Annotated in this window: 103 protein-coding genes, 2 tRNA genes and 1 other RNA gene (1 of these 106 running past the window's edge); 78 read left to right on the top strand and 28 right to left on the bottom strand. The window is 62.5% G+C overall.

Annotation, left to right across the window (positions count from 1 at the left end):
- From NCR98_RS07855 to trxA, 7 genes are all read right to left on the bottom strand, one after another.
- A protein-coding gene (locus NCR98_RS07855; protein WP_250525908.1) for an alpha-2-macroglobulin family protein crosses the window boundary here: on the bottom strand, positions 1-5,034 show its 5' portion. Its footprint begins 999 nt before the window's first position; 5,034 of the gene's 6,033 nt are visible here — the first part of the coding sequence; its start codon is at positions 5,032-5,034; its stop codon lies beyond the left edge, outside the window.
- A gap of 95 nt (positions 5,035-5,129) precedes the next feature.
- The gene (locus NCR98_RS07850; protein ID WP_250525937.1) at positions 5,130-6,488 is read right to left on the bottom strand and encodes an MATE family efflux transporter; all 1,359 of its coding nucleotides are present in this window, start codon (positions 6,486-6,488) and stop codon (positions 5,130-5,132) included.
- Between the two features lie 39 nt (positions 6,489-6,527).
- Positions 6,528-8,291 (bottom strand): ArnT family glycosyltransferase, encoded by a 1,764-nt coding sequence (locus tag NCR98_RS07845; protein WP_250525907.1) that lies wholly within the window; start codon positions 8,289-8,291, stop codon positions 6,528-6,530.
- A gap of 256 nt (positions 8,292-8,547) precedes the next feature.
- Positions 8,548-8,802 (bottom strand): type B 50S ribosomal protein L31, encoded by a 255-nt coding sequence (locus NCR98_RS07840; RefSeq protein WP_016345518.1) that lies wholly within the window; start codon positions 8,800-8,802, stop codon positions 8,548-8,550.
- A 134-nt stretch (positions 8,803-8,936) separates the two neighbouring features.
- Positions 8,937-9,761 carry a M90 family metallopeptidase gene (locus tag NCR98_RS07835; protein WP_250464981.1) on the bottom strand — a complete coding sequence of 275 codons (825 nt, stop codon included), beginning with the start codon at positions 9,759-9,761 and terminating at the stop codon, positions 8,937-8,939.
- 210 nt (positions 9,762-9,971) lie between these two features.
- Positions 9,972-11,237, bottom strand: a complete 1,266-nt coding sequence (rho, locus tag NCR98_RS07830; protein ID WP_244825353.1) for a transcription termination factor Rho — start codon at positions 11,235-11,237, stop codon at positions 9,972-9,974.
- A gap of 240 nt (positions 11,238-11,477) precedes the next feature.
- The gene (gene trxA / locus NCR98_RS07825) at positions 11,478-11,804 is read right to left on the bottom strand and encodes a thioredoxin TrxA (RefSeq protein WP_008349330.1); all 327 of its coding nucleotides are present in this window, start codon (positions 11,802-11,804) and stop codon (positions 11,478-11,480) included.
- A 347-nt stretch (positions 11,805-12,151) separates the two neighbouring features.
- Here trxA and ffs point away from each other — a divergent pair.
- From ffs to NCR98_RS07795, 6 genes are all read left to right on the top strand, one after another.
- An RNA gene (gene ffs, locus NCR98_RS07820) (signal recognition particle sRNA small type) lies at positions 12,152-12,250 on the top strand.
- Positions 12,251-12,435: 185 nt separating this feature from the next.
- Positions 12,436-15,582, top strand: coding sequence for a DNA polymerase III subunit gamma/tau (gene dnaX / locus NCR98_RS07815; RefSeq protein ID WP_250525906.1), 3,147 nt, complete (start codon positions 12,436-12,438; stop codon positions 15,580-15,582).
- A gap of 118 nt (positions 15,583-15,700) precedes the next feature.
- Entirely contained in the window at positions 15,701-16,027 is a 327-nt protein-coding gene (locus NCR98_RS07810; RefSeq protein ID WP_244825351.1) for a YbaB/EbfC family nucleoid-associated protein, read from the top strand.
- A 59-nt stretch (positions 16,028-16,086) separates the two neighbouring features.
- Entirely contained in the window at positions 16,087-16,683 is a 597-nt protein-coding gene (gene recR / locus NCR98_RS07805; protein WP_244825350.1) for a recombination mediator RecR, read from the top strand.
- A 22-nt stretch (positions 16,684-16,705) separates the two neighbouring features.
- A complete protein-coding gene (locus NCR98_RS07800) occupies positions 16,706-16,930 on the top strand; it encodes a DUF1653 domain-containing protein (RefSeq protein ID WP_014191626.1) in 225 nt (74 codons plus the stop codon).
- Between the two features lie 21 nt (positions 16,931-16,951).
- Positions 16,952-18,157 (top strand): CaiB/BaiF CoA transferase family protein, encoded by a 1,206-nt coding sequence (locus tag NCR98_RS07795; RefSeq protein ID WP_244825349.1) that lies wholly within the window; start codon positions 16,952-16,954, stop codon positions 18,155-18,157.
- Between the two features lie 131 nt (positions 18,158-18,288).
- Here NCR98_RS07795 and NCR98_RS07790 read toward each other — a convergent pair whose 3' ends face one another.
- A complete protein-coding gene (locus NCR98_RS07790; protein WP_244825348.1) occupies positions 18,289-19,263 on the bottom strand; it encodes an NADPH:quinone oxidoreductase family protein in 975 nt (324 codons plus the stop codon).
- A gap of 103 nt (positions 19,264-19,366) precedes the next feature.
- Between NCR98_RS07790 and surE the strand changes: the two genes are divergently transcribed.
- The 6 genes from surE to rlmD all read left to right on the top strand — a co-directional run bounded on the left by surE (position 19,367) and on the right by rlmD (position 25,581).
- Entirely contained in the window at positions 19,367-20,125 is a 759-nt protein-coding gene (gene surE, locus NCR98_RS07785; RefSeq protein ID WP_244825347.1) for a 5'/3'-nucleotidase SurE, read from the top strand.
- Positions 20,122-21,219: a protein-L-isoaspartate(D-aspartate) O-methyltransferase gene (locus tag NCR98_RS07780; RefSeq protein WP_250525905.1), complete on the top strand. Its 1,098-nt coding sequence runs from the start codon at positions 20,122-20,124 to the stop codon at positions 21,217-21,219. The genes surE and NCR98_RS07780 overlap by 4 nt, the downstream gene beginning before the upstream one ends.
- A gap of 5 nt (positions 21,220-21,224) precedes the next feature.
- Positions 21,225-22,166, top strand: a complete 942-nt coding sequence (locus NCR98_RS07775; protein WP_244825345.1) for a peptidoglycan DD-metalloendopeptidase family protein — start codon at positions 21,225-21,227, stop codon at positions 22,164-22,166.
- A gap of 11 nt (positions 22,167-22,177) precedes the next feature.
- Positions 22,178-23,275, top strand: a complete 1,098-nt coding sequence (gene rpoS, locus NCR98_RS07770; RefSeq protein WP_250464972.1) for an RNA polymerase sigma factor RpoS — start codon at positions 22,178-22,180, stop codon at positions 23,273-23,275.
- Between the two features lie 45 nt (positions 23,276-23,320).
- Positions 23,321-24,097: a 3'-5' exonuclease gene (locus NCR98_RS07765; RefSeq protein WP_250464970.1), complete on the top strand. Its 777-nt coding sequence runs from the start codon at positions 23,321-23,323 to the stop codon at positions 24,095-24,097.
- A 65-nt stretch (positions 24,098-24,162) separates the two neighbouring features.
- Complete coding sequence (gene rlmD, locus NCR98_RS07760) at positions 24,163-25,581, top strand: 23S rRNA (uracil(1939)-C(5))-methyltransferase RlmD (protein WP_250525904.1); 1,419 nt, start codon at positions 24,163-24,165, stop codon at positions 25,579-25,581.
- 71 nt (positions 25,582-25,652) lie between these two features.
- Here the strand turns inward: rlmD and NCR98_RS07755 are convergent, their stop codons facing one another.
- Positions 25,653-26,351: a Bax inhibitor-1/YccA family protein gene (locus tag NCR98_RS07755; protein WP_244825341.1), complete on the bottom strand. Its 699-nt coding sequence runs from the start codon at positions 26,349-26,351 to the stop codon at positions 25,653-25,655.
- Between the two features lie 356 nt (positions 26,352-26,707).
- Here NCR98_RS07755 and ndk point away from each other — a divergent pair, with 356 nt between their 5' ends.
- From ndk to NCR98_RS07670, 17 genes are all read left to right on the top strand, one after another.
- Positions 26,708-27,133, top strand: a complete 426-nt coding sequence (gene ndk, locus NCR98_RS07750; RefSeq protein WP_244825340.1) for a nucleoside-diphosphate kinase — start codon at positions 26,708-26,710, stop codon at positions 27,131-27,133.
- Positions 27,134-27,295: 162 nt separating this feature from the next.
- Complete coding sequence (gene rlmN / locus NCR98_RS07745; RefSeq protein ID WP_250525903.1) at positions 27,296-28,438, top strand: dual-specificity RNA methyltransferase RlmN; 1,143 nt, start codon at positions 27,296-27,298, stop codon at positions 28,436-28,438.
- 187 nt (positions 28,439-28,625) lie between these two features.
- Positions 28,626-29,714 carry a helix-turn-helix domain-containing protein gene (locus tag NCR98_RS07740; RefSeq protein ID WP_244825338.1) on the top strand — a complete coding sequence of 363 codons (1,089 nt, stop codon included), beginning with the start codon at positions 28,626-28,628 and terminating at the stop codon, positions 29,712-29,714.
- 150 nt (positions 29,715-29,864) lie between these two features.
- A complete protein-coding gene (ispG, locus tag NCR98_RS07735; RefSeq protein ID WP_244825337.1) occupies positions 29,865-31,193 on the top strand; it encodes a flavodoxin-dependent (E)-4-hydroxy-3-methylbut-2-enyl-diphosphate synthase in 1,329 nt (442 codons plus the stop codon).
- A gap of 6 nt (positions 31,194-31,199) precedes the next feature.
- Positions 31,200-32,540 (top strand): histidine--tRNA ligase, encoded by a 1,341-nt coding sequence (hisS, locus tag NCR98_RS07730; protein ID WP_250525902.1) that lies wholly within the window; start codon positions 31,200-31,202, stop codon positions 32,538-32,540.
- A 111-nt stretch (positions 32,541-32,651) separates the two neighbouring features.
- Entirely contained in the window at positions 32,652-33,281 is a 630-nt protein-coding gene (locus NCR98_RS07725) for a tetratricopeptide repeat protein (protein ID WP_250525901.1), read from the top strand.
- Positions 33,282-33,409: 128 nt separating this feature from the next.
- Entirely contained in the window at positions 33,410-34,555 is a 1,146-nt protein-coding gene (gene bamB / locus NCR98_RS07720) for an outer membrane protein assembly factor BamB (protein WP_250464959.1), read from the top strand.
- 400 nt (positions 34,556-34,955) lie between these two features.
- On the top strand, positions 34,956-36,296 hold the full coding sequence (der, locus tag NCR98_RS07715) for a ribosome biogenesis GTPase Der (RefSeq protein WP_244825333.1): 1,341 nt from the start codon (positions 34,956-34,958) through the stop codon (positions 36,294-36,296).
- A gap of 149 nt (positions 36,297-36,445) precedes the next feature.
- A complete protein-coding gene (gene hfq / locus NCR98_RS07710) occupies positions 36,446-36,682 on the top strand; it encodes an RNA chaperone Hfq (protein ID WP_006999489.1) in 237 nt (78 codons plus the stop codon).
- 82 nt (positions 36,683-36,764) lie between these two features.
- Positions 36,765-38,030, top strand: coding sequence for a GTPase HflX (hflX, locus tag NCR98_RS07705; protein WP_244825332.1), 1,266 nt, complete (start codon positions 36,765-36,767; stop codon positions 38,028-38,030).
- Positions 38,031-38,113: 83 nt separating this feature from the next.
- Complete coding sequence (gene hflK / locus NCR98_RS07700) at positions 38,114-39,538, top strand: FtsH protease activity modulator HflK (protein WP_250525900.1); 1,425 nt, start codon at positions 38,114-38,116, stop codon at positions 39,536-39,538.
- A gap of 13 nt (positions 39,539-39,551) precedes the next feature.
- A complete protein-coding gene (gene hflC / locus NCR98_RS07695; RefSeq protein ID WP_244825330.1) occupies positions 39,552-40,457 on the top strand; it encodes a protease modulator HflC in 906 nt (301 codons plus the stop codon).
- A 54-nt stretch (positions 40,458-40,511) separates the two neighbouring features.
- Positions 40,512-40,697: a DUF2065 domain-containing protein gene (locus NCR98_RS07690; protein ID WP_244825329.1), complete on the top strand. Its 186-nt coding sequence runs from the start codon at positions 40,512-40,514 to the stop codon at positions 40,695-40,697.
- Between the two features lie 94 nt (positions 40,698-40,791).
- Positions 40,792-41,943: an ATP phosphoribosyltransferase regulatory subunit gene (locus NCR98_RS07685; RefSeq protein WP_250464955.1), complete on the top strand. Its 1,152-nt coding sequence runs from the start codon at positions 40,792-40,794 to the stop codon at positions 41,941-41,943.
- Positions 41,944-42,086: 143 nt separating this feature from the next.
- Complete coding sequence (locus NCR98_RS07680; protein WP_250492305.1) at positions 42,087-43,433, top strand: adenylosuccinate synthase; 1,347 nt, start codon at positions 42,087-42,089, stop codon at positions 43,431-43,433.
- A gap of 104 nt (positions 43,434-43,537) precedes the next feature.
- Complete coding sequence (locus NCR98_RS07675) at positions 43,538-44,098, top strand: phosphoribosyltransferase (RefSeq protein WP_244825326.1); 561 nt, start codon at positions 43,538-43,540, stop codon at positions 44,096-44,098.
- A 278-nt stretch (positions 44,099-44,376) separates the two neighbouring features.
- On the top strand, positions 44,377-46,269 hold the full coding sequence (locus tag NCR98_RS07670) for a potassium transporter Kup (protein WP_244825325.1): 1,893 nt from the start codon (positions 44,377-44,379) through the stop codon (positions 46,267-46,269).
- A gap of 72 nt (positions 46,270-46,341) precedes the next feature.
- On the opposite strand, the gene NCR98_RS07665 is transcribed toward NCR98_RS07670, so the two are convergent.
- Positions 46,342-48,690 carry a Tex family protein gene (locus tag NCR98_RS07665; RefSeq protein ID WP_250525899.1) on the bottom strand — a complete coding sequence of 783 codons (2,349 nt, stop codon included), beginning with the start codon at positions 48,688-48,690 and terminating at the stop codon, positions 46,342-46,344.
- Between the two features lie 265 nt (positions 48,691-48,955).
- Here NCR98_RS07665 and NCR98_RS07660 point away from each other — a divergent pair, with 265 nt between their 5' ends.
- The 3 genes from NCR98_RS07660 (at position 48,956) to yoaA (ending at position 52,385) form a co-directional block, all read left to right on the top strand.
- Positions 48,956-49,807 carry a colicin transporter gene (locus NCR98_RS07660; RefSeq protein WP_250525898.1) on the top strand — a complete coding sequence of 284 codons (852 nt, stop codon included), beginning with the start codon at positions 48,956-48,958 and terminating at the stop codon, positions 49,805-49,807.
- A 44-nt stretch (positions 49,808-49,851) separates the two neighbouring features.
- On the top strand, positions 49,852-50,073 hold the full coding sequence (locus tag NCR98_RS07655; RefSeq protein WP_244825322.1) for a DUF465 domain-containing protein: 222 nt from the start codon (positions 49,852-49,854) through the stop codon (positions 50,071-50,073).
- A gap of 83 nt (positions 50,074-50,156) precedes the next feature.
- Positions 50,157-52,385 (top strand): DNA repair helicase YoaA, encoded by a 2,229-nt coding sequence (gene yoaA / locus NCR98_RS07650; protein WP_244825321.1) that lies wholly within the window; start codon positions 50,157-50,159, stop codon positions 52,383-52,385.
- Between the two features lie 96 nt (positions 52,386-52,481).
- Here yoaA and NCR98_RS07645 read toward each other — a convergent pair whose 3' ends face one another.
- On the bottom strand, positions 52,482-53,285 hold the full coding sequence (locus tag NCR98_RS07645) for an outer membrane protein assembly factor BamD (RefSeq protein WP_244828049.1): 804 nt from the start codon (positions 53,283-53,285) through the stop codon (positions 52,482-52,484).
- A gap of 292 nt (positions 53,286-53,577) precedes the next feature.
- Between NCR98_RS07645 and NCR98_RS07640 the strand changes: the two genes are divergently transcribed.
- The 28 genes from NCR98_RS07640 to ltaE all read left to right on the top strand — a co-directional run bounded on the left by NCR98_RS07640 (position 53,578) and on the right by ltaE (position 83,177).
- The gene (locus NCR98_RS07640; protein WP_250464949.1) at positions 53,578-54,810 is read left to right on the top strand and encodes an RluA family pseudouridine synthase; all 1,233 of its coding nucleotides are present in this window, start codon (positions 53,578-53,580) and stop codon (positions 54,808-54,810) included.
- Positions 54,807-55,640, top strand: coding sequence for a peptidoglycan editing factor PgeF (gene pgeF / locus NCR98_RS07635; protein ID WP_250525897.1), 834 nt, complete (start codon positions 54,807-54,809; stop codon positions 55,638-55,640). Before NCR98_RS07640 ends, pgeF begins: the two co-directional genes overlap by 4 nt.
- Positions 55,641-55,959: 319 nt before the next feature.
- Entirely contained in the window at positions 55,960-58,050 is a 2,091-nt protein-coding gene (gene phaC, locus NCR98_RS07630) for a class I poly(R)-hydroxyalkanoic acid synthase (RefSeq protein WP_250525896.1), read from the top strand.
- 55 nt (positions 58,051-58,105) lie between these two features.
- Positions 58,106-59,287 (top strand): acetyl-CoA C-acetyltransferase, encoded by a 1,182-nt coding sequence (locus NCR98_RS07625; RefSeq protein ID WP_250525895.1) that lies wholly within the window; start codon positions 58,106-58,108, stop codon positions 59,285-59,287.
- A gap of 82 nt (positions 59,288-59,369) precedes the next feature.
- The gene (locus NCR98_RS07620; protein ID WP_244825316.1) at positions 59,370-60,110 is read left to right on the top strand and encodes a 3-ketoacyl-ACP reductase; all 741 of its coding nucleotides are present in this window, start codon (positions 59,370-59,372) and stop codon (positions 60,108-60,110) included.
- A 170-nt stretch (positions 60,111-60,280) separates the two neighbouring features.
- Entirely contained in the window at positions 60,281-60,856 is a 576-nt protein-coding gene (gene phaR / locus NCR98_RS07615) for a polyhydroxyalkanoate synthesis repressor PhaR (protein WP_244825315.1), read from the top strand.
- A 355-nt stretch (positions 60,857-61,211) separates the two neighbouring features.
- Entirely contained in the window at positions 61,212-62,600 is a 1,389-nt protein-coding gene (gene rimO / locus NCR98_RS07610) for a 30S ribosomal protein S12 methylthiotransferase RimO (protein WP_502799732.1), read from the top strand.
- A 3-nt stretch (positions 62,601-62,603) separates the two neighbouring features.
- Complete coding sequence (locus tag NCR98_RS07605) at positions 62,604-63,530, top strand: sugar kinase (protein WP_250525894.1); 927 nt, start codon at positions 62,604-62,606, stop codon at positions 63,528-63,530.
- A 30-nt stretch (positions 63,531-63,560) separates the two neighbouring features.
- A complete protein-coding gene (gene bktB / locus NCR98_RS07600) occupies positions 63,561-64,745 on the top strand; it encodes a beta-ketothiolase BktB (protein ID WP_250525893.1) in 1,185 nt (394 codons plus the stop codon).
- Between the two features lie 29 nt (positions 64,746-64,774).
- A complete protein-coding gene (locus NCR98_RS07595; RefSeq protein WP_502799731.1) occupies positions 64,775-65,410 on the top strand; it encodes a hypothetical protein in 636 nt (211 codons plus the stop codon).
- 121 nt (positions 65,411-65,531) lie between these two features.
- Positions 65,532-66,725: a cystathionine beta-lyase gene (locus NCR98_RS07590; protein WP_250525892.1), complete on the top strand. Its 1,194-nt coding sequence runs from the start codon at positions 65,532-65,534 to the stop codon at positions 66,723-66,725.
- Positions 66,726-66,868: 143 nt separating this feature from the next.
- Positions 66,869-67,432, top strand: a complete 564-nt coding sequence (gene ddpX, locus NCR98_RS07585; RefSeq protein WP_244825311.1) for a D-alanyl-D-alanine dipeptidase — start codon at positions 66,869-66,871, stop codon at positions 67,430-67,432.
- A gap of 29 nt (positions 67,433-67,461) precedes the next feature.
- Positions 67,462-69,063, top strand: a complete 1,602-nt coding sequence (locus NCR98_RS07580) for an ABC transporter substrate-binding protein (RefSeq protein WP_250525891.1) — start codon at positions 67,462-67,464, stop codon at positions 69,061-69,063.
- Positions 69,064-69,082: 19 nt separating this feature from the next.
- A complete protein-coding gene (locus tag NCR98_RS07575; protein ID WP_250509082.1) occupies positions 69,083-70,153 on the top strand; it encodes an ABC transporter permease in 1,071 nt (356 codons plus the stop codon).
- 45 nt (positions 70,154-70,198) lie between these two features.
- Positions 70,199-71,110: a nickel transporter permease gene (gene nikC / locus NCR98_RS07570; RefSeq protein WP_250509140.1), complete on the top strand. Its 912-nt coding sequence runs from the start codon at positions 70,199-70,201 to the stop codon at positions 71,108-71,110.
- A 1-nt stretch (position 71,111) separates the two neighbouring features.
- Complete coding sequence (locus NCR98_RS07565; protein ID WP_404989211.1) at positions 71,112-71,978, top strand: ABC transporter ATP-binding protein; 867 nt, start codon at positions 71,112-71,114, stop codon at positions 71,976-71,978.
- The gene (locus NCR98_RS07560) at positions 71,975-72,733 is read left to right on the top strand and encodes an ABC transporter ATP-binding protein (protein ID WP_250525890.1); all 759 of its coding nucleotides are present in this window, start codon (positions 71,975-71,977) and stop codon (positions 72,731-72,733) included. The genes NCR98_RS07565 and NCR98_RS07560 overlap by 4 nt, the downstream gene beginning before the upstream one ends.
- 207 nt (positions 72,734-72,940) lie before the next feature.
- Positions 72,941-73,327: a DnaJ family domain-containing protein gene (locus tag NCR98_RS07555; RefSeq protein WP_244825306.1), complete on the top strand. Its 387-nt coding sequence runs from the start codon at positions 72,941-72,943 to the stop codon at positions 73,325-73,327.
- A gap of 2 nt (positions 73,328-73,329) precedes the next feature.
- Entirely contained in the window at positions 73,330-73,929 is a 600-nt protein-coding gene (tadA, locus tag NCR98_RS07550; RefSeq protein WP_250525889.1) for a tRNA adenosine(34) deaminase TadA, read from the top strand.
- Positions 73,930-73,934: 5 nt separating this feature from the next.
- Positions 73,935-74,858 (top strand): muramoyltetrapeptide carboxypeptidase, encoded by a 924-nt coding sequence (gene ldcA, locus NCR98_RS07545; protein WP_250525888.1) that lies wholly within the window; start codon positions 73,935-73,937, stop codon positions 74,856-74,858.
- A 295-nt stretch (positions 74,859-75,153) separates the two neighbouring features.
- Positions 75,154-75,915 (top strand): GntR family transcriptional regulator, encoded by a 762-nt coding sequence (locus NCR98_RS07540; protein ID WP_250525887.1) that lies wholly within the window; start codon positions 75,154-75,156, stop codon positions 75,913-75,915.
- A 291-nt stretch (positions 75,916-76,206) separates the two neighbouring features.
- Entirely contained in the window at positions 76,207-77,703 is a 1,497-nt protein-coding gene (locus tag NCR98_RS07535; RefSeq protein WP_244825303.1) for an NCS1 family nucleobase:cation symporter-1, read from the top strand.
- Positions 77,704-78,151: 448 nt separating this feature from the next.
- A complete protein-coding gene (locus NCR98_RS07530; RefSeq protein ID WP_250525886.1) occupies positions 78,152-78,886 on the top strand; it encodes an aspartate/glutamate racemase family protein in 735 nt (244 codons plus the stop codon).
- Positions 78,887-79,032: 146 nt separating this feature from the next.
- The gene (puuE, locus tag NCR98_RS07525) at positions 79,033-79,980 is read left to right on the top strand and encodes an allantoinase PuuE (protein ID WP_244825301.1); all 948 of its coding nucleotides are present in this window, start codon (positions 79,033-79,035) and stop codon (positions 79,978-79,980) included.
- Positions 79,977-80,498, top strand: a complete 522-nt coding sequence (gene uraD / locus NCR98_RS07520) for a 2-oxo-4-hydroxy-4-carboxy-5-ureidoimidazoline decarboxylase (protein ID WP_244825300.1) — start codon at positions 79,977-79,979, stop codon at positions 80,496-80,498. Before puuE ends, uraD begins: the two co-directional genes overlap by 4 nt.
- A 34-nt stretch (positions 80,499-80,532) precedes the next feature.
- A complete protein-coding gene (alc, locus tag NCR98_RS07515; RefSeq protein WP_244825299.1) occupies positions 80,533-81,543 on the top strand; it encodes an allantoicase in 1,011 nt (336 codons plus the stop codon).
- Complete coding sequence (locus tag NCR98_RS07510) at positions 81,543-82,043, top strand: ureidoglycolate lyase (protein ID WP_244828042.1); 501 nt, start codon at positions 81,543-81,545, stop codon at positions 82,041-82,043. Before alc ends, NCR98_RS07510 begins: the two co-directional genes overlap by 1 nt.
- Before the next feature lie 126 nt (positions 82,044-82,169).
- The gene (ltaE, locus tag NCR98_RS07505; RefSeq protein ID WP_250525885.1) at positions 82,170-83,177 is read left to right on the top strand and encodes a low-specificity L-threonine aldolase; all 1,008 of its coding nucleotides are present in this window, start codon (positions 82,170-82,172) and stop codon (positions 83,175-83,177) included.
- A 90-nt stretch (positions 83,178-83,267) separates the two neighbouring features.
- Here ltaE and NCR98_RS07500 read toward each other — a convergent pair whose 3' ends face one another.
- The 3 genes from NCR98_RS07500 to uraH all read right to left on the bottom strand — a co-directional run bounded on the left by NCR98_RS07500 (position 83,268) and on the right by uraH (position 85,978).
- Positions 83,268-84,029, bottom strand: a complete 762-nt coding sequence (locus NCR98_RS07500) for an SDR family oxidoreductase (protein WP_250525884.1) — start codon at positions 84,027-84,029, stop codon at positions 83,268-83,270.
- Positions 84,030-84,311: 282 nt separating this feature from the next.
- A complete protein-coding gene (locus tag NCR98_RS07495; RefSeq protein ID WP_244825296.1) occupies positions 84,312-85,505 on the bottom strand; it encodes a urate hydroxylase PuuD in 1,194 nt (397 codons plus the stop codon).
- A gap of 119 nt (positions 85,506-85,624) precedes the next feature.
- Positions 85,625-85,978, bottom strand: coding sequence for a hydroxyisourate hydrolase (gene uraH / locus NCR98_RS07490; RefSeq protein WP_244825295.1), 354 nt, complete (start codon positions 85,976-85,978; stop codon positions 85,625-85,627).
- A gap of 486 nt (positions 85,979-86,464) precedes the next feature.
- On the opposite strand from uraH, the gene NCR98_RS07485 reads away from it, so the two are divergent.
- Positions 86,465-87,832, top strand: a complete 1,368-nt coding sequence (locus NCR98_RS07485; RefSeq protein ID WP_244825294.1) for an 8-oxoguanine deaminase — start codon at positions 86,465-86,467, stop codon at positions 87,830-87,832.
- An 80-nt stretch (positions 87,833-87,912) separates the two neighbouring features.
- Here the strand turns inward: NCR98_RS07485 and NCR98_RS07480 are convergent, their stop codons facing one another.
- Positions 87,913-88,845, bottom strand: a complete 933-nt coding sequence (locus tag NCR98_RS07480; RefSeq protein ID WP_244825293.1) for a LysR substrate-binding domain-containing protein — start codon at positions 88,843-88,845, stop codon at positions 87,913-87,915.
- A gap of 280 nt (positions 88,846-89,125) precedes the next feature.
- On the opposite strand from NCR98_RS07480, the gene NCR98_RS07475 reads away from it, so the two are divergent.
- The 4 genes from NCR98_RS07475 (at position 89,126) to NCR98_RS07460 (ending at position 93,991) form a co-directional block, all read left to right on the top strand.
- On the top strand, positions 89,126-90,697 hold the full coding sequence (locus NCR98_RS07475; RefSeq protein ID WP_250464715.1) for an ABC transporter ATP-binding protein: 1,572 nt from the start codon (positions 89,126-89,128) through the stop codon (positions 90,695-90,697).
- A gap of 2 nt (positions 90,698-90,699) precedes the next feature.
- Complete coding sequence (locus NCR98_RS07470) at positions 90,700-91,806, top strand: ABC transporter permease (RefSeq protein ID WP_244825291.1); 1,107 nt, start codon at positions 90,700-90,702, stop codon at positions 91,804-91,806.
- 13 nt (positions 91,807-91,819) lie between these two features.
- Entirely contained in the window at positions 91,820-92,749 is a 930-nt protein-coding gene (locus NCR98_RS07465; RefSeq protein ID WP_244825290.1) for an ABC transporter permease, read from the top strand.
- A gap of 156 nt (positions 92,750-92,905) precedes the next feature.
- Positions 92,906-93,991 (top strand): BMP family ABC transporter substrate-binding protein, encoded by a 1,086-nt coding sequence (locus NCR98_RS07460; RefSeq protein ID WP_244825289.1) that lies wholly within the window; start codon positions 92,906-92,908, stop codon positions 93,989-93,991.
- A gap of 73 nt (positions 93,992-94,064) precedes the next feature.
- Here the strand turns inward: NCR98_RS07460 and NCR98_RS07455 are convergent, their stop codons facing one another.
- The 4 genes from NCR98_RS07455 to NCR98_RS07440 all read right to left on the bottom strand — a co-directional run bounded on the left by NCR98_RS07455 (position 94,065) and on the right by NCR98_RS07440 (position 97,263).
- Positions 94,065-94,274 carry a dodecin gene (locus NCR98_RS07455; RefSeq protein WP_244825288.1) on the bottom strand — a complete coding sequence of 70 codons (210 nt, stop codon included), beginning with the start codon at positions 94,272-94,274 and terminating at the stop codon, positions 94,065-94,067.
- A gap of 174 nt (positions 94,275-94,448) precedes the next feature.
- Complete coding sequence (locus tag NCR98_RS07450) at positions 94,449-94,940, bottom strand: hypothetical protein (RefSeq protein ID WP_244825287.1); 492 nt, start codon at positions 94,938-94,940, stop codon at positions 94,449-94,451.
- 318 nt (positions 94,941-95,258) lie between these two features.
- On the bottom strand, positions 95,259-95,702 hold the full coding sequence (gene mscL, locus NCR98_RS07445) for a large conductance mechanosensitive channel protein MscL (RefSeq protein WP_244825286.1): 444 nt from the start codon (positions 95,700-95,702) through the stop codon (positions 95,259-95,261).
- A gap of 172 nt (positions 95,703-95,874) precedes the next feature.
- Positions 95,875-97,263: a DUF2252 domain-containing protein gene (locus tag NCR98_RS07440; RefSeq protein ID WP_250525883.1), complete on the bottom strand. Its 1,389-nt coding sequence runs from the start codon at positions 97,261-97,263 to the stop codon at positions 95,875-95,877.
- 221 nt (positions 97,264-97,484) lie between these two features.
- Here NCR98_RS07440 and glgX point away from each other — a divergent pair, with 221 nt between their 5' ends.
- Entirely contained in the window at positions 97,485-99,695 is a 2,211-nt protein-coding gene (glgX, locus tag NCR98_RS07435) for a glycogen debranching protein GlgX (protein ID WP_250492328.1), read from the top strand.
- 507 nt (positions 99,696-100,202) lie between these two features.
- Here the strand turns inward: glgX and NCR98_RS07430 are convergent.
- The 3 genes from NCR98_RS07430 to NCR98_RS33660 form a co-directional block, all read right to left on the bottom strand.
- Complete coding sequence (locus tag NCR98_RS07430; RefSeq protein ID WP_250525882.1) at positions 100,203-101,435, bottom strand: tetratricopeptide repeat protein; 1,233 nt, start codon at positions 101,433-101,435, stop codon at positions 100,203-100,205.
- 144 nt (positions 101,436-101,579) lie between these two features.
- Positions 101,580-102,260 carry a PspA/IM30 family protein gene (locus tag NCR98_RS07425; protein ID WP_244825282.1) on the bottom strand — a complete coding sequence of 227 codons (681 nt, stop codon included), beginning with the start codon at positions 102,258-102,260 and terminating at the stop codon, positions 101,580-101,582.
- A gap of 207 nt (positions 102,261-102,467) precedes the next feature.
- Complete coding sequence (locus NCR98_RS33660) at positions 102,468-102,857, bottom strand: plasmid mobilization protein (RefSeq protein ID WP_250509063.1); 390 nt, start codon at positions 102,855-102,857, stop codon at positions 102,468-102,470.
- 553 nt (positions 102,858-103,410) lie between these two features.
- Here NCR98_RS33660 and NCR98_RS07415 point away from each other — a divergent pair.
- Positions 103,411-105,990 (top strand): penicillin-binding protein 1A, encoded by a 2,580-nt coding sequence (locus tag NCR98_RS07415; RefSeq protein ID WP_250525881.1) that lies wholly within the window; start codon positions 103,411-103,413, stop codon positions 105,988-105,990.
- A 73-nt stretch (positions 105,991-106,063) separates the two neighbouring features.
- Here the strand turns inward: NCR98_RS07415 and NCR98_RS07410 are convergent, their stop codons facing one another.
- From NCR98_RS07410 to NCR98_RS07400, 3 genes are all read right to left on the bottom strand, one after another.
- Positions 106,064-106,504, bottom strand: coding sequence for a copper chaperone PCu(A)C (locus NCR98_RS07410; protein WP_250525880.1), 441 nt, complete (start codon positions 106,502-106,504; stop codon positions 106,064-106,066).
- Between the two features lie 7 nt (positions 106,505-106,511).
- Positions 106,512-106,874, bottom strand: coding sequence for a copper homeostasis periplasmic binding protein CopC (gene copC, locus NCR98_RS07405; protein ID WP_250509060.1), 363 nt, complete (start codon positions 106,872-106,874; stop codon positions 106,512-106,514).
- Positions 106,875-106,955: 81 nt separating this feature from the next.
- Positions 106,956-107,327, bottom strand: a complete 372-nt coding sequence (locus tag NCR98_RS07400; protein WP_250464728.1) for a DUF2946 domain-containing protein — start codon at positions 107,325-107,327, stop codon at positions 106,956-106,958.
- A 201-nt stretch (positions 107,328-107,528) separates the two neighbouring features.
- Between NCR98_RS07400 and NCR98_RS07395 the strand changes: the two genes are divergently transcribed.
- The 3 genes from NCR98_RS07395 to NCR98_RS07385 all read left to right on the top strand — a co-directional run bounded on the left by NCR98_RS07395 (position 107,529) and on the right by NCR98_RS07385 (position 108,702).
- Positions 107,529-107,605 (top strand) — tRNA-Met (locus NCR98_RS07395).
- Between the two features lie 215 nt (positions 107,606-107,820).
- A complete protein-coding gene (locus NCR98_RS07390) occupies positions 107,821-108,318 on the top strand; it encodes a heme-degrading domain-containing protein (protein WP_250525879.1) in 498 nt (165 codons plus the stop codon).
- A 45-nt stretch (positions 108,319-108,363) separates the two neighbouring features.
- A complete protein-coding gene (locus NCR98_RS07385; RefSeq protein ID WP_244825276.1) occupies positions 108,364-108,702 on the top strand; it encodes a DMT family transporter in 339 nt (112 codons plus the stop codon).
- Between the two features lie 15 nt (positions 108,703-108,717).
- On the opposite strand, the gene NCR98_RS07380 is transcribed toward NCR98_RS07385, so the two are convergent.
- Positions 108,718-109,068 carry a hypothetical protein gene (locus NCR98_RS07380; RefSeq protein ID WP_250525878.1) on the bottom strand — a complete coding sequence of 117 codons (351 nt, stop codon included), beginning with the start codon at positions 109,066-109,068 and terminating at the stop codon, positions 108,718-108,720.
- Positions 109,069-109,341: 273 nt separating this feature from the next.
- Here NCR98_RS07380 and NCR98_RS07375 point away from each other — a divergent pair, with 273 nt between their 5' ends.
- The 6 genes from NCR98_RS07375 (at position 109,342) to NCR98_RS07350 (ending at position 112,730) form a co-directional block, all read left to right on the top strand.
- Positions 109,342-109,632, top strand: coding sequence for a hypothetical protein (locus tag NCR98_RS07375; protein WP_250525877.1), 291 nt, complete (start codon positions 109,342-109,344; stop codon positions 109,630-109,632).
- Complete coding sequence (locus tag NCR98_RS07370; protein ID WP_244825273.1) at positions 109,632-109,985, top strand: hypothetical protein; 354 nt, start codon at positions 109,632-109,634, stop codon at positions 109,983-109,985. The genes NCR98_RS07375 and NCR98_RS07370 overlap by 1 nt, the downstream gene beginning before the upstream one ends.
- 175 nt (positions 109,986-110,160) lie before the next feature.
- Positions 110,161-110,445 (top strand): DUF1488 family protein, encoded by a 285-nt coding sequence (locus tag NCR98_RS07365; protein ID WP_244825272.1) that lies wholly within the window; start codon positions 110,161-110,163, stop codon positions 110,443-110,445.
- Between the two features lie 174 nt (positions 110,446-110,619).
- Positions 110,620-110,802: a hypothetical protein gene (locus NCR98_RS07360; RefSeq protein ID WP_244825271.1), complete on the top strand. Its 183-nt coding sequence runs from the start codon at positions 110,620-110,622 to the stop codon at positions 110,800-110,802.
- A gap of 79 nt (positions 110,803-110,881) precedes the next feature.
- Entirely contained in the window at positions 110,882-111,526 is a 645-nt protein-coding gene (locus tag NCR98_RS07355) for a TetR/AcrR family transcriptional regulator (protein ID WP_250525876.1), read from the top strand.
- A gap of 91 nt (positions 111,527-111,617) precedes the next feature.
- Positions 111,618-112,730 carry an enoyl-CoA hydratase/isomerase family protein gene (locus NCR98_RS07350; RefSeq protein WP_250525875.1) on the top strand — a complete coding sequence of 371 codons (1,113 nt, stop codon included), beginning with the start codon at positions 111,618-111,620 and terminating at the stop codon, positions 112,728-112,730.
- A gap of 23 nt (positions 112,731-112,753) precedes the next feature.
- Here the strand turns inward: NCR98_RS07350 and NCR98_RS07345 are convergent, their stop codons facing one another.
- Entirely contained in the window at positions 112,754-113,179 is a 426-nt protein-coding gene (locus NCR98_RS07345) for a hypothetical protein (RefSeq protein ID WP_250525874.1), read from the bottom strand.
- A gap of 114 nt (positions 113,180-113,293) precedes the next feature.
- A complete protein-coding gene (locus tag NCR98_RS07340) occupies positions 113,294-113,533 on the bottom strand; it encodes a hypothetical protein (protein ID WP_250525873.1) in 240 nt (79 codons plus the stop codon).
- 421 nt (positions 113,534-113,954) lie between these two features.
- On the opposite strand from NCR98_RS07340, the gene dusA reads away from it, so the two are divergent.
- Positions 113,955-114,959, top strand: coding sequence for a tRNA dihydrouridine(20/20a) synthase DusA (dusA, locus tag NCR98_RS07335; protein ID WP_250525872.1), 1,005 nt, complete (start codon positions 113,955-113,957; stop codon positions 114,957-114,959).
- Positions 114,960-115,076: 117 nt separating this feature from the next.
- Positions 115,077-115,152 (top strand) — tRNA-His (locus NCR98_RS07330).
- Positions 115,153-115,343 lie beyond the last annotated feature (191 nt).

The raw sequence follows: 115,343 nt of genomic DNA, 5'->3' as shown, positions 1-115,343 counted from the left end.
CACGCGCGAAAGTATCGCGTAGTAGTCGAGCACGGCCGAGGTCGGCCATTGATCCGGCGCGACGGTGATCGAACCGAGCATGCGCGGCTGGGCGAGACCGTAGCGCGAAAGCGCTTCGATGGCGGCGAGCTTTTCGAAGTCGAGGTCGTTGCGCGGCGCCCAGAACTTGCGTTCGAGCTTGCCGTCGACGAAATTCGCAAGACCGGCGGCGAGCTGATCGCGCAATTCCGCGGGCATCGCAAAACGGCGGTCGAGCTTCGACGCTTCGTCCGATACCGCGAGCAAGTACGCGCTGAGCGTCGGGCTGCCGGTCGGACGTTCGTCGTCGTAGGGCGGGAAGTAGTTCGCGAGACCGTCGCGATCCAGATACGACGGCATGCGCGTGAGCACGGCTTGCCATTGCGCTGCGTCCATGAGGCCGAGCGCGCGCGAAGTCTGCTGTTCGAGGCAGTTATACGGATAGCGTTCGAACCAGCGTCGCACGCCGGGCAAGCCGTCCGCGAGCTTCGGCTGCAAGGACACCGCGATACCGCCGCGCACGGCGCCGTTGCTCGACGTGCTGGCATCGGCGGGCGGCGCGACGGGCACGCTGAACGTGCCGTCCACCTGCGCGATGGTCGCTTGCTGCGTCGTGACCGGAATGGCCGCGACGACGCGCTGCTGCAGCTTGACGGCATCGCTCGCGGGCTTCGTGGCCGAAGCGCTGCCTTGCTCCACCGCGCTCACGTCCCAGGCGAGACTCGCCGATGCGTTCATGCCGAGCACGTCGGGCGTGGTCACGTCCCAAGCAACTTCCCGCGACGATTCCGGCGCGAGTTCCACCGTGCGTGCATCGAGCGCGAGCGAACCGGCGTGCGGCGTGACGACGACGCGCATGGTGCGCCGCGTCGTGTTGCGCAGCGTGAACTGCGCATGGAATGCGTCGCCCACACGAACGAGCGGCGGCAACCCGGAGGTGAGTTGCAAGTCCTGCGTGCTTTGAATCGATGCGCTGCCTGTGCCGAAGCGTCCCGCGCCCACCGCCGCGATGGCGACGATACGAAAGCGCGTGAGCGCGTCGTTCAAGGGCACATCGACGGATGCTTCTCCGTTTGCATCGAGCGTGACGCGCGGATTCCACAGCAGGAGAGTATCGAAGAGTTCGCGCGTGGCGCTATGTCCGCCGCCGCCGCCCGCTGGCACCGCCTTGCGTCCGAAGTGCCGCCGCCCGATGATCTCCATCTGCGCGGTCGATGTTTCCACGCCGTAGGCGCGCTGCTGCAGCATCGCGTCGAGCACGTTCCAGCTTTGGTTGGGCATGAGTTCGAGCAGGGCTTCATCGACGGCCGCGACCGCGATCTGCGTGCCTGCGGGCGCGGGCTTGCCGTCAGGCAACGCGACCTTGACCTTCACATGCGCCTTGGCGCGCACCGTGTACGACTTCGCGTCCGGCGTGACGCTCACCGCCAGTTTGTGCGATGCCGTGCCCACCTTGATCGATGCCAGCCCGTAACGAAACGCGGGCTTCGAGAGATCGACGAGCGGCGTCGGCGCCTGATACTGACGGCCTTCATACCAGAACGCGTGCGCCCATTCGACCGGCGCTTTCCAGCCCCACGTGAAAAACGAATACCACGGCACTTCATGGATACGTCCGCGCAACGCGAGCACCGACACGTAGACGTTCGGCCCCCACGCTTGCTCGACCTTCAGTTCGACGGTCGGGTCCTTGCCGTTCAGGTCGACCACATGGGTTTCGATGATGCCTTCACGCTCCACCGCGACGAGCGCAGTGGCCGAGCGGAAGGGCATGCGCACCTGGAAGCGCGCGGTCTCGCCGGGCTCGTAGCTGTTCTTTTCCGGAAGCACGTCGATACGGTCCGTGTTCTCGCCGCCGAACCAGAGTTCGTCTTCGCGCGTGACCCAGACCGACGTGCTCGCGTTGGCCGTGCGGCCATCGCCGTCTTTCGCGACGGCGATCAGATCGATATTGCCGGCGGTCTTGAGCTTGGCATCGCACGAGACGATGCCGTGATCGTCGCTCTTGCCGCTGCAAAGCGTGCCCAGGTCGTTCGTTTCGGAATGGTTGTCGTAGGCGTAGAAGCCGCCGACCATGCGCTTGCGCGAACTCGACATCACGCGCGCCATGCCCTTGATCTCGACCGATACGCCCGCGCGCGGCTTGCCCTGCAAATCGAGCGCAAGCGCTTGCACCGGCACCGAACCGCCGACCGACGCCCAATGCGCGGCCTTCACGCCCACGGCGACCGCGGCGGGCCAGAGCGTGGCGCTGCCGCTGATGGTCTGGATCTCGCCGTTCGGGTCGGCGAAGCTCGCTTCGAGCGCGAGACGCTTGGGCGAATCGACGGCGGGCAACGGCTTCACGATCAGCTTGCCGTCGCCATTGCGATCGAGCGTGACGCGCAGCTTGTCGGCGACGAGTTTCGTCGTGGTCTCCGTTTGCTGCTCGCTGTCCTCGTCCTCGGCGGGCGCGCTCGCGCCATCGTCCACGGGTTTGCGATACGGCGAGAAGCTGAATGCATCGTAGTCTGAAGCGAAGGGCGGCGACGTGTCGCGCACGAGCGCCGACACTTGCACCCGCTGGTTCGATGCCGGGCCGCCTTGCACATATTCGAGGTGGACATCGACCGGCGCTTCTTGCGCGGCGATAAGACCGGCCGATTTGCTGTCGCCCGCCGAGACCGTGCCCTTGAACACCGGCAGACGGAATTCCTCGACGCGGAAGCTGCCTGTCTCGTACGACTGCGTGACATTGCTGCCTTCGCCGCCGTCGTCGCTCGCGTCGTTGGTGTCGCTGGCCGCGCCGTTATCGAGCGTCACGCTGTATTCGCCGAGTTTGGCCGCGGCGGGAATGGCGAAGCTCGAGTCGGCGCTGTGATCGGCGCTCCACGCGAGCGGCATGTGCCACGTCTGTCCGCTGCCGATATGACGAATCGTCACGCGCGTCGGATACTTCGGCGGGAAGCCGAAACCCTTGAGCGTTTCGACGCGCATCAGGTGCTTCATCGACACGGTTTCGCCTGCGCGCAGCAAGGTGCGATCGAAAATGGTGTGCGCGCGTAGCGTGCGGCTCGTGCTCATGTCGGTCGGCACGTTGAAGCGCCACGATTCGATGCCGCGATTCCAGTCCGAGGTCACGAAGGCCATGTCGGGTCCGGTGACCGGATCGGTAACGCGCGCCGAGACGAAGAAGCCGCCGTACGACAAGCTGTTCTCGTTGCATTCGCGGATGGCCGCGAGCGGTTTGTTGATGGTCGCGAGGCCTTGCGCATCGGTCTTGCCGGTGGCGACTCGATCGCCGTTGCAGTCGGTCACGCGTACATCCGCATTGGCGACGGGCTTGCCCTTGTCGAGCGTCGTCACCCAGACGAGACTGTTCTCGCGCCCTTGCTTGAAGTGCACGCCGAGGTTCGTGACGAGCACCGACGTGCGCACGAACATCGACTTGTTCCGACCCATCAACGACGCGCCGAGCGCCGGCGACGCCAGTTCGACGACATAGAAGCCCGGCTTCGCGAGCGGAATGCCGACGACTTCGAAGGGACGCAGCGCCTTGGGATCGGCGGCGGGCAGCGTGAGCGTTTCGACGCCCGCGCGCTTTCTCAAGAGCGAAAGCGAGCGAATGTCGATGGTCGGATCGCGGCTCACGGTGCCGTCCGATTCCGGCACGATGACGGGCGCGATACCGTTCTTCAAAAGCGAGGGCATGCGCGCTTCGATCGACGAGCGCGACATGCCGATGCCGTCGAACAAATCGACGTTGCGCATCCATTGGCGGATGTCGGTATCGGCGTCGAGTCTGAGCTTGGTGATCTGCGAGGTGCCCGAGTCGAGCCCTTGCACGTGCAGGTCGGCTTCCACATGGCGCAGCGTGACCGGCAACATGGCGGGCATGTCCGGCTCTGCAAAGCGCTCGATGATGCCGAACGTGCCCGAGGAGAACTTCGCGAGCGGCGGCATGGGCGCGGTCGCGGTTTTGAGCGGGAAGAAGTCGGCGTTGGCGAGCGTGCGGCCGCTCACGTCCTTGAGATTGGCGGGCGCCTCGATGGTGAGATCGGTGCGCTCCGGCAGCGGCGCGGCGAATTCTACTGCTTCGACTTCCGCGTCCTTGCTGTCTTCATCGAAGTGCGGCGCGACCGTGCCTTTGGGACCACGCAACGCGAACTTCTGGGCGTCGGCGCGGCTGATCGGCGCGGTGAACATGAGCCTGAGCGGGCGCAGCGGCGTGCAGGGCGCGTTCGCGTTCTCCCGTTCGCATGTGAAGCTCGCGGAAAATGGATCGCGCACCTTGTAGTCGAAGCGCTTCTCGACATCGTTGGGCATGCCGCTCGGCCCGGTGACGCCCGCGCCATAGACAAGTTGCATTTTCGAGCCGGACGGCAACGTTTGCCCGCATGCGAGCGTGAGCACGCGGTCGCTTTCCTTAGCGAGTCCGAAGTGTTTGAGAAGCGCGCCGCGCGTGGCGTCGTCGGCCGTCCGTACGGGAATGCGGTTGCCGAGTGCGCTCGATTCGCACCAGACGTGATCGAGCACCGACGCTTGCGTGGCCGGGCCGTTCAACCGCAGCACGAAGGTCTGGTCTTCCTCGATATCGCCGTAACTCGGCTCGACGCGTGTAACGAATGGCCCGCCTGTCTGAAACGCGAAGTGGCTGGGACCGGACAGCGCGTTGCCCGCGCTCGATTGCAGGCCGCTGTTGAGGTCGATGCCGCAGCGCACTCCTGGCGGCAAGTCCGCGTTGAAATCGTAGGCCCAGGTTTTTTCGTCGATCCAGCGCGCGCCGCCAGCCGTGGCCGCGGCGGGCGCGCCGCTACAGGCGAGCTTGCCGGGCGCGGCGGCGCTCGGACTGCCGAACGCGATCATGGCTTCGTCGAACTTCACGACGACCTGACGCACTTGCGCGACCTTGCCTTGTGGCGACACGGTCACGACGCGCGCGGCATCGGCCCGATACATCGCGACGCTCATGCCGAAAGCGGCGATGAGGGTGGTTGCGGCCAGAATCCATTTTTGTTTTTTCATGACGCGGCTCATCCGCTCGTTCCGAGTAATTCTTGTCCGCGCGATTTTACTGGAGCCCTACGCCATTCTTGCGACGAATCGGTTGCGTTGACGCATTTCGGCGATTCTCAGCGCGTCGCCACGTTGCGATGCCGCGTACTCACGCGCCGCCAGTACAGAAAGAGGCCGATGCCCGCCACGCCGAGACTCACCGTATTGGCTATCCAGAAGCCGCGCGCGCCTTGCAGCCACTCGGGCACCATGCCGCCGACATCGAAGCCGAGCAGATAGCCGCCGCCGAGGCCGATACCCCACAGCGCGATTGCGTAGATGACGGTCGGCACGAGCGTGACCTTGTACGCCCGCAGGATGAACGCCGTGGTGATCTGCAGCGCGTCGCAGAGGTGATAGAAGAAGATGATGAAGACGAGCGGCATCGCGGCGGCGATCACGTGGGCGTCAGGCGTGTAGGCGGCGATGATCTGCGGCCGCGCGGCAAGCAGGATCACGCCGTACACCAGCGCCAGCACGCACGCCATGCCGATGCCGTGCCGCGAGATCGAGGCCGCGTCGTCCAGACGCTTTGCGCCGAGCGCCTGCGACACCAGCGTCGACGACGCGATCCCGATGGCAAGCGGCGTCATGTAGAGCACCGCGCCGAGGTTGCCCGCGATCTGATGTCCCGCGAGCGTGGTCGTGCCGAAGCGCGAGATGAAGAGCGCCATGAACGTGTACGACGTCACTTCGATGAGATACGAAAGCCCCATCGGAATGCCGAGACGCAGCAGCGCCATCTGCCGCTTCCACACGGGCCAGCAAAAGCGCGCGAAGATGCCGAACGGCCGGAAGAATTCCACGCGCAGCAGCACCGTGATTCCGACGATGGCGAGCGCCCAGTTGATGAGCGTGCTCGCAAGCGCGCAGCCGGGACCGCCGAGCGCGGGCACGCCGAAACCGCCGAAGATGAACCATGTATTGAGCGGAAACTTGAGCACGAGCCCGCCGACTTGCAGAAACATCACGAGCCGCGGTTTGCCGACCGCGTTCGCCAGCGAGCTATACACGCGAAACACGAGACTCGCGGGCAGCCCGAACGAGAGAATGCGCAAGTAGTCCACCGTGCGGTCATGTAGCGCGGGCGGCGCTTTCGCGAGACTCAGCAGCGGTTCGGGAAAGTAGAGCAGCACGAAGCCGATCACCATGAGTACCGAAGCGAGCCACAGCGCCTGCCGCGTTTCCTCGCCGATTTCCGCCTCGCGGCCCGCGCCGAAGAGTTGTCCGGCAATCGGCTGGAGCGCGACGAGAATGCCCGTCAAGCCGATATACACCGAGATATAGACGGACGAACCGAGCCCGAGCGCCGCGAGATCGGTGGCGGAGAAGCGGCCGACCATCGCGGTATCGATCACGCCGAACGCGATCACCGCAAGCTGGCCGATCAGCACGGGCCAGGCAAGCGCGCCGATCTTGCGGACATCGCTCAGCATGCCCGTGGCGGCTTTGGAAGACACGGCGGCGCCCATGCGTTATTGCACCCGGCGCAGGCTTTTCGGACGCAGCGGCTTCTTGACCGGCGGCGTGGGGCGCGCAATGCGCACGTAGAGGCGGAAGCGCTCGTCGCGGTCGGCCACGCGCCGGCCTTCCCAGACGAGCTTCCATTCGAACGCCGAGATGGACGGCGGATCGCCGTAATCCGCGCGATCCTGACGCAGCACCACGTCGCAATCTTCGTCGAACGCGAAGTGCATGCCGCCGAAGTACGCGAAGGTGGCGATCTGCGCGTCGCCGAGACGTGCGGGCGAGATGCAGTTGTAGTCGGGCGGAAGATGATCGGCGATCTGCTCCGCGACATCGCGATACGTCCGGCTGTAGTTGACGACCGGCAGCCATAAAGTCATGAGCAAGACCCACATCAGCGTGGTGCCCGCGCTCGATAGCACGACGCTGCGCCACAGCACCTTCGGATGGCGTGCAAGCCGCCAGCGCGCGAGCAGGAACCAGCACGCCGTCACCGCGACCGCGCAGATGAACGAAATGAGTTTGAATTCGGGATGAAAACCGGGCGCGAGGCGTGCGAGATTGCGGGCCATGGGCGCGGGAAAGCCGAACATGCCGGCCGTCCACACGAGCCAGACGAGCGTGCCGATGATCGTGAAACTGAGCATGGCGAACCAGTCGATCGCGTTGATCGCGCCGCGTTTCAAGGTCGGCAGCGCGAAAGTCGCGAGCACGGACAGCGGCGGCAGCAGCAGCAAGAAGAGGCGATTGGTTTCGCGCGCCTGCAGCACGACGAGCACGAGCAGCGGTCCGATCACGGACAAGGGCACGGCGACGTGCGGCGAGCGGCGCATGCCGCCCCAGCTCACGAAGGCCCAGATTGCAAGCGGCCAGGCGGGCCAGGTGAAGAGCGGCAGGTTCTTCATCGCGTAGCCGAACACGAGCGATGGCGGCCCGGAGAAAGTATCGAAGCTGTTGCGCCACCATTGACGCAGCCACCATTCGCCGTCGTCGGGGAAGAAATGCAGCGTCGGCAGCACCCACACGGCGATCAGCACGACGGCGACGGGCAGGCCGTAGATCAGCAGCGGCGCGGCGCGCACCTGACGCACGATGATGGTCATTGCAAGCGTGCATAGCAAAAGCGCGAACACCAGCACGGGCGAGCTCGACAAGCCGACCACGCCGATTGCCGCGCCCCACACGAGCGCACCGTGAATCGGCTTGTCGATGCTGCGAACGAGGCCGTAGATGAGCATCGCGGTGCCGGCAAACTGCGCGAGCTGCGGCGTGGTTTCGTGACCGCGCTCGGCGAGCCCGAAGCAGGCGAGGAGAATCAGCAGGGCGCCGTCGGCGAGCGTGCGGCCGTAGTCGCGCGGCTCGGGTTCGCCGCCGAACGCGTATTTGAATGGCTGGGCTTCGTCGCGCCGGCCAAGCAGATAGGCCGTGTACCAGACGAACGCGCACGCGATGGTGAAGAGCAGGCCCGTGACCACGCGCGAGGCGTTGCTGGCATCGACCCACGGACTCAGGATCCGGATCGACGATGCCCCGAGCCAGTACATCAGCGGGCCGTCGCCCGTGAGCGCCTTGCCGACGAGATTGGGCAGCAGCCAGTCGCGCGCGTCGCCGTTGGCCATCGTCCACATCACGCCGAAGCCCGCCGCGTCCTCGTTCTTCCACGGGTCGCGGCCGAACAGCCCGAACGACGCGTAGACGATACAGATGGCGAGCAGCAGCCAGCGCGGCAGGGCGCTGGTGGCGGAGGCGGTCAGACGAACGACAGATCGCATGCGTGAGGGCTTATCGAGAGAAACGGGCAGTGCGCCGTGCGTTGGTGCGTGCGGGTAGGTTGCCAGGTGCGTGCAAGCGCGGCGGGGGCCAGAGCATCCGGCATTGTAGACGCGCGCCTCGGAGTGCGTCAGTGTCGACGGGCTCGCGGTAACGCCGTGCAACAACCCTTACCGTTTTGCCGTGCAGCATCATGGAAACGGCAGAGACAAAAAAGGGCAGCCAGAGCTGCCCTTTTTGCTGAAGCGGTGGTCCGTCTTACTTCTTGGTGGAGAAGCGAGCGAACTTGTTGTTGAACTTCTCGACGCGGCCTGCCGTGTCCATGATCTTTTGCTGACCGGTGTAAAACGGATGCGATTCCGACGACACTTCGATCTTCGCGAGCGGGTACGACTTGCCGTTGAATTCGGCGGTTTCGCGCGTCTGGATGGTCGAGCGGGTCACGAAACGGAAGTCGTTCGACATGTCGACGAACAGAACTTCGCGATAATTCGGGTGAATGCCTTCTTTCATGGTATTTCCTGGTATCTGGCGGTAGCCAACCCGTTGCGTCTTGAGTTCAAGGCGCTTGTGCGAGTCACTTGCCTAGGGTCGAAAAACGGCGATTATGCCAGAAAATCAGACCCTTGACATCTTTTTGGGAAGCTTTAGAAGAGGGCGCCGACGCCCGCCGGGTCCTGCCGGTAATAGCGCGCAAGCAGGCGATACAACTCGGGATACTCCGCTTCGAAGGGTTTCGGCGTAACGAACAACGCCTCGCTGCAGACCGCGAAAAACTCGGACGGATGATCCGTCGCGTAGGGATCGATCAGCGATTCGCGCTCGAAGCGGCCGAAACGGCGCTGCGGCACCGCGTCGACGCGGGCGCAGAATTGGTCATAGGCGTTATCGAAGACATCGGCCCACGCGGTCGAGTCGAGCGGCGCGTGCCAGCGTCGATAGAGCGGCGGATGACCATCGGCCTCGCCGTTCACCATGTCGATCTTGTGGGCGAATTCGTGGATCACCACGTTGTAGGCGTCGGCGCCATCGGCCATCTGGGCATCTTCCCACGAGAGCACGACCGGGCCGCCTTCCCATGCTTCGCCGCTGGCATCGTGTTCCACTTCGTGCACGACGCCGTCCTGATCTTCCACCGTCTTTTTGATGACGAACTCGCCCGGATAGACAATCACGCCGACCCAGCCGCGATAAAGGTCGAGACTGAGGTTGAGGACGGGCAGACAGGCTTGCGCGGCGATGGAGACGATCATGGCGTCGGTCAGTTCGAGATCGTGCGCGGTCGAGAATTCTTTTTGCGCGATGAAGAGACTCGCGGTCTCGCGCAGACGTTCGAGGTCGGCCGGATTCAGGTGGCCGAAGCACGGATAGGCATCGAGGGTGCGCCGCCACAGGCTTTCGTCGATCGCGTATTTGCGCAGCGTGCGCTCGCGGCGTTGCGCGCCGAACCAGCGGGTGAAGGGATTGGTCATCGATCGAGGCGGTGGAAGCGCGATAGACCGGATTGTACGGATGGGGGAGGATCGTGGGCAGAATGCGCTGCTTGCGGGATCGGCTGGAGCTGTCGCACGCGGATAGAGTGGCCGGCAAACGCGAATCGACATCAGCCGACAGTACGACATAAAAAAACCGCCTGACCAAAGGCAGGCGGTTTTTTTTTCGACGCATAAGCGAATGGCAAATCAGCTGCCACCACGCCGCATCAAGTCGAAGAACTCGGAATTGCTCTTCGTCTGACGGATCTTGTCGAGCAGGAATTCCATGGCTTCGACTTCGTCCATGTCGTGAATGAACTTGCGCAGCACCCAAACCTTTTGCAGCAGGTCCGGCTTGATCAGCAGTTCCTCGCGGCGCGTGCCCGACTTGTTCAGATTGATCGACGGATACACGCGCTTTTCCGCGAGACGCCGTTCCAGGTGCACTTCCATGTTGCCGGTGCCCTTGAACTCTTCGTAGATCACGTCGTCCATGCGGCTGCCGGTTTCGATCAGCGCGGTGCCGATGATCGTGAGCGACCCGCCTTCCTCGATATTGCGCGCGGCGCCGAAGAAGCGCTTCGGACGCTGCAGCGCGTTGGCGTCGACACCGCCCGTCAGCACCTTGCCAGAGGCCGGCACGACCGTGTTGTAGGCGCGCGCGAGACGCGTGATGGAGTCGAGCAGAATCACGACATCGTGCTTCATTTCGACCAGGCGCTTGGCCTTTTCGATCACCATTTCCGCGACTTGGACGTGGCGCGCGGCAGGTTCGTCGAAGGTGGAAGCGATTACTTCGCCCTTGACCGAACGCTGCATTTCCGTGACTTCTTCCGGACGCTCGTCGATGAGCAGCACGAACAGCACGATATCCGGGTGGTTCGACTTGATGGCATGCGCGATGTGCTGAAGCATCACCGTCTTGCCCGACTTCGGCGACGCCACGAGCAGACCGCGCTGGCCCTTGCCGATAGGCGAGATCATGTCGATGATCCGGCCGGTGACGTTTTCCTCGCCGCGCATTTCGCGCTCGAGCGGCAACGGCTTATTCGGATGCAGCGGCGTGAGGTTCTCGAACATGATCTTATGTTTCGAGGCCTCGGGCGGCTGCCCGTTGACTTTGTCGACCTTCACCAGCGCGAAATAGCGCTCGCCGTCTTTCGGCGTGCGCACTTCGCCTTCGATGGTGTCGCCGGTGTGCAGATTGAAGCGGCGAATCTGCGACGGGCTGATATAGATGTCGTCCGTACTCGCGAGATACGAAGTCTCGGGTGAACGCAAGAAGCCGAAGCCGTCGGGCAACACTTCGAGCGTGCCGTCGCCGAAAATCGTGTCGCCACCCTTGGCGCGCTTTTTAAGTATGGCGAACATGAGTTCCTGCTTGCGCAGGCGGTTCGCATTTTCGATCTCGAGGCCATTGGCCATCTCGATCAGTGCAGACACGTGCTGAGACTTGAGCTCGGATAAATGCATACGGATTTCCCGCCAGGGAGAAGAGGTACGACAGAAAGATTTGGGAGAAGAGGTGAGCGGAACCGCTCTAGGACTTAGTACTTCTTGAACTCTTGTAATTCTAGCATAGCACACGCGACGCGAGCCTTAGGTTGGCCGGGGGCGGGGCTTTGGCGCCGATGTTGTCGGTGGACAACATCGGCGCTGTGGTTCAAGCGCGGTTCAAAGGCCGACGATGCTGGCTCCGAACCGGTCGAGCTATTACAGGTTGCTGTCCAGGAACGCGGTCAACTGCGACTTCGACAGCGCGCCGACCTTCTGCGCGGCCACTGCGCCGTTCTTGAACAGGATCAGCGTGGGGATACCGCGCACGCCGAACTTCACCGGCGTCGATTGATGCTCGTCGACGTTGATCTTCGCGATTTGCAGGCGATCGCCGTAATCCTTTGCGACTTCATCGAGGATCGGGGCAATCATCTTGCACGGACCGCACCACTCGGCCCAGAAATCGAGCAGAACAGGTTTGTCCGACTTGACGACGTCTTGTTCGAAAGATGCGTCGCTGATGTGCTTGATTGATTCGCTCATTGTCTGAATACCTCTATTGATTCGAGGCCCGCGTTTGAATGCTCGCCACGATACACCAAAACAGTAAAAGATTTTCGTCGCCGCTTGGGCGAGACGAAGCCGGCTTACCACGTCTGACGAGCCTTGCGGACTAGCCGCATGGACGATGAAGCATGCGCCGCACGTGATTCAACGCTCATCTTAGCTTAATTTGCTATCTGTCGCCGATGCCGATAGGCGCCGTCGCGCAGCCCTTCATTGCTCAGCTGGAGGCGCATTCGGGCAATGCAAGAGCGGAGCTGCATGGCGTCGGCGGCGTGCTCGCGAGGTCTATCGGGCGCGGCTATCGGCGTGATATGATTCGACGTGACGGGCCTCCTCGCATGGTGGCGCGGTCAACCTGGTCAGGTCGGGAACGAAGCAGCCACAGCCGCTTTCCACCAGTGCCGAGGGTCGGGCTCGTCACCTTCCGCTTTATTTGCGTTTTTCCGGCTTCAATCTCCGCGGTTTCCTGCTTCACTCTCCTCTAGTTTTTAGTCGATTCGCTCGCATCTACGCGACTTGAATCCGCTTCTTCACGCGTGCTCCGGATGCGCCGGACAGCCGCTTTCGGCGGCGTTTGCCGCTAGTCGTTGCTGATACAATTTCGCGCATGACCTATCAAGTTCTCGCACGCAAATGGCGGCCGAAATCGTTCGAGTCGCTCGTCGGCCAGGAGCACGTCGTTCGTGCGCTCACGCACGCGCTCGACGGTGGACGCCTGCATCACGCGTATCTTTTCACCGGTACGCGCGGCGTCGGCAAGACCACGCTTTCGCGCATCTTTGCAAAAGCGCTCAACTGTGAAACCGGCGTGACCTCGAAGCCGTGCGGCGTGTGCCGCGCTTGCCGGGAAATCGACGAAGGCCGTTTCGTCGATTACGTCGAAATGGATGCGGCGAGCAATCGCGGTGTCGACGAAATGGCGGCGCTGCTCGAGCGCGCGGTTTATGCACCGGTCGACGCGCGCTTCAAGGTCTACATGATCGACGAAGTGCACATGCTCACGAACCACGCGTTCAACGCCATGTTGAAGACGTTGGAAGAGCCGCCTCCCCATGTGAAGTTCATTCTCGCCACGACCGATCCGCAGAAGATTCCGGTCACCGTGCTGTCGCGCTGCCTCCAGTTCAATCTGAAGCAGATGCCTGCGGGGCATATCGTGTCGCATCTGGAGAACATCCTCCAGCAAGAGAGCATTGCTTTCGAAGTGCAGGCGCTGCGGTTGTTGTCGCGCGCGGCGGACGGCAGCATGCGCGACGCGCTTTCGCTGACCGATCAGGCTATCGCCTATTCGGCCAATCAGGTGACCGAGGAAGCCGTGCGCGGCATGCTCGGCGCGCTGGATCAAAGCTATCTGATCCGTCTGCTCGATGCCCTCGCCGCAAGCGATGGCGCGGGCGTGCTCGCCATCGCCGATGAAATGGCTTTGCGCAGTCTCTCGTTCTCGACCGCGTTGCAGGATCTGGCGAGCTTGCTGCATCGGATTGCGTGGGCGCAGTTCGCGCCGGCATCGGTGCTGGACGAGTGGCCGGAGGCGGGAGATATTCGTCGATTCGCCGAGGGCTTGTCGGCCGAACAGGTTCAGTTGTTCTATCAGATCGCGACCGTCGGACGCAGCGAACTGGGCCTCGCGCCAGATGAATACGCGGGCTTCACCATGACGCTTCTGCGCATGCTCGCGTTCGAACCCGCTGGCGGGCCGGGCGGAGGTGGCGGTGGCGGGCTCGTGGTGAGCGCGCCGCAAAGCGTGAAGGGCGCGCGCAATGCGGCGCTCGCGGGAGCTATGGCGGAGCGGGCCGTGGCGCCGGCACCGGTGGCTCGCGATGGAGTTTTGGCGGATCGAGCGGGCGCGCGGCACCAGATTAGCGACCGTTCTTTTGAGAAGTTGGCTGAGTCAGGTGAAGCGGCTGCTTCCGATTTGGACATGCATGGCGCACGGTCTGCGACCTCGGCGAAAGTCGGGCCACGTGACGCATCCGACGAGCTTGCGGGCGCTGAAGCGAAGCGCAGTGTCGAATCGGCTGAATCAGTCGCGAAGCCAGTCGGCGCGTCCGATGCACGAGAATCGGCGATGGCGGATGCGGCATCGCGTGCGGCTTACGCCGGTTCCGCGGACTTGCGGGACGCCGGAGGAAGTGCCGCTCCTTCGGGCGCGAAGAACGCGACCTCTGGCGATTCGACTGCGCTTGCAAACACGGCTGGCTTGTCAAGCGCATCGAGAGCGGACGTCGGTCATTCAGCTTTGGTGTCGGACAGCGCCGCATCTTCAGGCGCGCAGACGGCCACTGCTAATCCCGCTCCTGTTGCAGATAGCGCCACGCCTCCAGGCGCACGGGATATTGCCGCGGCCGCTGCCGATTCGGCCGCGCCTCTGAACACCATCGCATCTTCAAGCGATGCACCAGTGGCGCGGAAAGACTTCGATTCGGCCACGCCGAGCGCCGCATCTTCAGATGTGCGGAAGGCCGACTCTGCCGAGTCGCCTTCTGTAGCCGAGGCCGCCGAATCGCCGCTCGCGCAAGGCACAGGAGAGATCGTTCAGGCCAATACGCCGTCTGCTGTCGGGAATGCACGAGACGTTGTGTCCGACGAAGTGCCAGTCGCATCGGCGCCGCTTTCTGCCGCGGCTCGGCAAGCTGTAGACGAGGCTTCTAATAACGGCGCGTCCGAAACCGCGTCGCCGTCTGCCGGATCAGTCGCGCCGCGCAGCGCCGCAGGTGGCGCGAGGGACGCGCTCGAAGTATTGCGTAGTGCGGGCATGCGACTTTCATCGGATCGCGGTGGAAGAGGCGCGGCGGCCGCGCCAGCGGGCGCTCCTGCTGCAACGAAATTTGCCGTGCCGAAGCCCTCGGTTCCCGTGCCGACGCCGCGCCGCGTCGCGCCGCGCGCCAGCGCGGGCTCTGACGTACAGGCGACGCCCGCGGCAGACAACGCGGGTGCTGATGCCATTGGCGGGAGCAACGTCGGCCTCGACAATGGCGTTCGCGGGCGCAGCGCCGGCGTGGGCGGCAACGTTCGCGTCGACAGCAAGGGCAACGGTAGCGCCAACACCAACACCAACACGAACGCTAGCGTCGACAATGCCGCTCGCGCCGGCAATGACGCCAACGCGAAAGCAAGCCCCAAGGTCATCCCTCCTTGGGAAGACATGCCGCCCGACGACTACCCGCCGCCCGGATCGGAGGATGAATACTTCTCCGCCGCTCCCGACGACGGCTACATGCCCGCGTTCGATAGCGCACCGGACGACATGCGCTTCGGCAACGAACCCGCGCCCGCAGCGAAGCCCGCGCCGAAGATCGACGCCACGCCGCTGCCGCCCGCCGTGCCGCTCGACCCTATCGGCATCGCGGGAGAATGGGCGACGCTCGCGGTCGATCTGCCGCTCAAGGGCATCGCATACCAGCTCGCGTTCAACAGCGAACTGACCGCCTGCGACGCCAGTTCGCTCACGCTCGTCGTTCCCGTGCCGCAATACGCGGACGCCGCGCAAGTCGCCAAGCTCAAGACCGCTCTCACGGAGAAACTCGGCCGCGCGCTCGAGGTCAATGTGTCGGTTGCGCCCGCACGCCGCACCGCCGCCGCGCTCGACGCCGCCGAACGCGCGAAACGCCAGCAGCAAGCCGAGCAGGAAATCAGGCAAGACCCGTTCGTGCAATCGCTCATTCGCGATTTCGGCGCGAGCATCGTGCAGGGATCGATCAAGCCGGTTGCCGCAACGGGCGCGAATCCTTCGGGCGCGTCTTCTGTAAGATAAGCCATCCCGCGAGGCGCGCCGTCAGAAGCCGCGCCGCGAACGAATCAACCGGGCGCACGGGCATTTTCGCCTGAGCGTCTGCCCGTCATACGCACTATCCGTTTCAAGGAGCCGAATCATGATGAAGAACCAACTCGCCGGGCTGATGAAGCAAGCTCAGCAAATGCAGGAAAACATGAAGAAGATGCAGGATCAGCTCGCGCTGATCGAGGTCGAAGGCCAGTCCGGCGCCGGTCTCGTCAAGGTGACGATGACCTGCAAGAACGACGTGCGCCGCGTGCAGATCGACCCGAGCCTGCTCGCCGACGACAAGGACATGCTCGAAGACCTGGTTGCCGCCGCGTTCAACGACGCCGTGCGCAAGGCCGAAGCCACCACGCAGGAAAAGATGGGCGGCATGACGGCCGGCATGCCCATGCCGCCCGGCTTCAAGCTGCCGTTTTAAGCGCGTGGCCGAAGGCGCACGCGGCGTTTGCCGCGCTTTCGGCCCGCCCATGAGGACACATGAAACAACCATCCGCCTTGTCGGCGCTCGTCGAAGCGCTGCGTGCGCTGCCCGGCGTCGGCCCGAAGTCGGCGCAGCGCATGGCGTATCACCTGATGCAGCACGACCGCGCGGGCGCCGACAAACTCGGCAACGCGCTGTTGTTCGCGACCGGGCATCTGAAGCACTGCGAGAAGTGCAATACCTTCACCGAAGCCGACATCTGCGAAGTATGCAGCGACGAAGAACGCGATTCCGCGCTCCTATGCGTCGTCGAGACGCCGGCCGATCAGATCATGCTGGAGCAGACGCTCACGTATCGCGGGCTCTACTTCGTGTTGATGGGCCGGCTGAGTCCGCTCGACGGCATCGGGCCGAAAGAAATTCACTTCGAGCGGCTCATCAACCGCGCGCTCGACGGCACCGTGAATGAAGTGGTGCTTGCCACCAACTTCACGAATGAAGGCGAGGCGACCGCGCACTATCTGGCACAGACGCTCAAGTCGAAAGGGCTGAAGGTCACGCGGCTCGCGCGCGGCGTACCGGTGGGCGGCGAACTCGAATACGTCGATGCCGGCACCATCGCCCGCGCGATGCTCGACCGCCGCTCGGTGTGAGAAAAGATCAAGGACTGCATCGATGACAGAAACCGAAGCACTCGCGCTCGCGACGCATCGACATTACAAGGGCGGGCTGTATCGCGTGATCGGCGTCGCGCGGCACTCGGAAACCGAGGAAGCCATGATCGTCTACGAGCATCTCTGGCCGCATGATCGCGGTTTATGGGTCCGGCCCGCCGCGATGTTCAACGAGACGCTCGCCGACGGCGCGCCGCGCTTCAAGCCACTCGACATCCCACTTTAAAAATTGGCGGAGACGAACGACATGACCGCATCGACGGGCCCGCTTGCCGGCGTCAAGGTGCTGGAACTCGGCACGCTCATCGCGGGACCGTTCGCGGCGCGCTTCATGGGCGAATTCGGCGCGGATGTCATCAAGATCGAAGATCCGAAGGGCGGCGATCCGCTGCGCAAGTGGCGCAAGCTTTACCCTGAAGTGGGCGGAACGTCCCTCTGGTGGGCGGTACAGGCGCGCAACAAGAAGTCCGTGACGATCAATCTGAAGGCCGAAGAGGGCAAGGAGATCGTGCGGCGGCTGGCGAAAGAAGCGGATATCGTCGTCGAAAATTTTCGGCCGGGCTTGCTCGAAAAACTTGGGCTCGGCTATGAGGTGCTTTCTGCCGAAAACCCCGGTCTCGTGATGGTGCGGCTCTCGGGATACGGCCAGACCGGGCCGTATCGCGACAGACCGGGCTTTGGCGCGATCGCCGAATCGATGGGCGGCTTGCGTCATATCACGGGCTATCCCGAGTTACCGCCGCCGCGCATCGGCATTTCCATTGGCGACTCCATTGCCGCGCTGCACGGCGTGATCGGCGCGTTGATGGCGCTGCATCATCGGCAGGTGAATGGCGGCAAAGGGCAGGTGGTCGATGTCGCGCTCTACGAAGCCGTCTTCAACATGATGGAAAGCGTGGTGCCCGAGTACGGCGTCTATGGCATGGTGCGCGAGCGCACCGGCGCGTCGCTGCCGGGCATCGTGCCGTCGAATACCTATCCGTGCCGCGACGGCAGCATTGTCATTGGCGGCAATAGCGATCCCATTTTCAAGCGGTTGATGACGGCAATCGACCGCGCCGATCTCGCCGACGATCCCGCGCTCGCTTCGAACGATGGCCGCGTGCCACGCACGCAGGAAATCGACGATGCCATCGCCGCGTGGCTGTCGACGCGCAGTATCGACGAGGCGCTCGCCGTGCTCAACGCCGCCGATGTACCCGCTGGCCGTATCTACAGCGTAGCCGACATGTTCACCGATCCGCAGTACATCGCGCGTCAAATGCTGCAGCGTTTTCCGTGGCAGGACGGCCGTGAGATCACGCTGCCGAACGTGACGCCGAAGCTGTCCGAGACGCCTGGCGAGACGCGCTGGCTCGGGCCGCAACTCGGCGAACATACGGATGAAGTGCTTCGGTCGCTTGGGTATGCCGAGGACGACATCGCGCGGTTGCGTGCGGCGAACGTGATCTGAAGAAGTCGTTACGCGTAAAAAAGCGCGAACTCTCGCGGCGGCCCGCAGATGGCCGCGACACCGGCGCCGGCTTGCGCATGGGGCAGGGCGTCGCGCATGCACTGTAGCCCACGACCAACCTTCGAACCGCCTCAAGGCTCGATCACGATCTTCCCCGTCACGCGCCGGTTCATCATGTCATCGAGGGCTTGCGCGGTTGCATCGAGCGGATAGCGTTTGGTCACCACCGGCAGCAACTTGCCGGCCTTGATCCAGTCGACCATGGTGGCAAATTCGGTATCGGCGATCGCGTGTTCGCGGCGCATGTGATCGCCCCAGAACACGCCGACGATGCTCGCGCCCTTCAACAACGCGAGGTTGAGCGGCAGCTTCGGGATCTCGCCGTTGGCGAAGCCGACCACGAGATAACGCCCGCGCCAGCCGATGCTGCGAAACGCCGGTTCGGCATAGGCGCCGCCCACCGGATCGAATATGACATCGGGACCTTGGCCATGGGTGAGCGCCTTGACGCGCTCGCGCAAGTCTTCGTTTCGATAGTCGATGATTTCATCCGCGCCTTGCTCGCGACAGAACGCGAGCTTTTCCGCGCTCGATGCCGCCGCGATCACGCGCGCGCCGAGAATCTTGCCGATCTGAATGGCCGCGACGCCGACGCCGCCCGCCGCGCCGAGCACGAGGAGCGTCTCGCCCGACTTGAGCGCGCCGCGATCCACGAGCGCGTGATAGGACGTGCCGTAGGCAAGCGTGAAGGCCGCGGCGAGCGCGAGGTCGACGTCGTCGGGCAGCACGACGCAATCCGTTTCCCGAGCACGCGCCTGTTGCGCGAATGCCCCTTGCGCGGTGTAAGCCGCGACGCGCATGCCAGGTTTCACGCGCGTGACGCCCGCACCCACCTCACGCACGATTCCCGCGAGTTCCGCACCCGGCGTAAATGGCAGCGGCGGTTTGAACTGGTACTTGTTCTGGATGATCAGTACATCGGGAAAATTCACGCTCGCGGCCTTCACATCGATGACGATTTCCCCGGCTTCGGGGTGCAAATCCGGCAGCGTTTCGACGGTGAGCGTATCGGGTAATCCGTGTTGGTTGCATCGAACGGCGCGCATGTGTCCTCCTTGATGGGCTGGCGCCAAGTGTAGGGCAGACGGCTGTCTGTGCGCGACCCCGCAAAGCGTGGGCGCGTCATGTTTCCTCGGTTACAATCGCCGGATGCGAATCCTACTCAGCAACGACGACGGCTACCTGGCGCGCGGCATCAACGTGCTGCACGACGCCTTGCAGCCGCTCGGCGAAGTAACGGTGATGGCGCCGGAGCAGAACTGCAGCGGCTCGTCCAACTCGCTCACGTTGTCGCGGCCATTGAGCGTGCATCAGTCGGCTAACGGTTTCAACTTCGTGAACGGCACGCCAACCGACTCGGTGCATATCGCGCTCACCGGCATGCTCGAAGCGCGGCCCGATCTCGTCGTGTCAGGGATCAACAACGGCCAGAATGTCGGCGAGGACACGCTCTATTCCGGCACGGTCGCGGCCGCCACCGAAGGCTTCATGTTCGGCATTCCGGCGATCGCGTTTTCGCTCGTCGGGCGTGACTGGCTGCATCTAGAAGATGCGGCGCGCGTGGCCGCGGAAATCGTCGCGCACTTTCTGGATCACCCCATGCCGGGTCATCCGCTTCTGAACGTCAATATTCCGAGCCTGCCGTACGACCAACTGCGCGAGTGGAAGGTCACGCGTCTGGGCAAGCGGCATCCGTCGCAGCCGGTGATTCGCCAGACCGACCCGCGCGGCAACCCGATCTACTGGATCGGCCCGTCGGGCGACGCGCTCGACGCCAGCGAAGGCACCGACTTTCACGCAGTCGCGAACGGCTTCGTTTCGATCACGCCGCTGCAGCTCGACCTGACTCACACGAAACTCATGGCCGAGACCCGCGAATGGGCGCAAGCCGGGAGCCGTCGCTCATGAGCGACGAGCGCGCCAAGCGCTTCCCGCTGGCGCTCGCGGACCTCGTGCGCGAGCCGCGCAAGCCGGCCGGCCGCACGCAGGACGCGCGCGCCAAGTCAGCGGCGGTATCGACCACGAAAGCCGCTGCCGCGAAGCCGGGCAGTGCGCGCGGCGCGGCTTCAGCGCTCAAGAATCCGGCGAGCGCGGCGGCATCCGCCAAGTCCGCGACCACGGTTTTTCCGGTGCGCTCGGCAGCCCAGCCTGTCATCAATTCCGTCGCCAAGGCCGCTACCAAACCGGCAAGTGGAACCGCGAAACCGGTTCCGGGCGCGAATCGCAGTCCGGCCCAGGCGCCGCATCCCCGAACGAGTGCATTGCGCACCGCGCAGCGTCCCGCCGGACGCGATCTGAACGCGGCATCGACGGCCACGAAAAAGGGCGCGCCCAACGTGGCATTCGCCAGCACGCAGACGCTCACCTCGGAACGGGTGCGCGAGCGCATGGTCGAACGCCTGCGCACGAACGGCGTGACCGACCCGCGCGTGCTGAACGCCATGTCGGTCGTGCCGCGCCATATGTTCGTCGACCCCGGCCTCGCCGCGCAGGCTTACGAAGATGCCGCGCTGCCGATCGGTCACCATCAGACCATCTCCAAGCCGTCGGTGGTCGCGCGCATGATCGAACTGGTCGCGGCCGGGCGCACGTTGGACAAGGTGCTGGAAATCGGCACCGGTTGCGGCTATCAGGCAGCGGTGCTGTCGCAGGTCGCGACCGAGGTTTATTCGATCGAGCGCGTGCGGCCGTTGTCCGAACGCGCCAAGCTCAATCTTCGGCCGCTGCGTGTGCCGAACATCCGGCTGCATTACGGCGACGGGCGGCTCGGACTGGCTGCCGCGGCGCCGTTCGATGCCATCGTGATCGCGTGCGCGGGACTCGACGTGCCGCAGGCCTTGCTCGAACAACTGGCGATAGGCGGCAGGCTCGTCGCGCCGGTGGGCTCGCAGGCCGCGCAGTCGCAGGTGCTCACGCTCGTCACGCGCGTGTCGGCCACGCAATGGCGGGAGTCGCAGCTCGATCGCGTTTTTTTTGTACCTTTAAAATCCGGAGTGATTTGAAACCGATGAGTATCTTGCGTGCTTTGCGAGAAACGCGTGCGGACGTTCGCCTAACGGCGGCGCAGCGCGGTGTGTGCGTCCTTGCGCTGTCCATGCTGGCGGCCTGTGCGTCGCGGATGGATTCAGCGCCGGTGGTCGACAGAACGGGCGCGCCTATCGCCACGGATGCCGCCGCGCTTGCCAACCAGCCGCCGCCGCCTGGCTATATTCGCGTGAAACCGGGCGACACCCTATATCGGATCGCATTGGAAAACGGTCAGAATTATCACGACATCGCAACGTGGAATAACCTGACGAACCCGAACCAGATCGAAGTCGGTCAACTGGTGCGCGTGGCGCCTCCGGGTGCGAATCTGGCAGCGGCGACGCCGGGCGTGTCGACCGCACCGATCGCGGGTGGCGCGGTGGCTACGCAACCGCTTAACGGCGGCGCGGGCGTCTATGGCACGCCGCAGTCGGGTGCAACGACGCAGCCGCCGTACTACGGTCCGTCGTCGGGCATGGGTGCGGCGCCGGGCGCTGCATCCGGTGCGCTCGCGGGCACCACGCCGGCGCCGGGCGTGGACAGCGCGGCAACGGCTCAACCGGCTTTCATCTGGCCGGCGCGTGGTCCGATTCTCGGCACATTCGACGACGCGAAGAACAAAGGTTTGAACATTGGCGGTGCACCGGGAGATGCGGTCAATGCATCGGCGGATGGCAGGGTCGTCTACTCCGGAAATGGCTTGCGCGGCTACGGGAATCTCATCATCATCAAGCACGACGCGACTTTTCTCACTGCGTACGCACACAACCGCGCTTTGATGGTAAAAGAAGGAGACGCGGTGACCAAAGGTCAAAAAATCGCCGAAATGGGTAACAGCGATTCAGACCGTGTGATGTTGCATTTCGAAGTTCGCCGGCAGGGAAAACCTGTTGACCCACTGAAGTATTTGCCGCCGCAATAAAGCGAGCCATCATGCAAAAAACGAAGCGCCGCCAGCCGCAAGCCGAGACTGAGACCATCAGCCGACCGTTGCAAGTGTCGGTGGAAGACGGTGCTTCGACCCGAGACGACGATGCCGAAAACATCGACGTCGATATCGATTCCGACGAAGAAGGCGAAAACCGTAAAAAGGGTGGCGACGAGTCGGGAGAAGGCGCAAACGATTCCGCGCCCGAACCCGACGACTTTCGCTCTCTTTTGCAGGCCGAACTGACGGCCGACACCATTCAGCATTACCTCAATCGCATCAGCGTGAAACCGCTGCTCACCGTCGAGGAAGAGCAGCGTTATTCGCGTCTTGCCAAGGCCGGCGAGTTCGAGGCGCGCCAGGTCATGATCGAGCGCAATTTGCGGCTGGTGGTGAGTATCGCTAAGGGTTATCTCAATCGCGGCGTGCCTTTGCTCGATCTGATCGAGGAAGGCAACCTCGGTCTCATGCACGCAATCGAGAAATTCGATCCCACGCGCGGTTTTCGTTTTTCGACTTACGCCACGTGGTGGATTCGCCAGAGCATCGAGCGCGCAATCATGAATCAGGCGCGCACGGTGCGCCTTCCGGTGCATGTGATTCGCGAACTGAATCAAGTGTTGCGCGCGAAGCGTCATCTGGAAAAGAACTCGGCGAATTCCACCGATCCCGTCGCGCCCGAGCGCCGCGACGCGAGCATCGAAGATATTGCGTATCTCACCGGCAAGACGCCGGAGGAAGTCACCGATATCCTCGCGCTCAACGAACACACGGCTTCGCTCGATGCCCCGCTCGACCTCGACCCCGGCAGCAGCCTGCTCGATCTCCTTTCGGACGATCAAAGCCAGTCGCCGGATGCCGAAGTTCAGCACCGCGAACTGGAAACGCTCACGCGGCTCTGGCTTTCGCGTCTGTCGGACAAACATCGGCATGTGATCGAACGGCGTTTCGGGCTGAACCATATCGAACCCGCCACGCTCGAAGAACTGGCCGATGAAATGGGCCTCACGCGCGAACGCGTACGGCAAATCCAGCAAGAGGCGCTCGTGCGGCTCAAACGCTTCTTCGCCTCGAACGGCGTGCGCAAGGACGCCGTGCTTTAACGCTCCAAAGCGGCGTTCGAAAAAGCGCCGCGTTTCCAGAATTCAATGACACCGATTCTCGTATTCGACATCGAGACCATTCCCGATGTCGACGGCATTCGCCGTCTCGAAGACTTACCCGACGATCTGTCCGCGCGCGAAGTCGCCGAACACGCGTTCGCCGCGCGCCGCGAGCGCGTAGGCAACGACTTCTTGCCGCATCATTTGCAACGCATTGCCGCGATCTCCTGCGTCTTTCGCGACGACAGCGGTTTTCGCGTGCGCTCGCTCGGCACGAAGACGGATGGCGAGGCATCGCTTATCCAGTCGTTTTATCGCGTGATCGAGAAATACACGCCGCAACTCGTTTCGTGGAACGGCGGCGGTTTCGATCTGCCCGTGCTCCATTATCGTGCGCTCGTGCATGGCATCGCGGCGCCGCGTTACTGGGACTTGGGCCAGGACGATCGCGAGTTCAGGTTCAACAACTACATCAGCCGCTATCACATGCGGCATCTCGACCTGATGGACGTGCTCGCGATGTATCAGGCGCGCGCCAACGCGCCGCTCGATGCACTCGCCAAACTGTGCGGCTTCCCAGGCAAGCTGGGCATGGACGGCGGCAAGGTGTGGGACGCCTATTGCGATGGTCAGATCGACGAGATCCGCAACTATTGCGAAACGGATGTCGTCAACACTTACCTTATGTATTGCCGCTTTCAGATGATGCGTGGCGGACTCACGCCGGACGAGTACGCGGACGAGATCAACTTCGTGAAGAATGCGCTCGCGCTGGAAGCGTCGCCGCATTGGGCCGAATATCTCGCCGCATTCGGCCGGTGAGTGCGAGGCCGTGACGTTCGTCTACAATCTCGCCTTTGCCAACACGTCAGTCAGGAAGTACGCAGGTGTCTGAAGCCGCTCGAAAAAATTCGCATCGCCGCCGCGCCGCGCCGGCCAAAACCGTTACGCCCGATCCGTCATTCGTCGCGCCCGAAATCGAAATCGAGTCACTCGACATGGACGCGCGCGGCGTCGGCCGCACGGTCAACGAGAACGGCGAGCCGGGCAAGGTGATCTTCGTCGAAGGCGCGCTGCCCGGCGAACGAGTGAGCTATTCGAGCTATCGCAAGAAGCCGAGTTTCGAGCAGGCGCAAGTGGTGAACGTGTTGCGCGAGGCGGTCATCCGCACGAAGCCGAAGTGTCAATTCTTCGGCACGTGCGGCGGTTGTTCCATGCAGCATCTCGACGTGCGCGCGCAGATTGCCGTGAAGCAGCGCGTGCTCGAGGACAATCTTCAGCATTTGTCGAAACTGCGCGCGGAAACCATGTTCCGGCCGATTCACGGGCCGTCGTGGGGTTATCGCTATCGCGCGCGCCTGACGGTGCGGCACGTCGAGAAAAAGGGCGGCGTGCTCGTCGGCTTTCATGAACGCAAGAGCAGCGATGTCGCCGACATGACGAGTTGCGAGGTGCTGCCGCCGCACGTTTCCGCCATGCTCGTGCCACTGCGGCATCTGGTAGCCGGTTTGTCCATTCGTGACCGCATGCCGCAGATCGAGCTTGCGGTTGGCGCGGACGTGACGGCGCTGGTGTTGCGCATTCTCGAACCGCTCAACGACGCCGACGAAGCGCTTTTGCGCGCCTTTGCCGACGAACACGCCGGCGTGCAATTCTGGCTGCAGCCGAAAGGTCCCGACACGGTTTATCCGTTTTATCCGCTCGAGAGCGAACTGGCTTATACGCTGCCGGAGTTTCACATCCGCATGCCATTTAAGCCGACTGATTTCACGCAGGTGAACCATCAGATCAACCGCGTGCTCGTGGCGCGCGCGTTGAGCCTGCTCGCGCCGGAACAGAACGATCGTGTGCTCGATCTGTTTTGCGGCATCGGCAACTTCACGCTGCCGCTTGCGCGCGTGTCGCGCGAAGTGGTGGGTATCGAAGGAAGCGAAGCGCTGACCGCGCGCGCGCTGGAAAACGCGCAGGCCAATGGCGTGGACGGCCATACGTCGTTTGCCTGCCGCAATTTGTTCGAAGTGACTGCCGACGATCTGCGCGCGCTCGGGCACTTCGACAAATATCTGATCGATCCGCCGCGCGAGGGCGCGCTCGCGGTGGCGAAGGCGCTTGCGGACATCGCTCAAAGCGGCGAGGGTTCGCTGCCGAAGCGCATCGTTTATGTGTCGTGCAACCCGGCGACGCTCGCGCGCGACGCCGGCCTGCTCGTCCACGAGGCGGGGTATCGGATGAAGGGCGCGGGCGTCGTCAACATGTTCCCGCATACGTCGCACGTCGAATCCATTGCATTGTTCGAACGCGACTGAAGCGCTTTTATTTAAGAAGGCAAAAAAAAACCGGCCCGAAGGCCGGTTTTTCGTTTGAAGCACCGGTTCGATCAGTTCCGGTTGCCGCCGAAGATGCCGAGCAGTGCCAGCAAATTCGTGAAGACGTTATACAGATCGAGGTAGATGGCGAGCGTCGCGCTAATGTAGTTCGTCTCGCCGCCATTCACAACGCGCTGCACGTCGAACAGCATGTAAGCCGAGAAGATCACGATGGCGAGCACGGAGATCGTCAGCATGAGCGCCGGCAGTTGCAGGAAAATGTTCGCGACTGCAGCCAGCAGAATGACCATCACGCCCATGAACAGCCACTTGCCGAGGCCCGAAAAGTCACGCTTGCTGACCGTGGCGATGGTCGCCATGGCCGCGAAAATCACGCCCGTGCCGCCAAAGGCCATCATGATGAGCTGCGGCCCGTTCGAGAAACCGAGGATGAAGCTCAAAAGACGCGAGAGCATCAGGCCCATGAAGAACGTGAAGCCGAGCAGGACGATCACGCCCATGCTGCTGTTCTTCGTTTTCTCGATGGCGAACATGAAGCCGAACGCAATCGCCATGAACGCGATGAAGCTCATTGCCGGGCTGGTGGCCGCGAAGAGAGAAAAGCCCGTCGCTACGCCGACCCACGCGCCGAGCACCGTCGGCACCATGGAAAGCGCGAGCAGCCAGTAAGTGTTGCGTAGCACGCGGTTGCGCACCTCGACCGAAGTGACGCTGCCGTTGCGTCCAAAACTGTAGGGTGATTCGTTCATGGTTTCTCCTTGCTTCAAATTGTCTGTCGTCGACCCGCGCTACATCCGTCATACACGAATGATACGGTAGGAATACTTAAGCGATTATGAGGCCGTTGCCCGCGCCATTCCGATTTCGTGCAGTGCCTGATGTCGCGAGGCGGTTGCAAAGCGCGGCTCGACTCCAATATGACTGCCGCACGGTCCGAAATCAATGGCGCCGACGTTTCTCGGCGAGATACACGCTTGAGGCACGCTGACGTATGACGGTTCGACCCTTACGGCGCCGTAAGGTTTCAATCGCAATCATACCCTGCTTCATGCTACAATTGTCGATTCCTTTTAATCCGTAAACCGTTAATTTTTTGGAGTTTTTCATGGCAATCGAGCGCACCCTGTCGATTATCAAGCCGGACGCAGTGGCAAAGAATGTTATCGGCCAAATCTACAGCCGTTTCGAGAGTGCTGGACTCAAGATCATTGCTTCGCGCATGGTGCATCTGTCGCGCGCGGACGCGGAAAAGTTCTACGCAGTGCACGCTGCACGCCCGTTCTTCAAGGACCTCGTGGAATTCATGATCTCCGGTCCGGTGCAGATTCAAGTGCTGGAAGGCGAAGGCGCGATCATCAAGAACCGCGACCTGATGGGCGCGACCGATCCGAAGAAGGCAGACAAGGGCACGATCCGCGCTGATTTCGCGGACAGCATCGATGCAAACGCCGTGCATGGTTCCGACGCTCCGGAAACGGCAGCGCAAGAAATCGCGTTCTTCTTCCCGCAAGTGAACGTCTACTCGCGTTAAGTCGCGCGTTGGTTGCCGCATCGGTCCGCGCCTCGAGGCAATGCGCCGGATCATGTGGCTGTCGCGCCGGCATCGCTTGAAAAGCTGGAACATGCAGGAATTGGCGCGAACGGTCTTGGGCAAAATCTCCGAGCTTCGCAATCTGAAATGGCAGGACTCGACATGACGAACAGCAGCACCGTCAATCTTCTCGATCTCGACGCCGCCGGGCTCGTCGCTTATTGCGACAGCCTTGGCGAAAAGCCGTTTCGCGCCAAGCAATTGCAGCGCTGGATCCACCAATATGGCGTCGACGACTTCGACGGCATGACGGACCTCGCGAAATCGCTGCGCGAAAAACTCAAGGGTCGCGCCAGTTTGGCGATGCCCGAAATCTCTCGCGATCACGTTTCCACCGACGGCACGCGCAAGTGGCTGATCGACGTAGGCAACGGCAACGCGGTCGAAACCGTGTTCATTCCCGAGGAAACGCGCGGCACGTTGTGCGTGTCCTCGCAGGCAGGCTGCGCGGTGAACTGCCGGTTTTGTTCCACGGGCAAGCAGGGATTCTCCCGCAATCTGACCACTGGCGAGATCATCGGGCAGTTGCGCATGGCCGAATTCGCGCTGCGCAAGTCGCTCGGGCGCGAAGTCGGCGGCCTGGGAAAGGGCGAGCGCGTCATCACCAATGTCGTGATGATGGGCATGGGCGAGCCCATGCTGAATTACGACGCCGTCGTGCCCGCCATGCGTCTAATGCTCGACGACAACGCCTATGGCCTGTCGCGCCGTCGCGTGACGCTATCCACTTCCGGCGTCGTGCCCATGATGGACCGCCTCGCCGCGGATCTGCCAGTGGCGCTTGCCGTGTCGCTACACGCGCCGAACGACCCGCTGCGTGACATGCTGGTGCCGCTCAACAAGAAGTATCCGCTGCGTGAATTGATGGCTGCGTGCCAGCGCTATCTGAAGGTTGCGCCGCGCGATTTCATCACGTTCGAATACTGCATGCTCGACGGCGTCAACGACACCGAAGCCCATGCGCGCGAACTGCTGGCCGTCACGCGCGACGTGCCGTGCAAATTCAACCTCATTCCGTTCAATCCGTTCCCGGAATCAGGTCTGACTCGCGCGAAGAACGAGCAGATCAAGCGCTTCGCGCAGGTTCTGATGGACGCGGGCATCGTCACCACCGTGCGCAAGACGCGCGGCGACGACATCGACGCAGCTTGCGGGCAGCTTGCGGGCGAGGTGAAGGATCGCACGCGCCTCGTGGAACGCATGGGTCGCGCGCCAGGCAAGGTGATCGAGGTGCGCGCGGTCTGACGCATTGCCGCCGTACAGCGAAGAAAAACAAGTCCGAAAAGACGGAAGTCGCGCCAGGCCGGCGCGCAAAGCCGAACATTTTGTTATAAAGCGGTCTGCAACATTGCCGGGGCTGTATCGTTCACGTTTTGATGCAATCCGCCGGCTTAGCCGCGCTATATAAAAGAATCGATGCGAGGAAATTGGGATGAGTGAGCCGCAGCACCCGACGCCTTTTGGCAGTCATACCGGGGGTCTTCCTGTCAATGAGCATGACAGTCAGGCGGGCACTGGCGGGGCGGCATCGAACGCGAGCCAGACGGGGCCTCTGGATTCGATTGCCGCTGTCGGCGCGCGGCTCGCGCAGCTTCGTCACGCGAAGTCATGGTCGATCGACGACATTTCAGCGCGTCTCAAGGTCTCGCCGAACAAGCTGCTCGCGCTCGAAGCGGGCGACATCAGTCAATTGCCCGATCGCACGTTCGCAGCGGGTATCGTGCGTAGCTACGCCAAGGTTCTTGGTACCGATCCCGCGCCTTTCACGCAGGCGTTTCGTCGCGAGGGCGCGGCGGTCGGGCAAAATCTGAAGGTGCCGGCTTCGGCGGGTGCGGGTCTGCCGCGACAGCGCGTGTCGGTGCCACTCGGTGGTTCGTCGGGCAAGAAACGCTCGTGGCTCTGGGGCATCGCGGCGGTCGTCGTGGTGCTGGCCGCGCTCGTGATGTGGCATACCGGCGGCGATTCGTCGGCGTGGCTCGCGCGCCTCAAGTCGAGCACGGGCGCTGGCACGGCCGCGCCGGGCGACACGGTGTCCGCTTCCGTCGTCTCCACGCCTGATGAAGCCGCCGCGGCGAACACCGGCGAAGCCGCCTCGCTGCCCGAAGTGGCCGCCGCGCCGGGCGAACAGCCGATGCCACGTCCGCTCGGCACGAACGCGTTGCCGGCCTCGTCGTCGACCATTGCGGCGTTGCAGGGCGCAAGCGCGTCGGCCGCAGCCAAGCAGGCGCCGGCCGCCGGCGCTGCCGCATCCGCGCCGGTCGTCGCCGGCACGGGCGCGAGCGCAGTCGAATTGAAAGTGAAGGAAGATAGCTGGTTCAGCGTGCGCGGCAAGGACGGCAAGGAGGTTTTCTCCGGTCTCGTCCACGCGGGAAGCACGCAACGCGTGCAGGGCGAAGCGCCGTTCAAGGTGACCGTCGGCAACGCGAAGAGCGTCGATTCCATCTCGTTTGACGATCAGCCGGTCGACGCCAAGAAATACGTTTCCGCACGCGGCAACGTCGCGCGCTTCACGCTGCCCTGAACGGGCGGCGCGTAGCGGTGTCGGAGTCGGAGGTTCAGCGCGCGTGCAAGTCATGGGCATTCCGGCTTTTGCCGTGATGCCCGTTCAAGGTTCCATATTCGCACCGTCGCGCCGCTTGCACGCGGCGCCTGGTGGCCAAAGGGTTTTTCGATGCAATCCGAAGCTCAATCCCTGATTAGCAGCAAGATCTGTTCGACCGAACCGGTGTTCGGCGGCTCGTCGAAGCGTCGTGCATCGCATGCGGTGGACGTGCGCTGGGGCGGTCAGCTCGTCACCATCGGCGGCGACTCACCGGTGCGCGTGCAGTCGATGACCAACACCGACACCGCCGACGCCATCGGAACCGCCATCCAGATCAAGGAACTGGCGCAGGCGGGTTCCGAACTCGTGCGCATCACGGTGAATACGCCGGAAGCGGCGGCGGAAGTGCCGCACATCCGCGATCAACTCGACCGCATGGGCGTGTCCGTGCCGCTCGTCGGCGACTTCCATTACAACGGGCATCTGCTGCTGCGCGATCATCCGGCGTGCGCCGAAGCGCTGTCGAAGTACCGCATCAATCCCGGCAACGTCGGACAGGGCGCAAAGCGCGACACGCAATTCGCGCAGATGATCGAAGCCGCGATCAAGTACGACAAACCGGTGCGCATCGGCGTGAACTGGGGCAGTCTCGACCAGGACCTGCTCGCGCGCATGATGGACGAAAACGCCGCGCGCTCGGCGCCGTGGGAACTGCAAAGCGTGATGTATGAAGCGCTGATCCAGTCGGCGGTCGGCTCGGCGGAACGCGCGGTCGAACTCGGCCTCGGTCGCGACAAGATCATCCTGTCGTGCAAGGTGAGCGGCGTGCAGGATCTGGTCGCCGTTTATCGCGAACTCGCTAAACGTTGCAGCTTCGCGCTGCATCTCGGCCTGACCGAGGCGGGCATGGGCTCGAAGGGTATCGTCGCTTCGACGGCGGCGTTGTCGTTGCTGCTGCAGGAAGGCATCGGCGACACCATCCGTATTTCGCTGACGCCCGAGCCAGGCGGCGCGCGCACGGGCGAAGTGGTCGTCGGTCAGGAAATCCTCCAGACCATGGGCCTGCGTTCCTTTACGCCAATGGTCATTGCATGTCCCGGCTGCGGGCGCACGACCAGCACGCTGTTCCAGGAACTCGCGTCGCAGATCCAAAGCTATTTGCGCAACTCCATGCCCGTGTGGCGCGACCAGTTTCCCGGCGTCGAGAAGATGCACGTCGCGGTGATGGGCTGCATCGTCAACGGGCCGGGCGAATCGAAACACGCGAACATCGGCATCAGTTTGCCGGGTTCGGGCGAAAATCCCGCCGCGCCCGTGTTTATCGACGGCGTGAAGGTGAAGACCTTGCGTGGCGAGCGTATCGCCGAGGAATTCCAGCAAATCGTCAGCGACTACGTCGAGCGCACCTACGGGCAAGAAACCGGCAAGCGCGAAGAAACGTCCGCGGCAACACTTTAAAGACAGATGACTGAACAGAAGAAACGGCTCGGCAAGCTGACCGGCGTCAAGGGCATGAACGACATCCTCCCGCAGGATGCCGCGTTGTGGGACTTCTTCGAATCCACGGTGAAGTCGATGCTGCGCGCATACGGCTATCAGAACATCCGCACGCCGATCATCGAGCATACGCAGTTGTTCACGCGCGGGATCGGCGAAGTGACGGATATCGTCGAAAAAGAGATGTACAGCTTCACCGATTCGCTCAACGGCGAACATCTCACCATGCGGCCCGAAAACACGGCGGCGGTGGTGCGCGCGAGCATCGAACACAACCTGCTTTACGACGGTCCGAAGCGCCTGTGGTACATCGGCCCGATGTTCCGTCACGAGCGTCCGCAGCGCGGGCGGTATCGCCAGTTCCATCAGGTCGGCGTGGAAGCACTCGGTTTCGCGGGACCGGACGCGGACGCCGAAATCATCATGATGTGTCAGCGCCTGTGGGACGACCTTGGGTTGACCGGCATTCGCCTGGAACTGAATTCACTTGGCCAGCCTGACGAGCGCGCGGCGCACCGCAAGGAACTGATCGCGTATCTGGAGCAGCACGTCGACGCGCTCGACGAAGAAGCCAAACGACGTCTCTACACCAACCCGCTGCGCGTGCTCGACACGAAGAATCCCGCGCTGCAGGAAATCGCGCAGAACGCGCCAAAGCTCACCGACTTCCTGGGCGAAGAATCGCGCAAGCATTTCGAGGGCGTGCAAAGGCTGCTGAAGGCCAACAACATTCCGTTCAAGATCAATCCGCGTCTCGTGCGCGGTCTCGACTATTACAACCTCACCGTGTTCGAGTGGGTGACCGACAAGCTCGGCGCGCAAGGCACGGTGGCGGGCGGCGGCCGGTACGACCCGCTCATCGAGCAACTTGGCGGCAAGCCCACGGCCGCGTGCGGCTGGGCGATGGGCGTCGAGCGTATCCTCGAGTTGCTGAAGGAAGAGAATCTCGTGCCGGAAGCGGAAGGTACGGACGTCTACGTAGTGCATCAGGGAGAAGCTGCCGCCGAGCAGGCGTTCATCGTGGCGGAGCGTCTGCGCGACACGGGCCTCGACGTGATCCTGCATTGCAGCCCGGACGGCGCGCCTGCCAGCTTCAAGTCACAGATGAAGAAAGCCGATGCGAGCGGCGCGGCTTTTGCCGTCGTGCTGGGCGAAGACGAACTCGCGCAGGGCACGATCGGCGTAAAGCCGCTGCGCCGCGCGGGCGCCGAAACGTCGGACGCGCAAAAGAACGAGCAGGTCAACGTTCCGGCGGAAGACTTGACCGAATACCTAATCAATGCGATGGTGGCATCCGCCGAAGACTAGGCGGCCCGACACGCGGGCAATGGCCGTGGGCATCGCGCTGGATGAGTGAACTGTCCGGCATCGCGCACGGCACTCGAAGTGCAATGAAACGCAGGAAGGAATAGCTGGACGATGAGCTATCACGACGAAGAAGAATCACTGGAAAGTTTGAAAGCCTGGTGGGCCAAGTGGGGTAATTCCACGACGTGGATCATCCTCGTGGCGCTTGTAATCGCAGCCGGATACAACGGCTGGAATTACTGGCAGCGTCATCAGGCGGCCGAGGCTTCCGTGCTGTACGACCAGCTTCAGCAGGCCGTTACCGGCAATGATCAGAAAATGGTGAGCCGTATTGCGACGGACATGGAAGACAAGTTCGGCAGCACGGCCTACGCTCAGATGAGCGCGCTTACGGCGGCCAAGTCGCTTTACATGGCGGGCGATACCGCCGGCACGAAAGCGCAACTGCAATGGGCCATCGATCACGCGAAGGACGACGAGTACAAGCAAGTCGCGAAGCTGCGCCTCGCGCTGGTGCTCCTCGACGAGAAAAATTACGACGCGGGTCTGAAGCTGCTCGCGGATGCGCCGCTCGACGCCTACAAGGGTGTGATCGCGGACCGTCGCGGCGATCTGCTTGCGGCGCAAGGCAAGCGCGACGACGCCCGTGCATCCTACAAGCTGGCGCTCGGCGCGCTGCCCGCGAACGATACCTCCGCGCGGCAACTGGTCCAGTTCAAGCTCGACGCGCTCGGCGGCTGAAGAGCGCGCGCCGCCGCAATCGACCGAGCCATATAACAATCAGGCCGCCCGGCCGCGCAACGCCTTGAAGGCGAAGGCGCGGCCGGGCGCCGATCAACCGAATCCGATAATTCATGTTGCGTCCACCGATGACTTTTTTGAAACGCTACGCCGTGCCGTTTGCCTGCGCGATGACCGCCTTGCTCGCGGCTTGCTCATCCACCAAGGATGAACGCCGCGTGCCGACACCGCTCGTCGAGTTCAAGCCGGTGCTCAACGTCTCCCAGGCGTGGAAGGCGAGCGTCGGCAAGGCAGGCCGCTATCTGTTCGCGCCGGTTGCCGTGGGCGACGCAATTTTTGCCGCAGGCGAGAACGGCTCGGTCGTGAAGATCGACGCGAAAACGGGTCAGGATGTCTGGCGCATCAAGCTCAAGGACGATCTGTCGGCGGGCGTCGGCAGCGACGGCAATCTGACTGCGGTCGGCGGTCTGAAGGGTTCGGTCTACGTGCTCGGACCGGACGGCAAGCAGTTGTGGACGGCAGTCGCGCCGGGCGAACTGATCTCGCCGCCGCTCGTCGGCAACGACCTCGTGATCGTGCGTACCATCGACGGCAAGGTCGTGGCCTTCAGCGCGCAGACCGGCGAACAAAAGTGGGTCTTCCAATTGCGCGCGGTGCCGCTGAATCTGCGCGTCGCGGCGGGCATGACCTTCGCCGGCAATCAGGCCGTACTTGCTGGATTCCCGGGCGGCACGTTCGCGGCAATCAACCTGCAAACGGGCGATGCCTTCTGGCAAACGCCGGTTTCATATCCGAAGGGCGTGACCGAAGTCGAGCGCATCAACGACGTAACCGGCGCACCGGGACTCGTCGGCGCGCAGAGTTGCGCGGTGACGTTCCAGGGCCGCATCGGCTGCTTCAATGCAAATTCCGGCCGTCCGGACTGGGAAAAGAGCTTCTCGTCCGACAGCGGTCTTGCGCAGGATTCGGACTTGGTCGCAGCCGGCGACGACTGGTCGGTCGTAAATGCGTTCCGCACCTCGGACGGCTCGCAGCTCTGGAAGACGGACAAGCTGAAGAACCGCCAGGTCAGCGTGCCGTATATTCTCGGTCGCGCGGTCGTTGTTGGCGACTTCGAAGGTTACGTCCACTTCCTGAGCGCGGATAACGGCGAACTCGTCGGCCGCGCCAAGACAGACGGCAGCGCGATCACCGCGCCGCCCGTGCTCGCCGGCAACACGCTCGTGGTCCTGACGCACGACGGCGGCATCTACGGCTTTCGTCCCAGCAACTAACACGCGCGTGATCGTTTGATCGAGCGGTATTGAGCGGTATTGCGCGCTCGAAGCCCATCGCGCGGCAGGTCCGGCCAGAACCGGGCCGCAAGAGAAAGCAGGAGGCGCGGCAATCGCGCGCACTCCCGAGAGCCTGCCAGCGGAACGCAAAAAGCGCGGTGGGCTGCAAGAATCAAAGCGCGTCGCGCGAAGGCGGCGCGCCAAAACTGCCTCTGACGAGGCGCAGCGGCGTCCCAGCGCCGCAGGCTTGACACACTGACGCCGTGACGCGTCGCGCGTGCCGCAAGCCGAATCCATGCTAATTTTCGACAAGCGCAGCCGTGGCGCGGCATGAGCGGAACGAGAGGTCTCGTTCGCACGCCTCGTGTGCCGTCTTGCGTTCAACCTTGAACAACATCTGATGAAACCCGTGATTGCCCTCGTCGGGCGCCCCAATGTGGGGAAATCCACCTTATTCAACCGGCTGACGCGTTCGCGCGATGCACTCGTCGCCGATCTGCCCGGCCTCACCCGCGACCGCCACTACGGCGAAGGCCGCGTGGGCGGCGAGCGGCCGTATCTCGTCGTGGATACGGGCGGCTTCGAGCCGGTCGCGAAAGACGGCATCCTGCACGCAATGGCCCGGCAGACACGTCAGGCGGTGGAAGAGGCAGACATCGTCGTGTTCATCGTCGATGGACGCAACGGGCTCGCGCCGCAAGACAAGGCGATTGCCGACTATCTGCGCAAGACCGGCCGACCGCTTTTTCTCGTCGTGAACAAGGCCGAGGGCATGAAGTATTCGGCCGTCGCGTCCGACTTCTACGAACTCGGTCTCGGCGATCCGCGCGCGATCTCGGCTGCGCACGGCGACGGCGTTACCGAGATGATCAACGACGCGCTCGACATCGCTTATGCCGGTCAGCCCGAGGAGAGCGAAGAAGAGAAGGCGCAGCACGGCGTGAAGATTGCCATCGTCGGACGTCCGAACGTTGGCAAGTCGACGCTCGTGAACGCATTGCTCGGCGAGGAGCGCGTGATCGCGTTCGACATGCCCGGCACCACGCGCGATTCGATTTATATTGATTTCGAGCGACAAGGCCGCAAATACACGCTTATCGACACGGCGGGCTTGCGTCGTCGCGGCAAGGTGTTCGAGGCCATCGAGAAGTTTTCGGTGGTGAAGACCTTGCAGTCCATTTCCGATGCCAACGTCGTGATCCTTTTGCTCGACGCCCAGCAGGACATCTCGGATCAGGACGCGCACATCGCAGGCTTCGTGGTCGAACAGGGCCGCGCGCTCGTGGTCGGCGTGAACAAGTGGGACGGTCTGGATTCGCATGTGCGCGAGCGCACGAAGGCGGATCTCACCCGCAAGCTCAAGTTTTTGGACTTTGCTAAATTTCACTACGTCTCGGCGCTGGAGAAGAGCGGCATCAGCCCATTGATGAAGTCTGTCGATGAAGCCTACGCCGCCGCCATGGCCAAGTTGCCGACACCGAAGCTCACGCGCGCGCTCATCGACGCGGTGGAGTTTCAGCAGCCGCGCCGTCGCGGTCCGGTTCGTCCGAAGCTGCGTTATGCCCACCAGGGTGGACAAAATCCGCCGATCATCGTGGTGCACGGCAATGCGCTCGACGCCATTACCGAGACTTATAAACGCTATCTGGAAGGGCGCTTCCGAGAAACTTTCGGATTGGTCGGGACGCCACTGCGCATAGAGTTCCGGTCGAGCCATAACCCATACGCGGACAAAGGCTGAAAGCCGCGTGAGTCAAGCGTTTCAGGCCGGTCGGCCATTTGGCCAGGCTGGTGCGGAAACGAAAATCAGCTATAGTGTAGCGATTGTCGGCGGATCTCTTTTTCTTCGCCGACAATACATCCAACCTGCAAAAAAACACGGAGTTTGCTATGAGCAACAAAGGGCAATTGTTACAAGACCCGTTTTTGAACGCGCTGCGTAAAGAGCACGTGCCGGTGTCGATCTATTTGGTCAACGGCATCAAGCTTCAAGGAAACATCGAATCGTTCGACCAGTATGTCGTGTTGCTCCGAAATACGGTCACACAGATGGTCTACAAGCACGCCATTTCCACCGTCGTGCCGGCCCGTCCGGTGAATTTCCACCCGGACGCTGAATCGTCCTAAACCTCGTCGCGACCGGCGCTGTTTTAAAAAAAGCGAACATCAAACCATTCGCCGGTCGCTTCAAAAACCGAAAAATATCAATTTGATCAATGCAGCGCTCGTCGGCATCGACTTCGGCAAGATCGATTTCGAAGCCAGTCTGGAAGAACTCAGCCTGCTCGCACAAAGTGCAGGCGCCCATCCCGCCGTCACGCTAACCGGCCGCCGTTCGGCTCCGGACGCCAAGATGTTCATTGGCAGCGGCAAGGTTGAAGAACTGCGCCTTTCTTGCGAAGCGAACGACGTCGAACTCGTCATCTTCAATCACGCACTCGCGCCCGCGCAGCAGCGCAATCTCGAACTCGCGCTCGACCGCCGCGTGGTGGACCGCACGAGCCTCATCCTCGACATCTTTGCGCAGCGCGCCCGCAGCCACGAAGGCAAATTGCAGGTCGAACTCGCACAGCTGCAGTATCTGTCGACACGGCTCATTCGCGCGTGGACTCACCTGGAACGGCAAAAGGGCGGTATTGGCCTGCGCGGTCCGGGCGAAACGCAGCTCGAAACGGACCGCCGGCTGATCGGCGAGCGTATCAAGGCGCTCAAGACCCGGCTCGAGAAGTTGCGCCGTCAGCATGGTACGCAGCGTCGTCAGCGCACGCGTAATCGCACGATGTCGGTCTCCCTCGTCGGCTATACGAACGCAGGCAAGTCCACGCTGTTCAATGCGCTCACGAAGGCGCAGGCGTACGCCGCCGACCAGCTTTTCGCCACGCTCGACACAACCTCGCGTCGCGTCTATCTCGGCGAGGAAGCGGGGCACGTGGTGGTATCGGACACGGTCGGGTTCATCCGCGAATTGCCTCACCAGCTCGTCGCGGCGTTTCGCGCCACGCTCGAGGAAACCATCCACGCAGACTTGCTGCTGCATGTGGTTGATGCATCGAGCGCCGTGCGCCTCGATCAGATCGATCAGGTGAACGAGGTATTGCGCGGCATCGGCGCGGATTCCATCCGGCAGGTTCTCGTCTTCAACAAGATCGACGCGGTGCCTGAGCTGGCGGCCCGTGGCGAAGCGGTTGAAAGGGACGAGTATGGTAATATTTCGCGCGTCTTTTTGAGTGCACGCTCGGGCCAGGGGCTCGATGCGCTGCGCGCTGCCATCGCCGAAATCGCTGCTGCGGAAACGGACGAAAGCGAAGAGGCCTTACCGAGCGTGCTCGCTGAAATCGAAGCGCCGCAACTCGAGTCCGATGCAACGCAATCCCCGCTGTCCGGGTCAAACGAAACACACGACACGAACGCGCAGCCGGAAGACCACCGGCTGACCGAACAACGTGACCACAAGGTTTCCGAGCACGGTCACTGATCGGCTCGCGGAACTCCGGATTGCATCGCCCGGGCTTATCTGTCTGGATGTCTACCCCCGGCTGTCTAATGGTGAATCACCGAGTGAACGACTACAACGAGCGGACTAACAGGCAGCGCATGCATGCCGCCTTTTCGATCAACGATCCGCGCTGGGGGCGGGGCGAAGGCAACGGCGTGAAGAACGACTCGAAGCGTCCGCAAGACGGCAAGCGCCCGAACGGCAAGGACGAAGGCCCGCCCGATCTCGACGAGATGTGGCGCGACTTCAACCGTCGCATCGCCGGTCTGTTCGGGCGCAAGCCCAACGGCGGCGCGCCGCGCGAGAACGGCCGCGGCACGCGCATCGGGCTTGGCATCGTCATTGGCGTGCTGATCGCCATCTATCTCGGCAGCGGCGTGTTCGTCGTACAGGACGGTCACGTCGGCGTGGTCTCGCAGTTCGGCAAATATCGGCAAACGGTGGCGCAAGGCATTCACTGGCGCCTGCCGTATCCGTTTCAGTCGCACGATATCGTCGACATCTCGCAGGTCCGCTCGGTCGAAGTGGGTCGCGGCACCGCGCTCGCGCAAGGCAACGTGCGCGATGCCTCGGTTCTGACGAACGACGCCGATATCGTCGACGTGCGCTTCGCCGTGCAATATCAGATCAAGTCGCCGACCGACTTCCTGTTCCGCAATCTCGATCCCGACCAGAGCGTCACGCAGGCGTCGCAGGCGGCAGTTCGCGAGATCGCCGGGTCCATCAGCACGGACGACATGCTCTACAAGGATCGCGAGGCGTTGCGCGCGCGTCTAACTGAATCTATCCAGCGCTCGCTCGATCTCTACCGCACCGGTTTGCAGGTGACGGGCGTGACCGTGCAAAGCGTGCAGGTGCCGACGCAAGTGCAGGCGGCATTCGAGGAAGCTTCGCGCGTGCGTCAGGACAACGAGCGCGCTCGCGACACCGCGCAAGCCTATGCCGATCAGCTGCTGCCGCGTGCGAAAGCCGACGCGGCGCGTCTCGTCGACGAAGCCACGGCCTACGGCAATCGCCAGGTAACCGAAGCACAGGGCGACGCCGAGCGCTTCAAGCAGGTCTACGAGCAATACTCGAAAGCGCCCGCGGTCATTCGTCAACGCATGTACCTGGACACGATGCAGCAAATCTATTCGCGTACCACGAAGGTCTTCGTGGACAGCAAGGCAGGCAATAACGTGGTGTACCTGCCGCTGGACAAGCTCGTCGAGGCGAATCGTCAGCAGGTGAAAGAAGCCGATGCCGCCAGTGCCGCCGCAGCCGCAAGCGCGCCCGCTGGCGATGGCGCACAGGCGCGTGCGCCGGGCGTGGCGTCGTCGCCGGCCGTGGTGAGCGCGCCGGCCAACGGAGCGATCAACAACGGCGCGGCCAGCGCGACGACTGCAGCCAGTGCGGCCAGCGCGGCCAGTGCCGCAAGCGGTGCAAGCGACCCGTTGCGCTCCCGCGATGCTTTCCGCTCGCGCAATCGTCAAGACGACCTGCAATAAGGAGCGCGAGAACATGAATCGAATCATTGCGCTTGTGGTCGCTGTCGTGATCGTGCTGTTCATCGGTTCATCGATGATCTTCACGGTCGACGAACGGCATGCTGCTGTCGTGGCTTCCCACGGTGACGGCGAACCGAAACTCGACGGCCCGGGCCTGCATTTCAAGCTGCCCGCGCCGTTCCAGACGCTCACGCTCGTCGATACCCGCACGCTCACCATCGACGAAGCGGGCGCGGACCGCTTCGCCACGTCGGACAAGAACGACGTGCTGGTGAATACCGTCATCAAGTATCGCGTGGCCGATCCGCTCAAACTGTTCGAGAGCAACGAGAAGAACACGCAGACCGCGCAGGAGCGCATCGTCGGGCTCGCGCGCACGTCGCTCGCCAGTGCGTTCGCGAAGCGTTCGCTCACGGACGCGCTCGGCAGCCAGCAAACGCTCGCAAGCGAAGCGCAGAAGTCGGTGGAAGACGCGGCGGCGGCCTTCGGCGTGCAGCTCGTGGATTTACAGATGACGCGTATCGACTTTCCGTCCGTGGTAGCCGACTCCGTCTACAAACGCATGATCGCGGCGCGTCAGCAGGCCGCCGCCATCGAGCGCGCGAAGGGCACGGCGGACGCCGACAAGATCAAGGCGGACGCCCAGCGCGAACAACAGGCGATTCTCGCCGATGCATACAGTCAGGCACAGTCCATCAAGGGCGAAGGAGACAGCAAGGCGGCAGCCATAGCGGCGGACGCCTACGGACGCGATCCGCAGTTCTACCAGTTCTATCAGAGCCTCGAAGCGTATAAGAAGACCTTTAAACCGGGCGACGTGATGGTGGTCGACCCGAGCAGCGATTTCTTCCGCTTCATGCGCGGCCCGAACGGCGGCAGCGCGGATGTTTCTTCCGCGGCTGCCACGGCCAAGCGCTGATCGTGCCCCGCGAAAGCGCGATCCGTTCGCGCTTTCGCCTTTCTCCCTTGGAACATGGCCGAGACGTTACTGCTCGCACTTGCGTTGATGCTGATCATCGAAGGAATGTTTCCCTTCGTTTTTCCGACCGCGTGGCGCGATACCTTTCGCCGCATCGCGGAGCGCCCGACGCATCACATCCGCATCGGCGGACTGATCGCGATGGTGCTCGGGCTCATCCTGCTGCTCATCGCAACGTGAGCACACCGTGATGCGCCAATTGGCCTATCTTGTTTAAATCCGTTCGTCAAAGCGCGCCGCGTCACGCGCCGCGCGCCCCGTAGGAAACGTATCGATGTCCACCTGGTTACTTCCCGAGAATATCGCCGACGTCTTGCCGTCGGAAGCCCGCAAGATCGAAGAGTTGCGACGCCGTCTGCTCGATCGTTTCCGTTCGTACGGTTACGAGCTCGTGATGCCGCCGATGCTCGAATATCTCGAATCGCTTCTGACGAGCGGCGGCAGCGATCTGAACCTGCGCACCTTCAAACTCGTCGATCAGATGTCCGGGCGCACGCTCGGCTTGCGCGCGGACATCACGCCGCAGGTCTCGCGCATCGACGCGCATCTCTTGAACCGGCATGGCGTGACGCGTCTGTGCTATGCGGGCAATGTGCTGCACACGCGTCCGCGCGGCCTGCACGCGACGCGCGAGCAGATTCAAATCGGCGCGGAAATCTACGGTCACGCGGGGCTAGAAGCGGACCTCGAAATCCAGCAACTGATGCTCGATTCGCTGCATCTCGCGGGTCTCACGAAAGTGCGTCTGGATCTGTGCCACGCGGGCGTGCTCGCCGCGTTGCTGGAACTGGAACCGGCGGCTGCATCGCTTGGCGAAGCGCTCTATGAGGCGCTCGCGAGCAAGGATGTGCCGCGTATCAACGAACTCACGGCGCATCTCGGCCAGGTGCCGCGCGAAGCGTTGCGCGCGCTGCCTACGCTCTACGGCGACGCCTCGGTGCTCGAAACCGCGCGCGGCCGTCTGCCGAATCTGCCGGTCATCGCGCGTGCGCTCGACGATCTCGCGTTTCTCGCAAGCCAGGTCGACGGCGCCGAACTCATGATCGATCTCGCCGATTTGCGCGGCTACGCATATCACAGCGGCGTGATGTTCTCCGCCTATGTCGACGGCGTGCCCAACGCGGTCGCGCATGGCGGCCGCTACGACGATGTCGGGCTCGCCTACGGACGTGCGCGTCCGGCAACGGGCTTTTCGCTTGACCTGCGTGAAGTCGCGCGTATTTCTCCCGTCGATGCCCGCGGCAGCGCGATCCTTGCACCGTGGAAGCACGAAGACACGCTACGCGCCGCCGTCGCCGCATTGCGCGATGCCGGCGAAGTGGTCATTCAGGCGCTGCCGGGCCACGAGCACGATCTCGACGAATTCGCCTTCGACCGCGTACTCATCGAGCGCGACGGCCAATGGATCGTCGAAGCGCGCGCCTGAACGCGGCGCATGAGCGCGGCGCATGAAGTGAGACGCGCGTCATACGAATGGATGCCGATTTCCTAACCCCGACGTATCCCGAAAAATTCGGAACCTGTGGCGAACATAGGTAAAATACGTTTTTAACCAGCTAACGAATCAACATGTCTGCCAGTGCAGTGAATGTGAACCCGGGGCGCAACGTCGTCGTGGTGGGCACCCAATGGGGTGATGAGGGCAAGGGCAAGATCGTCGACTGGCTGACGGACCACGCCCAGGGCGTCGTGCGCTTCCAGGGCGGTCATAACGCCGGCCACACGCTCATCATCGGCGGCAAGAAAACCATTCTGCGCCTCATCCCTTCGGGCATCATGCGCGCGGGCACGGCCTGCTATATCGGCAATGGCGTCGTGTTGTCTCCGGAAGCTTTGTTCAAGGAAATCGACGAGCTCGAAGCCGCGGGCATCGACGTTCAGAAACGCCTGTTCATTTCCGAAGCCGCCACGCTCATTCTTCCATATCACGTCGCGATCGATCAGGCGCGCGAAGCGCGTCGCGGCGCGGGCAAGATCGGCACCACGGGGCGCGGTATCGGTCCGGCATACGAAGACAAGGTCGGCCGTCGCGGGCTGCGCGTGCAGGACCTCTTCGACGTGCCGGTGTTTTCCGAACGTCTGCGCGAAGTGCTGGACTTCCACAACTTCGTGCTGAGCAAGTATCTGGGCGCGGCCGAAGTGGACTACCAGCAAACGCTCGACACCATGCTCGGTTACGCGCCGCGTCTCGAACCCATGGTCACGGACGTCTCGCGCCGTCTGTACGACGAAAACCACGCTGGCCGCAATCTGTTGTTCGAAGGTGCGCAAGGCACGCTGCTCGATGTCGATCACGGCACTTACCCGTTCGTCACGTCGAGCAACTGCGTCGCGGGTGCGGCGACTTCGGGCGCGGGTATCGGTCCGCAACGGCTCAACTACATTCTCGGCATCACCAAGGCGTATTGCACGCGCGTCGGTTCGGGCCCGTTTCCGAGCGAACTGTACGATGCCGACAACGCGCAACGTCAGGACCAGGTGGGCTTGAACCTGGCGACCGTCGGCAAGGAATTCGGTTCGGTCACGGGTCGTCCGCGTCGCACGGGCTGGCTCGACGCCGCCGCGCTGCGCCGCTCCATTCAGATCAACGGTATTTCGGGGCTGTGCATCACCAAGCTCGACGTGCTCGACGGTCTCGAAGAAGTGAAGCTGTGCGTAGGCTATAAACTCGACGGCAAAGAGGTCGATATCCTGCCGCGCGGCGCCTCGGAAGTGGCGCGTTGCGAACCGGTCTACGAGACCTTCGGCGGCTGGAAGGAAAGCACCATCGGCATCACGCAATGGGACAGTCTGCCCGAGAACGCGCGTGCTTATCTCGTGCGCGTGCAGGAAGTTGCCGGCGTGCCCATCGACATGGTGTCGACCGGACCGGACCGCGATGAAACCATCCTGTTGCGTCATCCGTTCAAGGTCTGAGCGCGAGCGTTTCAACCTGAGCCGGACGCTGTAAAGAATGTGGCCGCTACCTTGCGGCCACATTTCATATATAACCCGTAGTACGTATTTGAAAGAGTCTTACCATGATCGCGATGACGGACCCGCGCAACGACGACAAAAATCTTTGGGTCAACTGGGATGAATATCACCGGTTGATCGAAGTCCTCGCGCTCAAAGTACACGACTCAGGCTGGAAGTTCGACAAGATCCTGTGTCTGGCGCGCGGCGGGCTGCGCGTCGGCGACCAACTTTCGCGCATTTACGACTTGCCGCTCGCCATTCTCGCAACGAGTTCGTATCGCGAAGCCGCGGGCACGGAGCAGGGCGATCTCGACATCGCGCAGTACATCACCATGACGCGCGGCGAGTTGTCCGGCAACGTCTTGCTGGTGGACGATCTGGTCGACTCAGGCGTTACGCTCGCGCGCGTGCAGGAGCATCTGAAGGAGCGCTATCCGGCCATTACGGCGGTGCGCTCGGCCGTGCTCTGGTACAAGGCGTGCTCGAAGGTTACGCCCGACTATCACGTGCAGTTTCTCGAAACCAATCCGTGGATTCATCAACCGTTCGAGGAGTGGGACACGGTACGGCCGCACAATCTCGGCGCCTGGATCAAGCGGGGCCTGCAGAACAGCCGCGAGTGAGCGCCACTTCGTCGCCTCGTTCTTGCTGCCCGATAACGGGCAAGACGCCGTTCGTCCCGCTTCATGCCGGGCGCAACGGCGTTTTTGCTTTGGGTCACCTAATTTCACAGATGCAGCCAAGCGCCCTGAATCGTTCAGCCGACGCGCACGAACGCGATGCTAAACTCACACACGCGTGTTGCCGGGCAATCGGGCAATACGAGAGGCAGCGTTTTTGCACGCGACGTTAGATAGAATGGCGTTCGTTTCTTTCCGCCCTGGACGGACATCTCGCTTTTATGACTAACATGACTCACGCGCAAGAGCATAAACAGCCTTTGCCATCTCTTGCGCTCGCCGCCATTGGCGTCGTCTTTGGCGACATCGGTACGAGTCCGCTCTATTCCCTGAAGGAAGCGTTCAGCCCGTCGCACGGCATCGCGCTTTCCGAGGCGTCCATTCTCGGCGTCATCTCCTTGCTCTTCTGGGCCATCGTCATGGTGGTCGCGGTCAAGTACGTGCTCTTCGTCATGCGCGCCGACAACAATGGCGAAGGCGGCGTGTTCGCCATGATGACGCTCGCGCTGCGCAGCGTGAAGGAGCCGGGCCGCATGTCGGGCGTGCTGCTGATGCTAGGCATCTTCGGCGCCTGCATGTTCTATGGCGATGCGGTCATCACGCCCGCCATGTCGGTCATCTCGGCGGTGGAAGGGCTGGAACTCGCCGCACCGAAGCTGTCGCCTTACGTGCTGCCGATCACCATGGTCATCCTGGTCCTGCTGTTCTGGATTCAGCGCCATGGCACGGCAGTGGTCGGCAAGCTGTTCGGCCCGATCATGCTGGTGTGGTTCATCACGCTCGCCGTGCTGGGCGCTTATCACATCGTGCTCGCACCGGGCGTGCTGGTCGCGCTCAACCCGTACTATGCAATCTCCTTCATGGCCTCGCACGTGTTGCAGGCTTACATCGTGCTCGGCTCGGTCGTGCTGGTGTTGACCGGCGCGGAAGCGCTCTATGCCGATATGGGCCACTTCGGCGCGAAGCCCATTCGCTGCGGCTGGTACGCGCTCGTCATGCCGTCGCTTCTGCTGAACTACTTCGGGCAGGGCGCGTTGCTCATGCATACGCCGTCGGCCATCGAAAGTCCGTTCTTCTTGCTGGCGCCAGACTGGGCCTTGCTCCCGCTCGTGATCCTTTCCACCGTCGCCACGGTGATTGCATCGCAGGCAGTGATTTCGGGCGCGTATTCGCTGACGAGTCAGGCTATTCAGCTCGGTTACGTGCCGCGCATGAAGATCCTGCATACGTCGGAACTGGCGATCGGGCAGATCTATATTCCGCTCGTCAACTGGATGCTGCTCTTCATCATTCTGTGCATCGTGGTGGGCTTCAAGAGTTCGGAGAATCTGGCGGCGGCTTATGGACTGGCCGTGACCGCGACCATGCTCGTCACGACCATCCTGCTCTCGGTGGTGATGGTCAATCTCTGGGGCTGGAACCGCTGGCTCGTCGGCGCGTTGATCGCGGTGCTGCTCACGATCGACATCGGCTTCTTCGGCGCGAGTCTCTTGAAGATCGGGCAGGGCGGCTGGCTGCCGCTGTGCATCGGCGGAATACTCTTCTTCCTGCTGATGACCTGGTACAAAGGCCGCATGATCGTGAAGGATCGCACGGCCGCCGACGGTATTCCGCTCATGCCGTTCCTGCAAGGGCTGCTCGCGCATCCGCCGCATCGCGTGTCGGGTACGGCGATCTACCTGACAGGCAGCGATTCGCTCGTGCCCGTGAGTCTTCTGCACAACCTGAAGCACAACAAGGTGTTGCACGAGCGCACCATTTTTTTGAACTTCATCACGCGCGATATTCCGTATGTGGATGGCGCGCATCGCATGGAAGTGAAGGACGTTGGCGGCGGGCTCTTTCTCGTGAAGGCCGCGTATGGCTTCAATGAAACGCCGGACGTGAAAGCCGTGCTCGAACAGATCACGCGCACGCACGCAATGACGTTCGAACTCATGGACACGTCGTTCTTCATGGCGCGTGAAACCGTGGTGCCGACCGAGTTGCCGGGCATGTCGGTGTGGCGCGAGCGCGTGTTCGCGTGGATGCATCAGAACGCCGCGAAGCCGACGGACTTCTTCAGCATTCCGGCCAATCGCGTCGTGGAGTTGGGCACGAAGATCGAAATCTGACGAGCGCTTGCTCCCGGAAACAAAAAACCCACGCCGCAAAGCGTGGGTTTTTTGTTTGAAGCGTGCCGGCTGTCAGCGTTTGAGCTTGGCGAAAGCAGCAGCCATCGCGCCACCCGGTTCCGGCTCGCGGCGCTGATTATTCGAACGCGCATCGCGCCCGCCGCCCGCGCGCCGGTCCTGCTGGCCTGCACGCGGTTGCGAAGGCGCGCCGCTGCCTGCCGCTGCCGGCGCGAAGTCATCGTCGAGACGCATGGTCAGCGAGATGCGCTGCCGCTTCACATCCGTTTCAAGCACCTTCACCTTGACGACCTGGCCTGCCTTCACGACTTCATGCGGGTCCTTGATGAACTTCGTCGACAGCGCGGAAACGTGCACGAGTCCGTCCTGATGCACGCCGATATCGACAAACGCGCCGAACGCCGCGACGTTCGTCACCACGCCTTCGAGCACCATGCCCGGTTCGAGATCGGCGATCTTCTCGATGCCTTCGCGGAACGTCGCAGTCTTGAACTCCGGACGCGGATCGCGGCCGGGCTTTTCCAATTCGGCGAGGATGTCGCGCACGGTCGGCAGACCGAAGCGGTCGTCGACGAATTCGGTGGGCGAGAGGCCCGTGAGCGCTTCACGCTTGCCGAGCACATCGCCGACATGCTTCTTGATTTTCGCGAGAATGCGCTCGACGACCGGATACGCTTCCGGGTGCACCGACGAGCGATCCAGCGGATTCTCACCGTTGTTGATACGCAGAAAACCCGCGGCCTGCTCGAACGTCTTGTCGCCGAGACGCGGCACCTTCTTCAAATTCTCGCGCGACGCAAACGGCCCGTTGGCATCGCGATAATCGACGATATTGCGTGCAAGCGTCGCGTTCAAACCGGATACGCGCGCAAGCAGCGCGACCGAAGCCGTGTTGGCATCGACGCCGACGGCGTTCACGCAATCTTCGACGACCGCATCGAGCGAGCGTGCGAGTTCGCGCTGATTCACGTCATGCTGGTACTGGCCGACGCCGATCGCTTTCGGGTCGATCTTGACGAGTTCCGCGAGCGGGTCCTGCAGACGGCGCGCAATGGAAACCGCGCCGCGCAGTGAAACATCGAGGTCCGGAAATTCCTTCGCCGCGAGTTCGGAAGCCGAATACACCGACGCGCCCGCTTCGGAGACGACGATCTTCTGCAACCTGAGTTCGGGATGCTTCGCGATGAGCTCGCTCGCGAGCTTGTCGGTTTCGCGCGATGCCGTGCCGTTGCCGATGGAAATGAGCTCTGCCTGCGTCGCCTTGGCAATGCGCGCGAGCTTCGCGAGCGAACCGTCCCAATCGCGGCGCGGCTCGTGCGGATAGATGGTGTCGGTGGCCAGCACCTTGCCCGTGCGATCGACGACGGCGACTTTCACGCCGGTGCGCAGACCCGGATCGAGGCCAATCACGGCTTTCGGGCCAGCGGGCGCGGCGAGCAGCAAGTCCTTCAGATTGCGCGCGAACACGCGAATGGCTTCGTGCTCGGCTTCCTCTCGCAACTTGGTGAGCAGTTCGTTTTCGATATGCGGCTGCACCTTGACGCGCCAGCACCAGCGGCACACGTCGGCGAGCCATTTGTCGCCCGCGCGGCCGCGATTGGCGATGCCCACGTGCTGCGCGATCATCACTTCGCCCGGATGCGGCGTTTGTGCGTCGAGTTCCTCGCCGAGCCCGAGTTTCACGCTCAGGACGCCCGCGTTACGGCCACGGAACAGCGCGAGCGCGCGATGCGATGGCACCGTGCGGATGGTTTCGCTGTAGTCGTAGTAGTCGCGGAATTTTTCGCCTTCCTCGCCTTGCTTGCCCTCGACCACGGTCGACATGACAAGCCACTGGTTGAACAGGTGCTCGCGCAGCTTGCCGAGAATCTCGGCCGTTTCGCCGAACTGCTCGGACAGGATATCGCGTGCGCCGTCGAGCGCGGCCTTGATATCGGCGACGCCTTTTTCCGTATCGACGAACTTCGCGGCTTCGCTCTGCGGATCGAGCGTCGGGTCGGCAAGGAGCGCCTGTGCAAGCGGTTCCAGGCCGGCTTCGCGAGCAATCTGCGCGCGCGTGCGACGCTTCGGCTTATACGGCAGATACAGGTCTTCCAGCACCTGCTTGCTGTCCGCGCCTTCGATCGATGTACGCAGTTCGTCGGTGAGCTTGCCTTGCTCGTCGATGCTCGAAAGAATCGTGGCGCGCCGGTCTTCGAGTTCGCGCAAATACAGGAGGCGTTCTTCGAGCGTGCGCAGTTGCGTGTCGTCGAGATTGCCGGTCACTTCCTTGCGATACCGGGCGATGAACGGGACAGTCGAGCCTTCATCGAGAAGCTGCACGGCGGCGGCCACCTGGCGCGGCTGCACGGTAAGCTCGGTGGCAATGCGCTGTACGATCTTGAGTGCTACGGTTTGCGTCATGGTCTGCGCTGTCTGCTCTCTGCTGGCCTTGTGCAACGGCAAGACGCAGGGCGCGCATCTCGTGCGACGCGTTGCGCGCTTTACGCCCTGTGTCCCGCTTGGTGCGCGCTGACTACTTCTTGCGCCTCGCAAAGCGGGCGTGCTGCCGGTTGCGGCCGGGTTGCTTGAGCGGGGGATTTTGCCATAAATGGAGAAGGGCTCCGGTTCACGGTGATAGAATTTCGGCATCGCGCAGGCTGCATTGCGTCTGTCGTTGCATCGCTTAATGCATCGGGTCTTTATCACGTTGCCGTCCATTCATTTGCCCAAACTTCGCCTTTCCTCGCTCGCGTCCATCTGCGCCGCGTGCGCGTTTCTGTGCACGCTCGTTCTCGCGCCGAATGCCATCGCGCAGACGCCCAAGGGCATCGACCCCACCACGTCGGTGCGCGCCACGCCGCTCGGCGATGCCTCATCCGCCATGGTCAGTGCCGAGCCGAGCGCCGAAGACGCGCTCAAGGCCGACAACGCGCGCCGGCAAAAGGCGCTCGACAAACGCACCGCGCAGAACGACTACGCATACGGCGTCAAGGAACACGACTGCTACGGCAAGTTCTTCGTGAACCACTGTCTCGACAACGCGCGCACGGCCATGCGTGAAGAGCGCAAGCAGATTCGCCAGCAGCAGCTCGCTCTCGACGACGAACAACGCGCCGAGCGCACGAAGCAGCGCGACGAACAGACCGCGCTCAAGCAGGCACAATACGATGCGGAAGCGCCGCAACGCGCCGCCAGCGAAAAGTCGAGCCAGCAGTCCTACGAGGAAAAGCAGCGTCAGAACGCGCTGTCCGCCGCGCAACGTCAGGCCGAGGCGCCGCAGCGCGCGGCCAATCAGGCCGCGTACGACCGCAAGCAGGCGGACTATCAGCGGCAACTCGAGGAAGCGCGCGCACGCGGCGTGCAGGACGCGCAGGACCGCGAGCAGAAGGCGGACCGTTACGAACAGAAACAACGCGATGCCGCGCAGCATCGCGCGGAAGTCGAGGCGCGTCAGAAAGAAGCCGCGCGCAAGCAGCAGGAAAAGGCACAGCAAGCCCAGCAGGCGCAACAGCAGCAACAGCAGCAACCAGGTAAGTGACGCCCAAGGCACCGCCCGGGCGATGAGGATGAAAGGAGGCGAGCATGCAGCAGCGCTTGAACGCACCCCGACAACCCGCCGTGGATGCCACCGTGCTCCGCGATCGCATCACGCAATTGCAGGAAGAGCATCACGGCTTGTCCACGCTCATCGACAAGATGGGCGGTATCGACGACCTCGAGCTCAGGCGCTTGAAAAAGCGCAAGCTCAAGGTGAAAGACACCATACTTCTGCTGCAACTGCAGCTCGACGGCGACGCGCATTGAAGCGCATCGACGCGGGTCGAGGCGCTTGAGGCAGCAAAGCGCCGCCATGCGCCGTGACCGCAACCGCAGGATCTAGCCCCGCCTTGAACTTACCCGCACAACCCCGCGACAGCGCAAGCGCTGCGCTCGAACTCACGGACAAGCGCCGCACGGAACTCGACGCCATCTTCTCCGCCGAAGGCCTTCTCGCGCGCGCGATCGACGGCTATCGGCCGCGCGCGTCGCAGATCGACATGGCGCGCTCCGTCGCCGCCGCGATGGAAGCGTCCGGCCGCGCCATGCCCGAACCCGCGATGTTCGAATTGCAGCGCCGCCCGGCGCGCAAGCTCGGGCCATCGGACAAGCCGCATGCGATAGACGAGGCATCCGCCGACGACGTGGGTATTGCCACCGCGACGAGCGCCGTCGATGGCGGCGAGAACACGCTGATCGTCGAGGCGGGAACGGGCACGGGCAAGACCTACGCTTATCTCGTTCCGGCCATGTTGTGGGGCGGCAAGGTCATCGTTTCGACCGGGACCAAACACTTGCAGGATCAGCTCTTTCAGCGCGATATCCCGACCGTGCGCGACGCGCTCGCCGTGCCGGTCACCGTCGCGATGCTGAAAGGCCGCGCCAACTATCTTTGCCACTACTATCTCGAACGCACCGCCGACAACGGGCGGCTGCCGACGCGTCAGGACACGTCGCATCTTCAGGAGATCGTGCGCTTCGCCAAGATCACGCGCACGGGCGACAAGGCCGAACTTGCGAGTGTCCCCGAGAACTCGCCCGTCTGGCCGATGGTCACGTCCACGCGCGACAATTGCCTCGGACAAGATTGCCCGCATTACAAGGATTGCTTCGTGATGCAGGCGCGCCGCGAAGCGCAACAGGCGGACATCGTGGTGGTGAACCATCACCTGTTCTTCGCCGATGTAATGCTGCGCGACACCGGCATGGCCGAACTCTTGCCGATGGCGAACACCATCATCTTCGACGAGGCGCATCAGTTGCCCGAGACGGCGACGCTCTTTTTCGGCGAGACGCTTTCGACCACGCAACTGCTCGAACTCGCCCGCGATGCGGTGGCCGAAGGTTTGTCCCACGCTCGCGACGCCGCCGACTGGACCAAGCTCGGCGCGGCGCTCGAACGCGCGGCGCGCGACCTGCGGCTCGCATTCCGGGAAGATTCGATTCGCCTCTCGCTCGGCCAACTCGCCGATGGCCATCCGCTTTTCGAGGCGCTCGACACGCTACAAACCCATCTCGATGCACTCACGGCCGCGCTCGGCGCACACGGCGAGCGCGCGGAGTCGCTGCAGGCGCTGGTGCGGCGCGCGCGCGAATTGCAAGGGCTTTTGTCGGGCTGGACCAAGCCGCCGACCGCGCTCGAACGTGCAGTGGTCGAAGACGCGGATACCGCCGCCGAAGCCGCGCGCGACGAGCCCAACGAGATGGTGCGCTGGATCGAAGTGTTCTCGCACACGGTGCAACTGCACGAGACGCCGCTGTCGGTCGCGCCGATCTTCGCGAAGCAGCGCGCGGGCGTGCCGCGTGCCTGGATCTTCACCTCCGCGACGCTTTCGGTGCGTGGCGATTTCACGCATTACGCGGCGCAAATGGGTTTGAACGCGCGCCGCTCAATGACCTTGCCGAGTCCCTTCGATTACCCGTCGCAGGGCCTTTTGTACGTGCCGCGCAATCTGCCGCAGCCGTCCTCGCCGCAGTTCACCGACGCCGTCTTCGACGCCGCGTTGCCGGTGATCGAGGCATCGGGTGGGGGCGTGTTCATGCTGTGCACGACGCTGCGCGCGGTCGATCGCATCTCCCAGCGTCTGCGCGACGTGATCGAGCGGCGCGGCTGGGACAATCCGCTGCTCGTGCAGGGCGACGCGAGCCGTACCGAGTTGCTCGACCGCTTCCGCGCGTATGGCAATGCGATTCTCGTCGGCAGCCAGAGCTTCTGGGAAGGTGTCGACGTGCGTGGCGATGCGCTTTCGCTCGTGGTCATCGACAAACTACCGTTCGCGCCGCCCGACGATCCCGTGCTTGCCGCGCGCCTCGACGCGCTCACGAAGAAAGGCTTGAGCCCGTTCGCCGTGCATCAGTTGCCGCAGGCCGTCATCACGCTCAAGCAGGGCGCGGGGCGGCTGATTCGCGCGGAGACGGATCGCGGCGTGCTCATGATCTGTGACACGCGGCTCGTCGATAAACCATACGGCCGACGCATCTGGCAAAGCCTGCCGCCGTTCAAGCGCACGCGTGAACTGGAAGTCGCGCGGGCGTTTTTCAGCGAAGCGGCGGACGCGTCGGCGGAGCTTGCCGAGTAAGGCTTGCAGCAGGGCGCGGGAGCGGTTGATCGACAAACAAAATGGGCGCCGAAGCGCCCATTTTTGCCTGACCAGCCGAACGATCTCGCGTTCTGCTTACCAGATCTGATACCACGCCTTTTCCGCGCTCGCGCGACGCTTGCCCGTGACATACGGGCTGTCGGGGAACGTGGCGGCAAGCACGCGCTTGGTGTCGTCGGCGAGTTGCGGCTGATCGAGCTTCTCGTATGAGAGCATCATGAGATGCAGCGCTTCTTCGGTGGCCGGCGCGTTCTTGTATTCGCGAATGGCGAGTTGCGCCCGGTTGATGGACGCGACATACGCGCCGCGACGATAGTAGTAATCCGCCGCGTGGACTTCGTGCGAAGCGAGCGCGTTCACGATATAGCGCATGCGTTGCGCGGCGTCGGGCGCATACTTGCTTTGCGGATATTTATCGACCACGACCTTGAACGCGTCATACGACTCGCGCAGCGACTTCGGGTCGCGCTCGCTCATATCCTGGCCGGAGAAGCGGCCGAAGAGTCCGAGGTCGTCGTTGAAGTGAATCATGCCTTTCAGGTAGTAGGCATAAGAGATGTCCGGATGATCCGGGTGCAGCTTGATGAACCGGTCGATCGCCTGATCCGCCGATGCGGTCTCGCCGTCTTTCCAGTTGCAGTAAGCCACGTTGATCTGCGCCTGCTGCGCGAAGTGACCGAACGGATCGCGGCCTTCGAGCGCTTCGAAATACTTGGAGCACTTGCCCCAGTCGCGGCCTGAAAGCGCGTCCTGGGCCTCCGTATATAATTTGTTGTTGTTCCACGTAGCCGTTTCGTCGGTCTTCTCCGGCAAGCCGTGGCAGGCCGTGACAATGGCGACGCTCGCGCCCAGCGCCAGATACTTGATCGATTGCTGCATCGATTGATGAATGGTGTTGAAGGCTCGCATTAGTGCTTGCTGTTCCTGGCTGAATCTCGCTATGTCTAGCTGTGTGTCCGGTGCGGTTTTCGCTCGGGATTTTCCGTTTGAATATCCCTCGAATTCCGCCCGGTTTCCCGGTCCGCAACGGTCTGGCGCGGCTTCCTTGCGTTGCCTGCATTGAAGTTTGCCCGGCAGTGTCGCGCGCTGTAAAGAACGTCTTGCGCAATGTCCCGAACTGCAGCCCGAGATGAGGACTGACTCACCGGGTACAACCCGATATCCCGTTCAAATGACCCGCTCAAGTACACGCCGTACCAAAGACCAACTCAAAGATTATAGCCGAAGCGCCAAGCCCGACGACGCAGCTTCTACCGATTCGGACGCGCATGCGCCCGATGCCGGCACGCCGCATCGCGGCAAGGAAGCGCGGCATCGCAACGAGGAAGCGCCGCGCGAGGCGCGCGTGCCGGATGAACTCGCAGGCGAGCGGCTCGACAAGGTGCTGGCCAAGATCTTCCCCGAGTTTTCGCGCAGCCGTCTGCAAGGCTGGATCGAGGAAGGGCGCGTGCTCGTCGATGGCGCCAGCGCCAAGGTGCGCCAGCCCGTGCCGCTTGGCGCGACCATCGCGCTCGTGCCCGACCTGTTGCCCGAGCAACTCGCGTTCACGCCCGAGCCGGTGCCGCTTCACATCGTGTACGAAGACGAAACGCTCGTCGTCATCAACAAGCCCGCCGGCATGGTCGTGCATCCCGCCGCGGGGAACTGGAGCGGCACCTTGCTCAACGGTCTCCTACATCGTTATGGCGATGCGGCGGCGGGGCTGCCGCGCGCGGGCATCGTACATCGGCTGGACAAGGAGACCTCGGGGCTGATGGTCGTCGCGCGCACGCTCGAAGCCCAGACCGACCTCGTGCGGCAGTTGCAGGCGCGCACGGTGAAGCGCCGCTATGTCGCGTTCGTGTGGGGCAGGATGCCGGACGACGGCACCATCGACGCGCCCATCGGCCGCGATTCGCGCGACAGGACGCGCATGGCCGTGGTTCAAGGCGCATCGGGGAAACCGGCGCGCACGCACTTTCGCACCATCGACCGGACGCAGTGGAACGGGCAGCCCGTGAGCGCGATCCATTGCGATCTCGAAACCGGCCGCACGCACCAGATTCGCGTGCACTGCGCGGCGAGCGGCCATCCGCTTCTGGGCGATCCGGTCTACGGTCACATACGCGGCCGGCGTTCGGTGACGCCGCTGCCCGACGGCTTCGCGCGTCAGGCGCTGCACGCGTGGCGGCTCGGTCTGGTTCATCCGGCAACGGGCAAGCAAGTGCACTGGCGCGCGGACGTGCCCGAGGATCTCGCCAAGCTCGCCACGGAACTCGGCTTCGGGCGCGACGACGAAGTCGAACTAGACGAAGACGACGACTTCCCGCAAGTCTATGAAATGGACGACGGCGAAGACTGGGACGACGAATACGACGACGAAGAAGGCGAACACGATGCCGATGCCGAGGACGACGAAGCATGACCCATCGCACTGACGTCACATTGAGCGCGGATGATTGCGTGTGGCCGCAATGGCGCGTCTCGCCGCGCGTGCATGCGTTCGTGACGACTCGCGCGGGCGGCGTGAGCGCGGCGCCTTTCGGTGGCGGCACGCCGGGCGCGGGCGGTCTCAATCTTGGTTTGTCGAGCGGCGATGCGCCGGATGCCGTCGCTGAAAATCGCCGTCGCGCGCTGGCGTTGACGGGCATCGGACAAGCCGCGTGGCTCGAACAGATTCACGGCACGACGGTTGAAGATGCGCACGCGGTCATCGAGCGCCGCGCAGCCGGTCCAACGCGCGCCGATGCGAGCGTGACCGACCGGCCGGGCGTCGTCTGCGTGGTGATGACGGCGGACTGTTTGCCGGTCCTCTTCTGCGACGACGAAGGCCGCGCGGTCGGCGCCGCGCATGCGGGCTGGCGAGGTCTTGCGGGCGGTATCGTCGAGAAGACGGGCGCGCGGGTGGCGCAACTCGCGGGCGTGCCAACATCGCGCCTCAATGCTTACCTCGGTCCGGCCATTGGTCCCGCTGCATTCGAAGTGGGCGAGGACGTGCTCGATGCCTTCGTGTCGATCGCGAATGCGGATCAACGCGACCTCACCGCGGCAGCGTTCAAGCCGACCGGCGCACAAGGCAAATACTTCGCCGACATCTATACGCTTGCGCGCTTGCGTTTAGCCGATATCGGCGTGGAAGCGAAGCGCGTTCATGGCGGTACGCACTGCACGGTGAGCGAGCGAGAACGCTTCTATTCGTATCGTCGCGATCGCGTGACAGGGCGCATGGCCGCCATGATCTGGCTTGGCGATTAACTGCTCGTCATCTGCATTCAGCGACAACTGCCAGCTTTAAGTCGCAGGAACTTGCGTAAGCCCATGCGAATGCAATATCTCGCATGGGGAAAACGATAATTAAAAAAATATCGCACTGCGGCAAAATCAGGTGAAGCATTGACATGCCTGAGTCCTAAGAGCAAGAATGTTCCCGGAATTCATTCAATCGGGCACGGCGTAGCTAGGTGACTCTTGTGGCGCGCAGAGTGCGCATCGACACTTGCGCGCTGGTTGAGACAAGCCCGGCGATGCCTGCATCAGCAATCAGTCTTGCGAGACTTACAGGTCAAAAGCGGGTATGGCTTCCAAATCTAGTTCCTCCTCTGCGTCCTCCGCCCGCTCCCGTACTGCCAGCAGTTCGACGGCTGAAGTTCCCGCTGATCCGACAGGCGTACAGCAAGCGTTCGATCAATGGCTCAACGCGTGGCGCTCGGTCGCCGATCCCGCGCAATGGGCGAAATTCAATCCCCAGACCAACGCGCAAACCAACGCGCAAACCAACGCGCAGACGAATGACAGAGCCGCTGCGAATAGCGCGAGCGCGCCGCCGCTCGGAGCGTTCGGTTCGTTTGGTTCGTTTCCCGGCTTGGGCGCGTTTCCGGGTTTGTCCGGTGCGGGTTTGCCCGGTGCATTTCCGAATGCATTCGGCGCGGTTCCAACCGTCATGCCGCAAATGCCCGACTTCGCGAAGATGAACGGCCTGGCCGAATTCGCCAAGCTCGCGAGCAGCATGCCGGGCTTCGGCGCGTCGATGCAGGGCTTGCCTACGTTGCCGAAGATTCCGACGGCAGCCATCGCGCCCGAGCGTCTGCAACAACTGCAAAGCAATTATTCGCGCGATGCCGCCGCTTTGCTCAAGCAGGCGGGCGAGCAGAGCATCGACCCTGCATCGCTCAAGGACCGCCGCTTCACCGACACCACGTGGCAGAACACGCCGGCATATGCCTTCACGGCCGCGTGGTATTTGCTGAACGCGCGTTATCTGCAAGAACTCGCGGACGCCGTGCAGAGCGATCCCAAGACGCGCGAACGCATCCGCTTCACGGTGCAGCAATGGGCGGCTGCGGCTTCGCCGAGCAACTATCTCGCGCTCAATCCCGAAGCGCAGAAGACGCTCATCGAAAGCAAGGGCGAGAGCTTGCGCCAGGGCATGCTCAACCTGCTCAACGACTTGCAGCGCGGCAAGATTTCGCAGTCGGACGAGTCGCGCTTCGCGGTTGGCAAGAACATCGGTTCGACGGAAGGCTCGGTCGTGTACGAGAACGAACTCGTGCAACTGATCCAGTACAAGCCGCTCACGCCGAAGGTTTATGCGCGGCCTTTGCTGATCGTGCCACCTTGCATCAACAAGTTTTATATCCTCGATCTTCAGCCTGAAAGCTCGCTCGTGCGTTATGCGCTCGAACAAGGGCAGCAAGTCTTTATCCTGTCGTGGCGCAATGCGGATCAATCGCTCGCCGCGAAGGAATGGGACGATTACGTCGAACAGGGCGTGCTCGAAACCATCGGCGTCATCAAGGACATCACGGGCGAGGAGCAGATCAACACGCTCGGCTTTTGCATCGGCGGAACCATTCTGGCGACGGCGCTCGCGGTAGCGAAGGCGCGCGGCGAAGAGCCGGCCGCGTCGATGACCCTGCTCACCTCGATGCTCGATTTTTCCGACACCGGCGTGCTCGACGTCTTCGTCGACGAAGCACACGTGCAGATGCGCGAGCAGTCGATCGGCGGCAAGAACGGCGCGCCCGCCGGGCTCATGCGCGGGATCGAATTCGCCAATACGTTCTCGTATCTGCGGCCGAACGATCTCGTGTGGAATTACGTCGTCGACAACTATCTCAAGGGACGCACGCCGCAAGCCTTCGACCTGCTGTTCTGGAACAGCGACTCGACCAACTTGCCCGGTCCGATGTGCGTCTGGTATTTGCGCAACACGTATCTGGAGAACAAGCTGCGCGAACCGGGCGCGCTGACGGTGTGCGGCGAGGCGATCGATCTGTCGACGCTCTCGTTGCCCACTTTCATCTACGGTTCGCGCGAAGACCATATCGTGCCGTGGAAGTCCGCGTATGCATCCGCGCCCATTCTCACGGGCCCGCAAAAGTTCGTGCTCGGCGCGTCGGGGCACATCGCGGGCGTGATCAATCCGCCGTCGAAGAACAAGCGCAGTTTCTGGATGCTCGACAGCCATGAGGAGCGCCTGCCCGAAACCGCCGACGCGTGGTTCGAGGCAGCCACGGAACATCCGGGAAGCTGGTGGCCGACGTGGTCCGCATGGCTCGCGCAAAACGCGGGCGAGGAAGTGAAGGCGGGCACGTCGCAAGGCTCGAAGACTTATCCGGTGATCGAGCCCGCGCCCGGACGCTACGTGCTGGAGCGCGACTTCTGACACGGCGCGAAGTCGCACGCATAACCGAATTCATTTGATGCCAAAGGAAACTGAAATGACTGACGTAGTGATCGTATCGGCCGCGCGTACAGGGGTCGGCAAGTTCGGTGGTTCGCTCGCGAAGATCGCGGCGCCGGAACTGGGGGCAACGGTGATTCGCGCGGTGCTGGAGCGTGCGGGACTGAAGCCGGATCAGGTGAGCGAAGTCATTCTGGGTCAGGTGCTGACCGCGGGTTCGGGACAGAATCCGGCGCGCCAGTCGCTCATCAAGGCAGGGTTGCCCGACATGATTCCGGGCATGACGATCAACAAGGTCTGCGGCTCGGGTTTGAAGGCCGTGATGCTCGCGGCCAACGCGATCATCGCGGGCGATGCGGATATCGTCATCGCCGGCGGTCAGGAAAACATGAGCGCGGCGCCGCACGTGCTGCCGGGCTCGCGCGACGGCTTTCGCATGGGCGACGCCAAGCTGATCGACTCCATGATCGTCGATGGCCTGTGGGACGTCTATAACAACTACCACATGGGCACGACCGCCGAGAACGTCGCGAAGGAATACGGCATCTCGCGCGAAGACCAGGACAAGTTCGCGGCGCTGTCGCAGAACAAGGCCGAGAAGGCACAGAAGGAAGGGCGCTTCGACGACGAGATCGTGCCGGTGTCCATTCCGCAGCGCAAGGGCGAGCCGCTGCGGTTTGCCACCGACGAATTCGTGCGCCACGGCGTGACGGCTGAAGCGCTTTCCACGCTCAAGCCCGCGTTTTCGAAGGAAGGCACGGTGACGGCGGCGAACGCATCGGGCATCAACGACGGCGCGGCCGCGGTCGTCGTGATGTCGGCGAAGAAGGCCGAGGCGCTCGGTCTCACGCCGCTTGCGCGCATCAAGGCTTATGCGAATGCGGGCGTCGATCCCAAGGTCATGGGCATGGGTCCCGTGCCTGCATCGAAGCGTTGTCTCGAGCGCGCGGGCTGGTCGGTGAACGACCTCGACCTGATGGAGATCAACGAAGCCTTCGCCGCGCAGGCGCTTGCCGTGCATAAGCAAATGGGCTGGGATCAGTCGAAGATCAACGTGAACGGCGGCGCAATCGCCATTGGCCATCCGATCGGTGCATCGGGCTGCCGCATTCTCGTGACGCTCTTGCACGAAATGCAGAAGCGCGACGCGAAGAAGGGTCTGGCGTCGCTGTGTATCGGCGGCGGCATGGGCGTGGCGCTTGCGCTCGAGCGTGACTGAGCGCAACACCCGAAGGCATGGGAAGGGCCAAGCGGAAGGCGTCGTTCGAACGCCGTTCCGCATAACGAAAATGGAGTGAGGAATGACAAAGCGCGTAGCGTATGTAACCGGCGGGATGGGCGGAATTGGCACGAGCATTTGCCAGCGCCTCCATAAGGATGGCTTCACGGTCGTCGCGGGCTGCGGCCCGAACTCGCCGCGCCGGGTGAAATGGCTGGAAGACCAGAAGACGCTCGGCTTCGATTTCATCGCGTCGGAAGGCAATGTGGGCGACTGGGAGTCTTCCAAGAACGCGTTCGACAAGGTCAAGGCGGAAGTCGGCGAAGTCGACGTGCTGGTGAACAACGCGGGCATCACGCGCGATGTCGTGTTCCGGAAGATGACGCATGAAGACTGGACCGCGGTCATCGACACCAACCTGACGAGTCTTTTCAACGTGACGAAGCAGGTGATCGACGGCATGGTCGAGCGCGGCTTCGGGCGCATCATCAATATTTCGTCGGTGAACGGTCAAAAAGGGCAGTTCGGCCAGACGAACTACTCCACCGCGAAGGCCGGTATTCATGGCTTCACGATGGCGCTGGCGCAAGAAGTGGCGACCAAGGGCGTGACGGTCAACACGGTGTCGCCGGGTTATATCGGCACGGAGATGGTGAAGTCCATTCGCCCCGAAGTGCTGGAGAAGATCGTGGCGACCATTCCCGTGCGCCGGCTCGGCACGCCGGATGAAATCGGCTCCATCGTCGCGTGGCTCGCTTCCGATGAATCGGGATTCTCCACCGGCGCGGATTTCTCGCTGAACGGCGGCTTGCACATGGGCTGACGGGCGGCGGCGTCCCTCACGGAAGGCGCGAAGGCGTGAAGGCGTGAAGAGGGACGCTGCTGCTTGCCGGATAGATCAACGACGCGGCGAACTGGCGGCAACGCTTTATTGCGACAATGCAAGCCGTGGCGGCTGGCACCGCAGTAAAGTCCTGCGTTTAAAGGCGTTAAATGACCACCACTACTACAAAGAAATCCGCCGAACGACTCATCAAAAAATATCCTAACCGGCGGCTCTACGACACGGAAACGAGCACCTACATCACGTTGTCGGATGTGAAGCAGCTCGTGCTCGATCAGGAAGAATTCAAAGTGCTGGACGCGAAGTCGAGCGACGACCTCACGCGCAGCATTCTCCTGCAGATCATTCTCGAGGAAGAGAGCGGCGGCTTGCCGATGTTTTCATCGGTGATGCTCTCGCAGATCATCCGCTTCTACGGCCATGCCATGCAGGGCATGATGGGCACGTATCTGGAGAAGAATATCCAGGCGTTCATCGACATCCAGCAGAAGCTGTCCGAACAGAGCAAGGGCATCTACGACGGCAACGCGCTCAATCCGGAAGTCTGGTCGCAATTCATGAACATGCAGGCGCCGATGATGCAGGGCATGATGACGAGCTACATCGAGCAGTCGAAGAACATGTTCGTGCAGATGCAGGAGCAGATGCAGACCCAGGCGAAAACGATGTTCAACACGTTTCCGTTTCCGACGCCTGTCGTGCCGCCGACGACCGAGAAGAAATAGGCGCTCATGGCCCGAGCGCACGGGCCGACTCAGCGACCGCCGCGCCGAGCGGCGGATGCGCTTGAAAATCCGCCGAGACTTCGCCGAATGCCATGAAGCCGCCGCGGGTGACTGCGTGCTGGCGCCATCGTGCGTCATTGACCGGACAGCGCAACGCGCGCTTGAGGAAATCGCCCTTCTCGACGCAGGCAGGAATCTCGCCCGTCCAGTTAATACGCGCGTGGGAGAAATCGTCTGTGAAGATGTATGCGGCCGGCCGTCAGTGATTCTCCACGCCACAACCGGTTAAAATACGAGATTCGCCTCGACCGAGGCACGCGCTGTCGCCCGCGCGCGTCTTTCTCCGGATGTCCCCGTGAATACTTCTTTGAAATCAAGTACTAGCACGCCCGCGCCGCGCATCGGCATGGTCAGTCTCGGCTGCCCGAAAGCCCTTGTCGATTCCGAGCAGATCATGACTCAGCTGCGCGCCGAAGGTTACGAAATCTCCGGCACCTATGACGGCGCCGACCTCGTCGTGGTCAACACCTGCGGCTTCATCGACGAAGCCGTGCAGGAAAGCCTCGACGCCATCGGCGAAGCGCTTGCCGAGAACGGCAAGGTCATCGTGACGGGCTGCCTGGGCGCGAAAAAGAGCGCGAGCGGCACGGGGCTCATCGAAGAAGTGCATCCGAAAGTGCTCGCCGTCACCGGTCCGCATGCGACCAGCGAAGTGATGAACGCCGTGCACTCGTATCTGCCCAAGCCGCACGATCCGTTCACCGATCTCGTGCCGCCCGCGGGCATCAAGCTCACGCCGCGTCATTACGCGTATCTCAAGATTTCCGAAGGCTGCAATCATCGCTGCACGTTCTGCATCATTCCCTCGATGCGCGGCGATCTCGTTTCGCGCCCCATCGCCGAAGTCATGCTCGAAGCCGAAAATCTGTTCAAGTCTGGCGTGAAGGAACTGCTCGTCATCTCGCAGGACACGAGCGCGTACGGTGTCGATGTCAAATACCGCACCGGCTTCTGGGACGGCAAGCCTATCAAGACGCGCATGACCGAACTCGTCGGCGCGCTCGGCGAGCTCGCGTCGCAATACGGCGCGTGGGTGCGTCTGCATTACGTGTATCCGTATCCGAGCGTCGACGAAGTCATCCCGATGATGGCCGAAGGCCCGCTGCGCGGCCACGTTCTGCCGTATCTCGATGTGCCGTTTCAGCATGCGCATCCCGAAGTCCTGAAGCGCATGAAGCGCCCGGCCAATGCCGAGAAAGTGCTCGAACGCGTGAAGACGTGGCGCGAGATTTGTCCCGATCTGACCATCCGCAGCACCTTTATCGCGGGCTTTCCGGGTGAAACCGAGGAGCAGTTTCAAACGCTGCTCGACTTTATCCGCGAGGCGGATCTCGACCGCGTCGGCTGCTTCGCGTATTCGCCGGTCGAAGGCGCAACGGCCAACGAACTCGATGGCGCGCTGCCCGACGAAGTCCGCGAGGAACGCCGCGCGCGCTTCATGGAACTGGCCGAGGAACTGTCGGCCGCGCGCATGAAAAAGAAAGTCGGCAAGACGCTGCGCGTGCTCGTCGATGAAGTGAGCACGGACGGCGGCGTTGGCCGCACGGCGGCGGATGCGCCGGAAATCGACGGCGTGGTGTATATCGCGCCGGCGACGAAGGCGTCGAAGCGCTACAAGGCCGGCGACTTCGTCTCCGTCAGGATCACCGGCGCGGACGGCCACGATCTCTGGGGCGAGGTATAAGTCATGGCGCATTCCATGCCTTCGGTGCTCGCGCTCGGCGAGGCGATGATCGAGTTCAACCAGTCGACGCGAAATCAGCCGAACTATCTGCAAGGCTTCGGCGGCGATGTCTCGAACTTTCTGATCGCGGCGTCGCGGCAAGGCGCGTCGACGGGCTTCGTGTCCGCCGTCGGCAACGACCAGTTCGGGCAACTGCTGCTCGATCTCTGGCGCACGGAGAATGTCGATACATCGACGGTGCGTATCGACGATACCGCGCCCACGGGCGTTTATTTCGTGTCGCACGGCGAGAGCGGGCATCGCTTCGATTACTTGCGCGCGGGTTCGGCGGCGAGCCGTTATGCGAGCGCGCATCTGCCGCTCGACGCGATCGCGGCGGCGAAGGTCGTGCATCTGTCGGGAATCAGTCTCGCAATCGGCGTATCCGCGTGCGATGCCGCTTTTACCGCGATGGATCACGCGCGCTCGCACGGCGCAAAGGTGAGTTTCGACACGAACCTGCGCCTGAAGCTGTGGCCGCTCGCGCGCGCCCGCGCGGTGATGCTCGAAGCGCTGCGCATGACGGACATCTGCCTGCCGAGCTGGGACGACGTGACCGTCATCACGGGCCATGAAGACAAGGACGCCATCGTCGACTTCCTGCTCTCGCTCGGCTCGAAAGTCGTCGCGCTCAAGCTCGGCCGGGAAGGCGCGTATATCGCGACACCCAATGAGCGGCGCGTGGTGCCGGGCCGCGTCGTGAACGCGGTCGATGCCACCGGCGCCGGAGATTGCTTCGGCGGCGCGTTCATCGCGCGTATCGTCGCGGGTGACGACCCTTTTACGGCGGCGGGTTATGCCAACGTGGCGGCGGCGTTATCGACGCAAGGCTTCGGCGCGGTAGCCCCGATTCCGACCAGAAAGACAGTGGAGTCCGCGCTCGCGGAGTAAAAGACCCACGCAAACTCAGGAGACAAGAACATGACGCGAGAAGTAGTGGTGGTAAGCGGTGTACGCACGGCAATCGGCGACTTCGGCGGCGCGCTCAAGGATTTCACGCCGACCGATCTCGGCGCGCGCGTGGTGCGCGAAGTGTTGTCGCGTGCAAACGTGCAGGGCGACGAGGTCGGCCATGTCGTGTTCGGCAACGTGATCCAGACCGAGCCGCGTGACATGTATCTCGCGCGCGTGGCCGCGCTCGACGGCGGCGTGACGCAACACGCGCCCGCGCTCACGGTAAACCGTCTGTGCGGCTCGGGCTTGCAGGCCATCGTGTCCGCGTCGCAATCCATCTTGCTGGGCGACGCCAAGATCGCCATCGGCGGTGGCGCGGAAAGCATGAGCCGCGCGCCTTACGTCATGCCCGCCGCGCGCTTCGGCCAGCGCATGGGCGATGCACGCGTCGTCGACATGATGCTCGGCGCGTTGAACGACCCGTTCGACAAGATCCACATGGGCGTGACGGCCGAGAACGTCGCGAACAAGTACGGCATCACGCGCGAGGCGCAGGACGCGCTCGCGCTCGAATCGCACCGGCGCGCGGCGCGGGCTATCGAAGCCGGTTACTTCAAGGAACAGATTCTGCCGATCACGCTGGCATCGAAGAAGGGCGACACCGTTTTCGATCGCGACGAGCACGTGCGCATGAACGCGACGGCCGAAGATTTTTCGAAGCTGCGTCCTGTGTTCGCGAAGGAAAACGGCACGGTCACGGCGGGCAATGCATCGGGCATCAACGACGCGGCCGCGGCTGTCGTGCTGATGGAGCGCGGCGTCGCCGAGAAGCGCGGCGTGAAGCCGCTCGCGCGCCTCGTCGCTTACGCGCATGCGGGCGTCGATCCGAAAATCATGGGCATTGGCCCCGTTCCCGCCACGCAAAAGGCGCTGGAGCGCGCGGGACTGAGCGTCGCCGATCTCGACGTGATCGAAGCGAACGAAGCCTTCGCCGCGCAAGCCTGCGCGGTCACGCAGGAACTGAAGCTCGATCCGGCGAAGGTTAATCCGAACGGTTCGGGCATTTCGCTTGGGCATCCGATCGGCGCGACGGGCGCGCTCATCACCGTGAAGGCGCTGTACGAGTTGCAGCGCATTGGCGGGCGGTATGCGCTCGTGACGATGTGCATCGGCGGCGGTCAGGGTATCGCGGCGATTTTCGAGCGCATCTGACGCTCGGAGCTTGGGTCAAGGAACGAAGGATGATCGAAACAATGAAGCGCTTGCACTGGGCGACGATCGCAGGCGCCGCATTCGCGTTTGCCGGCTGTAATTCGCCAATGCCGCCGGATGCGTCGACGGCCGCGGCGAATGCGCCTGTCAGCGCGAAGGGCGAGTCGCATGGCGCGCAGCAGGCTATCGAAACGCTTGCCTTGCCGCCGCAAAAGCCGCTCACGCCGAACCCGCAATACGCGCGCTTTCCGCGTTATGTCGGCACGCTCGGCGACCGGCAAATCGAAATGAGGCTCGGCGCGAAGACCGACGATCCCTCGGGCGTGCATGGCGAGTATCGGTTCGCGGACAGCCCGTCGGTGATCCTCGTTGCTGGCGATCGCGATGGCGATACGCTGGAGATCGAGGAATCGAACGACGGCACGCATATCACTGGCAACTGGGTGGGAAAGTTCGCGGCGGATGGCAGCGTGTCGGGCGAGCGCATGGACCCGGACGATTCCAATTCCAGGCCATTCGATCTTCGTCCAGCGGTGGCGGGAGCGACGCTGCCCGCTGTGCAGGGTGCGCCGCTCACGCGCAGTGCGCCGCCCGCGCCTTCGCTCGAACCTGCGCCGCCGCGTAATGCGGTGGGCGGGACGAGTAACGTGATCATCGGTGAGTGATGGTCGTTTCGAAGCGGGCGTCAGTGCTCGACACGACGCCCATCGCGAACCTTCCCACTTATATTCCTCGGCCGAGCGTTGGCGACACTCCCGCGCATCAACCACCCAACTCTGCTTCGACATGACCGATTCAAGCAACTCCGAACGCGACCTGCAAACCCGTATCGTCCAGCCAGATGACCGCATCACGCCGGGCTTCGAGTCCTTTTCAGTGCCGGTTACGCGCGCCTCGACCGTGGTGTTTCCGGACCTCGCCACCATGCGCGAACTCGTCTGGAGCGACGATTCGAAATGGCGCTACGGGCTGCACGGCACGCCTACGACGGTCGCGCTTGCGCAGCGGCTTGCGACGATCGAAGGCGGCGAGCACGCACTGTTGCAACCGTCCGGGCTCGCGGCCATTTCGAACGTGTACTTCGCGTTGGTGAAGTCGGGCGATCACGTGCTCGTGCCGGACAACGTGTATGGACCGAATCGCGATCACGCAGACTGGCTCGCGAGCGACTTCGGCGTCGAGGTGACCTACTACGATCCTATGAAGGGCGCGGGCATTGCCGATGACATCCGTGACAACACGAAGCTCATCTGGCTCGAAGCGCCCGGCTCGGTGACGATGGAAGTTCAGGACGTGCCGGTCATGGTTGCCGTGGCGCGCGCGCGCGGCATCGTGACGGCGATCGACAACACGTATTCGGCGGGGCTCGCGTTCAAGCCGTTCGAACATGGCGTCGATATCTCGGTGCAGGCGCTGACGAAGTATCAGTCGGGCGGCAGCGACATTCTGATGGGCGCGAGCATCGTTCGCGATTTCGAGCTGCATAAGAAGCTCAAGCGCGTGCGCATGCGGGTGGGCGTGGGTGTGTCGTCCGACGATGCATCGCTCGTGTTGCGCAGCTTGCCGACGATGCAACTGCGCTACGAGGCCCATGACCGTTCCGCGCTTGCTTTGGCGAAATGGCTGAAGACGCGCCCGGAAGTCGCGGCGGTGCTGCATCCGGCGCTGGACGATTGTCCTGGCCACGAGTTCTTTAAGCGGGACTTTTCGGGCGGCGCGGGCGGCTTGTTTTCGTTCGTGTTCGACGCGCGCCATGGCGCGGCGCAAGTCGATGCGTTCGTCGAGGCGCTCGAGCTTTTTTCCATCGGCTGGAGCTGGGGCGGGGCGCACAGCCTCGCGATGCCCTACGACATCCGGTCGATGCGCACGGCGTCGAAGTGGCCGCATGAGGGCGTGCTGGTGCGGCTTTATATCGGGCTGGAGAGCGAGAGCGATTTGAGGGCGGACGTGGAAAGGGCGTTGGAGAAGGCGTTGGGGTGAGATGCTCGCCCGGTGGCGCTTGCTCGCCTGACCGAACCCGTCGGCCGAAACAAAACCACCCAAACAAACAGTTTCGCGGATTTTTCTATCGGGTTAAGGTTCGTCTATCGGAATGACGAACCGCAGCTCCCGCATCCAGAAACATGACTCGATTCTCCTTGCTGCACATCACGCCACGGACGCATCAGGTGGAGATCGATCTCGTCTACGCGACCGATCGCAATCTCACCGGCAAACCCATCTACAAAGCGCAGCATTGTCTGCTGCTCGAACCCGCCGAGGCGGCCTTGCGCCGCGCGGTCGCCATTGCGCAAAGCTTCGGCATGACGCTCAAGATTTTCGACGCCTATCGGCCGCCGCAAGCGCAGCAGGTGCTCTGGGACTTTCTGCCCGACCCGACCTTCATCGCCGATCTCAAGCGCGGCTCGAATCACAGCCGCGGCACGGCAGTAGACCTCACGCTCGTCGATGAAAACGGCGGCGAGCTCGACATGGGCACGGGCTTCGACGCAATGGTCCCCGAGTCCGCGCACTTTCACGCGGGTTTGCCAAGGCACGTACAGCACAACCGCACGCTGCTGCTCGGCGTGATGCACGGCGCGGGCTTCGCTCATATTCCCAGCGAGTGGTGGCATTACGAATTGCCGGGCTCGCGCGAACTTGCTCTCATCGACAACGAAGAAAGCGGCCCGTTGCGGCTGATGTGAACCCAACCTCACTTCGAACGGAAAAGCACATGGTCTTGCGCAAGGCAGTCGCGGCGGCACTGGCAACGGCTCTGGTTTTGGCGGGCGCGGGAACACTGACACTCGCGCAGGCCGCCACGCCAAAGGACATGTTCGTCATGGCAACGCTGCTCGACGAGTTCACCTCGCTCGATCCCGGCGAAATCTACGAACTCGTGCCCGAGGAATACGTCGCGAACACGTACGACCGGCTGGTGCGCGTCGATCTGAAAGACCCGTCGAAGTTCAACGGCGACGTCGCGCAGTCGTGGTCGGTCAGTCAGGACGGTCTGACGTTCACGTTCAAGATTCGCCCCGGCCTCAAGTTCCATTCGGAAAATCCGCTTTCCGCCGACGACGTCGCCTGGTCCATCCAGCGCACCGCGTTGCTGGACAAGGGCGCGGCCGCCGTGCTTGCGGGCATCGGGCTCACGAAGGCCAACGCGCTGCAGAACGTGAAGAAGATCGACGATACGACCGTCGCCATAACCACCGATCAACGCTACGCGCCGACTTTCGTGTTGAACGTGCTCGGCTCGTGGCCGGCGTCGGTGGTGGATCGCAAGCTGCTCGAATCGCATCAGAAGGGCAGCGACTACGGCAACGAATGGCTCAAGACGAACGAGGCCGGTTCGGGCGCGTACAAGCTCGTGAAGTGGACGGCCAACGACAGCATCGTATTGCAACGTTTCGACGGGTATCGCGCGCCGCTTGCCATGAAGCGCATCGTGCTGCGCCATGTGACCGAAGCGGCGAGCCAGCGTCTGATGATCGAGAACGGCGACATCGACGTGGCACGCGATCTGAGCCCCGACGACCTCGACACGCTTGCCAAGGCCGGCAAGATCAAGGTGAACGCCGTGCCGCAGGCAACGCTCATGTATCTCGGCCTCAACAACAAGAATCCGAATCTGGCGAAGCCCGAAGTCTGGGAGGCGATGAAGTGGCTGATCGACTATCAGGGCATTCAGAAGAACGTCATCCGCACGACGTACAAGGTGCACGAAACCTTCCTGCCCGAGGGATTCCTGGGCGCGCTCAATGACAATCCGTATCACCAGGATGTCGCGAAGGCCAAGGCGTTGCTGGCCAAGGCCGGTCTTGCGAATGGCTTCACCGTGAAGATGGACGTGCGCAACGACTATCCATACAGCGAGATTGCGCAGGCGGTGCAGGCGAACCTCGCGCTTGCCAACATCAAGGTTCAACTCATGCCGAGCGACAACAAGCAGACGCTCGGGCGCTACCGGGCGCGCGCGCATGACATCTATATCGGCGAATGGTCGGCGGACTATATCGATCCGCATAGCAACGCGCAGGGCTTCGTGTGGAATCCGGACAACTCGGATGCGTCGAGCTACAAAATGCTTGCGTGGCGCAACGCCTGGGACATTGCGCAACTGACGAAGGAAACGAACGCCGCGCTCGCCGAAAGCGATACGAAAAAGCGCGCGCAGAGCTACGAGACCATGCAGCGCGAAGTGCTCGCGAAGTCGCCCTTCGTCATCATGTTCCAGAAGGTGTCGCAGGTGGCGGCGCGGCCGGGCGTGAGCGGGCTGGAAGTTGGGCCGATCAACGATCTCGTCTCTTACAAAGACATCAAAAAGCAATAACCAGCGAAGCAGCCTGCGAATGTCCGTCACGCCCACGTTTTTCGACCGAATGCGCGCCGCGAGCGGCCGGCGAAGGGGCGTGCGCTTCGTGCTTGCACTCGTGCGCTGGATCATCATGCTCGCGGTAACATTCACCGGGCTGCTTGCGATCACGTTCTTCATCGGCCGCAAGATTCCCATCGATCCCGTGCTTGCCATTCTCGGCGACCGCGCATCGGCGGCGGCGTATGCGGCGGCGCGTTTGCAGCTCGGGCTCGACAAGCCGCTCATCGAGCAGTTCATGATCTACGCGCGCGATGTCCTGCACGGCAATCTGGGCGTGTCGCTCTTGACGGCGAATCCCGTCATCGACGACATCAAACGCGTGTTTCCCGCGACGCTCGAACTGGCGACGCTCTCGACTTTCATCGGCGTTTGCATCGGCGTGCCGCTCGGCGTGATTGCGGCCGTGAAGCACAACCGCATGGTCGACCACATCGCGCGCTTCATCGGGCTCGCGGGCAGTTCCGTGCCCGTATTCTGGCTCGCGCTGATGGGTCTGTTGCTGTTCTATGCGCGCCTTCATTGGGTTTCGGGTCCGGGCCGTATCGACCCGATGTACGACGGCATGGTCGATACGCGCACCGGCAGTCTGCTGATCGATTCGCTCCTCGCGGGCGAGTGGGACGTTTTTAGGAACGCGTTCTCGCATATCGCGTTGCCGGCGGGCGTGCTGGCGTTTTATTCCATCGCTTATCTGAGCCGCATGACGCGCTCGTTCATGCTCGAACAACTGAGCCAGGAATACGTGACGACCGCGCGCGCGAAGGGCTTGTCCGAGCGGCGCGTGATCTGGCGGCACGCGTTCGGCAATATCGCGGTGCCGTTGCTGACGGTGATCGCGTTGGCGTACAGCTATCTGCTCGAAGGCTCGGTGCTGACAGAAATCGTGTTCGCGTGGCCGGGCATCGGCTCGTATCTGACGGGCGCGCTTTTGAACGCGGACATGAACGCGGTGCTCGGCAGCACGCTCGTGATCGGCGCGACGTTCATTGCGCTTAACTTGCTGACCGACGCGCTTTACCGCGTGTTCGATCCGCGCGCACGCTGACATGGAGGACGCTTGTCGATGCATTCGCCCGTCGAGCGCACGCCGATGAATCCCGCGCGGGCGCACTGGCGCGCGTGGTTGCTCACCGACACGCCCGCGTCGCCGCGTCAGGCGGCGCTCGGGCGCGCTTATCGGCGCTGGCGCGCGTTCTCGGCGAATCCGCTCAGCATGTTCGGTCTCGCGATACTCGTGCTGCTCGTCGTGGTGGCGATCTTCGGGCCGCTCGTCGTCACGCGCGACCCGTTGCAGCAAGTGCTCGCCGAACGCCTTACGCCGCCCAACGCCGCGCACTGGTTCGGCACCGATCAGCTCGGCCGCGACATCCTGTCGAGGCTCGTGCACGGCTCGCGGCTCACGTTGAGTATCGCCATGCTGGTCGTGGTGCTCGTCGTACCCGTGGGTTTGCTCATGGGCACGGTGGCGGGTTATTGCGGCGGTTTCGTCGATACCGTGCTCATGCGCATTACCGATGTCGCGCTCGCGTTTCCAAAGATCGTGCTCGCGCTCGCGTTTGCGGCGGCGCTCGGGCCGGGCGTGCTCAACGCGGTCATCGCCATTTCGATCACGGCGTGGCCGCCGTATGCGCGGCTCGCGCGTGCCGAATCGCTGCGGCTCGCGCAGGCCGACTTCATCCACGCGGCGCGTCTGCAGGGCGCGTCGCCCGCGCGCATTCTGTTGCGCTATATCGTGCCGCTGTGTTCGTCGTCGGTGATCGTGCGCGCGACGCTCGACATGGCGGGCATCATCCTCGCCGTCGCGGGGCTCGGATTTCTGGGACTGGGTGCGCAGCCGCCGAGTCCCGAATGGGGTTACATGGTTGCCTCTGGCCGCAATGTGCTGCTCGATGCATGGTGGGTCGCAACTATTCCCGGCCTCGCCATTCTCGCCGTGAGCCTGGCGTTCAATCTGCTCGGCGACGGTTTGCGCGATGTCTTCGATCCGCGTCACGGAGGCTGACATGTCCTTGTGCGAGATCGATGGACTCGATATTTCTTTCGCCAGCCACGACGGCGTGCCAATGCCCGCCGTGCGCGGCGTCTCGTTGTCGGTCGAGCGCGGCGAACGGTTGGGTATCGTCGGGGAATCCGGTTCGGGCAAGTCGCTTACCGGCCGCGCGCTGCTCGGTCTCTTGCCGCAAGGGGCGAACTGGTCCGCGAAAGCCCTGCGTTTCGACGGCCAGGACTTGCTCGCGATGAAGCCGAACGAGCGCCGGCGTTTATGCGGCACGCAGATGAGCATGATTCTGCAAGACCCGAAATTCTCGTTGAACCCGGTCATGACCGTCGCGCAGCAAATGCGCGAAACCTTCGCGCGGCAAGGCGAACGCCTCGGCCGCAAGGCCATGCGCGCGCGTATCGTCGAGGCGTTGTCGGCGGTGCATATCCGCGATCCGGAGCGCGTGGCGGATGCGTATCCGCAAGAGCTGTCGGGCGGCATGGGCCAGCGCGTGATGATCGCGATGATGGTCTTCGCCGGCCCGCGCCTCTTGATCGCCGACGAACCCACCAGCGCGCTCGACGTGCTCGTCTCCATGCAAGTGCTTGCCGTGCTCGACGAGATGATCGAGCGTCACGACACAGGACTCGTCTTTATCAGCCACGACCTGCCGCTCGTGATGTCGTTTTGCGACCGCGTGGCAGTGATGTACGGCGGGCGGATCGTCGAGACATGCGCGGCGGCGGATCTCGCGCACGCAAAGCATCCGTACACGCGCGGGCTGCTGGCCGCCAATCCGCCGCTCGTCGATCCACCCGCCGAGTTGCCGACCTTGCGGCGCGATCCGGCGTGGCTCACGGAATCGTTCGAAGGAGACAGCGCACGATGATCGATATCGACCGCGCGAGCATTCGTTTCCGCACGAAGACCGGTCACGTCGATGCCGTGCGCGACGTGACTTTTCGCGTGGAGGAGGGCGAGGTGTTCGGGCTCGTCGGCGAATCGGGCAGCGGCAAGTCGACCTTGCTGCGCGCACTTGCCGGCCTCGTGCCACTGTCGAGCGGAAGCCTGCAAGTCAGCGATAGCCGTCCGCAGATGGTGTTTCAGGACCCGTACGCGGCGCTGCATCCGCGCTTCACGGTCGACAAGACCTTGCGCGAGCCGCTCGCGATCAACGGTATCGGCGATGAAGACGCGCGCATTTTGGCCGCGCTCGCCGAGGTCGGGCTCGGACCGGCGTTCAGATTTCGGTATCCGCATCAATTGTCGGGCGGGCAGCGGCAGCGCGTGTCGATTGCGCGCGCGTTGATCGTGGGTCCGCGCGTGCTCTTGCTCGATGAACCGACGTCCGCGCTGGACGTCTCCGTGCAAGCCGAAATTCTCAACTTGCTGCGCCGCTTGCACACGGAGCGCAAGCTCACGATGATGCTCGTGAGTCACAACCTCGCCGTGGTCGGTTTTCTGTGTCAGCGCGTCGCGGTGATGAAAAATGGCGAGATCGTCGAGCAACTCGATTTGGAAGCCGTCCGCGCGCGCGACGTGAAGCACGAATACACGCGCAGCCTCATGCGGGCGACCGAAGGCTATACGCGCAAGCACATTCGTCGAAACGACGCCATCGAATGTGGCGAAAATCACGCATAAAGCCGGTATACAATGCAGCCCGATCGCGCTCTGGCCGCGCGATGAAAACAGCGTGCCAGCCGCTGTTAGAATAGGAATTGGATTGTCGGGATCTGCCGAACAGCGCTTCAAGCGTGGTATTTCCGGCTGCCATCCGACTTCAGGCTAACCAACGGAAATCGCGACAGACCGCGCCCGCCAACCAGTGAGAGCCGGTCGAATCCCCCGATGAAATTGCTAGATGCTTTGGTCGAACAGCGGATCAACGAAGCCGCCTCGCGCGGCGAATTCAACGATCTTCCCGGCGCAGGCGCGCCCCTCGCCTTGGACGACGATCTCCTCGTGCCGGAGGAAGTGCGCGTCGCCAATCGTATTCTCAAGAACGCGGGTTTTGTCCCGCCAGCCGTCGAACAGCTGCGCGCATTGCGCGGGCTTCAGGACGAGCTGGACCGCGTGACCGACCCGGCCGCGCGCTGCCGTATTCAGGTGAAGATGCTCGCGCTCGACATGGCGCTCGAATCCTTGCGCGGCGGCGGTTGCGTGCCGCATGAATACAGGCGGCGCATTGCCGAGCGGCTGTCCGAGCGCGCTCAGGGCCGCAGCGAGATGGGCTGATCTTGTCGCCCGACCTCCCCAACCTTTCCGACGCTTCCTTTTCCACCGCATCCGTCGATTCCTCCGACGAACGCGATCGCCGCTTCATGGTGCTCGCGCAACAAGCCGCCGATGAAGCGCGCCGCGCGGGCGAAGTGCCCGTGGGCGCGGTGATCGTTCGTGGCGATGAAGTCATCGCGACGGGCTTCAATCATCCCATTGGCGGACACGACCCGTCCGCGCACGCCGAAATGGCCGCTTTGCGCGCGGCGGCGCAATCGCTCGAAAACTACCGGCTGCCGGGCTGCGAGCTTTATGTCACGCTCGAGCCGTGCCTCATGTGCGCGGGCGCTATCATGCATGCTCGGATCGCGCGCGTGGTGTTCGGCGCGGCCGATCCGAAAACGGGCGCATGCGGCAGCGTGGTCGACGTGTTCGCCAACGAGCGGCTCAATCATCACACCAGCGTGACAGGCGGCGTGCTTGCGGACGAATGCGGCCGGTCGCTCAAGAACTTCTTTGCGGAACGAAGGCGTCTGGCGCGCGAAGAACGCGATTTGCGGCGCGCGCGCGAAGCCGGGCAGGGCGGCGAGTTCGCCGTTTCCTTCAACAAAACGAACTGATAAACGTGAAATCACGCACCATCGATCTGATCGCGCCTTCGGGCTATCCGAACGATCCGGCGGCTGTCGAGCGCGGCATCGGCAGGTTGAAAGCTCAAGGGCACAAGCTTGAAAACATCGATGCCACGCGGCGCCGTTTCCAGCGTTTTGGCGGCACCGACAGCGAGCGCGCGGCCGATTTGAACCGGCTCGCCGATCCGTCGCGTCGTTTGCCGGACGTGGTGCTCGCCGTGCGCGGCGGCTATGGCGCGTCGCGCATTCTTCATGGTCTGGATTACGACGGCTTGCGCGACAGGCTGCGCGATCAACCTGTCGCGCTCGTCGGCCATAGCGATTTCACGGCCATCCAATGCGCGCTTTTTGCGCAAGCGGGCGTCAAGACCTTCGGCGGCCCCATGTTCGCGGGCGACTTCGGCGCGGAGCATCTGAGCATTTTCACGATGACGCATTTCTGGCAGGCGATCTCGCATCCCACGCTGAATGTGACGAGTCATGAGCCGCAGCATCAATCCGTCGATGTCAGCGGCATGTTGTGGGGCGGCAATCTGGCCATTCTTGCGTCGCTGGTCGGCACGCCGTATTTGCCGCCGGTCGAGGGCGGCATTCTGTTCATCGAGGATGTGAACGAACATCCGTTTCGCATTGAACGGATGATTTATCAGCTGCATCAGTCGGGCGTGCTTGGGCGGCAGCAGGCTATCGTGATGGGCGAGTTCTCGGGCGGACGCCTGTCCGAATACGACAACGGCTACTCACTCGACGCGATGATCGATCAGGTGAGGGCAGTAACGGGAATTCCCGTCGTTACCGGCTTGCAGTTCGGACACGTCGATAACCTGCTTACGTTGCCGTTCGGCGCGTCGGCGCATCTCGTATCGAACGAGCGCGGGTTCAAGTTGACGATGTCCGATTATCCGCATCTGGTTTGATCGGGGAACGAGGGCGCTTGTCATAGCGCCTTTCTTTTATACGCATATCGCAACTAACTGTCTTTCTTCTATTTTCACGCGAATTGATATCGGCTCACTTCCCGGGCTCAATTGTCGACAAAAAAGTGCGAACAATGCTGACAAAACGTCGATGAATCCTCGCTCAGGCCCGTGAGAAAAGGCTGTGCGAACAATGGGTCGTCCCTGTATGCCCGATTCATTGCGGCTTTTTACAACAAATTGTTGACAATCTTTATGTCGATTCTAAGATGGTCAACATGCAAGCGAGCACATCATGTCCGATTCCAAACCGAGTGCAGCATCGATCGCTTCGAGCCTGAATGGCGGAGCGAATGCCGAGTCGATCGCCGAGAACATCCGCGCCGCGATCCTCGAGCATCGGCTTGCGCCTGGGGCCAAGCTGACCGAAGCGCAGTTATGCGAAGTGTTCGATGTGAAACGCGGCACGGTACGTCAGGCGCTTGCGCAACTGGCGAACGAGCGACTGGTCGATCTGGAGCCGAACCGCGGCGCCTTCGTCGCGAGTCCGTCGCTGCAGGAAGTGCATGAGGTGTTCGAGATGCGACGCATCATCGAACTGGCGGTGGTGGAGCGCATCGGCAAGGGGCACGGCATGCGTCGGCTCAAGTCGATCAGCATGACTATCGGGCGGGAGCGGCGTGCGTTCGAGAGCCGGGACTTTTCGCAGTGGATTCGCCTTTCCGGCGAGTTTCACACGGAGCTCGCCGCACTCACCGGCAACACCGTGCTGTGCGAATGTCTGTCCGGACTCGTTGCACGCTCGACGCTGATCTCGGCGCTGTATGAATCGCTCGGCAGGAGTTCTTGCTCGTTCGAAGATCACGAAGCGATTCTCGCCGCACTCGACGCCGGCGATGCCGCGAAAGCCGCGAATCTGATGGCGCAGCATCTGCGCGATGTCGAATTGAAAATGTTGGAGCGGCCAGCGCGCGGCGCGGTCGATCTGAAAGAAGTCTTTGCGCGGCCGGCCGAAAGTGCGCCGATTCTCGACGCTGTCGACCCTGTCGACCGGTAGCAAGCAACGCCTTAAGTCTGCAATGTGCGCGCCATCCAACGCGCGTCATGCTGCACTGAATGACCGCTCGTGAAATAGAAGAGCGCGCAATGAAAATCGCCGTGGCGGCAAGCGCGAAGGCAAGTGCCCGCGCGTTTTTGTCATCACGCTCCCGGCGAACCAGCAAACCCAAGAGTACCGCGTCAGAGCCCGAGTGAAATCCGAAGGCCGGCGAAGGTATCCGACTGATCTCAGTCACGCACGAGCATTTGCCTTTTTTCATCACGCAAGCAGCCTATCGAAGGAGACGTCATGGGCCAGTTCAGTGCATCCGGCAGCTCAGCTCTGCCGCCGTACGAAAGCGAGTTTCAAGGAGACGGCGACCATTCTGGTATGCCTGCCGGTTATAGCGACCGGCTCTATAACGAAGACCTCGCTCCGCTTAAAAATCAGACCTGGGGCGCGTACAACATCTTCGCTTTCTGGATGTCGGACGTGCATAGCGTCGGCGGTTATGTTTTCGCGGGCAGTCTGTTCGCGCTCGGCCTCACGAGCTGGCAAGTGCTCGTGTCGTTGTTGATCGGCATCGGGCTCGTCAACGTGTTGTGCAATCTCATCGCGAAACCGAGTCAGGTCGCGGGCGTGCCGTATCCGGTTGCGTGCCGCGCGACCTTCGGCGTGCTCGGCGCGAATATTCCGGCGGTCATTCGCGGGCTGATTGCGGTGGCGTGGTACGGCATCCAAACTTATCTGGCATCGAGCGCGCTGGTTATCGTCGTGCTGAAATTCGTGCCTTCGCTCATGCCTTACGCGGATGTGCATCGGTATGGCTTCGTCGGGCTGTCCGCGCTCGGCTGGGCGGGCTTCATGTTGCTGTGGGTGCTGCAGGCCATCGTGTTCTGGCGCGGCATGGAGATGATCAAGAAGTTCATCGACTTCGCCGGTCCAGCTGTGTATGTCGTAATGTTCATTCTTGCGGGCTACATGGTGTGGCGTGCGGGCATTCAGAATATCGGGCTGAATCTGGGCGGCGTGAAGTATCACGGCATGGAAGTGGTGCCGGTGATGATCACCGCGATCTCCCTGGTGGTCTCCTACTTCTCCGGTCCGATGCTGAACTTCGGCGACTTCTCGCGCTATTGCAAGAGCTTTCGCAGCGTGAAGCGCGGCAATTTCTGGGGCTTGCCGGTCAACTTCCTGGCGTTCTCGCTCGTGACCGTCGTCACGACTGCCGCGACGCTGCCGGTGTTCGGACAATTGATCACCGATCCGGTGGAAACGGTTGGCCGTATCGATCATCCGACGGCTGTGATTCTCGGCGCGCTGACGTTCACGATCGCGACCATCGGCATCAATATCGTGGCGAACTTCGTGTCGCCGGCGTTCGACTTTTCGAACGTGGCGCCGCGTCTGATCAGCTGGCGCGCAGGCGGGATGATGGCCGCGACGGCATCGATTTTCATCACGCCCTGGAACCTGTTCAACAATCCGGCCGTGATTCATTACACGCTGGATATTCTCGGCAGCTTCATCGGGCCGCTATATGGCGTCCTGATCGTGGATTTCTATTTGATGAAGCGCGGCAAACTCGTGGTCGATGACCTCTACACGACTTCAGAGAGCGGTCGATACTGGTACACGAAGGGCGTGAATCGTCGCGCGGTGATGGCGTTGTTGCCCGCTGCGGTGATCGCGATTCTTTGTGTGATGCTGCCGTCGCTGGAAAGCTCCGCGAACTTTTCGTGGTTCATCGGCGCGGGATTGGCGGCGGTGTTTTATTACGTGTTGGCAGATCGGAAGCGGGTTTGACGCGTATTGCGATGTCGGCCGGCTGGCATGCAAATGACTGTATGTCGGCCGGCTGCATGCAAAAGACAAGATGTCAGCGGGTGGCATGCAAAAGACCGTATGCCATCCGAAGGCCTGCAGAACGCAAGACGCAAGACGCCAGAGCCTTAGAACCGCGAGCGCAGCAAGCGAAGCATGCAGTGGACTGTACGCCGGCCGACTGCATCTAAAGGACCAAATGCCGGATGCCAGCGGGCGGCATGCAAATACCGCACCCTAACCGAAGGCATGCGAAACGCGAGATGCAAAGCGTCGAAACCGCGAGCGAAGCAATCGAAGCATGCAAAAGACCATACGCCTTCGGATGGCATGCAAAAGACCGCATCCCATCCGAAGGCATGCAAGATGCAAGACGCAAGATGCAAAGCCTTAGAACCGCAGCAAGCCAGAAGCAGCAAGGAGAACCGCAATGCGCATCAAACTGATCAACCCCAACACCACCCAGCGCATGACCGACGCCATGGGCCGCTGCGCCCGCGAAGTCGCCGCGCCCGGCACGGAGATAATCGCAGTCAGTCCGACGATGGGCCCGCCTTCCATCGAAGGCTATTACGACGAAGCCGTCGCCTCGCTCGGACTTCTCGCCGAAGTGGAAGCGGGTGAGCGGCAGGGTATCGACGGCTACGTGATCGCCTGCTTCGGCGACCCCGCGCTGTATGCAGCACGCGAACTTGCGCGCGGCCCGGTGATCGGTATCGCGGAAGCCGCCATGCATGCCGCGAGCGTGATCGCACCGGGCTTCTCGGTCGTGACGACGTTGCAGCGCACCTGCGGCATGGCCTGGCATCTCGCGGAGCGATACGGCATGACACGCTTCTGCAAGAACGTGCGCGCCACCGATGTCGCCGTGCTCGAACTCGACGAGCCCGGTTCGGCCGCGCGCCAGACGATCATCGAAGAATGCCGGCGCGCACTCGACGAAGACGGCTCGGACGCCATCGTTCTCGGCTGCGCGGGCATGGCCGAGTTCTGCCGCGAAGTCGAGGACGCGATCGGCGCACCGGTCGTGGAAGGCGTGACGGCGGCCGTGAAATGGGCGGAAGCGCTCGTCGCGCTCAAACTCCATACGGCCAAACGCGGCGACTTCGCCCGCCCGCTCGCCAAGCGCTACGACGGCGTGCTGTCGGATTTCAGCCCGCGCTGATGGCAAAAACGCCGATCTACATACACCTGCCGTGACCCGGATTATCTGCGCCGCTGTATGGGCGCGTCCGGGGCTTTTCGTTACACTGAAACACCGCAGAATCGTTGATTCGACGCATTTTTTGCCCATCGACACTATCCCTCGCCATGTCACACGATCCGAACTACCCCCGCGACCTGATCGGCTACGGCCGCCATCCCGTGCAGGCGAACTGGCCGGGGCGCGCGCGCGTCGCCGTGCAGTTCGTGCTCAATTACGAGGAAGGCGGCGAAAACTGCGTGTTGCATGGCGATCCGGGCTCGGAGCAGTTTCTGTCGGAAATCGTGGGCGCGGCAGCTTATCCGTCGCGTCACATGAGCATGGAATCGATCTACGAATACGGCTCGCGCGCAGGCGTGTGGCGCATTCTGCGCGAATTCGAAAAGCGCGGGTTGCCGCTCACCATCTTCGGCGTCGGCATGGCCATGGAGCGGCATCCGGAGCTTTCCAGGGCTTTCGTCGAGTTGGGGCATGAGATTGCCTGCCACGGCTATCGCTGGATTCACTATCAGGACATGTCGCCCGAGCGCGAAGCCGAGCACATGCGCCTCGGCATGGAAGCCATCGAGCGTGTCACCGGCGTGCGTCCGCTCGGCTGGTACACGGGCCGCGATAGCCCGAACACGCATCGGCTGGTGGCGGAATACGGCGGCTTTCTCTACGACTCGGACTATTACGGCGACGACCTCCCGTTCTGGACCGAAGTCGAAGTCACGGGCGGCGAGAAGAAGCCGCATCTGATCGTGCCGTACACGCTCGACACCAACGACATGCGCTTCGCCACGCCGCAAGGCTTCAATACGGGCGAACACTTTTTCACGTATCTGCGCGATGCCTTCGACGTTCTGTACGAAGAGGGCGACGAAGCGCCGAAGATGCTTTCCATCGGCATGCACTGCAGGCTGCTCGGACGCCCGGGGCGCTTCCGCGGCCTGCAGAAGTTTCTCGATCACATCGAGAAACACGACCGCGTGTGGGTCTCGCGGCGGGTCGATATCGCGAAGCACTGGCGCGAGCATCATCCTCATCAACAAGCAAACGGGACGGCGGCATGAAGGCGATGCAATACACACTCGACCAACTCAACTCCATGCCCGCCGACACTTTCGTGACGGTGCTCGCAGGCATCTTCGAACATTCGCCGTGGGTCGCGGAAATCGCGGCGGCAAAGCGCCCGTTCGCCGACATCGACAGCCTGCACGCGACCATGTCGCAAGCCGTCGAAACGGCGGGCGAGGAGAAGCAGCTCGCGCTCATCAACGCTCACCCGGAACTCGCGGGCAAGGCGGCGGTGCGCGGAGAACTGACGGCAGAATCCACGCGCGAGCAAAGCGGCGCGGGCCTCGATCTCTGCACGCAGGACGAGTTCGACCGCCTGCAGTCGCTGAACCAGCAGTACGGTCAGAAGTTCGGCTTTCCGTTCATTCTCGCCGTGAGGGGTTACGACCGCCACGGCATCATCGCGAACTTCGAAAAGCGTGTGCAGCATGAGCGCGCCGAGGAGCTTCGCGCGAGTCTCGATCAGATTTACCGGATCGCGCGTTTCAGGCTCGACGACCTGATCCAGCACTGATCCGCATTTCACCGTAAAGACAAGGACGAAGACAATGGCAATTCCGACACTCGATCCCAACGCGCCCGAATTCACGCGCCGTTATGTGAATCTCGCGGACCCGCGTCTGGGCGCGCAGGCACTGGAGGCGAGCGACGATTTCTTCGCGCCGAAAGAACGCATGCTGAACCCCGAGCCCGCCGTGTTCATCCCCGGCAAGTTCGACGATCACGGCAAGTGGATGGACGGCTGGGAAACGCGCCGCAAGCGCACGACCGGCTACGACTGGTGCGTGGTCAAGCTCGCGCGTCCGGGCGTAATCAAGGGCATCGATCTGGATACGAGCCACTTTACGGGCAACTTCCCGCCGGCGGCATCGATTGAAGGCGCGCATGTCACGGACGGTGCCCCGAATCAGTCGACCCAATGGACCGAAATCGTGCCGTCGACGACCTTGCAGGGCAATAGCCATCACTATCTAGATGTGGCCGTCGAGCAGCCGTTCACGCATTTGCGCGTGAATGTCTACCCGGATGGCGGCATCGCGCGATTGCGTGTTTATGGTCAGCCACAACTCGACTGGCGCAACGCGGATCGCAATCAGTTGTTCGATCTGGCCGCGATGGAAAACGGCGCGTATCTCGTCGGCACGAACAACCAGCATTTCGGGCTCGCTTCCACGCTGCTGATGCCCGGCCGCGGCGTCAACATGGGCGACGGCTGGGAAACGCGCCGCCGCCGCGAACCTGGCAACGACTGGTGTATCGTCGCGCTGGCGCAGCCTGGCATCATCAAGAAAGTCGAAGTGGATACCGCGCACTTCAAGGGCAATTTTCCGGATCGCTGCTCGCTGCAGGCAGCCAACGTGAAGGGCGGCACGGACAGCTCGCTCGTCACGCAAGCGATGTTCTGGCCGGTCCTTCTCGGCGAGCAAAAGCTTGCGATGGACAAGCAGCATTTCTTCGAATCGGAGCTCGCGGCGCTCGGCCCCGTGACGCACGTGCGCTTCAATATTTTCCCGGACGGCGGCGTATCGCGTCTGCGTCTTTTCGGAACGCTTGCATGATGAAGAAGCTCGCTATCGAACCGTTGACGCGCGCTGCGTTCGAGCCTTTCGGCGATGTCATCGAACTCGATGGCGCGAAAGAGATTCCGATCAACCTCGGCACGACGATCCGGTTTCACGATCTGTGCCGCGTCGATGTGACGGATGAAGGCGGCCATACGCTCGTCAATCTGTTTCGCGGGCAGCCGCGCACGCTGCCTTTCGAAGTGAAGATGATGGAACGGCATCCGCTGGGCAGCCAGGCATTCCTGCCGCTCGACGACCGCACGTATCTCGTCGTCGTCGCGCCGGCGGGCGAGCTAGACGAATCGAAGATTCGCGCGTTCGTCACGAAGGGCTGGCAAGGCGTGAACTATGCGAAGGGCGTCTGGCATCATCCGCTGCTCGCGCTCGACAAGGTCAGCGATTTCATCGTCGTCGATCGCGGCGGGGAAGGGCGCAATCTCAACGAGCAGGACCTGAAGGAATCGCTCTGGCTGACCGCTGAGGCCATGCGGTAACGCATTCGTGCGTTCAGTCGGAGCAAGAAGACCGGTGCCCTTGACCGGTCTTTTTTTTCGCGCGGCGCCCGGCGGGACTAAGATATACGCCCCGACACCGACACGCACGAAAAGCGAGAACCACGCATGATCGATCTACGTAGCGACACCGTCACCCGTCCGAGCCAGCCGATGCTCGCCGCCATGGCCGCCGCCGAAACCGGCGACGACGTCTGGGGCGACGATCCCACCGTGCTCAAGCTTCAGGCCACGCTCGCCGAGCGCACCGGCAAGGAAGCGGGCCTGTTCTTTCCCAGCGGCACGCAAAGCAACCTCGCCGCGCTGATGGCGCATTGCGCGCGCGGCGACGAATACATCGTCGGCCAGATGGCGCACACGTACAAGTACGAAGGCGGTGGCGCGGCCGTGCTCGGCAGCATTCAGCCGCAGCCTATCGAGAACGCGCCCGATGGTTCGTTGCCGCTCGAAAAGATCATCGCCGCGATCAAACCCATCGACGATCACTTTGCTCGCTCGCGTCTCTTTGCGCTCGAAAACACCATCGGCGGGAAAGTGCTGCCGGCGGAATACGTGCTGGCCGCGACCCGGCTCGTGCGCGAACGCGGACTCGCCACGCATCTCGATGGCGCGCGCGTCTTCAATGCAGCGGTGGCATCGGGCAAGCCGGTGGGCGAACTTGCGGCACCGTTCGATTCCGTGTCCATCTGCTGCTCGAAGGGACTTGGCGCGCCGGTCGGCTCCGTGCTGGTGGGAAGCCGTGCGTTGATCGAAGTGGCGCATCGCTGGCGCAAGGTGCTGGGCGGCGGCATGCGGCAGGCGGGCGTGATCGCGGCGGCATGTCTTTATGCGCTCGATCATCATGTCGAAGCGCTCGCCGAAGATCACGACAACGCCGCGCGTCTCGCTGAAGGGTTGAAGCAGATCGATGGCATCGGCATTCAGTCGCATGCCACGAACATGGTGTTCGCACGCATCCCGGAGGCGCATTGCGCGCCGCTGGAGGCGTATCTGAAGGAACGCGGCATCCTTACGCAGATGCTCTATGCGTCGCGCTTCGTGACGCATCGGGATGTGTCGCGCGAGGACATCGACACGTTCATCGGCGCGGTGAAGGATTACTTCGCTGCGCATTGAGCGTGAGATCGCGCGGCGGGGCAAGTGGGTCAGGCGCCGGCCGCGCGGTGCGCGTGAGACTAGCGACACGCATGCGACGAAGAGCATCGCTCACTTGCCGCCGGTGACATCGAGAAACGTGCCGGTGATGAACGAAGCCTCGGCGCTTGCCAGCCATAGAATCGCCCGCGCGACCTCTTCGGGCTGACCGCCGCGTCCCATCGGAATCGAGTCTTTCACGCGGTCCACTCGTCCTGGTTCGCCACCGCTGGCATGCATGTCCGTGTAAATGTGCCCAGGGCGAATGCAGTTGACGCGTATGCCATCGCGCGCGACTTCCTTGGCAAAACCGGTCGTGAAGGTTTCGATGGCGCCCTTCGACGCCGCATAGTCGACGTACTCATTCGGGCTGCCGAGCCGGGCCGAAGCCGACGAGATGTTGATCACCACGCCGCCGCGTCCATTGTGCCGGTAGGACATGCGCTTCACCGCCTGCTGCGCGCAGAGAATAGGGCCGATGGAGTTGACCGCGAAGATGCGCTGCATCCGCTCGAAGTCCAGGTCTTCCAGGCGCGACTGGCGCGCGAGCATTGCGGCGTTGTTGACCAGCACATCGATGCGGCCGAACTCGCGGTCGAGCGCCGCAAAGAGCCGAGCGACCTGCTCGGGGTCCGCGCTATCGGCGCGCACGGCCAACGCTCCGCGGCCGAGCGCTTCGACATCGGCCGCGACCGCGAGCGCGGCGGATTCGTTCGACACGAAGCTGATCGCCACGTCGTAGCCTTGCGCGGCAGCGAGACGCGCAGTCGCCGCGCCTACGCCACGGCTTCCACCCGTAATCAAAATCACAGGCGCCTGGGTGATGTCAGCCATTTAGCGAACCTTCAAAGTGGTGGTGGACTCGGACCAAAGACGATTGCGGCACGATCGCGACCGCGAAACAGACGCAAGATTAACCACGCGCCGAGGCTATGGCAAAGCAGATTAAATGCCGGTCCGAGTTAGAAAAACTCTTTCGATGAAAGGCATTTTTTGGGTCGCGCGACGGGAGTGGATATGTTCGAGCGCTCGCGGCAAGTCGTCACCAAAACAAATAGCCCGATCGAAGCGAATCGATCGGGCTATTTCTCGACAACAAAGAGCGGGGCGATAGCGTTACTGCACCGCGCCTCCGTCGAACCACGCGGCAATCTTCTGCCGTTCCGCGTCCGTCATCTGCGTGACGTTGCCAAGCGGCATCGCCTTCAGCGTGACCGCCTGCTGATGCACGCGCTGCGCGTTCTGCTTGATCTCCGCCGATGTATCGAGCAGGACGCCGGCGGGCGCGCTGCCCATCATGGTCGGATGCGCGGAGTGGCACGTCGCGCAACGCTGCTGGATGATCGGCTGGATATCGGCGACCTTGAGCGTTGGTGCGCCTGCGGCTTGCGCCACGGGAATCGTCGGCGAAGGCATGGTCCACGCAAACGCGCCGAGCACCAGCACGAGACCCGCGACCGGCATGTACCAGAGCACCTGACCACGGTGACGCATCACGAAGAACTGACGGATCAACGCGCCCGCCAGCATGATGAGCACGAGCAGAACCCAGTTGAACTTGTGCGTGTAGGTCATCGCGTAGTGATTCGACAGCATCGCGAACACCACGGGCAACGTGAAATATGTGTTGTGCACCGAGCGCTGCTTGCCGCGCTTGCCGTAAATGGCGTTGGGCGTTTCGCCCTTGAGCATCGCGGCGACCATCTTGCGCTGGCCCGGAATGATGACGAAGAACACGTTCGCCGACATGATCGTCGCGAGCATCGCACCCGTGATCAGATACGCGGCGCGCCCCGCGAACACGTGACACGCGACGAACGCGGCAACCAGCACATAGATGCCGACGCAGATACCGAGCAGCCGATCGTTGTTGCCGAAGACGCGGCACAGCGTGTCATAGACGATCCAACCGGCCATCAGGAAACCGAGCGCGGCCGAGACTGCCACGACCGGTCCCATGTCGAGCACGTTCTTGTCGATGAGATACGTGCTCGGCGAAAGCAGATACAAGACGAAGAACAAGCCGAAGCCGGACATCCACGTGGTGTAGGACGGCCAGAACGACCAATGCAGATTCTCCGGCATGTCTTGCGGCGCGACCGAGTACTTCTGCATGTGGTAGAAACCGCCGCCGTGCACGTGCCAGAAGTCGCCGAACACGCCGCGTCGGCGGGCGTTGGGGTCTTGCGGCGGTTTGAGACTGTTGTCGAGCGCCACGAAGTAAAACGACTCGCCGATCCACGCGATCGCGACGATGACGTGCAGACAACGCAACGCCAGATTGAGCCAGTCGGTGACAAAGCCTTCCATTTACTCCTCCACTACCGAATCGTTATGCGCACATCGTCAGCGTGTCTGGGGACGAACGCGATGTGCTGGTGTGTTCCGTTGTGTTCTGTTCAACGCTCGCTTGGGGCTCGGCTTCGCGCTCAGCTGCCGCGATACGTGCTGTAGGCCCACGGCGAGACGAGCAGCGGCACGTGATAGTGCGAGTCTGCATCCGCGATACCGAAGCGCAGCACCACGCGATCGACGAAGCGCGGTTCGGGCACCGTGACGCCGAACGCGGCGAAGTAATCGCCTGCGTGAAAGACGAGTTCGTATTCGCCCGTGACGAGTTCGGCGCCTTCGAGCAGCGGGGCGTCGCAGCGGCCGTCGTCGTTGGTGAGGGTGGTTTTGATGGCGCGCCGCGTGTCGTTCGTGAGCGCGAAGAGCTCGACTTTGATGTTCGCGCCGGGACGTCCGTGCGCGGTGTCGAGGACGTGGGTAGTGAGCTTGCCCATTCGCATGTTCCTTGAGTTGTGCGATGACCGGCTCGCGCATCGATCCGAAAAACCCGCACCGTGGACTCAGTCCGAGGTGCGGCGGCGGCGGATCGAGGCTCCACGTCAGTGGCTACATACCCGTCGGCGTTTCAGATGCGCGCCGTGATCAGCATTGTAGAAATTTGAGACGCGCTGTGCGGCCCCGATAGGAAAGATAATGCCCGGCGCATGACAGCGGCGCGTAAGCTTGGTTCTTCTTCACGAGACGCCCGCGCCGCGCTTCCACACGGCTATCGGGCGATGCTAACCGCGCCAAAATTCGCGAATATATTGCGGGCCTGAAGACGACTATGCCGGCTGTGCCATTGCCGCGATATTTTTGGCTGCGGAAAGTGGCGATGCGCGCTTATCATGCCGCGTCCCGAAGACGGCGTCGAAGCTGGGTAACCGGGGCTTTACACACGGTCCAGTTACTTTTTCGATTCCAACTTCGGAGGCAAACAGATGCAAGCGAAAACCCGCAGTCTGCTGGTGAAGAACGCGCGAATGCTCGTCACGATGGACGAGACGCGCCGCGAGATCGCCGATGGCGGTTTGTATATCGAAGGCAATCGCATCGTCGCGGTTGGCCCGACGAGCGAATTGCCGCAAACCGCCGACGACGTGCTCGACATGCGCGGTCATCTCGTGATTCCCGGCCTCGTCAATACGCATCACCACATGTATCAGAGCCTGACGCGCGCCATTCCCGCCGCGCAGAACGCCGAGCTGTTCGGCTGGCTCACGAATCTGTACAAGATCTGGGCGCATCTCACGCCCGAGATGATCGGCGTGTCGACGCAGACGGCGATGGCCGAACTCATGCTCTCGGGTTGCACCACATCGAGCGATCATCTGTATATCTATCCGAATGGCAGCCGGCTCGACGACAGCATCGAGGCGGCGCGCGAAATCGGCATGCGTTTTCATGCGGCGCGCGGCAGCATGAGCGTCGGTCAGAAAGATGGCGGTTTGCCGCCGGATTCGGTCGTCGAAAAGGAAGATGCCATTCTGAAGGACTCGCAGCGCCTGATCGAAACGTATCACGATGAAGGCCGCTACGCGATGCTGCGGGTGGTCGTCGCGCCTTGCTCGCCGTTTTCGGTGAGCCGCGAGTTGATGCGCGATTCGGCGCTGCTCGCGCGCGAATACGGCGTGTCGTTGCACACGCATCTCGCGGAGAACGTGAACGACGTGGCGTACAGCCGCGAGAAGTTCGGCATGACGCCCGCCGAATACGCGGAAGACCTGGGCTGGGTCGGTCACGACGTATGGCATGCGCACTGTGTTCAGCTCGACAAGCCGGGCATCGAGCTCTTTGCACGCACGGGAACGGGCGTCGCGCACTGTCCGTGCTCGAACATGCGTCTCGCGTCGGGCATTGCGCCGATTCGCGCGATGCGTGACGCGGGCGTGCCCGTGGGTTTGGGCGTGGATGGCTCGGCATCGAACGATGGCGCGCAGATGGTCGGCGAAGTGCGGCAGGCGTTGCTGCTGCAACGCGTCGGCTTCGGCCCTGACGCGATGACCGCGCGCGAAGCACTGGAAATCGCCACGCTCGGCGGCGCGAAGGTGCTCAATCGCGACGACATCGGCGCGCTGGCGCCGGGCATGGCGGCCGATTTCGTATCGTTCGACCTGTCGCAGCCGGCGTTCGCGGGCGCGCTGCACGATCCGGTGGCGGCGCTCGTGTTCTGCGCGCCGTCGCAGGTATCGACGAGCGTGATCGACGGGAAAATCGTAGTGAAGGAAGGGCGCCTGACGACGCTGGATCTGGGCGCCGTGGTAGAGCGGCATAACCGGCTCGCGGGTGAACTGGCGAGTCACGGGTAGGCGTTAGAAACGCGGGAAGGCGGCTCGGAATGCGCCGGGATGGCGCGTTCCGAGCCGCAAGAACGCCGCAAGAACCGCTTTCAAGGCTGATCGATAAGCGAGCGCGTTGCTTCCGCGACGAGACCGCGCAGCCACCGAACCTCATCGGAGTAATGACAGCGCTCGTGCCACAACTGGTAGTACTGCATGGGCGGAAAGTCGAGCGGCGCCGGCACGACGGCAAGCGGCAGGAACCTCGCGTAGTGATCGGCGAAGAGGCGGGTAGTCGTGAAGACGAGATCCGACTTGATCAGCACATAAGGCGCGAGATTGAAGTAAGGCAGCGTGACCACGACATGACGCTTGAGCCGCTCGCGCGCCAGATGCACGTCGATCGCCCCGCGCTGTCCGACCGAATAAGGCGTGGGCGCAAGATGCGGCGCGTTGAGATATTGATCGAGCGTGAGACCGCCGCGCTTGGCGAACGGATGTTGATTGCTGACGAGACACACGATCTTGTCGACGAACAGATTCGACAGATGCAGTTGCTCCGGCGGTTCGGGCCAGTTGCCGACGACGATATCGAGCTTGCCGTCTTCCAGCGCGAGTTCGTAATCGAACGCGGGTCCGAGCGAATGGAATTCGAGCGTTGCATTGGGCGCGGCCTGCCGGAAGCGCTCGACAACTGTCGGCACGAACAGAACGTTCAGATAGTCGGGACAGCCAATGCGATAACACCGCACCGACGTGGAAGGGTCGAAATTATGCTGCTGCACCTTGATTCGCTCGATCTCGCGCAAGGCATTCTGCGTGGGTTCGAGCAAGCGTAGACCGTATTCGGTGGGCACCATCCCGGACTTGCCGCGCACGAGCAGCGGATCTCCGGTGATGTCGCGCAGACGCCTGAGCGCTGCGCTGATGGCAGGTTGCGACTGATTAAGCTTGACGGCCGCACGGGTGACGCTGCGTTCCATCAGCAAAGTGTGCAAGACGCGCAATAAGTATGTATCGATCGCCTCGCGCTGCTGACTCATGTTATCTCCGCTATAGCCAGTATATGTTCTGGCTGATCGTTCGTAGGGTGTTGCATATCATTTTTAATATGACGGAGAGATTACGTCAAGGTGTGGCTTACCCGCAAAGACTGGGAGAGCGGCGCATTGCATCGAATTTTGAGAGATCGACTTCGTGTCGCGAATTCTGTAAATTCTGCCCGCGGTATGGTTTGATGCGACACCTTTGTGTCACAAGACCCGTCTGCGGTCCTTTTCTTCCAGCTCGGCCTGCCGGTGGCCGGGCGCACTCCGTGAACTCATGGGCAACGCCATCACCCCTACGGATACGCCACCGCGCCTGGCGCTATCCGGCATCAGCAAGCAGTACCCGTCCGTCAAGGCCAACGACGGCGTGAACCTCATCGTGAAGCCAGGCGAGATTCACGCGGTGCTCGGCGAGAACGGCGCGGGCAAGTCCACGCTGATGAAAATCATCTATGGCGCGGTGCGTCCGGATGAAGGCGAGATTCGCTGGCAGGGCGAAGTCGTCGAAATCGGCAGTCCGGCGGCGGCGCGCAAGCTCGGCATCGGCATGGTGTTCCAGCACTTCTCGCTGTTTGAGACGCTGACCGTTGGCGAGAACATCGCGCTCGCGCTCGACGACAAGTTCGACATGAAAGCGCTGTCCAAGCGTATTCGCGATGTGTCGGCGGACTACGGGCTCGATGTCGATCCGCAACGTCACGTTCACAGTCTCACCGTCGGCGAACGTCAGCGCGTGGAGATCGTGCGCTGTCTTCTGCAGAACCCGCGCTTGCTCATCATGGACGAGCCGACTTCGGTGCTGACGCCGCAAGCGGTCAAGAAGCTCTTCACCGTGTTGCGACGGCTCGCGGCGGAAGGGTGCAGCATTCTCTACATCAGTCACAAGCTCGACGAAATCCGCGCGCTCTGCGAGAACGCCACCGTGATGCGCGGCGGCCGCGTGACCGGCAATGTCGATCCGCGCAACGAAACGGATGCCTCGCTCGCGCAATTGATGGTCGGCCATTCGCTGCCGGATTATCAGCGTCGCCAACACACGCCGGGCGATGTGCGGCTCGCGGTGAAGAACCTCTCGGTGGCAAGTCCCGATCCGTTCGGCACGTCGCTCGAAAACGTCTCCTTTGCCGTGCAGGCGGGCGAGATTTTCGGGATCGCGGGCGTGTCGGGGAACGGTCAGGCGGAATTGCTCGCGTCGCTCTCGGGCGAGATTCGCGATTCCCATGTCGCAACGGACGCCGTGTCGATCTGTGGCACGCCAGCCGCGCGGCTGTCCGCGGGCGCGCGGCGGCGTCTGGGCTTTGCGTTCGTGCCGGAAGAGCGGCTCGGGCGCGGCGCGGTTCCGGCCATGTCGCTCGCCGAGAATGGCTTGCTCACCGCGCATCGGCAGAGCATGGTGCGCGGCGGCTGGGTCAACTCGCGCGCGGTCAAGAGCTTTGCCGATCGCTGCATCAAGGCCTTCGACGTGCGTTGCGGCGGCAGCGGCGCGTTCGCGCAAAGTCTGTCGGGCGGCAATTTGCAGAAGTTCATCGTCGGCCGCGAGATTCTTCAGGAGCCGAAGGTGCTCGTCGTCGCCCAGCCGACCTGGGGCGTCGATGTCGGCGCGGCGGGCTTCATCCGCCAGCAGTTGCTCGATCTCGCGGCGCGCGGCGTCGCCATTCTCGTGATCTCAGAGGAACTGGAAGAACTGTTCGACATCTGCGACCGGCTCGCCGTGATCGCGCGCGGCAAGCTGTCGCCGGTGCGCAAGACGCGCGAAACCAACGCGGAGGAAGTCGGCCTGTTCATGGCCGGACTCTTCGACGGAAAGCGCGCGCCCGCAGCCGAACTCGACTCATTGAGCAAGTAAAGATGATCTTCCCTTATCGACTCGAAGCGCGCCCGACACCGTCGCGCGCCATGCAGCTCGCCGTGCCCGTGGTCGCCGCGGTGGCGACGCTCGTCATCGGCTTCCTGATTTTCAGTCTCGTCGGGCAGGACCCGCTGCGCGCGATGCACGCGTTCTTCGTCGAACCGCTCTCGAACGTGAACGGCTGGTCGGAGCTCGTGCTGAAGGCGTCGCCCTTGTGCCTGATCGGGCTCGGGCTTGCGGTCGGTTATCGCGCGAACGTGTGGAATATCGGCGCGGAAGGGCAGATGCTTCTCGGCGGCATCGTCGCGGGCGGCATCGCCATCCATGTCGGCGATACCTCCGGCTGGTGGACGCTGCCCTTGATGATGCTCGGCGGCGTCGTGGGCGGCATGCTCTGGGCGGCGATTCCCGCGCTGCTCAAGAGCCGCTTCAACACCAACGAGATTCTGACGAGCCTCATGCTCACCTACGTCGCCACGCAGTTGCTGATCTATCTCGTGAGCGGCCCGTGGCGCGACCCCGAAGGCATGAACTTCCCCATCTCGGCGATGTTCGGCGACGACGCGCTCTTCCCGCGTCTCTACGGCGACTGGCACTGGACGTGGCTCAAGGGCACGCGTATCAACGCGTCGGTGTTTCTCACGGCCATCGCGGTGCCGCTCGTGTGGGTTTTCATGCGCAAGAGTTTCGCGGGCTTTCGCATGAACGTGGGCGGTCTTGCGCCGCTCGCCGCGCGCTACGCCGGTTTCTCGGACAAGAAGACCATCTGGACCTCGCTCCTGCTCTCGGGCGGCCTCGCCGGGCTCGCGGGCATGGGCGAAGTGGCCGGGCCTATCGGGCAATTGCAGGCGGGCTGGTCGCCGGGATACGGCTTCACGGCGATCATCGTCGTGTTCGTGGGACGGCTGCATCCGGTGGGCATCGTGCTCGCAAGTCTCCTGATGGCGCTGCTCTACCTCGGCGGCGAGGCGGTGCAGACCTCGCTGCAACTGCCGCAGGCGCTTGCGGGCGTCTTCCAGGGCTTGCTGCTCTTTTGCCTCCTCGGTTGCGACCTGTTCGTCAATTACCGCATCCGGCGCCGCGCGATCGCGCATCACGCTTCCTGACGAGACCTACGACATGGATATCAATCAAGCCAGCAATCTCGCCTCGAGCGCGGTCGTCGCGGCCATTCCGCTGATGTTCGCGGGCGCGGGCGAACTCGTCGCGGAAAAGTCCGGCGTGCTCAATCTGGGCGTCGAGGGAATGATGCTGATGGGCGCCGTCACCGGCTACGCGGTGACATCGATCACGGGTAATCCGTGGCTCGGCATCGTCGCGTCGATTTTCGCGGGCATCGCGATGGCGCTGCTGTTCGGCTTTCTCACCATCACCATGCTTGCGAATCAAGTCGCCACCGGCCTTTCGCTGACGATCTTCGGCATCGGCTTTTCGGCCTACGTGGGCAAGCCGTACACGTCGGCGGCAGTGCGCGCGAGCATCGACGTGATGCCGATTCCGGGTCTTGCCAGCATTCCCGTGCTCGGCCCGGCTATCTTCTCGCTTACGCCGCTCGGCTATCTTGCGTTCATCATGTTTGGCGTGATCGGCTGGTTTCTTTACAAGACGCGTGCGGGGCTCGTGCTGCGCTCGGTCGGCGAATCGCCTTCGGTCGCGCACTCGGTGGGCTTTCCCGTGGTCGGCGTGCGCTACGGCGCAACGCTCTTCGGCGGCGCGATGGCCGGTATCGCGGGCGGCTATTACTCCATCGTCTATTTGCACGTCTGGCAGGAGCAGCTCACGTCCGGACGCGGCTGGATTGCACTCGCGCTCGTCGTGTTCGCCACGTGGCGGCCAGGGCGTCTTTTGATCGGCGCGCTCTTGTTCGGCGCCGTGATGGCGCTGCAGTTCTACGCGCAGGCCATCGGCGTGCCGGTGCCGACACAGTTTCTCGCGATGCTGCCGTATATCGCGACCATCGTCGTGCTGGTGCTGATCTCGCGCAATCCGAACACCATCAAGCTGAACGCGCCCGCATCGCTTGGCAAGCCGTTCTTCGCGGCAAGCTGAACGTGGATTTGGCAACGCGCGCGCGGTTCTCCGCTGTTGCAGGGAGGCAGCACGCGCGCCGTCAGACGGTTCCGTTGCGATTTTTTTCCGACGAAACTGGCGCACGTCGTTTTCCATTTCGTGGCTCATCAAACAACATCGACCAGGAGAAACACAATGAATAAACCATGGCTGAAGGCAATCGCGGCAACCGTCGCTTTGTCCGCCACGCTCGCGACGGCGAGCGCGCAAGCGGCGGATGCACCGGGCGTCGCGTTCGTCTATCTCGGCAATCCGGGCGATGCAGGCTGGACCTTCGCGCACGACGCGGGCAGCAAGGAAGCCGAAGCGAAGTTCGGCGACAAGATCAAGATCACGCGCGTGGAAAACGTGCCGGAATCCGCCGACTCGGAGCGCGTGTTCCGCGATCTGGCGAACAAGGGCAACAAGGTCATCTTCGGCACGAGCTTCGGCTATCAGGACTTCCAGTTGAAGGTGGCGAAGGATTTCCCGGACACGATTTTCCTCACGGCCACGGGCTTCAAGAAGGCCAAAAACTTCGGCACATATGACGTGCGGATGTATCAAGGCGCGTACTTGGCAGGCGTCGCCGCCGGTTATGTGACGAAGAGCAATACGTTGGGCTTCGTGGCATCGGTGCCGATTCCCGAAGTGGTCCGCAACATCAACGCGTTCACGATGGGCGCGCGTTCGGTGAATCCGAAGGTCCACACGAAGGTCATCTGGATCAACAGCTGGTTCGATCCGGGCAAGGAAAAGCAGGCTGCCGAAACGCTGATCGGTCAGGGCGCGGACGTGCTCTTGCAGAACACCGACTCGAACGCCACGCTCAACACCGCGAACGAGAAGCACGTGTTCGCCTTCGGCTGGGATTCGAACATGAAGAAGTTCGGCCCGAACGCGCATTTGGGTTCGGTGGTCGCGCACTGGGGCGTGTACTACAACGCGGTCATTCAGCAAGTGCTCGATGGCAAGTGGAAGAACGACCCGGTGTGGCTCGGTATGCCGCAGAAGGCCGTGGACCTCGAAGACCTGAATAGCAGCGCGATTCCGCCGAAGGCCATGCAAGCCGTATCGGCGAAGCGTGACGATCTGCACTCGGGCAAGTGGGATGTGTTCACGGGTCCGATCAAGGATCAGTCGGGCGCGGAAAAGGTGCCGGCCGGCAAGACGCTGACCGACCCGGAAATGCAGCGTATCAACTGGTACGTGGAAGGTGTCGACGGCTCGCTGCCGAAGTAAGCCTCGCGAGCAGGCTGCGAAACGAAAAACCGCGCGTCGTGCTGCCACGACGCGCGGTTTTTAATTGAAGCAATCAGTCTTCGATACGCAAGCCGACCTTGATCGTCACCTGCCAGTGCTGGATCTTGCCGTCTTCGACATGTCCGCGCGTTTCCGTCACTTCGAACCAGTGAATGTTGCGCAGCGTCTTCGATGCCTTCGACAGTGCGACGCGCACGGCGTCATCGCTCGATTCCTGCGACGAGCCGGTGAGTTCGATCTGCTTGTAGACGTGTTCCGTCATGATGTTCTCCTTGTGAAAAGCATGGCGATCGCTCGGGGCGAACGGGTGCAATGCGAAATACTCGCGGTGTCGATGCAGCAAGGCGTGCGCCAACACGCAGCCGACGCATGAAAGACGCGCGCCTCGCGAAAGAGCGAGGCACAGGGGAAAACATCGAAGGAATTCAGCCGGGAATCAGCGCAGCGGACGCGATGCGGCGTCGCCCGCATCCTGACGACGCGCGCCGCGCCGCCTGCGCGCCGAAACGGTCGCGCCGAATTCGCTCAAGATCTGCGTGCGAGCGCGGCTCGCAAACACGAGGAAGCCGAAGCCGTTCGCTTCGTACCAGTAGCCGCCGTTCTCCAGACCGTCGAGCGGCTGTTCGAGCGCGTTTGTGATCGACTCCACGCAGCGCCTGTGCAGTTCGTCGATGGCGGGATAGGGCGGTTGAGCGCCGCGCACGCTGCATAGCAGGACATCGAGCCCTGGCAGCACATGCGCGTAGAGCACAGGCTCGTCCTGCGCGCGAGCGCGTGCAATTTTCGTATCGAGCTGACCGAACGGCTTGAAATGCCGCACCACGGCGAGGAAAGACTCGTCGCCATCAGCTTTCACACGTTTACGCTTTTTCGGGAAGGACATAAAAACTCGCCTGAAAAAGATTTGCAAGAAACGCAGCGTCCTCATGCGGCCACTCCCGTCTTGCGTGCCGCACGTCGATCTTTTATAGCGCATCGATGTGATCCGGTCACGGTGATTCGCAAACTTGAATGCACGCCGGGTTCTGCTACCGGTGCACACCCGTGGCGCACGAATCATGCCGATGACCGTTTGGCGGCCCGCTGGCATCCCTCTGAGCATCTATCTCAATAATAGTCCCGCTGCTGCCCTGTCGAACAGCCTAAAGAAAGAAAAAAGCGGGGGGGCGCACCAATTGACGGGTGGGTGCGCCCGGATGCAATGCGCTCACGCGCTCGACGAACCGGGCTTGCAGCCGTAATCGAATCAGACGCGCGGCCGTTTCAGCTCGTCGCGGATCTCGCGCAGCAGCAACACGTCTTCGGGCGTCGCGGCGGGCGGCGGCGGCGCTTCGGTGGGCTTGCGCAAGTTGTTGATGAACTTGACCATCAGAAAGATGATGAACGCAAGGATGATGAAGTTGATCAGCACGGTAATGAACGAACCGTAGCCGAACACCGCGACACCCGCGGTCTGCAAGTCTTTATACGAATCGGGATTGCCTTTATAGCTGGGCGGTATCTGCCCCAGACGTATGAAAAGGTTCGAGAAGTCGAGCCCGCCCGTGGCCAAACCGACCACCGGCATGATCAGGTCCTTCACGACGGAGTTGACTATCGTCGAGAAAGCGCCGCCGATAATCACACCAACGGCGAGGTCCATCACGTTGCCTTTGAGGGCGAAGTTCTTGAATTCGTCGATCATGCTCATGCGCGGCTTCCTCCAGTTGGTGTGAGACGTTTTTTGCGAGCTAAAAGCGGCAGCAAGGGCTATGCCATTGATCCACAGACGAAACGCCATAAGGCGCGCGCTTCGTCCGGAGACACGAGCATGATAGTCAATTCGCTCGATGAACGTGCGCGCGGCGCGCGGGACATGCCTTTCAGGTCGTGCTCACGTGCCCCACGCTGATAGCCGCGCAGAAAGCCGCGTGATCCGCGACGGTCTGTGCGCCGTAGCGTTCGGCCCAGCTTGCGTAGGCGGCGTCGAACTTGTCGGAGGTGCCGCAATAGCCCGTGATCAGCGCGGCGTCGCCCGTGCGGGCGTGCGCGCGAGCGAGCAGAAGGCCGAGACACCACGCGTAGAAATCGAAGGTCGCGCCATGCAGCCAATCGACGGGAATGGAGCCGCGAATCTGCTTCATCTGGCGTACATAGAAATCGCGCCCGGCGATGGTCGTCCAGCCAAGCAGCGCATCCGACGAACTCTGCATGAGCCTTTGCCCTTGCACGACGCGACGCCCCTGATGCTGCTGCGTCTCGTCGAGTGGCGCGACGAAGGGCGCGGCGGCCGGCACGATGCCTTCCTTCACCTGGATGAACAGCGGGTCGCCGAGCGCCCGGCCGAGCATGAGCACGAGATAGGCGCGTGTGCCGACACTGCCGACGCCCACCACGCGATGCGCCACATCGGCGACTTCGTAGCGTTCCAGCATGATGCGCCATTCGCCCGCGATGGTTTGCAGATACGGCTTCAGGCCATCGACCACATGATTCTTCTCGGCGGCGTCGAGGCGCGTGAGAATCGGCGGATCGACCTTGAAGCGCCAGCTTTTGCCAGCGGGTTCGGCGACCTTGGCGAGCATGGTCGCGTGCGACCGCTTCATTGCGCGCTCGACCGTTTTCGTGATGGTTTCCTTCTCGTTGGCATCGAGCTTGGTCGGCGCGTCGATGTGGAGGGCGCTCGCGTATGAACGCATTTGCCAGAGATCGTAGGGGCTCACCTGCCAGAGCGAAGCCATGGACGTGCGATACGCCGCGCATGCCGAACGCACCGCGCGCTCGCGACCGCTCGCATCGACGCCATTTTCGCGCGCCGCCACGTTGATGCTTGCGGTGAGGCGCTTCAGATCCCACTCCCACGGACCGACGAGCGTCTCGTCGAAATCGTTGAGGTCGAACACCACGTCCTGACGCGGCGTGCGAAAGAGTCCGAAGTTATTGATGTGCGCGTCGCCGTCGATGATCACGTTGTGCCCGATCGAAGGCGACTTCGCCAGATCCCAGGCCATGACCGTGGCCGACCCGCGCAGGAACGCGAACGGCGACTCGGCCATGCGCGCCATGCGCAGCGGGATGAGCCGCTCTTGACGGCCGGCGTTGACGGCGAGCACGCGCTCGACAGGGTTCGGCCGGTTGGCTTCGGGCTGCCAGCCCGCGTGGGCTTCGAAGGGCACGGCGTCGCGCAGCGCGCGGCCCTTGGCGCGGCTTTCCTCGGCCGTGCCAAGCGTATCGGATGATGTCGATGCCAAGGAGTTCGGGCGCGTGGGCAAGCGAATTCTCCTTCAGACGCTTGCGCGCCGATAGTTTTTACAAGGCACGCCCACTCACTCGGTCGGCGTGTCGATCTAATCTTGCGCCGAAGCAAGCATCACGCCGGAGGGGCCTGCGTGCGCGTGGGCACGCGATGTGCTCACTCATGTCCGCTGGAATCGCCCAACGCGACACATCATCCCGACGCTTTACGCGTCACTCTATTCGAACTCATCATCTCATGCCGAACGAACTCCGCATTGCCGAGGGCTCTCCCTTTCCGCTCGGCGCGACCTGGGACGGAAAAGGCGTCAACTTCGCGCTGTTTTCCGCCCACGCCACCAAAGTCGAGCTGTGCCTCTTCGACGAAAAGGGCGAGCAGGAGACGCATCGCATCGAATTGCCCGAATATACCGACGAAGTCTGGCACGTCTACATCAACGACCTGGCGCCTGGCGCGGTCTATGGTTATCGCGTGCACGGACCGTACGAGCCCGAAGCGGGACATCGCTTCAATCCGAACAAGCTGCTGCTCGACCCGTATGCCAAGGCGCACGTTGGCGAACTAAAGTGGGACCCCGCCGTGTTCGGTTATACGCTCAACGCGGAAGGCGACGATCTCACCTTCGACGAACGCGACAGCGCGCCCTTCATGCAGAAGTGCCAGGTCGTCGATCAGACGTTCTCGTGGACGCACCCGACACGTGGCCGCGTGCCTTGGGAACACACGATCTTCTACGAGACCCACGTGCGCGGCTTCACGAAACGCCATCCGGCGATTCCCGAGCATATGCGCGGCACGTTCGAAGGGCTCGGCCAGAAGGAAATCGTCGATTACATCAAGAGTCTGGGCGTAACGTCCGTCGAACTGATGCCGATTCAGGCGTTCGTCAACGACAGCTACCTGCTCGACAAGGGACTCACGAACTACTGGGGCTACAACACCATCGGCTTTTTCGCTGCCGATCCGCGCTTCTTTGCGCGCGGTTCGGGCGCGATCGCGGAGTTCAAGGAGATGGTCGACCGCCTGCACGAAGCCGGCCTAGAAGTGATCCTCGACGTGGTCTACAACCACACCGCCGAAGGCAACGAACGCGGGCCGACGCTATCGTTCCGGGGTATCGACAACGCGTCGTACTATCGGCTGATGCCGGACGAGCCGCGTTACTACATCAACGATACGGGCACGGGCAACACGCTCAATCTTTCGCATCCGCGCGTCTTGCAGATGGTCACCGACAGCCTGCGTTACTGGGTGACGGAAATGAACGTCGATGGCTTCCGCTTCGACCTCGCCACCATTCTCGGACGCGAGACCTATGGATTCGACGAAGGCGGCGGGTTCCTCGACAGCTGCCGTCAGGACCCTATCCTCGCGACCGTGAAGCTAATTGCGGAGCCGTGGGATTGCGGTCCGGGCGGCTATCAGGTCGGCGGTTTCCCGCCGGGCTGGGCGGAATGGAACGACCGTTATCGCGATACCGTGCGCGGTTTCTGGAAGGGCGACGAAGGCGAAGCGCCAGAACTCGCCACGCGCATGACCGCGTCGGGCGACAAGTTCAACAAGCGCGGACGCCGTCCGTGGGCGAGCGTGAACTTCATCACGGCGCACGACGGCTTTACGCTCAACGATCTCGTCTCCTATAACGACAAGCATAACGACGCGAACGGCGAAGACAACAAGGACGGCCATTCGGACAACAAGTCGTGGAACTGCGGCGTGGAAGGTCCGACCGACGATCCCGAGATTCGCGCGCTGCGCGAGCGCCAGAAGCGCAATCTGCTCGCGACGCTCCTGTTCTCGCAGGGCACGCCGATGATCCTGGCCGGCGACGAATTCGGCCGCACGCAAGAGGGTAACAACAACGCGTATTGTCAGGACGACGATATCAGCTGGGTGAACTGGGATATCGACGACGAAGGTCGCGCGCTTACCGAGTTCGTCCGCAAATTGACGACCTTGCGTCATACGCTGCCCGTGCTGCGGCGTCAGCGCTTCCTGACGGGCGAGTATCGCCAGGATCTCGAAGTCGCGGACGTTAAGTGGCTTAGTCCGGACGGCCAGGAACTGTCGGACGAGCAATGGGGCGACCCGAACATGCGCTGCTTTGGCATGGTGCTCGACGGTCGCGCGCAGGCGACGGGCATTCGCAAACCGGCATCCGATGCGACGTTGCTGCTTATCGTCAATTCATATCACGATGTCGTGGATTTCAAGCTGCCTGATATCCCGGGCTCGGATCAGTGGAGTTGCCTCATCGATACGAACGCGCCGATTCGCGAGGAACTGGAAGATTTCGACTCGGGGAACGTGTATCAGGTGACGGGGCGTTCGCTGCTGCTGTTGGCCTTGCATGCGCGCGGCGCGACGCGGCGAATCTTCAAGCGACTGGAAGAAGCGCTGACGGATGACGTGCCGCCCGATGCGCCGGAAGACAAGCCGGCCGCGTGAGGAATGAGATGACCCTTGCGTAGTGACCGGACGCAAGCGGTTATCATGCAGTTCCCTCGATGACGACGAGGCGGCGGCGAGCCGCCTCTTTTTTTAACCATGCCATTTCGCTTCTTTTTCCCTGTGCGGTTGCATGAAAGACTTCGCGCGACGCCTGGCGCATGATGCTGCAAGCGTTGATGCGCGTTGCAACGTGGGATCAGCTCGAACGCATTTGGGAATTCGTGGTTGGGTTCTTCAAGTTCTTGTGGGCGTTGTTGCGGTTTTTGGGTGGCGGGGGGTGAGCCTTTCGCTTCCCTGATGTATTGAGCTTTTGCGCGGGTTTATGGCAGCAACACTCGTCGATGTGCCGGACTGGGTCGGTCTCCATAGCTGCTAATGCTCGAAATCTCGAGCTTTAGCGCACGTTCCACATGCTGAACGTTCCGGCCGAAAAGCCAAGCGAGCGCCCCCAAAAAAAACCCCGAACGAAGCGGGGCTCATAACGCCAGTTTCAAACCGCGCGAATCACGTATCGCGCCAGCTATCATCCGTGCTGCCGAGGTCTACGCCGCCGCCGCCATCGCTCCAATCGTTCGAGCCGTTGCCGAAGTCGAGACCGCCACCGCCGCCGCCACCATTGCCGAAGTCCAGGCCGCCGCCGTCGTCGTTGCGACGTTCCACCGGCACGTCACGCTCGATCACGCGTTCTCGTCCGTTCGACAGCGCTTCGCCAAGCAGCACGCCAGTCAACAAACCGCCCATGCCGCCGCCAAATCCACCGCCGCCTTGCTGAATGACGACCGGCGGCTGTTGCCCTTGCTGCGGATACGGACCCTGTTGAGGATAAGGCCCCTGCGGCCCGTAAGGCTGCTGCTGCCCGCGCCCGAAGCGCTCCGCTTCTTGCGCATACGCCGACTGCCCCTGCGTCGCGGCCTGGGCAGCGTTCGGGTCGGGGCGACCTTCGGCGCGCGCCTTCAAACTCGCCACCTGATTTTCCAAATCCTGAATCGCATACGGCGGCACGGGGTTTTTGGCATCCGACAACGCCTCGACCATCTCACGCAATTGCGTCTCGGCGCCTTCCACTTCCTTCAGCAACGCCTCATGCCCAGGCGTCGTGGAAAGCCGGACGTCGAGCTTGAGCGAACGCACTTCGTTCAGCAGTTCGGTCGCGCGTTTGAGTTGCGTGCGACGATCGTCGTCGGCGCGGCCATCGTCACGGACGCGGGCGCGCTTCATTCCCCAGCGCAGCACGAGCGCAATCGCACCGATCAGCACGATCAAGCCGATCCACATGCCGATCGACGGTCCGTGTTTCTGCGGCGCGACCTGTGCGCCCTGATTGAACGGATTGGTCGCGACCGCGCCGGTCGAACTGCGCGTCTCGTTACCGGCGTTTGGGCTGATGCTGGCGCGATTCGCATCGGCCTGAATGCGCGCCTGCGTTTCGTTGAAGCGCGCGGGCGTCGTGAAGCCAAGCGCGGGATCGATCGACTGCGCCTGTTGAAGATGCGAAAGCGCGTCGCTATAGCGGCCTTCGCGATCGAGCACCTGCGCATAAAGATAATGCGCGTGAGCGTTCTTCGGATGCGCGTCGAGCACTTCGCTCAACTGCGAATCGGCCTTTTGCCAGTTGCCTTGCGTCATCGACTGCTCGACTTGCTGCGCGGTTGGCACGGCGAAGGCGAGCGGAGACGCAACCGACAGGCAAAGGGCCAGGGATAGCGAGAGCGCAAGAGCCGACAGAGTCTTTTTCATGTTGCAGGCCGGGCGCGATAAGCACCCGTCTCCTTTCTGAGCTGCAATCGGGGAAAGCGAATGCTTGCATGCAAGCGCGATTCCCGCTGATTCGTCCGGCGCGCGCGCGAGCCGCCAGGGCCGCGCCGCGCACTGACGAACATATTACTGCGCCGGCGTATTCAACTGCTTCTTCAGCGCTTCGAGACGGTCTTCCACGGACGGACCGCGATTGAGTGCCGCGAGTTTGTCGTCGAGCGCCTTGCCCGACTTCTGATCCGCCGAATTCAGACGCGCGTCCGAGCGCGCGTTGGCCAACTGCACCTTGTCTTCGAGCTTCTGGAAGTCTTCGGACAGATTCTTTCCGCCGATGCCGCCCAGCGCGGTCGCGGCCGTGTCTTTCGCGGTGGCGATCTGCTGCTTGGCCTGCAGAATGTTCGAGCGCGCGTTCAAGTCGTTGCGACGTTGACGCATGTCGTTGATCTGCTGCTTCAAATGCTCCACCGAAGGCACGAGTGTCTGCAATTCGCCGGCGAGGGCATCGCGTTCCGTCTCGGCGTTGGCTTGCGCGGCGAGAGCTTCGCGCGCGAGGCTTTCATCGCCGGTTTGCAGCGCGCGCTTCGCGCCGTCTTCGTACTTCTTCGCTTTCTCGGCCGCGACGTCGCGCTTGCTCTGCTGCGTGGCGACCTGCGCCTCGATTTCGATCAACGAGTTCTCAGCCTTGGCGATGCTGTCGTCGAGCTCGCGCACGATCTGCCGCGCATCGCGCGATGGGTCCTGCATAGTGTCGGCTGCGTCGTTGAGCAGACCTTTGACCGTGCGCGTGATGGAATCCAGAAGCGACATGTATTTCTCCTTGATGAAGACCGCGGCATGCAAGCCCGCGCGGCTCGAATGTGAGGCGCATGGCGCAGGATTGCAAGCGTCGTTGACCAGCCGATGACGACCGGGTTTACCCCGCTTATTAGAGCATGCCGCGCCTTAATCGGGGCTTAAGCAAGGTGAAGGAGTGTAACGTCGTGCAAACGAACGAAGCGGAATACAGCGCGTGCTTCAGTTGTCCGCGCGGCCATCGTCGGTTAGAGAGGCATCGTCGTCCAGAGGTTCGTCGGGACTTGCGGATTCGTCGGGCACAGGAAGGTGCGCAGGCTTCGCGGCCGCGCGCTTCGTGGCGCTTGCCGCTGCTTCCCGCGCCTCGCGGGCCGCGGCCTTAGCGGCGACGCTGCGCAAGGCCACGGTCAGTGGATCGGGCGCCTTGGGCGCGCGCAGGCGATCGACGATACCCGCTGCCTTGATCTGCTCGCTCGTCGCGTTGAAGTTGAGCACTGCACGCCGCATCAGCTCGCTCACGCTGATGCCGAGCTGATCCGCCGTGTTGCTGATGGCGAGTTTCTGCGCCGGGGTCACGAAAACAACGATGCGTTCGGTAGGCTTGGTCGTCATGAGCAGCTCGCAAACAGTAGGGCGGTTGTAAGCGCGTAAGCGCGTACGCACGAGTGGGCGCTTGAACCGCGTTCCCTATCATCAAACGGCACGACTTCTTTACCGCAACTTCTGGCGCCACTTGAAACCTGAGTGGCTTAAAACCAATCATATCGGTTTCGCGGGCTCGCGCGTGCGGCCGCGACCGCATGGCGACGATCCTCGGGCATTTCGCAAAACTGCTCTGCGATCAACCACTTGGCTATTTTCTCATACGGTTGTCCACAAGGCTCTCAACACTTTCGGTGGATAACCCCGGTGCAACCCCGACCGTTTCCGCCGAAGACCGGGTTTCGGGCGCCACATCGTCAATTACTTACAAAAAATCGCGACGGGTTTTGTAGTGTCGCCTGCGAATTCTTTAAAATGCGCTGTTATTCACGGTTACCCGTCCCACACGGTCGAAGCCGGCCTGCCCATTCGCTTGGTCCCGTCTTTCTGAAAGTGCTCAGGCGCTGACATACCCAAGGCGCCACAGAGCGCGCGCTTCGAAGCGCGCGGAACGATCCCAGTCATGCCTATCATCAAACGACCCGACTCTACGAATTCATCGCGACTGAATCGCGAACCTCGCTGGAACGACTCATCCAACGACGCCGGCGGCGGCAATGGACGCAACGGCGGCAACGGACGCAACGGCGGCAACGGACGCGATGGCGGCAATGGCGGCAATGGCGGCCGCAATGGAAAGAATGGCCGCGACGGGCGCGATTCCCGACGCTCGCCGCTCGCGCGCGTCGCGCTGTGGTTGGCGGGGCTCGCGGCTATCGGCGTGGTGGTGGGCGGGCTGATCGTCGGCTATGCGCTCGTCGTGATGGAGCCGAACCTGCCTTCGCTCGATGCGCTGATCGACTATCGTCCGAAAGTGCCGCTTAGGGTCTACACGTCGGATCACGTGCTGATCGGCGAATTCGGCGAAGAGCGCCGCAGCCTCGTGCGTTTTCAGGACATTCCCGACCAGATGAAGAAGGCGGTGCTCGCCATCGAGGATTACCGCTTTTACGATCACGGTGGCGTCGATTTTATCGGCATTCTGCGTGCTGGCGTGAGCGACATCACGCACGGCGGCGCGTCGCAAGGCGCAAGTACGATCACCATGCAGGTCGCGCGCAACTTCTTTCTGTCGAGCGAAAAAACCTATACGCGCAAGATCTACGAGATGCTGCTCGCCTACAAAATCGAGCGCGCGTTGACGAAAGACCAGATTCTCGAGTTGTATATGAATCAGATCTATCTCGGCGAACGCGCCTATGGTTTTTCCGCCGCGGCGCGCGTGTATTTCGGCAAGGACCTGAAGGACATCACGCTTGCCGAAGCCGCCATGCTCGCCGGTTTGCCAAAGGCGCCGTCGGCATATAACCCGGTGGTCAATCCGAAGCGCGCGAAGGTACGTCAGCAGTACATTCTGAAGCGCATGTTCGATCTGCACTTCATCTCGCGCGAGCAATACGATCAGGCGGTCGCCGAAGAACTTCGCACGAAGTCGGGTGGCACCGAATACGGCGTGCATGCGGAGTACGTCGCGGAAATGGTGCGGCAGATGATGTACGCGCAGTACAAGGAAGAAGCGTACACGCGCGGCCTGACGGTCACGACGACCATCGATTCCGCCGATCAGGACGCGGCCTATCGCGCCGTGCGCAAGGGCATCATGGATTACGAGCGGCGTCACGGTTATCGCGGGCCGGAAGGCAGCATCGCTCTGCCGGGCAACGCGGACGATCGCGCCGAAGCCATCGAGGATGCGCTCGTCGATCATCCGGACAACGGCGAACTCGTCGCTGCCGTGGTGACCGTGGCGAACGCAAAGCAAGTGGTCGCGCAATTCGTCGGCGGCGATACGGCCACCGTTTCCGGCGAGGGCCTGCGTTTCGTCGCGGCCGCGCTGCGCAACAATGCATCGAAGGCGCTTGCCATCAAGCCGGGTTCGATCATCCGGCTGGCGAAGGACGCGAAGGACACGTGGCAGATCACGCAATTGCCGCAAGTGGAAGGCGCGCTCGTTTCGATGGTGCCGCAGGACGGCGCGATCCGCGCGCTCGTCGGCGGCTTCGACTTCAACAAGAACAAGTTCAACCACGTGACGCAAGCGTGGCGTCAGCCGGGCTCGAGCTTCAAGCCGTTCATCTATTCGGCCGCGCTCGACAAGGGCTTGGGACCGGCGACCATCATCAACGACGCGCCGCTGTACTTTCCGCCCGCATCGCCCGGTGGCGACGCCTGGGAACCGAAGGACGACGATCAACCCGACGGCCCGATGTCCATGCGCACCGGCTTGCAGAAGTCGAAGAACCTGGTGTCGATTCGTATCCTGTCGTATATCGGCACGAGCTACGCGCAGGACTTCGTCACGCAGAAGTTCGGCTTCGACAAGGACAAGACGCCGCCGTATCTGCCGCTCGCGCTGGGCGCGGGACTCGTCACGCCGTTGCAGTTGAGCGGCGCGTACTCGGTGTTCGCGAATGGCGGCTATCGCATCAACCCGTATCTGATCGGCGAAGTTGCCGATGCGCGCGGCAGCGTCATTTCGCGCGCCGATCCGCTCACGGCCAGCAAGAACGCGCCGCAGACGCTCGAACCGCGCAACGCTTACGTCATGAATAGCCTGTTGCATACGGTGGCGACGGCGGGCACGGGTTCGGGCACCAACGTGCTCAAGCGCAGCGACCTGCAAGGCAAGACGGGTACGACCAACGACGCCAAGGACGGCTGGTTCGCGGGCTATCAGCATCAGCTCGTCGCGGTGGCGTGGATGGGCTACGACCAGCCGAAGACGCTGGGCAGCCGCGAGTTCGGCGCGCAGCTTGCGTTGCCGATCTGGGTCGACTTCATGGGACGCGCATTGCGCGGCATCCCGCAGGAACAGATGCAGCGGCCCGACGGCGTGACCACCGTGGACGGCGAGCTGTTCTATGCCGATCGCACGCCGGGTGCGGGCTTCGTTGCGAGCATCGGCATGGACAACGTCAATCCGACAGCGGGCGATACCAACACCACGGGCGGCGTCGGCCCGGCGGGCATGCAGGCGCCGCCCGCGCCGCAAGTCACCACCGATGAGCGCAAGCAGATCATGGATATGTTCAATAAGCCGTGATGGGTAAGGCAGGATAAAAAAACGCGCCGTGGTTCTGAACGAACCCGGCGCGTTTTCTATTGGTGACGGTGCTTCAGTTACCGACCGTCGCCGCGGACTTCACCGCGCAACTCACATCGAGCGTGCTCTTGTCCGCGAAGCTGAACGTGAGCGGAATCGTCGAGCCGATCTTGAGTGGCTTGCCCGGCTGTTCGAGCATCACGTGATAACCCTTCGGTGCGAACTGTAGCGTGCCATGCGCGGGGACATCGACGGCATCGACGGGGGCCATCGTCGCGGTGCCGCTTTTGGTATCCGACTTGTGCATCATCGCCATGCCGAACGCGGGGGTATCGACGCCCGTGAGCGTGACGGCTTTGTCGCCATTGTTGGCCAGCGTGAAGTAGCCCGACGAAGGCAGGTTCGGCGGCATTGCGCGAACCCAGCAATCGCGCGCTTCGAGCGGCGCGGCATGGGACAGCGTCGCGAAAGATGCGCACGTCAGCGCGCTGAACAATACAGCGATTTTCTTCATTGCTTTCTCACTTGACCGTGAAGTTATAGTTGCCCTGCGTGCGATGACCATCGGCGGCGACAGCTGTCCATTGCACTTTGTAGACGCCCGGCTGCAAGTCGTGAAGTGCGACGCTCATGTGCTTTTTGTCTTTCGTATCGACGACGGACTTTTCGGTGTTGACCTGCTTGCCCTGACCATTGGTCACGGTCAGTTTGCTGAAGGTCGGTTCGAGCGCTTCGCCGAAGTCGATCGATACTTCGTGCGGCGCGTTGACGGTCGCGCCGGGCCCAGGCTGTTGCAGCTTCGGCAGCGCGTGCGCGAACGCAAACGACGCCGATGCGAAGAATGCGCAAGCCAGCGCGCCGCGCAAGGCGGGAAGGGTACTCATGATGCATCCTTGAAATTTTCACGCTTGCCGCGCGAAGCGTGCAAACGCGAGGTATGGCATGTCGGAAGAGGGGGACGCGTATCAGGCGAGAGCAGGCGGCGCGCGAGGCAGCGCCACGCCTGGCGGCATGCGATGCGGCGCGGTGCTGTTTTGCTTGGCGACGAAAGTATCGTCGGCCAAAGTCGATGCCGCGAAGCCGTGCGGCATCGATGGCGGCGTAGGCGCATGCGCAAGCAGGTCGCAATATCCGCACGCTTGCAGATGCGAAAGAGCGTCATGGTTCGCGTGCGATGCGGTATCGACCGTATGCGCGATGCCATTCGAGCTCGACGCGCATATGGACGAGAAGAGCGCTTCGACGCGCTTGCCATCCAGCGTTTGCGATACGAGCGGCGCGAACGAAAGCAGCAGGATCGCGCATAGCGCAGCGAACCCGCTTAACTTTCTGATCATGCCGCGACGCAAGTAATGCATGCCGTGCCCGAATCTTTTTTCAATGCTCGATGACCGATCGATTATGCCATGCGTCCCGCGATGGCCTTTCGACTAAACCAATGAAGTTTTGCTGCCCGCGTGAGATGAGCTTACGAAGAAGAACGCATGAAGACCATTGCGCTTGAGTAAGTGATGACTTATAATCTTTTCTTCGACGGACGCGGGGTGGAGCAGTCTGGCAGCTCGTCGGGCTCATAACCCGAAGGTCGTAGGTTCAAATCCTACCCCCGCAACCAAGCATTCAAGCAAAAGCCCGGTTAAAGCCGGGCTTTTGCTTTTCCAGCACGCAGTTGCATACATGCGTGGGCGCAGTCCTGGAAGTAAGGCAAGTCGCAATACCTCCACTTCATGACTAGACGCGGCGCAACGCCTGCGTATCCCTCGTGTCAAAATCCCCTAAAGCTCGTCAGCGCTAACGCACATCGAACCTTTTCAAAGGACACACGCCATCATGGATATTCCTCACGATCTGCAGATCATCGCGCATCAGGAACGCACGCTTGTGTTTCCGCAGTTTCATGCCGATGAAGCCTGGCAAACCGGCACGCAACTGCGCGAGATGGCGATGGCGCGCGGCGCGGTCGTGGTCATCGATGTGCGCACGTTCGGTCAGCGCATGTTCTTCGCTTCGCTCGATGGCGCCACGCCCGACAACGCGCGCTGGGCAGAACGCAAGGCGAAGACTGTCGAACACTTTCGCCGCAGTTCGTACGGGCTCGGTCTCTCGCTGCAACAGGCGGGCACCACGCTCGCCGACAAGTACGGCCTCAATGCCGCCGATTACTCGGCGCACGGCGGCGGCTTTCCGCTGCGCGTCGCGAATGTCGGCGTGATCGGCTCCGTGACGGTGTCGGGGCTGCCTCAGCGCGAAGATCATCAGATGGTGGTCGAAGCGCTATGCGCGGTGCTCGGCCATGACTTCGCCGCATTGTCGCTCGGCCGCGTCTGAGCGTCGTCACGCATTCCAAAGACTCAACGGAGACCGAACCAGCCGATGCGTTCCACCGCTTATGTGTTGCTTGCGATTGCGATCGTCGCGGAAGTCGTCGCGACCTCCGCGCTACGCGCCTCCGATGGCTTCACGCGCGCGTTACCCGCGACCATCGTCGTGATCGGCTATGGGTTGTCGTTTTATCTGCTGTCGCTGACCTTGCGGACCTTGCCGGTCGGCCTCGTCTATGCCGTGTGGTCGGGCGCGGGCATCGTGTTGATTACGCTCGTCGCCACGTTCTTCTTCAAGCAGACGCCCGATATTCCCGCCATGTTGGGCATGGGGCTGATCGTCGCGGGCGTCATTGTGCTGAACGTGTTTTCGAAGATGAGCGCGCATTGACGCGGCGCGGCACCGCTACTTGCAGCGTACGATCATCGAGCGATTCTTGACGTTTGCCGTCACGACGTTGTTCAAGCCGCCGCCGCTCGGACCGCCTTCCTCGTTGTCCTTCGACACGATGTCGTAACCCGTCGCGCCGCATGCCTTGCCCGCGAGCACGTAGCAGCTCGCCCAGCTCGATCCGGCATCGGCGCCGCTGCAGTTCACTGCGTAGCCCGTCTGGCCATCGGGAAGATTGATGAGCGATGCATCGTTGGACGAAGCACATCCGCTCGTTCCGGCGATGGCAAAAACCGCGATCAGGGCGATGCCAGGCGCCGCCGCGCGCGCGATGAGCCGGCGTGAGCGCCGATCGAATTCCTTCATCTTTTCCTCGTGATTGCAATGACTTCGCCGCAGGACGTTTTTTCGGCGGCTTTTTGGGATACGCATTGTCCCATACGCTACGCGCGCCGTGAAAAAGCACGATGGCTCGAACCGGGCGCGAGGCTTGCGAATCATCGAACGAACGGCGTTAAGCGGTAAAGACAGGTTCGCGTGAACTATTTTCCGGATCGCGCGCCTGATAGATGGCAAACGCCGGTTGTAATTGCCGCATGACGTGTGATTCGTCACCAACATAAAAAGGAGGTCAACACGATGGCCGAAAGAGTGACCGGTCCTTACCGAGGGTATTACATCAGCGCGTCCGCCCGGCTCGTGCAGGCGCACGATGGCGATCGCAACGAAGACAACGCCGGGCAGGCGCTCAAGCCGATCTATGTCGGCTCAGTGAGCCTGGCGCGTGGTGGTCCGGACGATGTGCATCGCTTCGAGGCGCTCGTCGATCTCGGCCCGGAACGGCGCTTCGCCACCGAGGATGCCGCGCTTGCGCACGTCGAACAGGCGGGGCGCGAGTATATCGACCGCTTGTTGCAACCGATGACGTGATGCGCCCCGTTCATCTCCGGCACGCGGTGCTTTATGACATCGCCAACTGCCTGATCGACCTTTTTCCGAGCGGCGCGGACATCGCGGAGATCGGCCTCGAAGCCACGCCCGCGTTGTTCGTGAGCTGGCGCACGAGCGGGGTGGCGAATCATCCGGGCAACATCGCCTGGGGTGTGCATTATCGGTTCGAGCCGCAGGTACTGCGCGACTATCCGCATCTGTCGGAGGAGGCGCGTGAGCGCGTATGCGAGCGGGTGCGCGACATGAGCCGCCTGCTCGATTTCAATTACGCCGATCCGCTGGCGAGCTCGCTGCTCGTCGTCGATGTGAACGAGGACGTGCTCGCAGCCTGACGCTTTACACTGCGCGCCGCTGGACCGCGCCGCATCGACGCAGTTACCATAAGCGCCTCGGTCCTTTGCTCGAAACCAATCCTGCAGGGAATGCCTGAACGACTTTGCGTCGGTGCTGTAACACTCCGGGGCCGGTTTCTTCGGACAGCAACCGCGCCTGAGCCACGAGAACATCATGGACATCCGTTTCCTTCCGGACGCGCCCGGTTATTGCGACTCCAACCTCACCATCGAATTCGCCGCGCTCGTCGACGGACGACGCGTACCGTGCGCCATATCGGTGGAAGCGCTGGAGGATCATTTCGGCGCCGAGACTTACGACAGCCGCGGCTGGATCAGCGCTTTCGATGCAGGCCGTGCGCGCATCGAAGCCGTGGCGCGCGAGCATCTGGAAGTCACGAATGGCATGCCCGTGCTTCTCAAGAGCGGTCATTTTCCGCCAGGACGCGTGCTCGCCTGAAAGCGGCGCACGCTAGCGTTCCGTTAATTCGACTGCGTATCTCCGCTTTGCGGGTACTATCTCGCTACAGGCCGCACGCATGGCGATTCGTGCGGCACGACATTTGCTCTGGATCTGCGCTTCATCGTGCAAGCCACAACGAGCAACCATTATAAAAAGTCGCGCGGGGTCGTCATGTTTCTCTCCTTTTTCCACTCGCTTATCGAGTCGAACGCACTATGGCTCATCTGGGCAGCCGTCGGTGTCGTTTTCCTGGGTCTATGCATCGTCTTCGCCTCCGTGCTGCTGGGCGAATCCGACGAGCCGCTTTATCGAGCCGCGCCTCGCGATAGCGACAGCGGCAAGATGATCGTCTGATCGTTTTGCTGGCTAGCCGCGCTGCTTGCGCGGTGACCGTTCGCGTCATGCAAATTCGGGTTTGACTAGCCGACAGGCGATGTCGACAATATCCCGCATGGATCTGCCGCGACACATATCGACACCACCGGGCAAGGCGCGTGAGCTGCGGCAAGAGCAGCGGGATGCCTTGCGCGGGCGCATACTCGACGTATCGCGAGCTATCGTGAAGCGTGAAGGCTTCGCAGCACTTTCGATGCGCCGGCTCGCGCAGGCAATCGACTATTCGCCTGCCGCTTTGTACTTGCATTTTCGGAGCCGCGCGGACATCGCGTACGCTTTGTGCGTGGAAGGACATGCGACATTGCGCGCGGCATTTGCGCCGCAAGCGAGCATTGCCGATCCCGCCGCGCGTCTTAGAGCAATGGCGCGCGTCTATGTCGAATTTGGCCTGGCCGAGCCCGAGACGTATCGGCTGATGTTCATGGACGCGGACCGCCGCGGCGATGGAACCCATGGCACCGATGACGGCATGGCTGCGCTTTCGTCGATGACCGATGCCTTCGTCGAACTACGCGCCGCGGGGCGGCTCAAGCGCCTGCCGCCGGAGACACTGCCGGCCGATTGCGCTCAGGCGTTGTGGGCGACTTTGCATGGCATCGTCGCGCTGGCGCTGTGCGGCGTATCGCGGGCAATGCCTGCGGCCGAGATACTCGAGTTATCGCTCGACGCGTGGCTCGCGTAGTGAACAACAGGTTGACCGCAGGTTGAGTACTGGCTGGCATCTGGCCTGCCAAACTGACTGACAGAACGAACCGACCCGACACTCCAACACGATGACCACCGAAGATATCCGTATCGACTCCGCCAACGGCATCGGCTTCATTGCACTCGATCGCCCGAAGGCTCTGAATGCGCTGTCCGCGCCCATGTTGCGCGCGATCAGCGAGGCCTTGCGCGCCTGGCGTCACGACCAGGCAATCCGCACCGTCGTGGTGTATAGCCCGCACGTGCGGGCGTTTTGCGCGGGCGGCGATATCCGCTTTCTCTACGAGTCGGCGCAGGCGGGCGACCGCGATTCGATCGACGCGTTTTTCACCGACGAGTACAAGCTCAACCACGCGATCTTCACCTTCCCGAAGCCGTATATCGCGGTGATGAACGGCGTCGTGATGGGCGGCGGCATGGGTATCTCGCAAGGCGCGCATCATACGGGCGGGCTGCGAATCGTCACGCAGTCGACCAAGATGGCGATGCCCGAGACGCGTATTGGACTCTTTCCCGATGTCGGCGTGAGCTGGTTTCTCGCGCGCGCGCCTGGCGCGATCGGGCGTTATCTGGCCGCGACGGGCGCGAGCATGGGCGCGGCAGACGCGCTCTATGCGCGCATGGCCGACGCTTATCTCGACGATGGCGCGTTGCCGGGCTTGATCGAATCGCTACGGCATCAGCGCTTTCTCGATGGCGTGGCGATCGTTCGCTTCGTCGAAAACGAGACGACCAAATACAAGGTGAGCCCGACGCTCGACCGCAGCGCGCTTGCCGAGGGACGTACGCTCATCGACAAGCATTTCGCCACGGGCAATGGCGCGGCGATTCTCGCATCGCTCGCGCGTGAGACGGATGGCGCCGCGGGCGAGTGGGCCGAGCGCGTGGCGGCGGAACTGCGCGAACGTTCGCCTTTGTCGGTGGATGTCTCGCTGCAGCAGGTGGATCGCGCGCGGTATTCGTCGATGGCGGAGACCTTGCGCCGCGACCTCGATCTCACGCGCACGACGTTCGAACGCGGCGATGTGATCGAGGGCATTCGGGCGCGTATCGTCGACAAGGACAATCAGCCGAGCTGGAAGATCGCGCGGGCGGAGGAGGTGGGCGTCAAGGATGTCGAACGTATGTTCGAGAGTGCCTGGACGCCGGCGACGCATCCGCTGCGTTTGCTCAAGGACTGAGCGTTCTTAGCGAGAACGCGCGATCAACGCGACTCGTTGCCGGCCGAGAAAGCGCGCATGAAGACGAGCGCGCCCCAGCCCCAGATTGCATTGGCGATGAAGTTGGGCGCGAGTCGCGGCAGCATGTTGCCGCTTGGCCAGATGCCGCGCCCGGGATCGATCACGAATGCGCCGACCGCAGTTAGCACGATCCCGCCGAATACGAGCGAGCCAATCCACGGCGCGCGGTTCTCCGGCGCGACGCGCAAGAGCCACGAGAGCAGCACGCCGAACACCGCGCTCCATAACGCATTCGCGATGAAAGTTGGAATGCCGAGCGGCAGAAAAGGGGTGATGGAAAAGCCGGCTTGATCGATGAGACCTGCTGCATGCAGCAGCGCGAGCGTCGATTCCCGAAAGAAGAGTGCGGCAAGAAAACCAGAAACGAACGGCAGAATGACTTTATGCATTGGCAGGACCGCTTGCGGCGAACCGCGGCTCTCGTTGGTTGTCGTGACGCGCCATTATAGGGGCGCGCGAGCCGGTGTCGAAGCGATGCCTAAGCAGATATGACGCGGACGCGCTTACTTTGCAATGGCGTCGCTCGCCGGACTGTGATGCAGCATGCGGTCGCTGTTGGGCGGCGGGTTGGGGCGCTTCACCGGCATGTTGTCGGGATTGTTCGGGCGCGTGGTCTCGGCGGAAGGCGAGCCGGGTGCGCTCGGCGGCTTGACCATCGAGGCATTATCGTCGGGGCGCGCGGTTTGGGCTTGCGCCGTTACGGCCGAGCAGATGAGGAGCAGCGCGAGGGTCGTTTTTTTCATGTCGAGTCTCCACGAGCGAAGCCGCGGCTGGAGCGCCGCGGTTTTTGATGAGACAGGCGCGTCGGCTGAAAATTCGCGCGGATCGCATATTCGGTTTTTTTGGAGGAATGAGGAAGCTGCGACGTGCGCCGCTTGATCGCACGCGGAAGGTCTCACGGCCAATCTGCGGGATGGAGGCGAAGGAGGTCCAACGGCATTCGGATCACGCCTGACGGGGCCGGTGACCGGTCCCAACCACCGGGTGTCGCCGCCGGGAATGACACTGATCTCAGGGCCACGTATCGATAGCTCAACCGACTACAACAATGGACTGAGTGGATCTGAAGTTATCCGCCCGCAGACAAAGCGCTTCGCCGCACTGCGGTAAAATCACACCTTCGCCTTAAACCGATGCAGACCGCGCCACGGTCAGTCGCTCCACATGTCCGCCGTTCAAAAAATCAGCCCCCGCCGCGTGTCCGTCGCTCCGATGATGGACTGGACCGACAGGCATTGCCGCTCGTTGCATCGGCTCGTGTCGCGGCACGCTTACCTCTACACAGAGATGGTGACCACGGGCGCCCTGCTTTACGGCGATGTCGCGCGTCACCTTGCGTTCACGCCCGCGGAAGCGCCGGTTGCGTTGCAACTGGGAGGCAGCGAGCCAGCCGATCTGGCAAAGAGCGCGAAGCTCGGCGAGCAGTGGGGCTATGACGAAATCAATCTGAATTGCGGCTGCCCGTCCGAGCGCGTGCAGCGCGGCGCGTTCGGTGCATGTCTGATGAAAGAGCCGCAACTGGTTGCGGACGGTGTGAAAGCCATGCGCGATGCCGTGTCGATTCCCGTGACGGTCAAGCACCGTATCGGCGTCGATTCCGTCGAGGACTACGCGTTCGTGCGCGATTTTGTCGGCACCATCGCCGATGCGGGTTGCGAAGTGTTCATCGTCCATGCGCGCAACGCGATCCTGAAAGGCCTGAGCCCGAAGGAGAACCGCGAGATTCCGCCGCTCAAATACGAATATGCGTATCAACTGAAGCGGGATTTTCCGCATCTGGAGATTTCGATCAACGGCGGCATCAAGACGCTCGACGAGGTCGAGGAACATCTGAAACACGTCGATGGCGTCATGTTGGGCCGTGAGGCTTATCACAACCCGTATGTGCTCGCGGGCGTCGATACACGCTTCTATGGCGCGACGACGGCGATTCCTTCACGCGAGGAAATCGAAGCCGGACTCATTGGCTATGCACGCAACGAACATGCGCGCGGCACGTATCTCGGCGCGGTGACACGTCACGCGCTTGGGCTGTATCGCGGCACTGCCGGTGCGCGTGGATGGCGGCGCGTGCTTTCCGATAGCCGGCGGCTGGCAACTGGCGATCTCGCGATTTTCGACGAAGCGCGTGCTCATTTGCGCGAAGGTGCGGAAGCTATCGAATCTTGAAGCCGTCTAGCGAACGAAGATGCGTGAAAGGGCTAGGCAAGCGCAATTTTAGTTCGTATAATCTCGCTTCTTGATTGCTGAGCAACTTTCGGCAAGATGGAATCAGGTAGTTCAGTGGTGGCTGTAGCTCAGTTGGTAGAGTCCAGGATTGTGATTCCTGTCGTCGTGGGTTCGAGTCCCATCAGCCACCCCACAAAGAATTCTGAAGATTAAAGTATTACGGAACGGCGCTCTGCGAATGCAGAGCGCCGTTTTTGCTTTCAAATGATCCAAACTTGTGAGACAGATTTTGCCGAATTGGGCGATGGAACCTGTCCGCATTTTTGTGTGCGAGGCGGTTAGCGGAGTCACCCGCGTGCGTTGGTAAAACGCTCTCCAAACAGG

Source organism: Caballeronia sp. GAWG2-1, from assembly GCF_023631405.1.
GTDB lineage: Bacteria > Pseudomonadota > Gammaproteobacteria > Burkholderiales > Burkholderiaceae > Caballeronia.
The sequence above is the reverse complement of the archived record's forward strand: the minus strand, read 5'-3'. Positions and strand labels throughout refer to the sequence as shown.

Bases quoted from the DNA above. Each gene is read 5' to 3' on its own strand.
- NCR98_RS07535 (WP_244825303.1), top strand. From the start codon at position 76,207: ATGGGCCAGTTCAGTGCATCCGGCAGCTCAGCTCTGCCGCCGTACGAA.
- NCR98_RS07755 (WP_244825341.1), bottom strand. From the start codon at position 26,351: ATGAACGAATCACCCTACAGTTTTGGACGCAACGGCAGCGTCACTTCG.
- NCR98_RS33660 (WP_250509063.1), bottom strand. From the start codon at position 102,857: ATGACGACCAAGCCTACCGAACGCATCGTTGTTTTCGTGACCCCGGCG.
- NCR98_RS07370 (WP_244825273.1), top strand. From the start codon at position 109,632: ATGCGCCCCGTTCATCTCCGGCACGCGGTGCTTTATGACATCGCCAAC.
- NCR98_RS07475 (WP_250464715.1), top strand. From the start codon at position 89,126: ATGGGCAACGCCATCACCCCTACGGATACGCCACCGCGCCTGGCGCTA.
- NCR98_RS07850 (WP_250525937.1), bottom strand. From the start codon at position 6,488: ATGCTGAGCGATGTCCGCAAGATCGGCGCGCTTGCCTGGCCCGTGCTG.
- phaC (WP_250525896.1), top strand. From the start codon at position 55,960: ATGGCTTCCAAATCTAGTTCCTCCTCTGCGTCCTCCGCCCGCTCCCGT.
- NCR98_RS07345 (WP_250525874.1), bottom strand. From the start codon at position 113,179: ATGCATAAAGTCATTCTGCCGTTCGTTTCTGGTTTTCTTGCCGCACTC.
- alc (WP_244825299.1), top strand. From the start codon at position 80,533: ATGGCAATTCCGACACTCGATCCCAACGCGCCCGAATTCACGCGCCGT.
- NCR98_RS07625 (WP_250525895.1), top strand. From the start codon at position 58,106: ATGACTGACGTAGTGATCGTATCGGCCGCGCGTACAGGGGTCGGCAAG.
- surE (WP_244825347.1), top strand. From the start codon at position 19,367: ATGCGAATCCTACTCAGCAACGACGACGGCTACCTGGCGCGCGGCATC.
- mscL (WP_244825286.1), bottom strand. From the start codon at position 95,702: ATGAGCATGATCGACGAATTCAAGAACTTCGCCCTCAAAGGCAACGTG.
- NCR98_RS07690 (WP_244825329.1), top strand. From the start codon at position 40,512: ATGGCCGAGACGTTACTGCTCGCACTTGCGTTGATGCTGATCATCGAA.
- copC (WP_250509060.1), bottom strand. From the start codon at position 106,874: ATGAGTACCCTTCCCGCCTTGCGCGGCGCGCTGGCTTGCGCATTCTTC.
- NCR98_RS07665 (WP_250525899.1), bottom strand. From the start codon at position 48,690: ATGACGCAAACCGTAGCACTCAAGATCGTACAGCGCATTGCCACCGAG.
- NCR98_RS07655 (WP_244825322.1), top strand. From the start codon at position 49,852: ATGCAGCAGCGCTTGAACGCACCCCGACAACCCGCCGTGGATGCCACC.
- ispG (WP_244825337.1), top strand. From the start codon at position 29,865: ATGCAATCCGAAGCTCAATCCCTGATTAGCAGCAAGATCTGTTCGACC.
- NCR98_RS07480 (WP_244825293.1), bottom strand. From the start codon at position 88,845: ATGAGTCAGCAGCGCGAGGCGATCGATACATACTTATTGCGCGTCTTG.
- nikC (WP_250509140.1), top strand. From the start codon at position 70,199: ATGAATCCCGCGCGGGCGCACTGGCGCGCGTGGTTGCTCACCGACACG.
- NCR98_RS07455 (WP_244825288.1), bottom strand. From the start codon at position 94,274: ATGACGGAACACGTCTACAAGCAGATCGAACTCACCGGCTCGTCGCAG.
- NCR98_RS07780 (WP_250525905.1), top strand. From the start codon at position 20,122: ATGAGCGACGAGCGCGCCAAGCGCTTCCCGCTGGCGCTCGCGGACCTC.
- bktB (WP_250525893.1), top strand. From the start codon at position 63,561: ATGACGCGAGAAGTAGTGGTGGTAAGCGGTGTACGCACGGCAATCGGC.
- rpoS (WP_250464972.1), top strand. From the start codon at position 22,178: ATGCAAAAAACGAAGCGCCGCCAGCCGCAAGCCGAGACTGAGACCATC.
- NCR98_RS07580 (WP_250525891.1), top strand. From the start codon at position 67,462: ATGGTCTTGCGCAAGGCAGTCGCGGCGGCACTGGCAACGGCTCTGGTT.
- NCR98_RS07800 (WP_014191626.1), top strand. From the start codon at position 16,706: ATGACAGAAACCGAAGCACTCGCGCTCGCGACGCATCGACATTACAAG.
- NCR98_RS07425 (WP_244825282.1), bottom strand. From the start codon at position 102,260: ATGTCGCTTCTGGATTCCATCACGCGCACGGTCAAAGGTCTGCTCAAC.
- NCR98_RS07400 (WP_250464728.1), bottom strand. From the start codon at position 107,327: ATGATCAGAAAGTTAAGCGGGTTCGCTGCGCTATGCGCGATCCTGCTG.
- NCR98_RS07640 (WP_250464949.1), top strand. From the start codon at position 53,578: ATGACCCGCTCAAGTACACGCCGTACCAAAGACCAACTCAAAGATTAT.
- NCR98_RS07775 (WP_244825345.1), top strand. From the start codon at position 21,225: ATGAGTATCTTGCGTGCTTTGCGAGAAACGCGTGCGGACGTTCGCCTA.
- NCR98_RS07385 (WP_244825276.1), top strand. From the start codon at position 108,364: ATGCGTTCCACCGCTTATGTGTTGCTTGCGATTGCGATCGTCGCGGAA.
- hfq (WP_006999489.1), top strand. From the start codon at position 36,446: ATGAGCAACAAAGGGCAATTGTTACAAGACCCGTTTTTGAACGCGCTG.
- NCR98_RS07360 (WP_244825271.1), top strand. From the start codon at position 110,620: ATGTTTCTCTCCTTTTTCCACTCGCTTATCGAGTCGAACGCACTATGG.
- recR (WP_244825350.1), top strand. From the start codon at position 16,087: ATGAAACAACCATCCGCCTTGTCGGCGCTCGTCGAAGCGCTGCGTGCG.
- NCR98_RS07645 (WP_244828049.1), bottom strand. From the start codon at position 53,285: ATGCAGCAATCGATCAAGTATCTGGCGCTGGGCGCGAGCGTCGCCATT.
- NCR98_RS07460 (WP_244825289.1), top strand. From the start codon at position 92,906: ATGAATAAACCATGGCTGAAGGCAATCGCGGCAACCGTCGCTTTGTCC.
- NCR98_RS07590 (WP_250525892.1), top strand. From the start codon at position 65,532: ATGACCGATTCAAGCAACTCCGAACGCGACCTGCAAACCCGTATCGTC.
- NCR98_RS07380 (WP_250525878.1), bottom strand. From the start codon at position 109,068: ATGAAGGAATTCGATCGGCGCTCACGCCGGCTCATCGCGCGCGCGGCG.
- trxA (WP_008349330.1), bottom strand. From the start codon at position 11,804: ATGAGCGAATCAATCAAGCACATCAGCGACGCATCTTTCGAACAAGAC.
- NCR98_RS07375 (WP_250525877.1), top strand. From the start codon at position 109,342: ATGGCCGAAAGAGTGACCGGTCCTTACCGAGGGTATTACATCAGCGCG.
- NCR98_RS07685 (WP_250464955.1), top strand. From the start codon at position 40,792: ATGTCCACCTGGTTACTTCCCGAGAATATCGCCGACGTCTTGCCGTCG.
- ndk (WP_244825340.1), top strand. From the start codon at position 26,708: ATGGCAATCGAGCGCACCCTGTCGATTATCAAGCCGGACGCAGTGGCA.
- NCR98_RS07605 (WP_250525894.1), top strand. From the start codon at position 62,604: ATGGCGCATTCCATGCCTTCGGTGCTCGCGCTCGGCGAGGCGATGATC.
- NCR98_RS07680 (WP_250492305.1), top strand. From the start codon at position 42,087: ATGTCTGCCAGTGCAGTGAATGTGAACCCGGGGCGCAACGTCGTCGTG.
- uraH (WP_244825295.1), bottom strand. From the start codon at position 85,978: ATGGGCAAGCTCACTACCCACGTCCTCGACACCGCGCACGGACGTCCC.
- ddpX (WP_244825311.1), top strand. From the start codon at position 66,869: ATGACTCGATTCTCCTTGCTGCACATCACGCCACGGACGCATCAGGTG.
- NCR98_RS07670 (WP_244825325.1), top strand. From the start codon at position 44,377: ATGACTAACATGACTCACGCGCAAGAGCATAAACAGCCTTTGCCATCT.
- NCR98_RS07725 (WP_250525901.1), top strand. From the start codon at position 32,652: ATGAGCTATCACGACGAAGAAGAATCACTGGAAAGTTTGAAAGCCTGG.
- NCR98_RS07840 (WP_016345518.1), bottom strand. From the start codon at position 8,802: ATGAAAGAAGGCATTCACCCGAATTATCGCGAAGTTCTGTTCGTCGAC.
- NCR98_RS07845 (WP_250525907.1), bottom strand. From the start codon at position 8,291: ATGCGATCTGTCGTTCGTCTGACCGCCTCCGCCACCAGCGCCCTGCCG.
- NCR98_RS07740 (WP_244825338.1), top strand. From the start codon at position 28,626: ATGAGTGAGCCGCAGCACCCGACGCCTTTTGGCAGTCATACCGGGGGT.
- hflC (WP_244825330.1), top strand. From the start codon at position 39,552: ATGAATCGAATCATTGCGCTTGTGGTCGCTGTCGTGATCGTGCTGTTC.
- NCR98_RS07390 (WP_250525879.1), top strand. From the start codon at position 107,821: ATGGATATTCCTCACGATCTGCAGATCATCGCGCATCAGGAACGCACG.
- hisS (WP_250525902.1), top strand. From the start codon at position 31,200: ATGACTGAACAGAAGAAACGGCTCGGCAAGCTGACCGGCGTCAAGGGC.
- NCR98_RS07660 (WP_250525898.1), top strand. From the start codon at position 48,956: ATGCATCGGGTCTTTATCACGTTGCCGTCCATTCATTTGCCCAAACTT.
- NCR98_RS07470 (WP_244825291.1), top strand. From the start codon at position 90,700: ATGATCTTCCCTTATCGACTCGAAGCGCGCCCGACACCGTCGCGCGCC.
- NCR98_RS07835 (WP_250464981.1), bottom strand. From the start codon at position 9,761: ATGACCAATCCCTTCACCCGCTGGTTCGGCGCGCAACGCCGCGAGCGC.
- NCR98_RS07415 (WP_250525881.1), top strand. From the start codon at position 103,411: ATGCCTATCATCAAACGACCCGACTCTACGAATTCATCGCGACTGAAT.
- NCR98_RS07675 (WP_244825326.1), top strand. From the start codon at position 43,538: ATGATCGCGATGACGGACCCGCGCAACGACGACAAAAATCTTTGGGTC.
- NCR98_RS07495 (WP_244825296.1), bottom strand. From the start codon at position 85,505: ATGGAAGGCTTTGTCACCGACTGGCTCAATCTGGCGTTGCGTTGTCTG.
- dusA (WP_250525872.1), top strand. From the start codon at position 113,955: ATGTCCGCCGTTCAAAAAATCAGCCCCCGCCGCGTGTCCGTCGCTCCG.
- rlmN (WP_250525903.1), top strand. From the start codon at position 27,296: ATGACGAACAGCAGCACCGTCAATCTTCTCGATCTCGACGCCGCCGGG.
- NCR98_RS07560 (WP_250525890.1), top strand. From the start codon at position 71,975: ATGATCGATATCGACCGCGCGAGCATTCGTTTCCGCACGAAGACCGGT.
- phaR (WP_244825315.1), top strand. From the start codon at position 60,281: ATGACCACCACTACTACAAAGAAATCCGCCGAACGACTCATCAAAAAA.
- NCR98_RS07485 (WP_244825294.1), top strand. From the start codon at position 86,465: ATGCAAGCGAAAACCCGCAGTCTGCTGGTGAAGAACGCGCGAATGCTC.
- NCR98_RS07500 (WP_250525884.1), bottom strand. From the start codon at position 84,029: ATGGCTGACATCACCCAGGCGCCTGTGATTTTGATTACGGGTGGAAGC.
- NCR98_RS07340 (WP_250525873.1), bottom strand. From the start codon at position 113,533: ATGAAAAAAACGACCCTCGCGCTGCTCCTCATCTGCTCGGCCGTAACG.
- NCR98_RS07530 (WP_250525886.1), top strand. From the start codon at position 78,152: ATGCGCATCAAACTGATCAACCCCAACACCACCCAGCGCATGACCGAC.
- rho (WP_244825353.1), bottom strand. From the start codon at position 11,237: ATGCATTTATCCGAGCTCAAGTCTCAGCACGTGTCTGCACTGATCGAG.
- ltaE (WP_250525885.1), top strand. From the start codon at position 82,170: ATGATCGATCTACGTAGCGACACCGTCACCCGTCCGAGCCAGCCGATG.
- pgeF (WP_250525897.1), top strand. From the start codon at position 54,807: ATGACCCATCGCACTGACGTCACATTGAGCGCGGATGATTGCGTGTGG.
- NCR98_RS07565 (WP_404989211.1), top strand. From the start codon at position 71,112: ATGTCCTTGTGCGAGATCGATGGACTCGATATTTCTTTCGCCAGCCAC.
- uraD (WP_244825300.1), top strand. From the start codon at position 79,977: ATGAAGGCGATGCAATACACACTCGACCAACTCAACTCCATGCCCGCC.
- NCR98_RS07595 (WP_502799731.1), top strand. From the start codon at position 64,775: ATGATCGAAACAATGAAGCGCTTGCACTGGGCGACGATCGCAGGCGCC.
- NCR98_RS07810 (WP_244825351.1), top strand. From the start codon at position 15,701: ATGATGAAGAACCAACTCGCCGGGCTGATGAAGCAAGCTCAGCAAATG.
- NCR98_RS07365 (WP_244825272.1), top strand. From the start codon at position 110,161: ATGGACATCCGTTTCCTTCCGGACGCGCCCGGTTATTGCGACTCCAAC.
- puuE (WP_244825301.1), top strand. From the start codon at position 79,033: ATGTCACACGATCCGAACTACCCCCGCGACCTGATCGGCTACGGCCGC.
- NCR98_RS07765 (WP_250464970.1), top strand. From the start codon at position 23,321: ATGACACCGATTCTCGTATTCGACATCGAGACCATTCCCGATGTCGAC.
- der (WP_244825333.1), top strand. From the start codon at position 34,956: ATGAAACCCGTGATTGCCCTCGTCGGGCGCCCCAATGTGGGGAAATCC.
- NCR98_RS07540 (WP_250525887.1), top strand. From the start codon at position 75,154: ATGTCCGATTCCAAACCGAGTGCAGCATCGATCGCTTCGAGCCTGAAT.
- bamB (WP_250464959.1), top strand. From the start codon at position 33,410: ATGACTTTTTTGAAACGCTACGCCGTGCCGTTTGCCTGCGCGATGACC.
- NCR98_RS07465 (WP_244825290.1), top strand. From the start codon at position 91,820: ATGGATATCAATCAAGCCAGCAATCTCGCCTCGAGCGCGGTCGTCGCG.
- NCR98_RS07355 (WP_250525876.1), top strand. From the start codon at position 110,882: ATGTCGACAATATCCCGCATGGATCTGCCGCGACACATATCGACACCA.
- NCR98_RS07450 (WP_244825287.1), bottom strand. From the start codon at position 94,940: ATGAGGACGCTGCGTTTCTTGCAAATCTTTTTCAGGCGAGTTTTTATG.
- dnaX (WP_250525906.1), top strand. From the start codon at position 12,436: ATGACCTATCAAGTTCTCGCACGCAAATGGCGGCCGAAATCGTTCGAG.
- NCR98_RS07410 (WP_250525880.1), bottom strand. From the start codon at position 106,504: ATGAAGAAAATCGCTGTATTGTTCAGCGCGCTGACGTGCGCATCTTTC.
- NCR98_RS07620 (WP_244825316.1), top strand. From the start codon at position 59,370: ATGACAAAGCGCGTAGCGTATGTAACCGGCGGGATGGGCGGAATTGGC.
- NCR98_RS07430 (WP_250525882.1), bottom strand. From the start codon at position 101,435: ATGAAAAAGACTCTGTCGGCTCTTGCGCTCTCGCTATCCCTGGCCCTT.
- NCR98_RS07795 (WP_244825349.1), top strand. From the start codon at position 16,952: ATGACCGCATCGACGGGCCCGCTTGCCGGCGTCAAGGTGCTGGAACTC.
- NCR98_RS07790 (WP_244825348.1), bottom strand. From the start codon at position 19,263: ATGCGCGCCGTTCGATGCAACCAACACGGATTACCCGATACGCTCACC.
- NCR98_RS07555 (WP_244825306.1), top strand. From the start codon at position 72,941: ATGAAATTGCTAGATGCTTTGGTCGAACAGCGGATCAACGAAGCCGCC.
- NCR98_RS07575 (WP_250509082.1), top strand. From the start codon at position 69,083: ATGTCCGTCACGCCCACGTTTTTCGACCGAATGCGCGCCGCGAGCGGC.
- glgX (WP_250492328.1), top strand. From the start codon at position 97,485: ATGCCGAACGAACTCCGCATTGCCGAGGGCTCTCCCTTTCCGCTCGGC.
- NCR98_RS07510 (WP_244828042.1), top strand. From the start codon at position 81,543: ATGAAGAAGCTCGCTATCGAACCGTTGACGCGCGCTGCGTTCGAGCCT.
- NCR98_RS07350 (WP_250525875.1), top strand. From the start codon at position 111,618: ATGACCACCGAAGATATCCGTATCGACTCCGCCAACGGCATCGGCTTC.